This is a genomic window from Bradyrhizobium sp. SZCCHNR2028, from assembly GCF_032380995.1.
Lineage (GTDB): Bacteria > Pseudomonadota > Alphaproteobacteria > Rhizobiales > Xanthobacteraceae > Bradyrhizobium.
The window spans coordinates 1-114006 of record NZ_JAUHJF010000019.1; the positions used below are offsets into that span (position 1 = coordinate 1).

The 114006-nt window shown below is 66.0% G+C and carries 101 protein-coding genes, 2 tRNA genes and 2 pseudogenes (1 of these 105 only partly in view); 48 read left to right on the forward strand and 57 right to left on the reverse strand.

Translation table 11 applies throughout. The features are described 5' to 3' along the window. From QX121_RS24955 to QX121_RS24985, 7 genes are all read left to right on the forward strand, one after another. On the forward strand, nucleotides 1-2380 hold a 2380-nt coding region (locus tag QX121_RS24955; protein WP_315813293.1), incomplete at its 5' end, for an arsenate reductase (azurin) large subunit. A gap of 88 nt (nucleotides 2381-2468) precedes the next feature. Continuing rightward, nucleotides 2469-2900 (forward strand): DUF2478 domain-containing protein, encoded by a 432-nt coding sequence (locus QX121_RS24960; RefSeq protein WP_315813294.1) that lies wholly within the window; start codon nucleotides 2469-2471, stop codon nucleotides 2898-2900. Between the two features lie 98 nt (nucleotides 2901-2998). After that, nucleotides 2999-3751 (forward strand): DUF4336 domain-containing protein, encoded by a 753-nt coding sequence (locus tag QX121_RS24965; protein ID WP_315813295.1) that lies wholly within the window; start codon nucleotides 2999-3001, stop codon nucleotides 3749-3751. Nucleotides 3752-3830: 79 nt separating this feature from the next. Further along, nucleotides 3831-4148 (forward strand): metalloregulator ArsR/SmtB family transcription factor, encoded by a 318-nt coding sequence (locus tag QX121_RS24970; protein ID WP_315736010.1) that lies wholly within the window; start codon nucleotides 3831-3833, stop codon nucleotides 4146-4148. A gap of 48 nt (nucleotides 4149-4196) precedes the next feature. Further along, nucleotides 4197-5567, forward strand: coding sequence for an NAD(P)-binding domain-containing protein (locus QX121_RS24975; RefSeq protein WP_315813296.1), 1371 nt, complete (start codon nucleotides 4197-4199; stop codon nucleotides 5565-5567). Then, nucleotides 5564-6748, forward strand: coding sequence for an MFS transporter (locus tag QX121_RS24980; protein WP_315813297.1), 1185 nt, complete (start codon nucleotides 5564-5566; stop codon nucleotides 6746-6748). The genes QX121_RS24975 and QX121_RS24980 overlap by 4 nt, the downstream gene beginning before the upstream one ends. 64 nt (nucleotides 6749-6812) lie before the next feature. Then, entirely contained in the window at nucleotides 6813-7997 is a 1185-nt protein-coding gene (locus QX121_RS24985) for an MFS transporter (RefSeq protein WP_315813340.1), read from the forward strand. A 92-nt stretch (nucleotides 7998-8089) separates the two neighbouring features. Here the strand turns inward: QX121_RS24985 and QX121_RS24990 are convergent, their stop codons facing one another. Further along, entirely contained in the window at nucleotides 8090-8824 is a 735-nt protein-coding gene (locus QX121_RS24990; RefSeq protein ID WP_315813298.1) for a hypothetical protein, read from the reverse strand. 275 nt (nucleotides 8825-9099) lie between these two features. Continuing rightward, nucleotides 9100-9336, reverse strand: a pseudogene (locus QX121_RS24995) (replication initiator protein A); the annotation flags it as partial. A 105-nt stretch (nucleotides 9337-9441) separates the two neighbouring features. Between QX121_RS24995 and QX121_RS25000 the strand changes: the two are divergent. Next, nucleotides 9442-10287: a hypothetical protein gene (locus QX121_RS25000; protein ID WP_315813299.1), complete on the forward strand. Its 846-nt coding sequence runs from the start codon at nucleotides 9442-9444 to the stop codon at nucleotides 10285-10287. A 9-nt stretch (nucleotides 10288-10296) separates the two neighbouring features. Here the strand turns inward: QX121_RS25000 and QX121_RS25005 are convergent. From QX121_RS25005 to QX121_RS25050, 10 genes are all read right to left on the reverse strand, one after another. Continuing rightward, nucleotides 10297-10372: transfer RNA gene (locus tag QX121_RS25005), tRNA-Phe, on the reverse strand. Between the two features lie 173 nt (nucleotides 10373-10545). After that, nucleotides 10546-10749, reverse strand: coding sequence for a DNA gyrase inhibitor YacG (gene yacG / locus QX121_RS25010; protein ID WP_315778398.1), 204 nt, complete (start codon nucleotides 10747-10749; stop codon nucleotides 10546-10548). Between the two features lie 52 nt (nucleotides 10750-10801). Next, nucleotides 10802-11431, reverse strand: a complete 630-nt coding sequence (locus QX121_RS25015) for a Maf-like protein (RefSeq protein ID WP_315813300.1) — start codon at nucleotides 11429-11431, stop codon at nucleotides 10802-10804. Nucleotides 11432-11611: 180 nt separating this feature from the next. Then, a complete protein-coding gene (locus QX121_RS25020) occupies nucleotides 11612-12082 on the reverse strand; it encodes an arsenate reductase ArsC (RefSeq protein ID WP_315735995.1) in 471 nt (156 codons plus the stop codon). A gap of 69 nt (nucleotides 12083-12151) precedes the next feature. Then, entirely contained in the window at nucleotides 12152-12658 is a 507-nt protein-coding gene (locus QX121_RS25025; protein ID WP_315717869.1) for a UPF0262 family protein, read from the reverse strand. Next, nucleotides 12655-13950, reverse strand: coding sequence for a histidinol dehydrogenase (gene hisD, locus QX121_RS25030; protein ID WP_315813301.1), 1296 nt, complete (start codon nucleotides 13948-13950; stop codon nucleotides 12655-12657). The genes QX121_RS25025 and hisD overlap by 4 nt, the downstream gene beginning before the upstream one ends. Before the next feature lie 87 nt (nucleotides 13951-14037). Continuing rightward, nucleotides 14038-14487, reverse strand: a complete 450-nt coding sequence (locus tag QX121_RS25035; protein ID WP_315735991.1) for a DUF2948 family protein — start codon at nucleotides 14485-14487, stop codon at nucleotides 14038-14040. 24 nt (nucleotides 14488-14511) lie between these two features. Then, nucleotides 14512-15801 carry a UDP-N-acetylglucosamine 1-carboxyvinyltransferase gene (murA, locus tag QX121_RS25040; protein ID WP_315813302.1) on the reverse strand — a complete coding sequence of 430 codons (1290 nt, stop codon included), beginning with the start codon at nucleotides 15799-15801 and terminating at the stop codon, nucleotides 14512-14514. Nucleotides 15802-15951: 150 nt separating this feature from the next. Beyond that, nucleotides 15952-17652, reverse strand: coding sequence for an FAD-dependent oxidoreductase (locus QX121_RS25045; protein ID WP_315813303.1), 1701 nt, complete (start codon nucleotides 17650-17652; stop codon nucleotides 15952-15954). A 43-nt stretch (nucleotides 17653-17695) separates the two neighbouring features. After that, nucleotides 17696-17878 carry a hypothetical protein gene (locus QX121_RS25050; RefSeq protein WP_315773782.1) on the reverse strand — a complete coding sequence of 61 codons (183 nt, stop codon included), beginning with the start codon at nucleotides 17876-17878 and terminating at the stop codon, nucleotides 17696-17698. 352 nt (nucleotides 17879-18230) lie between these two features. On the opposite strand from QX121_RS25050, the gene QX121_RS25055 reads away from it, so the two are divergent. Beyond that, nucleotides 18231-18305: transfer RNA gene (locus QX121_RS25055), tRNA-Thr, on the forward strand. Nucleotides 18306-18546: 241 nt separating this feature from the next. Here the strand turns inward: QX121_RS25055 and ltrA are convergent. Then, nucleotides 18547-19923 (reverse strand): group II intron reverse transcriptase/maturase, encoded by a 1377-nt coding sequence (ltrA, locus tag QX121_RS25060; protein WP_409997696.1) that lies wholly within the window; start codon nucleotides 19921-19923, stop codon nucleotides 18547-18549. A 937-nt stretch (nucleotides 19924-20860) separates the two neighbouring features. Beyond that, nucleotides 20861-21556 (reverse strand): hypothetical protein, encoded by a 696-nt coding sequence (locus QX121_RS25065; protein ID WP_315773780.1) that lies wholly within the window; start codon nucleotides 21554-21556, stop codon nucleotides 20861-20863. A 319-nt stretch (nucleotides 21557-21875) separates the two neighbouring features. On the opposite strand from QX121_RS25065, the gene QX121_RS25070 reads away from it, so the two are divergent. After that, nucleotides 21876-22217 (forward strand): hypothetical protein, encoded by a 342-nt coding sequence (locus QX121_RS25070; RefSeq protein ID WP_315773779.1) that lies wholly within the window; start codon nucleotides 21876-21878, stop codon nucleotides 22215-22217. A 58-nt stretch (nucleotides 22218-22275) separates the two neighbouring features. Then, the gene (locus QX121_RS25075; protein WP_315778403.1) at nucleotides 22276-22608 is read left to right on the forward strand and encodes a hypothetical protein; all 333 of its coding nucleotides are present in this window, start codon (nucleotides 22276-22278) and stop codon (nucleotides 22606-22608) included. 233 nt (nucleotides 22609-22841) lie between these two features. Here the strand turns inward: QX121_RS25075 and QX121_RS25080 are convergent, their stop codons facing one another. Both QX121_RS25080 and QX121_RS25085 read right to left on the reverse strand, forming a co-directional pair. Then, nucleotides 22842-24917, reverse strand: coding sequence for a HAMP domain-containing methyl-accepting chemotaxis protein (locus QX121_RS25080; protein ID WP_315813304.1), 2076 nt, complete (start codon nucleotides 24915-24917; stop codon nucleotides 22842-22844). A 168-nt stretch (nucleotides 24918-25085) separates the two neighbouring features. After that, nucleotides 25086-25814, reverse strand: a complete 729-nt coding sequence (locus QX121_RS25085) for an SDR family oxidoreductase (RefSeq protein WP_315813305.1) — start codon at nucleotides 25812-25814, stop codon at nucleotides 25086-25088. Nucleotides 25815-25931: 117 nt separating this feature from the next. Here QX121_RS25085 and QX121_RS25090 point away from each other — a divergent pair. Further along, nucleotides 25932-27217, forward strand: a pseudogene (locus QX121_RS25090) (hypothetical protein). A 237-nt stretch (nucleotides 27218-27454) separates the two neighbouring features. Here the strand turns inward: QX121_RS25090 and QX121_RS25095 are convergent. The 4 genes from QX121_RS25095 to QX121_RS25110 form a co-directional block, all read right to left on the reverse strand. Continuing rightward, nucleotides 27455-28492, reverse strand: a complete 1038-nt coding sequence (locus QX121_RS25095; protein WP_315813306.1) for a magnesium and cobalt transport protein CorA — start codon at nucleotides 28490-28492, stop codon at nucleotides 27455-27457. Between the two features lie 62 nt (nucleotides 28493-28554). Continuing rightward, entirely contained in the window at nucleotides 28555-30159 is a 1605-nt protein-coding gene (locus QX121_RS25100; RefSeq protein WP_315813307.1) for a hybrid sensor histidine kinase/response regulator, read from the reverse strand. Between the two features lie 318 nt (nucleotides 30160-30477). Further along, a complete protein-coding gene (locus QX121_RS25105) occupies nucleotides 30478-31917 on the reverse strand; it encodes a glutamine synthetase family protein (RefSeq protein ID WP_315813308.1) in 1440 nt (479 codons plus the stop codon). Between the two features lie 193 nt (nucleotides 31918-32110). Then, complete coding sequence (locus tag QX121_RS25110; RefSeq protein ID WP_315813309.1) at nucleotides 32111-33469, reverse strand: aromatic ring-hydroxylating dioxygenase subunit alpha; 1359 nt, start codon at nucleotides 33467-33469, stop codon at nucleotides 32111-32113. Between the two features lie 211 nt (nucleotides 33470-33680). Here QX121_RS25110 and QX121_RS25115 point away from each other — a divergent pair, with 211 nt between their 5' ends. The 4 genes from QX121_RS25115 (at nucleotide 33681) to QX121_RS25130 (ending at nucleotide 36850) form a co-directional block, all read left to right on the forward strand. Continuing rightward, nucleotides 33681-34481 carry an IclR family transcriptional regulator C-terminal domain-containing protein gene (locus QX121_RS25115; protein ID WP_315813310.1) on the forward strand — a complete coding sequence of 267 codons (801 nt, stop codon included), beginning with the start codon at nucleotides 33681-33683 and terminating at the stop codon, nucleotides 34479-34481. Between the two features lie 799 nt (nucleotides 34482-35280). Next, complete coding sequence (locus QX121_RS25120) at nucleotides 35281-35982, forward strand: alpha/beta hydrolase (protein WP_315757568.1); 702 nt, start codon at nucleotides 35281-35283, stop codon at nucleotides 35980-35982. A 75-nt stretch (nucleotides 35983-36057) separates the two neighbouring features. Then, nucleotides 36058-36345, forward strand: a complete 288-nt coding sequence (locus QX121_RS25125) for a hypothetical protein (protein ID WP_315735958.1) — start codon at nucleotides 36058-36060, stop codon at nucleotides 36343-36345. Then, nucleotides 36332-36850, forward strand: coding sequence for a hypothetical protein (locus QX121_RS25130; protein ID WP_315784717.1), 519 nt, complete (start codon nucleotides 36332-36334; stop codon nucleotides 36848-36850). Before QX121_RS25125 ends, QX121_RS25130 begins: the two co-directional genes overlap by 14 nt. 18 nt (nucleotides 36851-36868) lie before the next feature. Here the strand turns inward: QX121_RS25130 and QX121_RS25135 are convergent, their stop codons facing one another. Further along, nucleotides 36869-37468 (reverse strand): TetR/AcrR family transcriptional regulator, encoded by a 600-nt coding sequence (locus tag QX121_RS25135; RefSeq protein WP_315778412.1) that lies wholly within the window; start codon nucleotides 37466-37468, stop codon nucleotides 36869-36871. Between the two features lie 196 nt (nucleotides 37469-37664). Here QX121_RS25135 and QX121_RS25140 point away from each other — a divergent pair, with 196 nt between their 5' ends. The 3 genes from QX121_RS25140 to QX121_RS25150 are packed head-to-tail and all read left to right on the forward strand — an operon-like array spanning nucleotide 37665 to nucleotide 41468. Further along, nucleotides 37665-38159 (forward strand): (2Fe-2S)-binding protein, encoded by a 495-nt coding sequence (locus tag QX121_RS25140; protein ID WP_315778413.1) that lies wholly within the window; start codon nucleotides 37665-37667, stop codon nucleotides 38157-38159. Next, on the forward strand, nucleotides 38156-39214 hold the full coding sequence (locus tag QX121_RS25145) for a xanthine dehydrogenase family protein subunit M (protein WP_315784720.1): 1059 nt from the start codon (nucleotides 38156-38158) through the stop codon (nucleotides 39212-39214). The genes QX121_RS25140 and QX121_RS25145 overlap by 4 nt, the downstream gene beginning before the upstream one ends. Further along, on the forward strand, nucleotides 39204-41468 hold the full coding sequence (locus QX121_RS25150) for a xanthine dehydrogenase family protein molybdopterin-binding subunit (RefSeq protein ID WP_315784723.1): 2265 nt from the start codon (nucleotides 39204-39206) through the stop codon (nucleotides 41466-41468). The genes QX121_RS25145 and QX121_RS25150 overlap by 11 nt, the downstream gene beginning before the upstream one ends. Before the next feature lie 74 nt (nucleotides 41469-41542). On the opposite strand, the gene QX121_RS25155 is transcribed toward QX121_RS25150, so the two are convergent. Continuing rightward, nucleotides 41543-43531 carry a methyl-accepting chemotaxis protein gene (locus QX121_RS25155; protein ID WP_315813311.1) on the reverse strand — a complete coding sequence of 663 codons (1989 nt, stop codon included), beginning with the start codon at nucleotides 43529-43531 and terminating at the stop codon, nucleotides 41543-41545. A 286-nt stretch (nucleotides 43532-43817) separates the two neighbouring features. Between QX121_RS25155 and QX121_RS25160 the strand changes: the two genes are divergently transcribed. The 5 genes from QX121_RS25160 (at nucleotide 43818) to hemA (ending at nucleotide 50155) form a co-directional block, all read left to right on the forward strand. After that, nucleotides 43818-44129, forward strand: a complete 312-nt coding sequence (locus QX121_RS25160) for a hypothetical protein (protein WP_315717894.1) — start codon at nucleotides 43818-43820, stop codon at nucleotides 44127-44129. 220 nt (nucleotides 44130-44349) lie between these two features. Beyond that, entirely contained in the window at nucleotides 44350-45084 is a 735-nt protein-coding gene (locus tag QX121_RS25165; protein ID WP_315784731.1) for a porin family protein, read from the forward strand. Nucleotides 45085-45327: 243 nt separating this feature from the next. Continuing rightward, nucleotides 45328-47466: a HAMP domain-containing methyl-accepting chemotaxis protein gene (locus QX121_RS25170; RefSeq protein ID WP_315813312.1), complete on the forward strand. Its 2139-nt coding sequence runs from the start codon at nucleotides 45328-45330 to the stop codon at nucleotides 47464-47466. Nucleotides 47467-47657: 191 nt separating this feature from the next. After that, a complete protein-coding gene (locus QX121_RS25175; protein ID WP_315735936.1) occupies nucleotides 47658-48716 on the forward strand; it encodes an MBL fold metallo-hydrolase in 1059 nt (352 codons plus the stop codon). A gap of 209 nt (nucleotides 48717-48925) precedes the next feature. Continuing rightward, nucleotides 48926-50155, forward strand: coding sequence for a 5-aminolevulinate synthase (hemA, locus tag QX121_RS25180; RefSeq protein WP_315778420.1), 1230 nt, complete (start codon nucleotides 48926-48928; stop codon nucleotides 50153-50155). Nucleotides 50156-50397: 242 nt separating this feature from the next. Here hemA and QX121_RS25185 read toward each other — a convergent pair whose 3' ends face one another. Then, the gene (locus QX121_RS25185; RefSeq protein WP_315811377.1) at nucleotides 50398-51480 is read right to left on the reverse strand and encodes an integrase core domain-containing protein; all 1083 of its coding nucleotides are present in this window, start codon (nucleotides 51478-51480) and stop codon (nucleotides 50398-50400) included. Between the two features lie 454 nt (nucleotides 51481-51934). On the opposite strand from QX121_RS25185, the gene QX121_RS25190 reads away from it, so the two are divergent. Further along, nucleotides 51935-55453: a PAS domain-containing hybrid sensor histidine kinase/response regulator gene (locus QX121_RS25190; protein ID WP_315735932.1), complete on the forward strand. Its 3519-nt coding sequence runs from the start codon at nucleotides 51935-51937 to the stop codon at nucleotides 55451-55453. A gap of 13 nt (nucleotides 55454-55466) precedes the next feature. Here QX121_RS25190 and QX121_RS25195 read toward each other — a convergent pair whose 3' ends face one another. The 3 genes from QX121_RS25195 to QX121_RS25205 all read right to left on the reverse strand — a co-directional run bounded on the left by QX121_RS25195 (nucleotide 55467) and on the right by QX121_RS25205 (nucleotide 58769). Beyond that, a complete protein-coding gene (locus tag QX121_RS25195) occupies nucleotides 55467-56027 on the reverse strand; it encodes a hypothetical protein (RefSeq protein WP_315813313.1) in 561 nt (186 codons plus the stop codon). A gap of 149 nt (nucleotides 56028-56176) precedes the next feature. Continuing rightward, on the reverse strand, nucleotides 56177-57244 hold the full coding sequence (locus tag QX121_RS25200; protein WP_315813314.1) for a hypothetical protein: 1068 nt from the start codon (nucleotides 57242-57244) through the stop codon (nucleotides 56177-56179). 850 nt (nucleotides 57245-58094) lie between these two features. Next, nucleotides 58095-58769: a response regulator gene (locus QX121_RS25205; RefSeq protein ID WP_008961908.1), complete on the reverse strand. Its 675-nt coding sequence runs from the start codon at nucleotides 58767-58769 to the stop codon at nucleotides 58095-58097. Nucleotides 58770-59121: 352 nt separating this feature from the next. Here QX121_RS25205 and QX121_RS25210 point away from each other — a divergent pair, with 352 nt between their 5' ends. Next, nucleotides 59122-60792, forward strand: coding sequence for an MFS transporter (locus tag QX121_RS25210; RefSeq protein WP_315735921.1), 1671 nt, complete (start codon nucleotides 59122-59124; stop codon nucleotides 60790-60792). Nucleotides 60793-60900: 108 nt separating this feature from the next. Here the strand turns inward: QX121_RS25210 and QX121_RS25215 are convergent, their stop codons facing one another. The 3 genes from QX121_RS25215 to QX121_RS25225 form a co-directional block, all read right to left on the reverse strand. Beyond that, entirely contained in the window at nucleotides 60901-61368 is a 468-nt protein-coding gene (locus tag QX121_RS25215) for a secondary thiamine-phosphate synthase enzyme YjbQ (RefSeq protein ID WP_315813315.1), read from the reverse strand. Between the two features lie 24 nt (nucleotides 61369-61392). Beyond that, nucleotides 61393-61959, reverse strand: a complete 567-nt coding sequence (locus QX121_RS25220) for a hypothetical protein (RefSeq protein ID WP_315735916.1) — start codon at nucleotides 61957-61959, stop codon at nucleotides 61393-61395. A 102-nt stretch (nucleotides 61960-62061) separates the two neighbouring features. Further along, nucleotides 62062-62685 carry a 2-hydroxychromene-2-carboxylate isomerase gene (locus QX121_RS25225; RefSeq protein WP_315735914.1) on the reverse strand — a complete coding sequence of 208 codons (624 nt, stop codon included), beginning with the start codon at nucleotides 62683-62685 and terminating at the stop codon, nucleotides 62062-62064. 286 nt (nucleotides 62686-62971) lie between these two features. Here QX121_RS25225 and QX121_RS25230 point away from each other — a divergent pair, with 286 nt between their 5' ends. The 5 genes from QX121_RS25230 (at nucleotide 62972) to QX121_RS25250 (ending at nucleotide 65529) form a co-directional block, all read left to right on the forward strand. Further along, nucleotides 62972-63349 (forward strand): AtpZ/AtpI family protein, encoded by a 378-nt coding sequence (locus tag QX121_RS25230; RefSeq protein WP_315784748.1) that lies wholly within the window; start codon nucleotides 62972-62974, stop codon nucleotides 63347-63349. A gap of 73 nt (nucleotides 63350-63422) precedes the next feature. Continuing rightward, entirely contained in the window at nucleotides 63423-64166 is a 744-nt protein-coding gene (locus QX121_RS25235; RefSeq protein ID WP_315735910.1) for a F0F1 ATP synthase subunit A, read from the forward strand. 40 nt (nucleotides 64167-64206) lie between these two features. Further along, nucleotides 64207-64434, forward strand: coding sequence for a F0F1 ATP synthase subunit C (locus QX121_RS25240; RefSeq protein WP_006615622.1), 228 nt, complete (start codon nucleotides 64207-64209; stop codon nucleotides 64432-64434). A 28-nt stretch (nucleotides 64435-64462) separates the two neighbouring features. Continuing rightward, complete coding sequence (locus QX121_RS25245; protein ID WP_315717910.1) at nucleotides 64463-65038, forward strand: F0F1 ATP synthase subunit B'; 576 nt, start codon at nucleotides 64463-64465, stop codon at nucleotides 65036-65038. Further along, nucleotides 65038-65529, forward strand: a complete 492-nt coding sequence (locus QX121_RS25250; RefSeq protein ID WP_315813316.1) for an ATP F0F1 synthase subunit B — start codon at nucleotides 65038-65040, stop codon at nucleotides 65527-65529. Before QX121_RS25245 ends, QX121_RS25250 begins: the two co-directional genes overlap by 1 nt. A gap of 122 nt (nucleotides 65530-65651) precedes the next feature. On the opposite strand, the gene QX121_RS25255 is transcribed toward QX121_RS25250, so the two are convergent. From QX121_RS25255 to coxB, 14 genes are all read right to left on the reverse strand, one after another. After that, nucleotides 65652-66269, reverse strand: a complete 618-nt coding sequence (locus QX121_RS25255) for a hypothetical protein (RefSeq protein WP_315778388.1) — start codon at nucleotides 66267-66269, stop codon at nucleotides 65652-65654. Nucleotides 66270-66411: 142 nt separating this feature from the next. Further along, entirely contained in the window at nucleotides 66412-66999 is a 588-nt protein-coding gene (locus QX121_RS25260) for a GNAT family protein (RefSeq protein WP_315735904.1), read from the reverse strand. Between the two features lie 114 nt (nucleotides 67000-67113). Then, the gene (locus QX121_RS25265; RefSeq protein WP_315735902.1) at nucleotides 67114-68403 is read right to left on the reverse strand and encodes a pitrilysin family protein; all 1290 of its coding nucleotides are present in this window, start codon (nucleotides 68401-68403) and stop codon (nucleotides 67114-67116) included. Then, nucleotides 68403-69818 carry a threonine synthase gene (gene thrC / locus QX121_RS25270; protein WP_315813317.1) on the reverse strand — a complete coding sequence of 472 codons (1416 nt, stop codon included), beginning with the start codon at nucleotides 69816-69818 and terminating at the stop codon, nucleotides 68403-68405. The genes QX121_RS25265 and thrC overlap by 1 nt, the downstream gene beginning before the upstream one ends. A gap of 544 nt (nucleotides 69819-70362) precedes the next feature. Beyond that, nucleotides 70363-70788, reverse strand: coding sequence for a carboxymuconolactone decarboxylase family protein (locus tag QX121_RS25275; RefSeq protein ID WP_315813318.1), 426 nt, complete (start codon nucleotides 70786-70788; stop codon nucleotides 70363-70365). After that, nucleotides 70715-71194, reverse strand: coding sequence for a MerR family transcriptional regulator (locus QX121_RS25280; protein ID WP_315813319.1), 480 nt, complete (start codon nucleotides 71192-71194; stop codon nucleotides 70715-70717). The genes QX121_RS25275 and QX121_RS25280 overlap by 74 nt, the downstream gene beginning before the upstream one ends. Before the next feature lie 88 nt (nucleotides 71195-71282). Continuing rightward, entirely contained in the window at nucleotides 71283-72041 is a 759-nt protein-coding gene (locus QX121_RS25285) for an SURF1 family protein (RefSeq protein WP_315813320.1), read from the reverse strand. 184 nt (nucleotides 72042-72225) lie between these two features. After that, a complete protein-coding gene (locus QX121_RS25290; RefSeq protein ID WP_315735883.1) occupies nucleotides 72226-72615 on the reverse strand; it encodes a DUF983 domain-containing protein in 390 nt (129 codons plus the stop codon). Between the two features lie 166 nt (nucleotides 72616-72781). After that, complete coding sequence (locus QX121_RS25295; RefSeq protein WP_315757594.1) at nucleotides 72782-73639, reverse strand: cytochrome c oxidase subunit 3; 858 nt, start codon at nucleotides 73637-73639, stop codon at nucleotides 72782-72784. Nucleotides 73640-73726: 87 nt separating this feature from the next. Further along, a complete protein-coding gene (locus tag QX121_RS25300; protein WP_315813321.1) occupies nucleotides 73727-74362 on the reverse strand; it encodes a cytochrome c oxidase assembly protein in 636 nt (211 codons plus the stop codon). A gap of 34 nt (nucleotides 74363-74396) precedes the next feature. Then, entirely contained in the window at nucleotides 74397-74573 is a 177-nt protein-coding gene (locus QX121_RS25305; protein WP_315735877.1) for a CoxF protein, read from the reverse strand. A 20-nt stretch (nucleotides 74574-74593) separates the two neighbouring features. Then, nucleotides 74594-75532: a heme o synthase gene (locus tag QX121_RS25310; protein ID WP_315813322.1), complete on the reverse strand. Its 939-nt coding sequence runs from the start codon at nucleotides 75530-75532 to the stop codon at nucleotides 74594-74596. A 158-nt stretch (nucleotides 75533-75690) separates the two neighbouring features. Beyond that, nucleotides 75691-77304, reverse strand: a complete 1614-nt coding sequence (gene ctaD / locus QX121_RS25315; RefSeq protein ID WP_315735873.1) for a cytochrome c oxidase subunit I — start codon at nucleotides 77302-77304, stop codon at nucleotides 75691-75693. 69 nt (nucleotides 77305-77373) lie between these two features. Continuing rightward, the gene (coxB, locus tag QX121_RS25320) at nucleotides 77374-78210 is read right to left on the reverse strand and encodes a cytochrome c oxidase subunit II (protein ID WP_315784764.1); all 837 of its coding nucleotides are present in this window, start codon (nucleotides 78208-78210) and stop codon (nucleotides 77374-77376) included. A 480-nt stretch (nucleotides 78211-78690) separates the two neighbouring features. Between coxB and QX121_RS25325 the strand changes: the two genes are divergently transcribed. Beyond that, on the forward strand, nucleotides 78691-79320 hold the full coding sequence (locus QX121_RS25325; protein ID WP_315813323.1) for an invasion associated locus B family protein: 630 nt from the start codon (nucleotides 78691-78693) through the stop codon (nucleotides 79318-79320). 84 nt (nucleotides 79321-79404) lie between these two features. Here the strand turns inward: QX121_RS25325 and QX121_RS25330 are convergent, their stop codons facing one another. Then, nucleotides 79405-79905, reverse strand: coding sequence for a GNAT family N-acetyltransferase (locus tag QX121_RS25330; protein WP_315735867.1), 501 nt, complete (start codon nucleotides 79903-79905; stop codon nucleotides 79405-79407). 84 nt (nucleotides 79906-79989) lie between these two features. Between QX121_RS25330 and tldD the strand changes: the two genes are divergently transcribed. From tldD to QX121_RS25350, 4 genes are all read left to right on the forward strand, one after another. Next, entirely contained in the window at nucleotides 79990-81414 is a 1425-nt protein-coding gene (tldD, locus tag QX121_RS25335) for a metalloprotease TldD (RefSeq protein ID WP_315735865.1), read from the forward strand. Continuing rightward, nucleotides 81411-82202 carry a signal peptidase I gene (gene lepB, locus QX121_RS25340; RefSeq protein ID WP_315735863.1) on the forward strand — a complete coding sequence of 264 codons (792 nt, stop codon included), beginning with the start codon at nucleotides 81411-81413 and terminating at the stop codon, nucleotides 82200-82202. The genes tldD and lepB overlap by 4 nt, the downstream gene beginning before the upstream one ends. A gap of 13 nt (nucleotides 82203-82215) precedes the next feature. Beyond that, nucleotides 82216-82554: an MmcQ/YjbR family DNA-binding protein gene (locus tag QX121_RS25345; RefSeq protein WP_315778356.1), complete on the forward strand. Its 339-nt coding sequence runs from the start codon at nucleotides 82216-82218 to the stop codon at nucleotides 82552-82554. Between the two features lie 76 nt (nucleotides 82555-82630). Further along, nucleotides 82631-83200, forward strand: a complete 570-nt coding sequence (locus tag QX121_RS25350) for a nucleotidyltransferase family protein (protein WP_315778357.1) — start codon at nucleotides 82631-82633, stop codon at nucleotides 83198-83200. 96 nt (nucleotides 83201-83296) lie between these two features. On the opposite strand, the gene QX121_RS25355 is transcribed toward QX121_RS25350, so the two are convergent. The 3 genes from QX121_RS25355 to QX121_RS25365 all read right to left on the reverse strand — a co-directional run bounded on the left by QX121_RS25355 (nucleotide 83297) and on the right by QX121_RS25365 (nucleotide 86165). Next, nucleotides 83297-83959 carry a PAN domain-containing protein gene (locus QX121_RS25355; RefSeq protein ID WP_315778389.1) on the reverse strand — a complete coding sequence of 221 codons (663 nt, stop codon included), beginning with the start codon at nucleotides 83957-83959 and terminating at the stop codon, nucleotides 83297-83299. Nucleotides 83960-84209: 250 nt separating this feature from the next. Continuing rightward, complete coding sequence (locus QX121_RS25360) at nucleotides 84210-85580, reverse strand: glutamate--cysteine ligase (protein WP_315813324.1); 1371 nt, start codon at nucleotides 85578-85580, stop codon at nucleotides 84210-84212. 96 nt (nucleotides 85581-85676) lie between these two features. Then, nucleotides 85677-86165: a helix-turn-helix domain-containing protein gene (locus QX121_RS25365; RefSeq protein WP_315813325.1), complete on the reverse strand. Its 489-nt coding sequence runs from the start codon at nucleotides 86163-86165 to the stop codon at nucleotides 85677-85679. 148 nt (nucleotides 86166-86313) lie between these two features. Between QX121_RS25365 and gstA the strand changes: the two genes are divergently transcribed. Continuing rightward, the gene (gstA, locus tag QX121_RS25370) at nucleotides 86314-86928 is read left to right on the forward strand and encodes a glutathione transferase GstA (protein ID WP_315778359.1); all 615 of its coding nucleotides are present in this window, start codon (nucleotides 86314-86316) and stop codon (nucleotides 86926-86928) included. A 327-nt stretch (nucleotides 86929-87255) separates the two neighbouring features. Here gstA and QX121_RS25375 read toward each other — a convergent pair whose 3' ends face one another. The 4 genes from QX121_RS25375 to QX121_RS25390 form a co-directional block, all read right to left on the reverse strand. After that, on the reverse strand, nucleotides 87256-89469 hold the full coding sequence (locus tag QX121_RS25375; protein ID WP_315778361.1) for a 3-hydroxyacyl-CoA dehydrogenase NAD-binding domain-containing protein: 2214 nt from the start codon (nucleotides 89467-89469) through the stop codon (nucleotides 87256-87258). Between the two features lie 152 nt (nucleotides 89470-89621). Further along, nucleotides 89622-90830, reverse strand: coding sequence for an acetyl-CoA C-acetyltransferase (locus QX121_RS25380; RefSeq protein ID WP_315813326.1), 1209 nt, complete (start codon nucleotides 90828-90830; stop codon nucleotides 89622-89624). A gap of 87 nt (nucleotides 90831-90917) precedes the next feature. Further along, nucleotides 90918-92708 (reverse strand): acyl-CoA dehydrogenase C-terminal domain-containing protein, encoded by a 1791-nt coding sequence (locus tag QX121_RS25385; protein ID WP_315813327.1) that lies wholly within the window; start codon nucleotides 92706-92708, stop codon nucleotides 90918-90920. A gap of 128 nt (nucleotides 92709-92836) precedes the next feature. Beyond that, nucleotides 92837-93235, reverse strand: coding sequence for a nuclear transport factor 2 family protein (locus QX121_RS25390; protein ID WP_315735843.1), 399 nt, complete (start codon nucleotides 93233-93235; stop codon nucleotides 92837-92839). A gap of 137 nt (nucleotides 93236-93372) precedes the next feature. On the opposite strand from QX121_RS25390, the gene QX121_RS25395 reads away from it, so the two are divergent. The 5 genes from QX121_RS25395 (at nucleotide 93373) to QX121_RS25415 (ending at nucleotide 100511) form a co-directional block, all read left to right on the forward strand. Beyond that, nucleotides 93373-93960 (forward strand): PadR family transcriptional regulator, encoded by a 588-nt coding sequence (locus QX121_RS25395; protein ID WP_315757610.1) that lies wholly within the window; start codon nucleotides 93373-93375, stop codon nucleotides 93958-93960. A gap of 188 nt (nucleotides 93961-94148) precedes the next feature. Further along, nucleotides 94149-97670 carry a hypothetical protein gene (locus QX121_RS25400; protein WP_315813328.1) on the forward strand — a complete coding sequence of 1174 codons (3522 nt, stop codon included), beginning with the start codon at nucleotides 94149-94151 and terminating at the stop codon, nucleotides 97668-97670. Nucleotides 97671-97821: 151 nt separating this feature from the next. Further along, entirely contained in the window at nucleotides 97822-98655 is an 834-nt protein-coding gene (locus QX121_RS25405; RefSeq protein ID WP_315813329.1) for a hypothetical protein, read from the forward strand. Nucleotides 98656-98808: 153 nt separating this feature from the next. Continuing rightward, nucleotides 98809-99735, forward strand: a complete 927-nt coding sequence (locus tag QX121_RS25410) for a sulfite exporter TauE/SafE family protein (RefSeq protein WP_315735837.1) — start codon at nucleotides 98809-98811, stop codon at nucleotides 99733-99735. Beyond that, nucleotides 99732-100511 (forward strand): TIGR02186 family protein, encoded by a 780-nt coding sequence (locus QX121_RS25415; protein WP_315735834.1) that lies wholly within the window; start codon nucleotides 99732-99734, stop codon nucleotides 100509-100511. The genes QX121_RS25410 and QX121_RS25415 overlap by 4 nt, the downstream gene beginning before the upstream one ends. A gap of 11 nt (nucleotides 100512-100522) precedes the next feature. On the opposite strand, the gene QX121_RS25420 is transcribed toward QX121_RS25415, so the two are convergent. Further along, on the reverse strand, nucleotides 100523-101302 hold the full coding sequence (locus QX121_RS25420; protein WP_315813330.1) for an MBL fold metallo-hydrolase: 780 nt from the start codon (nucleotides 101300-101302) through the stop codon (nucleotides 100523-100525). Further along, on the reverse strand, nucleotides 101299-102219 hold the full coding sequence (locus QX121_RS25425) for a DMT family transporter (RefSeq protein WP_315813331.1): 921 nt from the start codon (nucleotides 102217-102219) through the stop codon (nucleotides 101299-101301). Before QX121_RS25425 ends, QX121_RS25420 begins: the two co-directional genes overlap by 4 nt. 97 nt (nucleotides 102220-102316) lie before the next feature. Between QX121_RS25425 and QX121_RS25430 the strand changes: the two genes are divergently transcribed. Next, nucleotides 102317-103183: a LysR family transcriptional regulator gene (locus QX121_RS25430; protein WP_315813332.1), complete on the forward strand. Its 867-nt coding sequence runs from the start codon at nucleotides 102317-102319 to the stop codon at nucleotides 103181-103183. A gap of 247 nt (nucleotides 103184-103430) precedes the next feature. Here the strand turns inward: QX121_RS25430 and pdeM are convergent, their stop codons facing one another. The 4 genes from pdeM to QX121_RS25450 all read right to left on the reverse strand — a co-directional run bounded on the left by pdeM (nucleotide 103431) and on the right by QX121_RS25450 (nucleotide 109489). Next, on the reverse strand, nucleotides 103431-104084 hold the full coding sequence (pdeM, locus tag QX121_RS25435) for a ligase-associated DNA damage response endonuclease PdeM (RefSeq protein ID WP_315813341.1): 654 nt from the start codon (nucleotides 104082-104084) through the stop codon (nucleotides 103431-103433). Between the two features lie 49 nt (nucleotides 104085-104133). Further along, entirely contained in the window at nucleotides 104134-106839 is a 2706-nt protein-coding gene (locus tag QX121_RS25440) for a ligase-associated DNA damage response DEXH box helicase (protein ID WP_315813333.1), read from the reverse strand. Between the two features lie 385 nt (nucleotides 106840-107224). Beyond that, the gene (locus tag QX121_RS25445; RefSeq protein WP_315813334.1) at nucleotides 107225-108454 is read right to left on the reverse strand and encodes an ABC transporter substrate-binding protein; all 1230 of its coding nucleotides are present in this window, start codon (nucleotides 108452-108454) and stop codon (nucleotides 107225-107227) included. A gap of 108 nt (nucleotides 108455-108562) precedes the next feature. Beyond that, the gene (locus tag QX121_RS25450; protein ID WP_315813335.1) at nucleotides 108563-109489 is read right to left on the reverse strand and encodes a methyltransferase domain-containing protein; all 927 of its coding nucleotides are present in this window, start codon (nucleotides 109487-109489) and stop codon (nucleotides 108563-108565) included. Between the two features lie 115 nt (nucleotides 109490-109604). Between QX121_RS25450 and QX121_RS25455 the strand changes: the two genes are divergently transcribed. The 5 genes from QX121_RS25455 to QX121_RS25475 all read left to right on the forward strand — a co-directional run. Next, a complete protein-coding gene (locus tag QX121_RS25455) occupies nucleotides 109605-110651 on the forward strand; it encodes a ligase-associated DNA damage response exonuclease (RefSeq protein WP_315778391.1) in 1047 nt (348 codons plus the stop codon). After that, a complete protein-coding gene (locus tag QX121_RS25460; protein ID WP_315813336.1) occupies nucleotides 110648-112513 on the forward strand; it encodes an ATP-dependent DNA ligase in 1866 nt (621 codons plus the stop codon). Before QX121_RS25455 ends, QX121_RS25460 begins: the two co-directional genes overlap by 4 nt. Before the next feature lie 120 nt (nucleotides 112514-112633). Next, a complete protein-coding gene (locus QX121_RS25465; RefSeq protein WP_315735819.1) occupies nucleotides 112634-112942 on the forward strand; it encodes a DUF6460 domain-containing protein in 309 nt (102 codons plus the stop codon). Nucleotides 112943-112955: 13 nt separating this feature from the next. Further along, on the forward strand, nucleotides 112956-113690 hold the full coding sequence (locus tag QX121_RS25470) for an MBL fold metallo-hydrolase (RefSeq protein ID WP_315813337.1): 735 nt from the start codon (nucleotides 112956-112958) through the stop codon (nucleotides 113688-113690). A gap of 107 nt (nucleotides 113691-113797) precedes the next feature. Beyond that, nucleotides 113798-114006 carry the start of an MATE family efflux transporter gene (locus QX121_RS25475; RefSeq protein WP_315813342.1) on the forward strand. The gene runs 1096 nt beyond the window's last position, so only the first 209 of its 1305 coding nucleotides appear in the window; it begins with the start codon at nucleotides 113798-113800; the stop codon falls past the right edge of the window.

The following is a 114006-nucleotide window of genomic DNA, read 5'->3' on the forward strand; positions in this document are numbered from 1 at the left end:
CAACAAATTTGGCGTCGACCTGTCCAAGCAGCAGGGCGCGGAGACCGCGGCCTGGTATTCGCCGTCCATGTACAACATCGTCAAGCAGGACGGTAAGGACGTTCACCTCGTCATCAAGCCGGACACGGACTGTGTCGTGAACTCCGGTCTCGGTTCGATCCGCGGCGCGCGGATGGCCGAGAACCACACCTCCCAGCAACGGAACACCCAGCTGCAGCGTCTGACCGACCCGATGGTCTGGCGCTATGGCTCGATGCAGCCGACGAGCTGGGATGACGCGCTCGATCTGGTGGCGCGCGTCACGGCAGCTGTGATCAACGAACAGGGCGAAGACGGCCTCTTCGTGTCGATGTTCGACCACGGCGGATCGGCCGGAGGATACGAGAACACCTGGGGTACCGGAAAGCTCTACTTCGGCGCCATGAAGATCAAGAACGTCCGCATTCACAATCGGCCCGCCTACAATTCCGAGGTGCATGCGACGCGCGACATGGGCGTCGGCGAGCTCAACAACTGCTACGAGGACGCCGAGCTTGCGGACACGATCGTGGCGATCGGCACCAATCCGCTCGAGACCCAGACCAACTACTTCCTCAACCATTGGATACCGAACCTGCGCGGCACCACGATGGACAAGAGGAAGAAGGAATTCCCCGGCGAACCCGTCGAGGCCAGCCGGATCATCATCATCGATCCACGCCGCACCGCGACTACGGCTGCCTGCGAAGCCGAGGGCGGGAAGGATCGTGTCCTCCACCTCGCGCTTGAGCCTGGCACGGACCTCGTGCTGTTCAACGCGCTTCTGACCTACGTGGCCGACAAGGGGTGGATCGACAAGGAGTTCATCGCGGCAAGCACGTTGCTCTCGGGTCAGGCCGCCGGCCTGATCTCCCGTCCGGGCGGCACGCCGGCCGATCAACCGTTGACCGATTTCGCGTCGGCCTTGGCTGCGAACCGCACGTCGATCGAGGATGCGGCGAAGATCACCGGGCTCCGCGGAGAGGACATCGTCAAGGCAGCCCAGTGGATCGCGGAGCCGAAGGCCGGCGGCAAGCGCCGGCGGACGATGTTCGGATACGAGAAGGGCATCATCTGGGGCAACGACAACTACCGCACCAACGGCGCCATCGTGAACCTCGCGCTCGCGACCGGCAACGTCGGCCGGCCGGGCGGCGGAGTCGTGCGCCTGGGCGGCCACCAGGAAGGCTACTCGCGTCCATCCGACGCCCATGTCGGGCGGCCGGCCGCCTACGTCGACAAGCTCCTCATCGAGGGGCGCGGCGGCATCCATCACATCTGGGCCTGCGACCACTACAAGACGACGCTCAACGCGTTCAAGTTCAAGCAGGTGTACAAGCGCCGGACGGACATGGTGAAGGACGCCATGAACACCGTGCCCTGGGGCGACCGCAAGGCCATGGTCGACGCCATCATGGTCGCGATCCGGCAGGGCGGCCTGTTCTCGGTCGACGTCGACATCGTGCCGACCCAGATCGGACAAGCCTCCCACGTCTGGTTGCCTGCAGCCATCTCCGGCGAGATGAACCTGACATCCATGAACGGCGAACGACGAATGCGGCTGACCGAGCGCTACATGGATCCGCCCGGCAACGCGATGCCGGACTGCCTCATCGCCGCCCGGTTTGCGAACACGATGGAGCGCGTGCTGCGCGAGCAGGGCAATGCCTCCTACGCCGATCAGTTCAAAGGGTTCGATTGGAAGACGGAGGAAGACGCCTTCAACGACGGCTACCGCAAGCACGAGAAAGGCGGCGAGAACGTCACGTATGCGCGCCTCCGCGCGATGGGCACGAACGGCTTCCAGGAGCCATCTGTCGGCTTCGCCGACAACAAGATCCAGGGAACCAAGCGACTGTACACGGACGGAAAGTTCTCGACCAAGGACGGCAAGGCATTCTTCATGGCCGCGCCCTGGCGCGGGCTTCAGGCCGCGGGCAAGGCCGAGCAGAAGGCCAAGTACAAGTTCCTGGTCAACAACGGACGGACCAACCTCGTTTGGCAGAATGCGTTCATGGATGCCCAGAACGACTTCGTCATGGACCGGACGCCGTACCCCTTCATCGAGATGAACCCGAACGACATGAAGGAGCTCGGCCTGGGCGAAGGCGATCTGGTCGAGGTCCATAATGATGCCGGTTCGACCCAAGCGATGGTCCAGCCAACGCCATCGGCGAAGCCAAAGCAGACGTTTATGCTCTTTGGGTTCCCGACCGGCGTGCAGGGCAACGTCGTCAACGCCGGAGTGAACGAGCTCATCATTCCCAACTACAAGCAGACGTGGGCGGACATCCGCAAGATCGCTTCGGCTCCCGAGACGACGAAACGGCTATCGTTCAAGTCGCCCCACTACAAGGCGTAGAGAACCGGGACCGGGCGGCGGAAGCCGCCCGGTCCCGATTCAAGTGTGTTGATCTCGGTCATGTCGCTGCCGGTCAGCCGAGGTCAACATGGTGCCGGGCTCGGCAAAATGCCGGATGCTCGACCTGTTGGACCTTCGCACCGGGGAGCGGGCGAGGATCACCCAGGATCGCGGAAGCGAGTCTCGCGGCTGCAAGCTGGACGAACAGGCCCTGCTCTCGATGGCGCATTGCATAGAATCCGCGATCAGGGATGCAGTGGATCTCGTCGTCATCAGTCGGTTTGGCAGAGCCGAGGCCGCAGGACACGGGCTGCTCGCTTCCTGCGCGGACGTCGTCTGCGCGGGAACCCCGCTCCTGACAGCGGTGCGGGAGCCCTACGTGGAACGCTGGCGCCAGTTTCACGGCGGCTTGGGAGTTGAGCCCCCCTGTTCGGCCGAGGCCGTTCTTGCCTGGTTCGACGCGATCCATCGCACTCCACAACACCGGGAGCAGAGCGTGCACGCTGAACCCGCCGGATAGAGGTGCAATCGATGCCGCCCCGCTAAACCTGCGCCGGCTCTAGGTCTTGAAAGGCGAGAGGGCTATAATCGGCGGCCCGGAACGCCCGGCAGACCGCCATGTCGCGTACTCCATCGCTGTACGATCCGATTAACGAATACAAGCCCTTCGCGCCAGGAATCGGGGTCGTCGACGGGCCATTCGAGTACCTGACGATGGCTGGCGTGACGCTGCCACTGCCGTTTTCGACGCGCATGACCGTCGTGCAGCTTCAGAATGGTGAACTATTCCTCCATTCACCCATCGCGCTCGATCTCGAACTCGCGCGCCACCTACGATCGATCGGTTCGATCAGCCATCTCGTATCACCAAACCAATTTCACTATGCTCACATCGGGGAGTGGTCGCGAGCATTCCCCGATGCCACTACGTGGGGGTCTCCGGGCGCACGCCGACGCGCACGGGCGCGAGGAATTGACGTGCGGTTTGACGATGAGCTTACGTCGACGCCGCCGCCGGCGTGGGGAGGTGAAATCGACCAAACTGCCATCCCAGGACGCATTTTCGGAGAAATCGTCTTCTTTCACAAGGCGTCCAGAACGCTCATTCTCACCGATACGATCATCAACCTTGAGCTGGACAAGATTAGCGAGCCCTGGCGCTCGGCTGCGCGCCTCACGGGAATGTACCATCCCACTGGCCAGATCTTTTTCGGAATGCGCTTGCCACTCTTGTTGCACCGAAGAAGAGCCCGAGCCGCAATTGACAGAGTCTTGTCTTGGAACCCCGAGCGTATAGTCGTGAGTCACGGGCGGTGCTTCGAGGCGAATGGCCGTCAAGTTCTCGATCGCTTCTTCGCCTGGTATGCCTGAGAGAACCAGAGCACGCGCTATTTCGACATTTCTAGAAATATAATTGACTCTTCCTGCGCGCCGGGCGCATATTTGCCACATGAAGATCGAAGACGTCGCAGCGCGCCTGGAAGCGCTTGGAAACCGGACCAGGCTCCAGATCTATCGGGCCCTCGTGAGAGCCGGCAGGGCCGGTCTGCCGGTTGGCCGGCTCCAGGAAAAGCTCAAGATTCCTGCGTCCACGCTGTCGCATCACATCAAGACGCTGGTCTCCGTCGGCCTGATCACGCAGGTCCGCGAATCCACCACGCTCGTTTGCCACGCCAACTACGAGATCATGCGCGGGTTGGTCGACTTCATGGCGGCCGAGTGCTGCGCCGACGAAGTGGAGTGCCGGAGCAAGAAGCCGGCGGCTTGATTTCTGGTCGATCAATATTCGATAATTCTAGAAGGATAGGATACGATCATGACGGAGAAGAAGAAGGTGGCGATCGTGGGGGCAGGCCCCGTCGGTCTCGCCGCGGCTGCGCACGTTCTCGAGCGCGGAATGGAGCCGATCGTGCTCGAGGCCGGACCCGAAGCGGCACATGCCGTTCGCCAGTGGCAGCATGTCCAGCTCTTTTCGCCCTGGGAGTACAACGTGGACAAGGCCGCGCAGCGTCTGCTCGCGCCGACCGGATGGAACTCTCCGGACCCTCAATCCTACCCCACCGGCGGCGAGCTCATCGACCGCTACCTGGAGCCGTTGGCGACGAAAACCGCGCTCCGCGAGTCGATACGCACCTCGAGCCGCGTGACCGCGATCAGCCGGGTCGGATTCGACAAAGCCAAGACCAAGGGTCGCGAGGGCGCTCCTTTCGAGATCCGCTATCAGAACGGCAAGGGGCCCGAGGTGCTGCGGGCTGATGCCGTCATCGACGTGTCTGGCACCTGGTTCTCTCCCAATCCCGCGGGCGCAAACGGTCTGCCCGCCCTCGGAGAACGAGAGTACGGGGGCAAGATCGCCTACGGCATGCCGGACGTCCGCGGCGCCGAGCGAGCCAGATACGCTGGGAAGGCGGTCGCCGTCCTCGGCGCCGGCCATTCGGCCGTCGGTACGCTCATCGACCTCGCCCACCTCGCCGAAAAGGCACCGGGCACTGAGCCGGTCTGGCTCTTGCGCGGCGCCGACCCTGCGAAGGCGTTCGGCGGCGGCAGCAACGACAAGCTCGCGGCACGCGGCGAGCTAGGCGCCGCCTTCGCCGCGCTCGTCGCCTCCGGCAAGGTCCGGGTCGAAGCCGAATTCGGCGTCACGCATATCTCGGAGGCTCAAGGCCGGCTCCGGATCGCGGCCGGCGCGTGCTGCGGGGCGCGCAGCGTGGTCGCCGATGAACTGATCGTCTCGACGGGCTTCCGTTCCGACCTGTCGTTCCTGTCCGAACTGCGCCTAAAACTCGATCCGGCCATCGAGGCGCCCGTCGCTCTCGCTCCCCTCATCGATCCGAACGAGCATAGCTGCGGAACGGTACGCCCCCATGGTGCGCGCGAACTCGCACACGACGAGCCCGGTTTCTACGTGGCCGGCATGAAGTCCTACGGCCGCGCCCCTACCTTCCTCATGATGACCGGCTACGAGCAGGTCCGCTCGATCGCGGCCGACCTTGCGGGCGACAAGGCCGCCGCGGCGAGGGTCGAGCTCGTGCTGCCGGAGACCGGCGTCTGCACGCGTGGAAGCGTCGCGGCGGCCACGCTCGCGACGGCCTGCTGCGGCGGCCCTCCCAAGGAGGATGCATCGGCCTGCTGCGGCGCCGACGAGGCGGCCAAGAAGACGGGAGCTTCGGGCTGCGGGTGCTCATGAATCGAATTCCTGCGGGCCAGGCTGCAGGTCCGGTCGCGGTCGTCGTTGCACTCGGCACCACGCAAACCATTGCGTGGGCCTCGAGCTATTACCTTCCGGCCATCCTCGCTGCGCCAATCGCGCGGGATTTGGGTCTTGCACCCACCCATGTCTTCGCGGCGCTCTCGGGCGCCCTCGTGATCGCGGGACTTCTGGGGCCACGGGTGGGGCATGCCATCGACACGTTCGGAGGCCGAGGCCTGCTCGCGGCCTCGAACCTTGTTCTGTCGGGCGGCTTGTTCGTGCTCTCGATCGCAGAGGGGCCAGCACTCCTGGTCGTATCCTGGGTGCTGCTCGGGATCGGCATGGGAATGGGCCTCTACGAGGCGGCGTTCGCAACGCTCGCGCGCATCTACGGCAGCAAGGCGCGACGCTCCATCACCGGCATCACCCTGATCGCCGGGTTTGCCAGCTCCGTCGGCTGGCCCTTGTCGACGTGGCTGGATGCCCAATACGGCTGGCGAGTGGCGTGCCAGGCTTGGGTGCTGATCCATTTGGTCCTGGCGCTTCCTCTCAATCTCTACTTGCCGCATGCCGCGCCCCTACGACAGGAAGCCGGGACGGTGGATCATCCTCAACTCCCCTCGCGTGAAAGCGAAACCTTCGCGATCGTGGTGCTGGCCTACATGTTCGCCGCCGTCGGGTTCGTCAGCTCGGGGTTTTCGGCCATCCTGCCGACGATGCTGGTGTCCCTGGGTGCCTCACCGGCTGCCGCGTTGTTCGCAGGAACGTTGGTGGGGCCCGCCCAAGTTGGTGCCCGGCTTCTCGAAGCGGGTTGGCTCGGTCGCTTCCACCCGCTGCTCTCGGCGAGACTTGCTACACTGATGAATCCAATCGGCGTCATCACGCTGATCCTGGGAGGTCCTCTGTTCGCGTCTGCCTATGCGGTCCTGTACGGCGCTGGCAACGGGATCATCACCATCGCGCGCGGCACGCTGCCGCTGGCTCTGTTCGGACCCGCCGGCTTCGGGAGACGGGTCGGCATGATTTCGCTTCCGGCACGGGCAACGGGAGCCGTCGCACCGCTCGCGATGGGGCTCATGGTAGAACATGTCGGTAGCGTCGCGCTTTGGGTCAGCGCTCTCGCATCGCTGTCTGCCTTCGTCGCGCTGCTGCTCCTGCAGCCTGGGCGAACCGCATGAATGCCCACAAACTCGAGGGGAGGCGAGCATCCGCAGCTTGACCGGCCGGCCGCTGATCGCGGTGATGTGTCTCGGACAGGTGGGCAACCTGCTGCCGCACGTGACCCTTTCGGCAAATCTGGCTCAACACCTGATGCCGGCATGGGGGCTCAGTGCCGCCGAAGGCGGCTTGATGGCAAGCGGCTACGCCTTCGGCTACATGCTCGCGGTGCCCCTACTGACGACGCTGACGGACCGTATCGACGCGCGCTTGGTGCTCCTCTGCGGATCGATCGTGAGCGGACTTGCGACCATCGCCTTCGGTTTGTTTGCGCAAGGATTCTGGTCGGGCACAATCATCTGGTCGATCGCCGGACTCGGCTTTGCGGGGGCGTACATGCCGGGCCTGAAGGCGCTCACCGACCGGCTCCCGGCAGGAAACAGTTCGCGTGCGGTCACGCTGTACACATCGAGCTTCTCGTTCGGGGTGGGTATCTCTTTTCTGGTGGCGCAGGTGGCGGCGGACAAATGGGGCTGGCCTGCTGCGTTCGTGATCACCGGAATCGGACCCATTGCAATGGTGATGGCGTGCGCGCTGATGGTAGCTCGCCGACCGGCGTCCAAGACGGGGCGTCTTTTGAACTTCAAGCCGGTGTTCGCCAACCGAGAGGCCCTCGGCTACATTTTCGGCTACGGTGCCCACTGTTTCGAACTCTACGGCATCCGTACCTGGCTCGTAGGTTTCTGGACGTTCGTGGTTGCGCACCAGGACGCGCCATCATGGCTGTCGCCAGTCGTAGTGAGCTTCTTCTTTGCAATCATCTCGATGCCCGCCAGCATTTTGGGCAACGAAGCCGCGCTGAAGTTCGGGCGGCACCGTGCGATTATCGCGGTGATGATCACGTCCGCCTGCGTGGCGACCATCATCGCCTTCAACGCAACCGCCCCGGCCTGGGCGCTGGTGCTGCTGCTGCTGATCTACGGCGTAACGGTCCCTGCCGACTCTGGAGCGTTGACCGCGGGAATGAGCGCAGCGGCCGACCCCAATTATCGGGGAGCCACGTTGGCGCTGCACTCCACTGTGGGCTTCGGGTTGTCGGCCCTCGGACCCTGGGGCACGGGCGTGGCCCTCGACGCGGCGGGAGGACCCCAGAGCGCCGGCGGGTGGTGGCTTGCCTTTATGATGCTGGCTGCCGGGATTCTCATGGGCCCGCTTGCGCTGCTCCTGTCCCGGGCGGCTCGACCGAAGAGGCACGTCCCTGCGCAATAGGGCGAAGCACCTCGAGCGCCCTGGGCTTCTAACGATTTTGATCACCTCCACCAGTGTGATCAGGGAGAGTTCCTTGTGCTCCGGTCTCGTATCTACATCGCGCTCGCGCGCATTTGTCGCGAGTCGGCGCTGACGCGCGGAGACACGAACCAGATCCAAGCCACGACCTGGAGCGCGAGATTGAGAGCAAAGGCTGTCCGATAGGCGATTTCGGGATAGTGTCCCGCTTGAGGTGTCCAATACTGAAGTACAACGCCGGTCGCGTATTGCACAACGAAGGCCGCGGCAATGTGGAACAGATTCAGCGCGCCGTTGGCCCTTCCGGCGAGCTGTTTCGGGAAATACTCGGCCAGAGTCGCGAAGCTCAGCACTGTAGCCGCGCCGACGGCCGCTACAACGGCCCACTGCAAATATGACGGCAAGGGCAAGCGCAGGATCAATTCGAACTGAGTTGCAATAAAGACAGCCGCAACAAGCCCCAGGAGCACCTCCGGTCCAACACCGCGCCTTCGCAGCCGATCGGTAGCGACCCCAAGCAGAATGGCACCCAGGCTGAGCGCGGCCGCCATGGCAAACAAATGAAATACCACGCTCGCACGATCGAGGCCCTCAACGTCCTTGAGCCACTGCGCCGCCCAGAGCCGTTGGAGAGCCCAGGCCGTTCCAATGCAGGATGCCGAGAGCGGCGCAACGCGCCAGAATCGCGGATCGGCATAGACCTCTTTCAAACCGGCTGCGACCGCGCCGCCCGGAACTGCAGTCCTGTCGGGCACGATCAGATAAATCGTGAGCGCACTGGCGACAGTCAAGCAGACCAAATAGTTCACGCCAACCAATCCACTCCAGCAACAGGTCGGCCGGCAATGTCGCCGTGACCGCACCCAGCGCGCCCAGCATCACCATCAAGCCGTTCAGGAGCGGGACGCGATCCCGGGAAACCAGAGAACGAGTGGCACGGGGATTTTTGGCCGCTTCTGCCAACCGCGCAGCCATGCCCTCGGAGAGGTAAATGCCAACTCTGGGTTTCATGAGAGAGACTTGCTCTGAGAGCGACTGGAGAGTCGTTAGTCGTGCAAACAAATCACGCTGGCATCAGCGGTCTGGTGCCGCGGCCGACGAAGGTCAGGATTTCGTAGGGCGTTGCCGCCATCAGACGGGACGTCTTCAGTCCGCCATCGCGAGCTTCAACGATTTGCGAAGCAGCCCAGATCAGGACGTCGGCGTCCCAAATAGTCGCCATGCCGTGCTCCGGAACGGCTTCGACACGAATGCTGATCTCGCCGGCGCGAAAGAGCACCAATCCATGGGATGAAGTTGCCGCGTGATTAAATGGACTCGCAGTGACCACTCTGTGTATCAAGTACGTATACGAGGACATGGATCGACACGGTAATGTGCGCCGGTATTTCCAGCACAATCGAGGACCAAGATCCGTCTTCGTGCCGTGCCAGGTACCGACGAATTCGGGGGAGAGTACCAGGCCGCTCTGAATGGCAAGATCGAGCCCAGAGAGACCGAACAACCGCAGGGCACGCGCGCGAAAAATGGGTCGCAGCGATGGCTGATTGAGCAATACTACGCCTCGGCGGAATTCACGAGACTCGACACCAGCACCAAGTCAGCCCGACACGGCATTCTCGATAATTTGTGTAGCGAACCGGTCTCGGACGAGATTTCGAATTTGATCGGTTCCTTGCCCTACGCCTCGATGCCGACCAGCAAGGTGCGCGCGCTGCGCGATCGCAAAGCGGAATTTCCCGAGGCTGCCAACGGTCACATCAAGGCGCTGCGCCAAGTCGTCAAGTATGCAATCGCGGCGGAGCATCCCGGCGCCGAGCGAAATCCGGCACGGGATGTGCCGTACATGAAGACCGGATCGCAGGGCTTCCACACTTGGACGATTGCTGAAGTGCTGCAATATGCCAAGAAGCATCCAATCGGCACCAAGGCGCATCTCGCACTCGCGCTATTGCTGTTCACCGGTCAGCGGAGATCGGACGTCGTTAAATTTGGCCGACAACACATCAAGAATGGCTGGCTTACGTTTACGGGCGCATGCATTGCGGCCGAGAACGGCGCGGCCGAGAAGCAGCTGATGGCGATCTTCGGATGGCAGGCGATGAAGGAGGCCGCGCACTATACCAAGAGGGCCAACCAACAACGTCTCGCCGCGAGCGCGATACCGCTCCTGTCCCTCGATCAAACCGCGAACAATAGTCTCCCACTTTTGGGCCCGGTTGAAGAAAGTGGGAGTAAAAGGGGGAAAAAACCGAGGAAGATCAAAGCCTGATTTGAGACATGGTGCCCAGGGGCGGAATCGAACCACCGACACTGCGATTTTCAGTCGCATGCTCTACCAACTGAGCTACCTGGGCAGGTCTCTTGCGGGCAAAAAAGCCCGGCGAGCCGGCGGGTTATAGTGGGACCGGACCGCGCTGTCTACCGCCCTGAGGGCAAGTTTTCACATTCCTTGTGCGGTTGCGCGGCGGCGCGGGACGCCCGTCCCGACCGGCCGGCGCCGCAGGGGCAAGATGATGAAAACACGGCGCTATTCGACGTCGTCCTCGTCGCCTTCGGCGGCCGGGATGACATAGGAGCCGCTGAGCCAGCGATGCAGGTCGACGTCGCGGCAGCGCGGCGAGCAGAACGGGCGGACGGCCTCGGCCGCGGGCCGGTTGCAGATCGGGCAGCGGCGGACGGGCTTGGCAGATTTCGAAGCGGGGGCGCTCCGGTGGAGCGATTTGTCTGACATCGGCGGCTATTTAATGGGCTGGACACGCGGATGCACCCCCGCACGCGGATGGTCAGACGGCGACCGTGTTGAGCCAGCCGAAGCGGATCGGGAAACCCTCGCCGGCGAGCAGCGTCGTCGTCTCGTAGAGCGGCAGGCCGACGACGTTGGTGTAGGAGCCGACCATCTTGACCACGAACGAGCCGGCGATGCCCTGCACGGCGTAGCCGCCGGCCTTCCCCCGCCATTCGCCTGAGCCGATATAGGCCTGGATATCGTCCTCGCTGAGCCGCTTGAAGCGGACGCGGGTCTCGACCAGGCGCTGGCGGAACGCCTCCTTCGGCGTCACCAGGGTGATCGCGGTGTAGACGCGATGGTTGCGGCCCGACAGCAGCCGCAGGCACTGCGAGGCCTCGTCGACCAGATTGGCCTTCGGCAGAATGCGGCGGCCGACCGCGACCACGGTGTCGGCGGAGATGATGAACGACCCGCGCAGCTCGTCGTCGAGCTGGACGGATTTGAGCGCGGCATCGGCCTTGGCGCGGGCGAGACGGTTGGCGCAGGCGCGCGGCAGCTCGCCACGCTTCGGCGTCTCGTCGACGTCGGCGGGGCGCAGCGCATCGGGCTCGATGCCGGCCTGGTTGAGCAGCGCCAGACGCCGCGGCGAGCCGGATGCAAGAACGATTCTGGGACGGCCGAGCATGCTGATTTCGCTAGGGGATTCGGAAGCGGCGGGGCGTGCGCGCGGAACCTATCGGAAGGGCTGCCATTCCACAACCCGAAGGCTGCGACAAGCTGCGACGGGCCTGCTCTACGGCGCGAATTTGAGCGGGGGACGACGTTGGTATTTCGGTTCGATGACACCTGCGGTGGAACCGGGAACCTACAAGCCCGCCGGCCCGGGCTTGCCGAAACGCTTGCGAATCCGCGTGAACAGGCCGTCGCAGACTTCGCGATAGGCGGCGAGCTTCTGCTCGCGGTTGCCGTCGGCGCCGGTCGGATCGGGCGTCGGCCAGTATTCGACGTCGGCGGCGATGGTGCGGGTCAGCTCCAGCGCCTTGTGATGGGCCTCGGGAGACAGGGTGATGATGAGGTCGAAATTCAGCCCCTCCCAGTCCTCGAGCTCCTCGAAGGTCGTCGGCTTGTGCTGCGAGATGTCCTGGCCGAGCTCGGCCATCACCGACACCGCGAACGGATCGAGCTCGCCCTTCTTGACGCCGGCGGAGCGGACATAGAGCGCCTGCGGATACATCTGGCGCAGCAGGCTCTCGGCCATCGGCGAGCGCACGCTGTTCTGGCCGCAGGCGAACAGCACCGCCTGCGGCTGGCGCGCGCGCGGCGGCACCTCGGCCATGCGCCTAGGCGCCCTCGGCCGCGAAGGTGGCCGGGCCCGGCAGCAGGCGATGACGCAGCGCGGACGGCATCACTGGCCCTCGCCCTTCCAGTGCAGCACGGTGATCAGGGTGAACAGCCGGCGCGAAGTCTCGAAATCGACCCGCACCTTGCCCTTCAGCCGCTCCTGCAGGGTGCGCGAGCCCTCGTCATGGATGCCGCGGCGGCCCATGTCGATGGCCTCGATCTTGTCGGGCGTCGCGGTGCGGATCGCCTGGTAGTAGCTGTCGCAGATCATGAAATAGTCCTTCACGATCCGCCGGAACGGCGACAGCGACAGCAGATGCGTCACGACAGGCGTGCCGTCCTCCTTGCGGATGTCGAACATCAGCCGGTTGGCGGTGATGCCGAGATGCAGGGTGAACGGACCGGCGCCGTCGGCGCCCTCGGGCGCGAACAGATTCTCCTCGACGAGGTCGTAGATCGCAATCGCCCGCTCATGCTCGATGTCCGGACCGGAGCGGCCGATCGACTCCTCGTCGAGCGTCACCGCCACGATGCGATTGGTCCGGTCGTCGCCTGGCGGGTGCTGGGTCATGGCAGGTTGAGGCGTATTCCCACGGAGCGTGAATGGGCGTCGAGACCCTCGGCCTTGCCCAGAGTCATCGCCGCTGGCCCCAGCGCGCGCAACTGCTCGGGGCCGCATTTCAACAGCGACGTGCGCTTCATGAAGTCGAGCACGCCGAGGCCCGAAGAGAACCGCGCCGAGCGCGCGGTCGGCAGCACATGATTGGAGCCGCCGACATAGTCGCCGATCGCCTCCGGCGTGTGCGCGCCGAGGAAGATGGCGCCGGCATTGCGGACTTTGGCGGCGAACGCGTCTGGATCGGCCGTCATGATCTCCAGATGCTCGGCGGCGATGGCATCCGCCAGCGGCACGGCCTGGTCGAGATCGTCGACCTCGATGATGGCGCCGAAATCGGCCCAGGACGCGCCGGCGATCGCGGCGCGAGGCAGGGTCTTGAGCTGGCCCTCGACGGCGCGGGCGACGTCGTCGGCGAGGCGGCGGCTGTCAGTGATCAGGATCGACTGCGCGCTGGCGTCGTGCTCGGCCTGCGCGAGCAGATCGGCCGCGATCCAGTCGGCATTGCCGCTGTCGTCGGCGATGACAAGCACCTCGGACGGGCCCGCGATCATGTCGATGCCGACTTTGCCGAACACCAGCCGCTTGGCGGCGGCGACATAGGCATTGCCGGGCCCGACGATCTTGGCGACGGGGGCGATCGTCGCCGTGCCATGCGCCAGCGCCGCCACCGCCTGGGCGCCGCCGACGCGGTAGATCTCGGAGACGCCGCCGAGATGGGCGGCGGCCAGCACCAGCGGATTGAGCCTGCCGTCCGGCGCCGGCACCACCATCACGAGCCGCGCGACGCCGGCGACCTTGGCGGGAATGGCATTCATCAGCACCGAGGACGGATAGGCCGCGGTGCCGCCGGGGACATAGAGCCCGGCGGATTCGATCGCACTCCAGCGCCAGCCGAGTTCGACGCCGGCTTCGTCGGTGAAGCGCTGGTCCTGCGGCAGCTGCTTGAGATGAAAGGCCTCGATGCGGTCGCGGGCGAATTTCAGCGCATCCAAGGTCGCGGCGTCACAGGCCTTGAAGGCGGCCTCGATCTCGGCGGCCGTCACGCGCAACGAGGAGGCGTCGAGCTCCAGCCGGTCGAACTTGCGCGTTGCCTCGAGCAGCGCCGCATCGCCGCGTTTGGCGACATCATCGACGATCGCGCGCGCGGCGGCTTCGACGTCGGCGGAGGTCTCGCGCTTGGCGGCGAGAAACTGCCGAAACTGAGTGTCGAAATCGGTGCTGGCGCGGGACAGGCGAATGGGCATCTCTGGCACTTTCCGAAGGGGTGGCTGCCCCCGACCCCCTGCTCAATGGCGCGGCAGCGCGGGGCCGTCAACCCTTTGAACAGGCGCCTACCGGGTCAGCGGCGGACCGCCATCGATATCGCTGGTGCCGAGATCGTCCTCGCCAAGATCGGTCAGCTCGCATTCCAGACATTCGACATCGAGCCGCAATGCGCCGCCATGGGAGAACAGCAGCAGCGCGCTGCCGGCGGGCGGCTCGGCGCCGGCATGGAATTCGATGCCGATCAGCTCCAGCACAGTATCGGGCGCATCGACCTCGATCCGCCGCGACTTGCAGGCCAGCACCCGGTCGAACCGCAACGCCGCGAGCAGCCGGCGCGGCTCGCTCTCGCCATGCAGCGCCTGATCCCAGTCGAGCCGGTTCATGCCGATCACCAGCCGCTTCTCGGCCTGGCGCCAGATGATGTCGGCTGCCTGCACCCGCGCGTCCTGCACATGGGCGGAGATGACGGCGAGATCGTCGGCATCGAGCGCGATCAGTTTGAGCCGGTCGGTCACGGTCTCATCCTCTTGGCAGCGCCTTCACTCGCGGATGCGCTCGATCGTGGCGCCGCAGGCCTTCAGCTTGTCCTCCAGCCGCTCGAAGCCGCGATCGAGATGGTAGACGCGATTGATCATGGTTTCGCCTTCCGCGGCAAGCCCGGCAATCACCAGCGACACCGAGGCGCGCAGATCGGTCGCCATCACAGGCGCGCCACGCAAGCTCGAGGTGCCCTCGATCCGAGCGGTCTCGCCATCGAGACTGATACGCGCGCCGAACCGCGCGAGTTCCTGCACATGCATGAAACGGTTCTCGAAGATGGTCTCGGTGATCGCCGAGGCGCCCTGCGCGCAGACCATCAGCGCCATCAGCTGGGCCTGCAGGTCGGTCGGAAAGCCGGGGAACGGCGCGGTCGTCACCTGCACCGGGCGGATGCCGTGGCCGTTTCTGACGACGCGGATGCCCTCGGCGTCGCTCGTGATCTCGGCGCCCGCCTCGATCAGCACGTCGAGCGCGGACTGCAACAGCTCCGGCCGCGCGCCGGCGAGCCGGACATCGCCGCCGGTCATCGCCGCAGCGATCGCATAGGTGCCGGCCTCGATGCGGTCGGGCAGCACGGTGTGACGCGCGCCGTGCAGAGACGCCACGCCCTCGATCTCGATGCGTGGCGTGCCGGCGCCGGTGATGTGCGCGCCCATCTTGTTGAGGCAGTCGGCGAGATCGGTGATCTCCGGCTCGCAGGCGGCGTTGGTGATGACGGTCGTGCCCTTCGCGAGGCTCGCGGCCATGACCGCGACATGGGTGCCGCCGACGGTGACCTTGGGGAAATCGATTGTGCCGCCGCGCAGGCCGCCCGGCGCTTTGGCGACGACATAGCCGGCATCGATCTCGATATTGGCGCCGAGCTTTTCCAGCGCCATGATCAGGAGATCGACCGGCCGGGTGCCGATGGCGCAGCCGCCCGGCAACGACACCCGCGCCTCGTGCATGCGCGCCAGCAGCGGCGCGATCACCCAGAAGCTGGCGCGCATCCGCGACACCAGCTCATACGGCGCCGTGGTGTCGATGATGTTGGCCGCCGAGATCTGCAGCGTCTGGCCCTGGTACTGGCCATCGCCGGGACGCTTGCCGACCGACATGATGTCCACGCCGTGATTGCCGAGAATGCGCTGAAGCTGCGCGACGTCGGCAAGGCGCGGGACGTTGTCCAGGATCAGCGTCTCCGGCGTCAAAAGACCCGCGATCATCAGCGGCAGGGCGGCGTTCTTCGCGCCCGAAATCGGGATGGTGCCGCGAAGCGGGTTGCCGCCGACGATGCGAATGCGATCCATGCTGGTCCTGTGGGGCTGGCCGGGAAATTGGGCTAAGGTCGGCGCAACAGGACCGACATTACGGCGATTTGATGGGTTCGCAACGGCAGGTCGCATCGCCGGGGAATTCATCCCCTGACGGTGCGGCCCGCCGCGGCGGGAACGCGCGAATCAGACCGATGGTACGAGCGCATCGGCCAGAAACCCGTGCAGCGCGGCGACGACCTGGGCGCCCTCGCCGATCGCGCCGCCGACGCGCTTGACCGAGCCGGAGCGGACGTCGCCGACCGCATAGACGCCGGGCACCGAGGTCTCCAGCGGCGACACCATCCGCCCGGCATTCTGCTCCGACTGCGCGCCGGTGACGACGAAGCCGGCACGGTCGAGCGTGATGCCGCAGCCGTCGAGCCAGCCGGTGGCGGGATCGGCGCCGACGAACAGAAACAGATTGCTGATGTCGGCGGGCGTCTCTTCGCCGGACAGCCGGCTCTTCAAGGTGATGCGTTCGAGCCCGGTGTCGGCCCCGCCATCGAGCGCGACGACCTCGGTGTTGAACAACAGCTCGATGTTCGGCGTCGCCTCGATGCGCTCGATGAGATAGCGCGACATCGACGCGGCAAGCCCGCCGCCGCGGATGATCATCCGCACCTTCTTGACGTGGCCCGACAGAAACACCGCGGCCTGCCCCGCGGAATTGCCGCCGCCGACCAGCGCAACCTCCTGCCCCGCGCACAGCCGCGCCTCGATCGGCGAGGCCCAGTACCACACGCCGCGGCCCTCAAACTCCTTGAGCCGGTCGAGATCAGGCCGGCGATAGCGCGCACCGCTGGCAACCACCACCGAGCGCGCCCGCACCTCGTCGCCGCCCTCGAGCGCCAGCACGAAGGCGCCGGCCTTGCGCTCGCAGTCGAGCGCATTGACCGCCACCGGGATCATGATCTCGGCGCCGAACTTCTGCGCCTGGTTGAAGGCGCGCGCGGTCAGCGCGAGACCGGTGATGCCGGTCGGGAAGCCGAAATAGTTCTCGATGCGGGCGCTGGCGCCGGCTTGGCCGCCGAACGCACGCGAGTCCAACACCGCCACCGACAGACCTTCGGAGGCGCCATACACCGCGGTGGCCAGGCCCGCCGGCCCGCAGCCGACGACCGCGACATCGTAGATCTTCTCGCCGCGCGGACCGCCGATCATCCCCACGGCACGCGCCAGCTCGGTCTCGCTGGGATTGCGCAGCACGCTGCCGTCGGACACCACCACCAGCGGCAGCTCGGCGGGCGTCGGTGAATAGCGCGCGATCAGATCGGCCGCGTCGTGATCATCAGCGGGATCGAGCAGATGGTGCGGAAAGCCGTTGCGGGTAAGAAAGCTCTGCAGCCGCGCGATCGCAGCCGATTGCGGCGGGCCGATCATGACCGGGCCGCCGGCGCCGCCCTGGATCAGGTTGACCCGGCGCAGGATCAGCGCCCGCATGATGCGCTCGCCGAGCTCGGCCTCGGCGATCAGCAGCGCGCGCAGCCGTTCGGGACGAATCAGGATGACCTCGACGTCGCCCTCGGCATGGCCGTCGACCAGCGCGACGCGGCCGGAGAGCTGGGCGATCTCGGCCAAAAACTGCCCTGGCCCCTGGTCGATCACCGGCGTGACGTGACCGAGGCCGTCACGCTGGGTGATCGCGACATGGCCTTTGAGAATCACGAACATGCCGGGGCCGGGCTTGCCGGTCTCGAACAGCAGCTCGCCGTCGCGATAGGTCTGGATCTCGCCGAAGCCGCGCAGACGCGCGATCTCCTGGGGCGTCAGCTCTGGAAAGGTCTGCTCAAAGCGGGGCAGCGTCTTCGCCAGCTCCGCCCGCTGTGCCCCTGCCTCCACCGTCATCCCTTCATCCGCTGCCATCACGCCCACCCCGCTTGCAATCTGCTCAACGCTTCGAATCGTCCGGACCGCCGGCAGCGGCCTCGTCCGAGCCGCCCTCCTCGGCCGTCACCGCCTGGCTGCGCTCGCGGCTCTGCGCCTTGCGCCGCTTCAGGTTCTCGCGCAGCGCCTGCTTCAGCCGCTCCTCGCGCGCGCCCTTCGGCGCCGCCTTCCCGGTCTTATCCGTCATCCCCTTCCCCCGGTCACCCGATACCAGAGGCACAATTGGGGCCCCAGATGCGAAAGCCAAGAGGCGTTGGCGACGCAGACGCTAGGTTCCGCCCGACCGCCGTCGCCTGCCCGGATGGGGAGTTGCCGGCGCGACCCGGGCATTGGGGACGCCAAGGGCGGCCAACCGCGAGAATCCACCGTGAACGGGTGATTTCGGTCCGATTTCGGAGGTCTTTCGCTCCCTTTCGATGCATCACGCTGACGTCTTTCCCCGAAAACCGGACGAGCCGCGCTTGCGCAGGCGGGGACCTTGTGGCAAGAACCGCCCGCGTTCGGTCGCGGCCTTCGGGCCGGTCCCCGCTAGTCCCTTTGCTGCCGTAGCTCAGTGGTAGAGCACTCCCTTGGTAAGGGAGAGGTCGACAGTTCAATCCTGTCCGGCAGCACCAGGGCATTCTTCCCCGACATGATCTTCGGCGACGCCTCGGGACCGCAGGCCACGCACAGATGCGCGTCATCGGCCTCGCGGCGCAATTTGCGTCCGAGCTCTGCTGCAGCACCGCCCTCTCCGGAAAATCGAGGGCGCAGGGAAGGCCGGGCGCTGGCCGATCGGGATAGGGGGGGAGTCTCGCGACTCCACCCCTCCCACACCACCGTACATACGGATCACGTATACGGCGGTTCGGCGGATTAAGCGGCTTTGCGGGCTGCGAGGAAAGGCAGGCCGAGTGAGGCGAACAAGGACCTTGGCAGAGCGTTGGCCAGTGCGGCGCTGTTGGCGAGCCGCCAGGGACCACGTGGGTTGCCGGCGGTTTTAAGCGCCGTCTCCCGGTCGACGCCGCGGCGTCGCAGCTCGTCGAAGCGAGTAGGACCGCACTTCCATTGGGTCCAGACGACGGCGCGCAACCGCCGCCTGATCCACTCATCGAGCTTGCGCAACACCGACGGCGTCTCGCAGAACCCGAAGTAGCCGCGCCATCCCTTCAGATACAGCGCCAGCTTCTCGATGATCTGCTCCAGGCTTCGGCCAGACTGTCGCCCCGTCAGCTCCCGAACTCTCGCCTTGCAACGGGCAATGGCCTCAGGCGCGATGCGCCGGCGCGGCTTCTTCCCCTGCGTAAAGCTGAAGCCCAGGAACTTGCGGTGGCTCGGTCTGGCGACCGCGCTCTTGGCCCTGTTCACCTTGAGCTCGAGGCGCCGTTCCAGGAATCTCTCGATGCTCGCCATCACCCGCTCGCCCGCCTTCCGACTGCGCACATAGATGTTGCAGTCGTCGGCATAGCGCACGAAGCGATGACCTCGCCTCTCCAGCTCCTTGTCCAGCACGTCCAGCATCAGGTTCGACAGCAGCGGCGAGAGCGGCCCGCCTTGCGGCGTTCCTTCCTCCGTCGGGCTGACCAGCCCTCCCTCCAGCACGCCCGCAGTCAGGAAGCCGCGGATCAGCTTCAGGAGTCGCTTGTCGGCAACCCGCTTGGCGACCAGCCCCATCAGGATGTCGTGATTGACCCGGTCGAAGAACTTCTCCAGATCGATATCCACCACGACCGCGTGCCGGGACGCAATGTAGGTCTGCGCCTTCGCCACCGCCTGATGCGCCGAGCGGCCCGGCCGGAAGCCGAAGCTCGTCTCGGAGAACGTCCGATCCCATTCGCTTTGCAGCACCTGCAGAACCGCCTGCTGGATGAAGCGGTCGAGCACCGTCGGGATGCCGAGCAGCCTGACGCCGCCCGATGCCTTCGGAATCTCGACACGCCGCACCGGCTGCGGCTTGTAGGTGCCGTCGAGCAGTTGGGCGCGGATCGCGAGCCAGTTCACCTTCAGGTAGGCCGGCAGATCATCCACGGTCATCCCGTCGACCCCCGCCGCGCCCTTGTTGCGCTTCACTCGGTCCAATGCCTTCTTCAGGTTCTCACGTGCGACGATCCTTTCCATCGACGGTCCCGCGACCGCCGTCTGATCGAGACAGGCTTTCGCCGCGCGAGCTTCGGCCGCCCCGGCGCCGGCCCGCGGGGCTTCACCCCTCGGTCCGGGGCGAGGGTTCAGATTGCTCTGAGCTTCCTGCCGCATTGGGTCGTGCGAGATCACCGCTCCACCAGAACTTCCATCGTTCGGGCCTTCGGCGGTACGCTGCCGCCTACTATGCCCTCTGCTGACTTCTGCGTCGCGTTCAGATCGCCTTGCAACGACCTCAGTCCCGTTGCCGGGACACGACGCAGATCTCCCGAGGTAAGACCGACCGCCTTCACCGCATGCCCGTCGGATCTACCACCCCGCCCCTTGATGACCGTGGACTTCGCGATTGGTGGCTCGCTCGTCCGGCCGGGTAGGCCTCACATCCGATGTTTGTTCATCGGGCCGCGGCTTTGCTCCACGCTGTCTTCAGACCCCACCTCGCGATGACGCCCTTGCGCTTCGCTAATCCTTCGCCGCCATCAGGCTGGATAGAGGACTTCCACCTCCAAGCTGTCGTTCATACTCGGCACACCACCCAATGGCCCCCGTGCGAACAAAATGCAGGCGGCAGGTACCACAGGTCTGGCCGAACACACCCGGCCCTCCCTGCGCGATGGGCTTACGATTTATACGCGCTCTCCCTGGGGACCGGGCTTTGTTGCCCCCATCACCCGCGATGCACTGACGCACATCAGCGAGCTTGACCTCAGCATCGGGAGGCCAGGACCACGCGACTTCACCGTCCGTATCGAAGTTGTTCGTCCGCTCGCGAATGCGCGCTGCAACTCCGACCCGGCCACCGCATCCCACACCCAACGCTCGTGACGACTCGCGAACGCCCCTCTTTCGATGAGCACGGGACGGCCGGAAATGTGCAGGTGATTTACCCGACGACACAAGGGGAATTGTTGCGGCAAACTAGCACGACGGGCAGTTTGGGCATGGCCGGCATGCGGGAGCTTTGTTGTTTGGTGCAGCGTCACCGTAATCCCGCTCGCCCGAGCTTGAGGTGGCCATGCTCCCGTAAACTCGACGCACATCAGCATGCCTCTCAAGCTGATCTGACCTTAAGGTCGCTATCGCGGTCGACGCCAACCTCAGGAGCTTGACAAGAGCTAGGCGCTGGCGGCGTCGGCGTTTCGCCTCCAGTTTCGAGCGAATCGTGCGCAGACGTTTCGGCTTCATCGGGAGCTGAATTATCAGTAGATGCCTCACCCTTGCTCGACGATGAGTTGGTTGCTCGAAAACGACGCAGCTCTTCTTCATCGGCGGCGGCAAGCATTCGTTCTCTTTCCTCTATTTCTTTGCGAGCATCAGCCAAGTCCTTCTTGGCAAGATCACCTCCGCCAATTATGCCGCCCAAAATGCCGAGCATAAGAAAACCGACGCCGATGGAGTTCACCGCATTGTCCGAGAGAGCAAATAGGTACTTTGAACCAAATGCTATTCCGGCGCCGATAATCCCGATCATCGGGGTCGTAATCATTATTGCGAAGGCGACATTACCAAAAGCAATATCGAAAGATCTTTTAAAGCCGACCCCTTTACTGAGATATGCTTCATTGATTTGCGCGTCGACGTGACGCTGTAACGGAAGAAAGTTCGCCTTTGCTTCCCGAGCTAGTTTCAGAAGTTCGAGATCACGCTTCAGGCGATCAACGGATCGCGGCATTAGCTTATAGGCCAACCCCACCACGGCTGAGGCGACGCCGGTCAAGACAGAGAAAGTTTGAAGGTCAAAGTTCATAATCCCCTCCTTTGCCCACAGGAATCCTGCGAGCATCTATCGGCCCACCGGGGGACGATGGACGGAATCAGCATGAATTGATCATCACTTGTTTCGTCCGATGGACATAGCCGAACAAAAAAATTTGGAAAACTTTTGAGACGATAGCGAGAGTTGTGGCGGCCGAAATTTCCCCCGGTGGGCTACCCTGTTCGCTTTAACTTTGGACGGGCCTACGTGAGCCCCAGCCGATTGGATCCGCTCTGCATAGGCATCATGTAGGCCGCCGCTCGTGCGGGAGGCGATCGCCAATCTGCAACAGCCCCGAGCGAGCGCTCATATGGGTACGCTCCAGCGAGCAGACCCACAAAAGCAAAAGAACCTCGGCGCGGCGCTGCCTAGGGCGGCGTCATTCATGACACGCCTCCTTGTCACAGCTCAGCCCGGTGGCGTTCGCACGCCGAAGCTCGTGCTCGGCTTCGTGGCCGAGCCAGAGAGGGAGATGACGCGGCTCGTCACCGAGACGCGCGTCTACTGTCCCGGCCGCACATCCTTCTTCATGCTCCCGCCGTACTGGCTCGTGATCCGGCCGGTGAGCGGCCTCATCCGCCGGCGTATGCTCGGCGCCATCAGGCGGATGACGGAAAGACGGAGGATGGATCGGGGCACAGCCGGGATTTGAGCCGACTTGTTGACTCCTATATTCCATCATGGAGCTTACCGACCGCAGGGAGCGAGAGATGGTGAGTCCGGAGCTGGCGGCACGATGGACGGCGGTCAGAGCCTCGCTCGGGCGGGCACAGACAGCGCTGCCAGCGCCTCCGCTCCGGCACGTGCAGGCCTGCGCCAAGCTGTACGAGGACTTCGCCGAATATCTCGAGCACAATGAGCTCGCGCTTGCGCTCGACGCACTCATGGAGCTCGGCCGCCTCACCACGCCGCCCGGCGGATTCTGGCGCGACCTGGAGCGCGCCGCCGAAATCATGAACCTCGACGATCGGATTCTGGCCTTGCGAGAGGCGTTCCGTGCGGCACCGATTTCGCAGGACGACGCGTCGTCCGGCGGTCCATAGCTCGATCACACCCGGGGAATCGCGACCCTGCACGTCGCTTGCGGGCTTCGCGGCCGCACAGCGGAGGGACATCGGGGCACGAGCCCCGATGCTGACATGCGCGGATTGTCTTCTGCAATGGCCCGCGGGCCCAATGGGCGGCGGGCTGATCGCGGAAGCCCGGCCGGCTAGCCAATCGACGCCTGTGCAGGTGATCGATCGGCCTCGACGGAGCCGCCGCAGCCTCTGATGGGTTACGCCGCCCGCACCGAATCGAGGAAGCGGCTGACCTCGTCGCGGAGGCGGCTGCTCTGGCCGGACAGCGACTTCGCGGCGGACAACACCTGCGACGAGGCCGAGCCGGTGTCGTCGGCGCCCTGCCGGACGCTGGCGATGTTGGCCGACACCTGCTGGGTGCCGTGAGCGGCCTGCTGGACGTTGCGCGAGATTTCGCGCGTCGCCGAGCTCTGCTCCTCGACGGCGGAGGCGATGGCGGAGGCGATCTCCGACATCCGGGCGATGGTTTCGCCGATCTCCTTGATCGAGCCGACCGACTCCTGGGTCGCCGCCTGGATGCCGCCGATCTGCTGGCCGATCTCGCCGGTCGCCTTGGCGGTCTGCTCGGCCAGCGCCTTCACCTCCGAGGCGACCACCGCGAAGCCGCGTCCGGCCTCGCCGGCGCGGGCGGCCTCGATGGTGGCGTTGAGCGCGAGCAGGTTGGTCTGGCCTGCGATCGCGTTGATCAGCTCGACGACGTCGCCGATCCGCGCCGCCGCCTTGGCGAGCTCCGCGACGTTGTCGTTGGTCTTGCGCGCCTGCGCCAGCGCCTCGTTGGCGATGCGCGCGGAGTCCTGCACCTGGCGGCTGATCTCGGTGACCGACGAGCTCATCTCCTCGGCGGCCGCGGCGACCGAATGCACGTTGGTCGAGGCTTCCTCGGAGGCCGATGCGACCACGGTGGCGAGCTCCAGCGAGCGACCCGCCGTCGTCGTCAGCGATGAGGCCGAGCGTTCCAGATCGGCCGACGCCGACGACACGACGCCGACGACCTCGCCGATCGCCATCTCGAACTCGCGGGTGAAGCGCTCGACGCGCTGGCCGCGCTCGATCTTGGCCTGCGCGTCGGCTGCGGCCGCCTGCTCGGCGCGCTTCTTCTCCAGCAGCGCCTCCTTGAACGTCTGCAGCGAGCCGGCCATCGCGGCGATCTCGTCGTCGCGATTGATCGTCGGAATCGTCACGTCGTCATTGCCGGCCGCCATCTGGCCGATCAGGCCGGTCAGGTTCACGATCGGGTTGATCACGCGGCGGCGCAGCAGCATGGTGACGAACACGAGAATGCCGGCGAGGGCAACGACCACCGCCGTCGCCAGCGCGAGCATCAGATAGGCTGCATCGCGCGCCGCGACGGCGCGGTCGCGCGCCTCGGCGATCGCGGCGTCGCGCACGACGAAGAACTTCTGCACGGCCGGGACGACCGCATCGGCCAGGGTGTCAGCGGTGAGTGCGTAGTTGAGGTCGCCGAGCCCGGCGGCGATGTCCTTGTCGACGATCGGAACGGCGCGTCCGAAATAGGCCTCCCGGGCGTCCTTGAAGGCCGTGAGCAGGCGCTCCGGATTGCCGAGCTGGTCGATGCCGGCCTCCAGGCGCTCGCGGTCGACCTCGGTGCGGCCCTGGGCGCGATCCATCGCCGCCTTCTCGGCCGGAGCCACGGCGCGGCGGGCGCTGAGCGCCGGCGACAGCGCGGCGGCACGACCGCCGGCGGTCACGCGCAGGTCTTGCGCCGTGCGGGCGACGTCGAGCAGCGTCGTCAGCGACGCGTCGGCATTGGCGATGCGGTTCTGCAGACGGTTCAGAATCGGCTCGATCGCAAGAGCCACCTGGGTGACCCCGGGGAGAAAGCTCTTGATCGCAGCCGGGTCGCGCGCGCTCAGCGGCGCGGTCAGCGTGGGGTCCACCTTGGCAAGGACCTCGGACAGCTTGGACGACGCCTGGTCCAGGCTGCGGGTGATCGCCTCGCTGTCGGACACGCTCGTCAACTGTGCGCGCGCTTTCGCGAAGGACGCCTCGGACGACTGCCTGATCTTGCGCACGCCTTCGAGCTGCGCGGGGGTTGCGGGACCTTCCTGGAAGATCGGCGTGATGTAGGGCGCGCGGTGACCCACGACATCCTGCGCGAACAGCAGCACCGCGCCGAACGCCTCGACGGTCTTGATCGCTTCGGCCTTGTCGCTGACCGCCTTCACCTGCTCGATCACGACTTGTGCAGCAGGGAGGACGGCCAAAGCCGTCACGGAAAGCATCGAAATTGCAAAAAGTCGGCCGATTTTCATCACTACCCCCGGATTACGCGGGCCCACGCTAGGTTCCTTATGATTAAGGTTGTGCTTAAATCGAATCCCGTATTTCAACGGGGGCTGGCCCCAGCGCATGTGCACCAGGCCATCTGAGCGGGGCTGCTGTTCGAGCCGCGAGCGGACCGAGCGCCCGGCCCGCCCCGCCTACAAATCAAAATTCGTCGGCAGCATCACGACGTCGCGGATGGTCATGCCGCGCGGACGGGTCAGCATGAACATGATCACCTCGGCGACCTCTGAGGGCTCCAGCAGGCTGCCGGACTCGCGCGCCTCCTTCAGCTTCTCGGCCGGCCAGTCCGCGATCAGGGCGGTCACCACCGGGCCCGGCGAGATCGCGCCGACGCGGATGCCGTGCTTGAACACCTGGCGGCGCACCGTCTGCACGAAGCAGTCGATCGCCCATTTCGACGACGCATAGACCGGCTCCCACGGCGTCGGGTAATGCGCCGCGAGCGAGCTGGTGACGATGATGTCGCCGGACCCGCGCGCGATCATGTGCGGGAGAACGTCGCGCACATTCTTCATCACGACGTTGACGTTGAGGTTCAGCATGCGGTCGATCGCGTCGGTCCTGGCGTCGACGAGATCGCCGCCGAGATAGCTGCCGGCATTGGCGTGGAGGATGTCGAGCCGGCCGGCCGCATCGAGGACGCGCGGCAGCAGGGTGGCGCAATCCGTGGGATCGAGCAGGTCGATGACCACGGGGATCACGGCGTCGCCGTGCCGCGCGCGCAGGCTCGCCAGCGCCGCGGCGTCGCGATCGATCATGACGACGCGCGCGCCGGCCGCCAGCATCGCCGCGCTGCTGGCCAGCCCGATGCCCGATGCCGCGCCGGTGACCGCCGCCACCTTGCCTTCCAGTTCCCTGCTCATCATCTTCTCCCTTGTCCGGCCAGACTACAGCAAATCGCGCAGCGCTGCCGTACCGCGTTTGGACCCATCGCAATTCCTGCGCGTTGCATCCCGGACGCATCACCCGTGAAGAGCCCGATGGAGACGATCGAAGCCTATCTCACCCGCAAGCATCAGGAGCTGCAGCTCCTGAACGGCTGCCTGCGGAGACCGCATGCGCTGCCGGCGCCGCGCGCCGTGATGGAGGTCATCCGGCGCAAGTTTCAGCTCACGGCCGCGCTGAAGGCGGAGCACGCGCTGGGCGACTGGACCGCGACGGAGACGGCCTGGGCGGATGCCGCCGATCATCGCGCCGGCCCGTTCGCCTTCAGCTACGACTATCAGCGCGCCGATCTCGACGTGCGTGGGCCGTCATTCTATGCGGTGGGCGAGAGCCGTCAGGACACCATCTACACCATCTCCGGCATGGCCGCGATCGCGGCGCTGCTGCTGGCGACGCGGCCCGTTCTCGGTACGGCGGACCTGCTGATGCTGCCGGGCTCCTATGGCGAGACGCAGGAGCTGGTCGCGGCGCATGCGCGGCATCTGCGCCCGGTGACGCTGACCCGCGACCTTGCCGCCGCGCTGGCGCAGCCCTCGCCGGCGCCGCGGCTGCTGCTGATCGATTCCAGCGCGACCGCGCCGCGCTTCGAAGCCGTGCTGAGTTGCGACCGCCCGGCGATCGATCTCCTGATCTTCGACACCACCTGCTTTGCCAATGGCTCCGGCCGCGTTCGCCGCGTGCTGGCCTGGGCGCGGCGCTGGGACGTGCAGGTCGTGATGGTGCGCAGCCACACCAAGCTCGACTCGCTCGGCGCCGAGTACGGCCGGCTTGGCTCGGTCGCTTTCAGCGATTGGACCAATGCCGGCTCTGCAAGCCGCGTTGCGCTTCAGACGCTGCCGGACGAGACGCGCAACGCCGTCAGGCTGCTCGGCGGCGCCGCGCTGCCGGCGCATTTCCCGCCTTATATCGGGATGCCCGCCTATCGCGAGCTGACCGCGCGCCGCGTCGCCGCCATCCTGCGCAACAGCCGGCGCGCGCGGCGCCAATTCGCAACGACGCTTCCCGAACTGACCGCGGAGCTCGACTTCGCGCACGGCCTCTACGTCACGCTGGCGGGCCGCGCGCCTCTGGACGAGGCCCCACCGCGCGGCAAGCCGCAACCGCCATGAGCGATGATCTCCGGCGCGCCGGGCTGCCGATCCGCCACGCCGGCAGCTTCGGCTTCGATTTCGCTGCGACGGAATGGTTTCACGACGCCACCACGGATCGCTACAGCGTGCGCGTCGCCGTGCCCGACCTGCCGACCGCGATCTGGGACGAACTGACGGACGCCATCGCCGCGTGGTGGTTCGCGCATCAGGGGCGATCCGCGGCGGCGTGACCGCTGCGCCATGGCACGCGCCTTGCCGCCTCAACGGCAAACCTATCATGCCGCAAGGGGGGTCCAATGAGCAGCTCGGATTTCGATGTCACACGCCGCCACGTCGTGCTCGGCGGTCTCGGCGCCACCGCACTCAGTGCGCTGGCATCGCTTTGGCGCAGGGATTCGGGGCAACGCCTCGCGCCGCTCGCAAGTGACCGGACCCGCTTCGGGAGGAGGGACCAACGGTCCGTCAACTCACAGCCACCCGCGCCGCCTGAACTGCCAATACAGCACGCTGCAGACAGTGGCGATGAAGCCGAGCACCGCGTAGTAGCCGTATTGCCATTTCAGCTCCGGCATGTGCTCGAAGTTCATGCCGTAGACGCCGGCGACCGCGGTCGGCACCGCAAGGATCGCGGCCCAGGCCGTGAGCCGACGGGCGATGTCGGTCTGCTGCGCCTGGCCGGCCATCATGCTGGCCTCGAACACGAAGGCGAGGATCTCGCGCAGGGAATCCGCATCCTCCTCGGCGCGCTTGGCGTGGTCGAGGACGTCGCGAAACAGCGGCGCCATCTCGGCATCGATCGCGACGTTGTCGACGTGCTCGAGCCGCTTGCAGACGTCGACCACCGGGCCGACGGCGCGGCGCAGCCGCAGCAGGTCGCGCCGCAGGCGATACAGAAGGTCGACCTCGTGACGCGCGAGCGGCCGCTGCAGCACGACCTCCTCCAGCGTCTCGACCTCCGCCATGATGCTCTCGGTCACCGGGCGGTAGTTGTCGACGATGAAATCGAGGATCGCATAGAGGATGTAGTCCTCGCCCTTGGCGAGCGAGCCCGGACAGCTCTCGCAGCGCTCGCGCACCGCGCCATAGGAGGTCGAGGCGCCGTGGCGCACCGAGACGACGAAGCCGGGGCCGACGAAGACGTGGGTCTCGCCGAACACGATGTGCTCCTTGACGAGCTGCGCGGTGCGGGCGACCACGAACAGCGCATCGCCGTAGCGTTCGACCTTGGGCTGCTGATGCGCCTTCGACGCATCCTCGATCGCGAGCTCGTGCAGTCCGAACTGCTCGGCCACGCGCTGCAGCAGCGCAGCATCAGGCTCATGCAGCCCGATCCACACCACATGGCCCGGCCGCCTGCTCCAGGCGCCGGCCTCCTCGATGGCGATGTCGGCGACGCGGCGGCCATCGGCATAGACGCTGGCCGCGACCACGCCGGGCTCGCGCGACGCGCCGCGCTTGGGCACGGCCGGCGCATCGGCTGGTGTCTGCATCGTGACGGGACGCATGGCTGAATCTCCGCTTTCCGGGCCGACTTTCGACGCGAGGACTCGCCGGGTCAAGCGTCGCATCAGGTCACGCCGGTCGGGCCGTCGAGCAACTGCCTGACGCGGCGGACCAGATCGGTGCGGCGGTACGGCTTGTTGATGATCTCGAACTCGCCGATGTTGGCATCGGCGCGCTCGACCGCAGCATCGGAATAGCCGGTGGTGAGCAGCACCTTCAATTTCGGCTGGCTCTTGCGCGCCTCACGCGCCAGCACGGTGCCGTTCATGCCGCCGGGCATCACGAGATCGGTGAACAGGAGATCGAAGCGGACCTCCGAATCCAGCAGCTCGAGCGCGGCATGCGCATTGGCGGCGACCTCGATGCGATAGCCGAAATCCTCCAGGATCGAGCGCGCGAGCTCGGCCACGTCCGGACGATCCTCGACGATCAGAATGCGCTCGCTGCCCGACCGCTCCATCGCCATCTGCGGCCGGATCGAGGGCGCGGCGATCGCCTGCTCGGTCGCCGGAAACAGCAGCTGCACGGTCGTGCCGAGCCCGACCTCGCTGTAGATATAGGTGCTGCCGCCGGACTGGCGGGTGAAGCCGTAGACCATCGCGAGGCCGAGCCCGGTGCCCTTACCCTCCTCCTTGGTGGTGAAGAACGGCTCGGCGACCCGCGCGAGAATATGGTGCGGAATGCCGACGCCGTCGTCGGACACCTTCAGCGCGACATAGCGCCCGCCCTTGGGCACGCCGAACTGCACGATGTCCTCCTCCGCGATCTCCTTGTTCTCGGTGCGGATGGTCAACGTGCCGCCGTGCGGCATCGCATCGCGCGCGTTGACGAACAGATTGAGCAGCGCGACCTCCGCCTGGGTCTGGTCGACGCGGCTGTTCCACAGGCCCGGCTGCGCCTTGACGACGATGCGCACGCTGTCGCCGAGCGTGTGGCGCGCCATCTGCACCATGGTCTCGATCATGTTGTTGAGGTTGATCGGCCGGCTGTCGAGCCGCTGCTTGCGCGAGAATGACAATAGCTGCTGCGTCAAGGTCGCGGCCCGGTTGGCGGCCGTGCGGATGTTCTCGACGGCGCGGCGGTGCCGCGGGGCCAGATCGGCGACGGCGCCCTGCAGGGTCTCGGTGTAGCCGATGATGACCTGCAGGATGTTGTTGAAGTCGTGCGCGATGCCGCCGGTGAGCTGGCCGATCGCCTCCATCTTCTGCGACTGCACCAGCGCGCTCTCGGCGTCGCGGCGGCGCGACACGTCGAGCTGCGAGCCGAAATAATAGACCAGCTCGCCGTCGCGGTTGTAGACCGGGCTGACGAACAGCGCATTCCAGAACGCAGCACCATTCTTGCGATAATTGAGTATCTCCACCGCGATGTCCTGGCGGTTGGCGATCGCCGTGCGGATCGCTGCAATGGTGTCGCGGTCGGTGTCCGGCCCCTGCAGGAAGCGGCAATTGGCGCCGACGATCTCGGAGATCTCGTAGCCCGTCATTTCCAGGAACGCCCGGTTGGCGAACAGAATGGGATTGTCGTTCTGGCGCGGATCGGTGACGATCATCGGCATCCGTGTGGTCTCGACGGCCGCGAAGAAGATGTCGTGGCGCTCCGACGACAGATCGGATGCATCGCCGCTGTCGACGACCGCGCGATCGCGCTGCGGCTTGTGTTCCAACATGCTTCCTTGCTCCGCCTTCTCTCTCCATGACATGCAGGGTCGCGCCGGCACCGGCGTGAGTTGCGCAACGCGCCCCTTCGATATGCCGAAGGATCGGATCGGGTTCCCGCAGGCATGCCTGCACGCGGGATGGCGGACACAGGGCTCACGAAAATGCGAGAGGCGGCGTGGGAACAAATCCGGCGGATATGGAAATACCCGCGCCGCATCATCGTCGGCGCATTGCGCGTCCGCCGACGGAGCGCGGCCTACATCACCGGGCAGAGCATCCGGGTCGACGGCGGGCTGACGCGCAGCGTGCGATGCGCTGCATCGTGGTCAGAACATCTCGAAATATTCGCGCTGCTCCCAGTCCGACACCTCGGCCTGGAAGCGCTCGAGCTCGGCGGTCTTGAGGAAGGTGTAGTAGTCGATGAAGGTCGAACCGAAGGCTTCGCGGAAAAACGCGTCCTGCTTCAGCGCATCGACCGCTTCGCCCAAGGATTTCGGCAGGAGATCTGCCTTTGTCTCGTAGGGAACGTCAGCGGACGAGCCGGGATCGAGCTTGCGATCGATGCCGTCGAGGCCGGCTGCGATCTGCGAGGCCATGTAGAGGTAGGGATTGGCGGCGGGCTCGCCGATGCGGTTCTCCAGGCGCGAGGCGCGATCGCCGGGGCCGCCGAGCACGCGGATCATGACGCCGCGGTTGTCGCGGCCCCAGATGGCGCGGTCCGGTGCCAGCGAATAGGCGCGGTAGCGCCGGTAGCCGTTGATCGTCGGCGTCGAAAACAGCGCGGAGGCGCGCGCATGCGCGAGCAGGCCCGCCATGTAGTGACGGCCGAGCGTGGACAGACCTTCGGCGTCCTCCGTCATGAACGCGTTGCTGCCGTCGCGCGCCACCAGCGACTGGTGCAGATGCCAGCCCGACGACATCACGTTGGGGATGCGCGGCCGGCACATGAAGGTGGCGTGATAGCCGTGGCGCTGCGCGATCTGCTTCACCGCGCTGCGGAACAGTACCATCGTATCTGCAGGCGCCAGCCCGATGCCCGGCTGCAGCACGAATTCGCACTGGCTCGGGCCATATTCGAGCTCGATCGAGCGCAACGGCAGGCCGAGCGCGACGAGGTTCGCCCTGATGATCTCGAGCGCCGGCTCCATCTGATCGAAGCGCTGCTCGGTCAGGTATTGATAGCCCTGGGTCAGCAGGCTGACCGTCGGCGGCACGCCGGGCTGGCCGGGCGAGCCGGCGTCACCGGGCGCGAGCCTGGGATCCTCGACCTTGAAGATGTGGCACTCGACCTCGAGGCCGGCCTTGAACTGATAGCCACGCTGATCGAGCGTCGCCAATGTCGACCGATAGAGATTGCGCGTGGCGAACGGCACCGGCGCGCCATTCGCGAAGTACAGATCACACAGCACCCAGCCGGTGCCGGGCGCCCAGGGCAGCACGTGAAAGGTGGTGGGATCGGCGACCATCAGTGCATCGCTGCCGCCCTGCATCTCGGCCATGCCGAAGCCGCCGCCGGCGGTGAACACCGGAAACACGGTGCGATGCGAGGTATCCTTGGCAAGCAGGGTCGTCGTGATCGAGCAGCCGTCCTCGAGCGAGGACAGCGCCGCATCGACGGTGAGCGTCTTGCCGCGCAGGATGCCGTGCTGGTCCGGGAACGAGAAGCGGATGGTGGTGAGGCCGTGCTCCTCGGCGAGGCGGCGCATGCGCGCTGCGGCCTCGGCCTGCTCGACGGTCCACAACTGATGCTTGTCGACGAAACTCAACGATGGCTCCTCGAATCGTAGGACGGGCAAAGGCGCGTTCGCGGCGCGGCCTCCGCTGTTGCGCCAGTGGACGCTGCGAACACGACGCGCCCACCGCCGCGACGGTGCACGTGGATGGTGGGTACGCCGTCGGACGGCACGCTGCGCCATTCCGCCGGCCTTGGCCACCGTACGGCAACTCGGAGCAAAGTAGCTACTCCGCCGCGCTCAGATGCGGGGCCAGCCGAATGATATCCGCCGGCACCGGCGGGGCCCAGGGGGCGTTGCGGCGGCGGCGGACGTCGACTTCCATCCAGTAGGTCTCCCAGCCGCGCGTCGGGCCGATGCCGTCCATCGTCGCCGGGCCCTGCACGCTGCGGGCCTCAGCGGCATCGAGGAACAGCATCGGCGACTCGCCGCCCGCGACCTTCTCGATCTGCTCGCGCAGCAGACGGCGATATTGGATGATGGCCTTGTCGGATTGCCCGAGATGCTCGCGGGTGCGGTCCTGGATCCGGCCCATCGACTCCACCGCCCACTGGTCGTGCACGTTGATGTCGTTGCCCATCCCGGTGTAGGTCGCGGTCGCCTGCTCCCGGGGATCGAAGCCGTAGTCGTTGCTCTTGTTCTTGCGCGAGCGATAGTCCGGCAGCTCATAGAGCTCGAGCCGCTGTGCCCGCATCTTCGCCCGGTCGACCGGCGCGCCGTAGCTGGTGAAGATCGCGTACCAGTAGCAGGTCTCGTCATCGACCGGCACGTGCCACTGCGTGATCGTCATCTCCGTGCTCATCGGAATCACGAAGGCATGCGGGAACAGCTGATTGGTGACGCGGACGTGGGTGCGCTCGGCATCGATCTCGCGCAGCGCGATGATGCGCAGGCCGTATTCGGTGCGCTCGACATTGATGATCGGACGATCATATTCGCGCAGCACCTTGGTCATCGGCAGCTCGCTGTCGGCGGAGGCGCCGCGGAACTGCTTGCCATAGGCGGTCGACGTATCCTCGTCCTCGAAGAAGCGGTGCAGGAACGAGGCATGCGCCGGGTCGATGCCGACCTCCAGCGCCTGCAGCCAGTTGCATTCGATCAGGCCCTTGAAGGCGAAGGTGTAGGCGTCGGGCGCGGTGAAGCAGTCGAGGTCCGGGAACGCCGGGGCTGCGCCATCGCCGAGCCAGGCCCAGAGGATGCCGCCCTTCTCGACCACGGGATAAGCGCGCTGCTTGACGTTCTTGCACAGCGGCGAGCCGGCCGGTTCGGCCGGCGTCTCCAGGCAATTGCCGTCGGCGTCGAACAGCCAGCCATGGAAGGCGCAACGCAACCCGCCGTTCTCCAGCCGTCCGAAGGCGAGATCTGCGCCGCGATGCGGGCAATCGCGATCAAGTAGTCCGTAGCGGCCCTGCGCATCCTTGAAGAGCACGAAGTCCTGACCGAGCAGCTTCACCGCGCGCACCGGCCGCTCGCCCGCGAGCTCATCGACCAGCGCGGCCGGCTGCCAGTACATCCTCATTAGTTTACCGGCGGGCGCGCCGAGTCCGACGCGCGTGATCAGGTCGTTTTGCTCCTGGCTCATCATGATGGCCGTCTCTCCTGTTCCGTCGCAAGTCGGGCGTTGAGCGTCACGCGATCATCTAATAATGTTCGCTAGACGAACACATGTTCGCCCAGATTAGATTCGCTTTAAGTGGGGAGAAGCGCAAGTGAAAAAGCTACAACCGAAGCCGAGGGGCAAACGGACTGCAGCTTCACTGCAGCCGAAAACAACAACAGCGGATCATGTCAGGCCGATGCCGAAACTGAAGCGCACTGATGAGGAGAAGAAGCAGGCTCGGGGCGACGGTCCCGAGTTCGTGGAAGCGCTCGATCGCGGCCTGCGGGTGATACAAGCCTTCAGCCGCGAGGGCCGCCCGATGACGCTGAGCAAGGCCGCGGAACTCACCGGCCTCGCCCGCGCCACGGTGCGACGGATTCTGCTGACCCTGAAGGCCTCCGGCTTCGTCCATGGCGACGACCGGCTGTTCTCGCTGACGCCGCGCGTGCTGCTGCTGGCCTCCAGCTATCTCGCCTCCAACCAGATCAACAGCGTGATGCAGCCGTTGATGGACAGCACGGCCGGCGAGGCGCGCGAGGTCTGCTCGCTCGCCGTCCTCGACGGCGAGACGGTCGTCTTCATCGCGCGCGCGACGTCGGCGCGGATGTTCTCGACCGGGCTCGAAATCGGCTATCGGCTGCCGGCGTTCTGCACGTCGGTCGGCCGCGTGTTGCTGAGCCGGATGCCGGACGATCAGTTGCGCCAGGCCGTCGAGCGCATGACGCTGACCGAGATGACGCCGCAGACGATCACCGACAAGGAAGCATTGCTCGCGTCGATCATCGCCGTCCGCGACGACGGTTACTCGCTCGTCGACGGTGAGGCGGAGCAGGGTTTCCGCTCGATTTCAGTGCCGATTCGCCGTTATGACGGCGGCATCATCGCCGCCGTCAACATCGGCGGCCACGTCGATCGCATCGGCGTCGACGAGATGAAGGAGCGCTTCCTGCCGCTGCTGAAGAAGCTCGCAGCCACGGCGCAGCCACTGCTCGTCTGATTGTCGGGGAGAGGCCTCGGCCGCTGGCGCGCTGGCTCTCGCTCGCGCATCAGGTCACGCCACCGCAACCTTCGCATCGAACTCGCGGCCACGAGCGCCGCTGCTCCATCCGGCAGCGACATCGCCGAGAGGCATCGTCGCGCCGCTGATCGAGCACGTCGTCCCGCCCCTCGCTGCATCGCGGATCGGCGCACTCGCCGTTCTCGTGAGAGTCGGACTTCGCGCGACAATCGTTCCGATGTCATCACCGACAGCGCGGTGCTACCAACTTATCGCCGCAGCAGCACGAGAGAGCCGGCCATCGCCGGCCACGTGAAGTTACCGGCTGCCCGAACTAATCGTTGTAGTCGCAAGCCTTCCGACGCCTGGCCCCACGCCCATTACGTGATATTATCGTGACGCCCGACCCTGTTTGCCACGATTGACGATCCATCCAGGTATCATCGCGCTGCATGCAATGGTGGCATGATCCGGAGCGGAAGTAGTTCGACCTCCGCCTCGCGCGCGAATTGCGGACGACGCCACCAGATTGCCGCGAATGGCGCCGCAATCACGAAAGCCAAAGGCGCCGCGGCCCAAGCAGCATCGCGTGCGACCCGATCACTGCGTCCGTCCGGCCATACGCCGTCGCGAAGAGGCGCAGGAGGAGCCAGGGCAAGGCTGAGGACGAGGTCGTCGCCCCGGGGCGGCGGGCGCGAAGCGGGGCACATCGTTGGACATCGGCCGCCTCACGCGCGTAAATGGCATGCCGGGTGGAAAACACCCGGACCAGGTGAACGCCGTTTCCGGGGGAAGACCCATGACTGATGCGCTGCCGCTCGTGCTGGTGCCTGGACTGATCTCGTCGCCCCGCATCTATGCGCCTGTCATCCCCGCGCTGTGGCGGCTCGGGCCGGTGATGGTGGCCAACCACGTCCGCGATGACAGCATGGCCGCGATCGCGCGCCGCATCCTGGCCGAGGCGCCGCCGCGCTTCGCGCTCGCGGGACATTCGATGGGCGGCTACATCGCTTTCGAGATCATGCGCCAGGCGCCGGAGCGCGTGGGCCGGCTGGCGCTGATCAACACCCAGGCGAGGCCCGACACGCCGGAGGCGAGCGCGCGCCGCCGCACCATGATCACCCGCGCCAAGGAGGGCGACTATCACGGCGTGGTCGACGAGCTGTTCTCAGGCTTCGTCCATCCGTCGCGCCAGGACGATCCGCGGCTGCGCCAGCTGGTGCACGACATGGCCGAGGAGGTCGGCGTCATCGGCTTCATCCGGCAGCTGACGGCCATCATGTCGCGCCCGGACTCGCGGCCGACACTGACCGCGATCCGCTGCCCGACCCTGGTGCTCACCGGCGACACCGACAACACCATCCCGAACAGCCTGTCGAAGGAGATGGCCGACGGCATCGACGGCAGCTGGCTCGTCGTGCTGGAGAATTGCGGCCACCTGCCGCAGCCCGAGCAGCCGGAGGAGACCGCGCAGGCGCTGATGGAGTGGCTCAGGGGGTGAGATCGCCAATGAGCCATATGAGACTCCGCACGCTGGCCGGTGGCAACTCACCGGAATGCAGCGTATATTGCGACAATGCTGGATAACGCCAAAATCGCCAAGATCGCCCGCGAGGTCGCCACTGCGAATCTGAGCAGCTCCGCCGCGGTAACAGACGTCACGACGGCGTCCTATGCGGACTCCGAAGGCCGTGACGCGCTGCGGATCACCATCGTATTGAGCCCCATCCAAGGGACCAACATCGAGGGAGAAGCAGTACTGGATACGCTGGTCCAGATCCAAGAGCAGCTCCAGGCCGCAGGCGAGGACCGCTTTCCGCTGATCGAATACGAGGCGGAGAACGAGGCCGTTGGCGATACTTAATCCGGAGCATCTGTTTCAGCAGGCTGAGCAGTTGATCGTTCCGCCTGCGGCGGGGCCACCACGGCAGGTGAACATCCGTCGCGCAATTTCGGCTGCGTACTATGGATTGTTTCATGCAACGCTCATCGCCGCTGCAGATCAATTCGTTGGCAAGACGAAACAAGGGACACCTTCATACGCCCTCGTCTATAGAGCCGTGGATCATCGAGACCTCCGATTGCTATGCGAGGAGATCAAAAAGTCGAAGCTCTCCGCCAAATATCTCCCGTTTGCGCCCTCTGGAGGCTTTGGAGCAAGCCTTCAAGCGTTCGCATTCGCTGTCCTGGAGCTGCAAGAGAAGCGCCATGAAGCCGACTATAATCCGATGATCCGCGTCAAAACCCTGGATGCGCAGCTCGCCATCAGAATGGCGAGAGCTGCATTGGCGAGCTTCGAAGCCGCTCGCGTCCAAAACCAGGAAACTTTCCTGACATTGTTGACGTTGTTGCTATTCCCGCCCCGCTAAGCCAGGACGGAAAGCCAACTACGCTTCGCTGACTCTTCCCTTCCCCACCCGCAACCCATCCACGAACACATCCAACAGCCGCAGCACGCTCTGCTGCCAGCCGGTCTGGTCGTGCATGTAGCACATGCCGATCAGCGCACGCAGGACGTCGTCGGCGCTGATGTCGCTGCGAATCTCGCCGGCCTGGACGGCCCGCGACAGCAGCGCGCCGATCGAGCGGGTGAGATGGCCGTGCGAATAGGCGGCGAGCTCGGAGTTCGCGTTCATGACGATCGCCAGTGCGGCCATCATGCCCTTCTTGGTGGCGACGAACTGCACCGTCGAGCGCAGCCAGCGCCGCAGCGCCTCGACCGGCGACGGCTCGCTCTTCAGCGCCTCGGCGAGCTCCGAGAGCTGCTCGACCTCGCGCCGGTACACCGCCTCGAACAGGTCCTCGCGGGTGGGGAAGTGACGATACAGCGTGCCGATGCCGACGCCGGCCTGGCGCGCCACCGCTTCCAGGCTGGCTTCGGCGCCGCCGGCGCTGAACACCGCCTTGGCGGCCTCCAGCACGCGCTCGCGATTTCGCTGCGCATCGGCGCGCGGCTTGCGCGGCCGCTCTTGTGGTTTCGTCTGCATCTCACCAGCTCTTGATGACGGACCGTTCATGTCCCCTTGCTAAACGGAGGAACCCTCCGTATAAATAGACCTGCCACCCGGGACAGCCAACCTTCCTGAGCTGTCGTCCCGCGGTCGCTGGATCTGGACGGACCACCGCTCGTAAGGCGGTGCCCGCTGCGATCCGATTAGGCCATCGCTTCGATCGGAACAACGCATGAATTGGACTGTCAGACTCACCGTCAACGGTGAGCCGCGAACGCTTGCGCTCGACGACCCCAGGGTCACCCTGCTCGACCTGCTGCGCGAGCGCCTCCACCTCACCGGCACCAAGAAGGGCTGCGACCGCGGCCAGTGCGGCGCCTGCACCGTCCTGGTCGACGGCCGCCGCATCGACTCCTGCCTGACGCTGGCCGTCAGCCTCGACGGCGCCGCGATCACCACCATCGAAGGACTTGCTCAAGGCGACCAGCTGCACCCGGTGCAGGCGGCGTTCATCGATCATGACGCCCTGCAATGTGGCTTCTGCACGCCGGGCCAGATCATGAGCGCGGTCGGGCTCATCAACGAAGGCCAGGCGGGCTCCGATCCCGAGCGCGTGCGCGAAGGCATGAGCGGCAATCTATGCCGCTGCAGCGCCTATGTCGGTATCGTCGAGGCGGTGCTCGACGCGCAGGCGACGCTCTCTGATACGAAGGAGCGCGCGGCATGAACCGGTTCGACTATGTGAAGCCGTCGAGCGTCGCCGAAGCGATTGCCGCCGCCGGCGCACCCGGCGCCGCCTATCTCGCTTCGGGCACCAACCTGCTCGATCTGATGAAGGGCAATGTCGTCCGGCCGGCGCGGCTGGTCGACATCTCGCATCTCGCCGAGCTCACGCGCATCGAGACGCTCGGCAATGGCGATGTCAGGATCGGCGCGCTGGTGCGCAATGCCGATCTCGCGCATGATTCAGGCTTCGCGCGCGACTTTCCGGCAGTGGCGGAAGCGCTGCTGTCCGGCGCGTCGGCGCAATTGCGCAATGCGGCCACCGTCGGCGGCAATCTGCTGCAGCGGACGCGGTGCGCCTATTTCTACGACCCGGCGTCGGCGTGCAACAAGCGCACGCCCGGCGCCGGCTGCGACGCCCGCGGCGGCGACAACCATCAGCACGCCGTGCTGGGCTGGAGCGAGGCCTGCATCGCCACCAATCCCTCCGACTTCTGCGTATCGCTCGCCGCCCTCGATGCCGTGGTTGAGATCGAAGGCAAAGCGGGCCGGCGCGAGGTCGCGCTGGAGGCGCTGCATCTGTTGCCCGGCAGCACGCCGGAGAAGGAGACCGTGCTCGCGTCGGGCGACATGATCGTCGCGATCCGGCTGCCGGCGGCTGCACGCGCCTTCGCCAGGCATGCGCGTTATCTGAAGGTCCGCGAGCGCAATTCCTACGCGTTCGCGATCGTCTCGGCGGCAGCCGGTCTCGTGATCGAGAACGGCAGCATCAAGCAGGCGCGCCTGGCGCTCGGCGGCGTCGCTGCCAAGCCATGGCGTGCCCACCAGGCCGAAGCACTGCTCGCAGGGCAGCCCGCGGATGCGCGCCTGTTCGAACGCGCCGCCGAGGCGGCGCTGCACGACGCAAAGCCCTCCGGCGACAACGCCTACAAGATCCCGCTCGCGCGCAGCCTGATCGTGCGCGCGCTGCAAGCCGCGAGCCAAGGCACGCCGTCGCGCATGCCGGCGCTGCCGGCCTCTCCCTTCTCCTCCGTTCCAGGAGTGCTTCATGACGCCTGAGCTCAATCTCTCCCGCGATCCCGCCCATATCAGACACGGCTCCAACATCGGCCAGTCGCTGTCGCGCGTCGATGGCCGCGCCAAGGTCACCGGCACGGCACGCTACGCCGCCGACAACAATCCGCCCGGCCTGCTCTATGCCGTGCTCGCCGTCTCCAGCATCGCGCGCGGCCGCGTCGTCTCGCTCGACGTCGAAGCCGCCAAGGCTCATCCCGGCGTGGTCGAGGTGATGACCTCCGCCAACCGGCCGCCGCTGCACGCCGATCCCGACGGCAAGCCTAATCCGTTCGCGTTCCGGTTCGAGGCGCTGCAGAACGATCGCGTGCGCTACGCCAACCAGCCGATCGCGCTCGTCGTCGCCGAGAGCCTGGAAGCAGCGACCGAAGGCGCCGCTCTGCTGTCCCCGCGCTACGAAGTCGAGCCGGCCCGCATCGGGCTCGACGCCAGCGACGCCTACGTGCCGCCTGTGGTCGGCATGGGATTTCCTGCCGAGAGCTACCATGGCGATGTCGAGGCCGCGCTGGCGGGCAGCGACAGGCAGATCACCGCGACCTATGAGACCCCGGCGCACTATCACAACGCGATGGAGCCGCATGCGATCGTCGCCGAATGGCAGGGCGATCGCCTCGTCATCGACACGCCGACCCAGGGCCTCGTGATGATGCGCGGGCGCCTCGCCGAGCTGTTCGGCATCGCGCCGGAGAGCATCCTGATCCGCAGCCCCTATCTCGGCGGCGGCTTCGGCGGCAAGGGTCTCATCGCGGGACCGCAGATCCTCGGCATCCTCGCCGCGAAGCTGACCGGACGTCCGGTGAAGCTCGTGGTGCGCCGCGAGCAGCTCTACGGTCCGTTCGGCCATCGCTCGCCGACCCGGCAGACGTTGCAGCTCGGCGCAAGCGGCGCGGGACAATTGTCGGCGATCCATCATCACGCGCGGATTGCGACCTCGAGCTTCGAGGATTTCTACGAGGCGGCGGCGCATGTCACGCACACGCTGTATACCGCGCCGGCGATCGCGACCACCTATGACGCGGTGCGCATGGACACCGGCACGCCGCTGTTCGTGCGCGCGCCCGGCATCGCGCCGGGCTCGATCGCGCTGGAAAGCGCGGTCGACGAGATGGCCGAGGCCTGCGGCCTCGATCCGCTCGCCTTCCGGGTCAAGAACTACGCCGAGGTCGAGCCGGCCACCGGCAAGCCGTTCTCGTCCAAGGCGCTGCGCGAGTGCTACACGCAAGGTGCGGAGCGTTTCGGCTGGTGGGAGCGGCCGCTGAAGCCGCGCACGATGCGCGACAAGGACGGCTTCCTGGTCGGCTGGGGCATGGGCACGGCGACGTTCCATGCGCTGATGTTCGCAGGCCAGGCGCGCGCGGTGATCCGGCGCGATGGCAGCGGCGTGGTGGAGAGCGGCGCGCACGACATGGGCCAGGGCGCGTGGACCGCGTTCGCACAGATCGCCGCGGATTCTCTCGCGCTCGATCTCGACCAGGTCACGTTCAAGGCCGGAACGTCGGATCTGCCGGATGCCGGCATCGCCGGCGGCTCGGCCCACACGGCGACCGTGGGCACCGCGATCCACAATGCGGGAGCCGCGGTCATCGCGAAGCTTGCCGGGCTTGCGACGGCGGATGAGCGCTCGCCACTGTTCGGCGCCGGCAATGCCGGCGTGATCGCTCGCAACGGGCGGCTGCTGCGGCGCGACGATGACAGCCGCGGCGAGAGCTATGCCGACATCCTGGCCCGCGCCGGTCTCGCCGAGATCGAGGGCTCCGGCTCAGGCGTGCCCGATCCCGCCGCCAACGAGCAGTACGCGATGAGCTCGCATGGCGCCGTCTTCGCCGAGGTCAAGGTCGATCCCGATCTCGGCCAGGTCAGGGTGACGCGGATGGTCGGCGCGTTTGCGGCCGGGAGGATCATCAATCCGAAGCTGGTGAACAGCCAGCTCATCGGCGGCATGATCTGGGGCATCTCGCTGGCGCTGCACGAGGAGGCCGTCACCGACCGGCGCAGCGGCCGCATCATGAACGCCAATCTCGGCGAGTATCATGTCCCGGTGAATGCCGACGTCCCGGCGATCGAGGCGTTCACGGTCGAGGAGCACGATCCGTTCGTCAACCCGCTCGGCATCAAGGGCGTCGGCGAGATCGGCATCACCGGCTCCGCCGGGGCGGTCGCCAACGCGGTGGCGCACGCGACCGGCATTCGGATCAGGCGCTTCCCAGTGCGGATCAGCGATCTGGTCTCGCGCCAATGACGATGGCGCGTTGAGGACCGGCACGAAGCCTCCGTTCTCTTGGCCGAGAGCGGAGGCAAGCGACGGCGCTCCGTCTACGCCGCCTGCCGTGCGAAGGTCCGCCTGAACCACGCCAGAAACGCCTCGCGATTCTGGCCGGGGTCGAACTCGACATGCAGCGCGTCCTTGTCACGGGCGCGGACCCGATATTGCACGCGGCCGTCGAAGCCGCTGAACTCCATGACGCCGCGATCGCCGATGCCCGGCTCGGGATCGAACCGGATCCAGGCGCCGCCCTCGGAAATATCCACCAGATCGGCCTTCACCACGCCCTTGCGATCGTCGACGACCTTGATCGACAGGCTCGACTTCAACCGCGGCGACTGACGGCGATCGGCTTCGGCGGTCGCCGTCCTGACGGCCTTCACCAGCGTGGCACGGAGCGAGGTCAGGCCCGTTGCCACGGAGCCGATGGCGTTGCGCACCTCGGCGGCCCGATCGTTGACCATGCCGGCGTCCCTGCCGACATTGCCGATCTTGGACGACACATCGCGCGCCGCGCTCGCCGACGACCGGACCGAGCGGCTGATCTCCTGGGTCGCCGCGTGCTGCTCCTCCATCGCCGCGGCGATCGAGGCTGCGACCTCGTCGATCTCGGAAATCTGGCTGCCGATGCCTTCGACGACGTCGACGGTCGCCTGCGTGGTGGTCTGCACCTCGCCGATCAGGCGCGAAATCTCCTCGGTCGATTTGGCGGTCTGATCCGACAGCGATTTGACCTCGGCCGCAACCACGGCAAAGCCGCGGCCGGCGTCGCCGGCGCGCGCCGCCTCGATGGTGGCATTGAGCGCCAAAAGGTTGGTCTGCTCGGCGATGCCGCCGATCAGGTTGGAGACCTCGGCGATCTTGTCCACGGCCGCGGACAAGGAGAGCATCGTGTTCTTCGCCTTCTCGCGCTCCGTCACCGCCGATTTGGTGATCGTGCTGGCGCGCGCCACCTGGCTCGAGATCTCGCGGATCGCCGAGCTCAGTTGCTCGGCTGCCGACGAGACCGTCTGGGCATTGGAGAGCGACTGCTCCGAGGCTGCGGCCACCGATTGCGCATCGGTCGACAGCTCCTCGGCCAGTTCCGAGAGGCCTGCGGCGACGGCCTCGACCTGGCGCGATGCGCCGGCCGCAGCTTCGACGGACGTCTCGGTCTCGCGCTCGATCACGTCGGCCATGTCGAGCATGGCGCGCTTCTTATGCTCCTCGGCGGCCAAACGGTCGCGCTCCTGCTTGTCGCGCAGGCTCGCATTCTCCAGCGCGTTGGTCTTGAAGATGCTCAGCGCGCCCGCCATCGCGCCGATCTCGTCGCCGCGTTCCGAATAGGAAATGTCGGCCGATAGATCGCCCTCGGCGATCCGCCGCATCAGGCCGGTCATGCGCGACAGCGGACGGACGACGCCGATCACCAGCCCGGACATGCCGGCGACGACCAGAGCCAGAACGATGCCGGACACGGTCCACACGACGATGGAGATGCTGCGATCCTGGGTCGCCGCCGTGGCCTCCATGTCCGCATTCAGCTTGTTCGCCTTGTCGACGAGCGTATCGATCACCGCGCGGTGGGCGGCGTAGGCTTCGGCCAGCCGGGCATAGGCGGCATCGGCCTTCGCCATGTCGCCGGAGCGCAGCGCCGGGATCAACTCGGCTTCCAGGGCCTGCCAGAATTTCTGGACCTCACCGTCCGATCGTTCGACCAGCAGCGACTTCAGATCAGGCTGCAGCGCCGAGCCGATCCAGAACGTCTTGCGATCCTCATAGTCCTTCTTCAGTTGCGCCAGCTTCTTGACATGCGTGTCGAGATCCTTCGGCGTCCGGAGTGCGAGGGTCGCCTCGAGATAGGCCTCGAGGACATATTCAGGCGGCGGCAGGATGTCCGCCACCAGATCATTGCCGAGCTTGATCTTGTCGTAGAGGGGCCCGCCGACCTTGAGCTCGCGCAGCGCATAGGCGCTGGTCAGCACGACCGCACCGAAGCCGAGTGCGAGCACAAGGCCAAAAGCCGCAATGAACGTGGAAATGGAGAGACGCATCTTCATGTCGGCGGCACATTTCGCTGGAGGGTGGACTGCACCCGCCGTCGCCCCGCCGGAGCCCTCTCCGCTCGCTTGCATGGAGCTGGTCCGTCCGGAACGACCGGCATCGAGTCGTCAATTTGATCAGCGTGCACAACCTTTTCTCAGGGAAGGTAAATTTCCGCCCCCGTAGAAATGCGGTCCGGCCCGACTCGATCGGGGGACGCAGGCGCTCCGCCCACTATGACCTGGCGCAAGGCGGCGGGAGGCAGATCTGCGAACATGCGCGCATCGCCGCTCAGGAGCTACCATGTCGAAACCCATCCCGGACAAGGCCGAGATCGCGCTCGAATATCCCGACAAGTTCTATGCCGGCACGTTCGAGCATTCCTCGCGGTTCGAAGCCCATCTCGAATCATCTGGCCTGGCATTGACCCTGGAGCGCCCCGGCCCCGAGGACGTCCGCAAGTCGATCCATATGCATCTGAACTTTGGACTGCTCGCCGCGATCCTTCACGAGCTCGCCGCCGGCATCGCTTCGATGCCCAAGGACGACATCGTTCATCGCGAGCAGCTGCGCGACGCAGTCGCGGCCCTGCATCGAGCTCTTAACGCGCCTTAACCGGTTGTGCCGCGGCGGCACAAAGGGGCCCGGCGTTAACTCCCGGTTCAGCCTTCGTTAGTGCATTGCTAACTACGCCAGAACCTTTGCCCGCAGAAGGTCGGGTTGGAGGCCAGTGTGCTGCGCGAGTGACAGCATTTTATTCGAAAGCAATCTATCTCCGATCCATCGACGGCGCGCGCTGCGCGAGCCTTGTTAGTTGAGTATCGGAGACCCCGCCATGAAGAAGATCCTGTTCGCAACCGTTGCAGTCGCCGCGCTGGCCTCGGCCCAGTCCGCTGTCGCCGCCGATCTCGGCGCCCGGACCTATCCCTACGCCACCAAGGCGCCGCCGGCCTATGCCGCTCCGATCTACAACTGGACCGGCTTCTATCTCGGCGCCCATCTCGGCGGCGCGTTCTCCAGCGACAACAACTTCTCCGGCCTCGCCACCGGCAACAACTCCAACGGCCGCTTCCTGGGCGGCGTGCAGGTCGGCGCCGACTGGCAGTTCGCACCGACCTGGGTGATCGGCGCCGAGGGCCAGTACAGCTGGCTGAGCGGCAGCGTCGGCGCCGCCTTCCCCGGCGGCCTCGTCTACACCAACAGCCAGCGCGGCCTCGGCTCGATCACCGGCCGCTTCGGCTACACCTGGGGTCCGGGCCTGCTCTACGTGAAGGGCGGCTACGCCTATTCCGACAACAACGAGAAGGTGACGTTCGCCGGCACGCCAGTCGGCTTCGCAACCAACGGCGACCACCGCAACGGCTGGACCGTCGGCGCCGGCCTCGAATACATGTTCGCGCCCAACTGGTCGGCCAAGGCCGAGTATCAGTACTACAATTTCGGCAGCGCCACCTTCACGGCGCCCGCCGCGCTGGTCCCGACCGGCAGCTTCACCACCGACGACCACACCTTCAAGGCTGGCGTGAACTACCGCTTCAACTGGGGCGCTCCGCTCGCGGCCCGCTACTGATCCGCAGGCGTCAAATAACAACAAACGACGGGAAGGCCGGCAGCGATGCCGGCCTTTTCTGTCATAGGTTATCGAAAGCGCGGCCCAACAATCCTTTCCGTCCTGTTAAATGCCGCACGGTGAAATGCGAAAATGCGAGAAAACTCAGCACTGCCCGAGTAGTTTCCCGGATTTGTTAACCGCCCGCCGCGATACTGCCTGCAAGCAACAGCTCCAAGTAGTGCATATCGGGGGACACCAGAGATGGCGATTCGGTTCAGCTTCAGCAGGGTGCTCGGAGTCCTGCGACCTGGATGGGGCGTCCGCGGCAGCCTGTTCGCAGCCTTCGCAGTGATCGCCGGCATGGCGATCGCGATCAGCGTCGCTGCGGGACTGATGCTGCGACACGTCGGCGGCACCATGGTCGAGCTCTCGGACCGCGAGATTCCGCGCCTCACCTCGAGCCTGCAACTGCTGGCGCAGAGCTCAGGCCTGGCCAGCCTCGGCCCGGCGCTGCTGCAGTCCCAGAGCGAGGACGCGCTCAACGATCGCCTGAAGAAGATGCAGGAGATCCAGAAGACCACGCAGGAGCGCCTGAGCGAGATCAGCGCGCTCGGCGCCGCGAAAAGCGTGGTGGCGCCGCTCGCCGAGACCATCAAGAACATCAACGAGGCGAATCAGAGCCTGGTGTCGGCCGCACGCGAGCGTCTCGAAGTCGCCGCCCTGCACAACAAGCAGTATGATGCGTTGCGCAAGGCGCAGGCGGACTTCACTGCCGCCGCCAACGAGCCGATGCTGGATGCCCAGACGCAGCTCAACGCCGTGCTCGGCGCAGCCGAGGTGTCCGCGGACGACGCAACGGCAGCCGCACGGTTCGTCGAGCAGCTCGGCAACGTGATCGCGTCCGGCAACCTGCTAGTGGCGCAGATGGCTGCCGCGCTCTCGGCCAACGACAGCGACACGCTGGAGACGATCGAGCGGCAGTTCAAGGAGGCGGTGGCGCAGCTCAAATCCAATCTCGAATTGCTGCCGACCGGCCGCAGCACCAAGGCAATCCACGATGCCGCGCTGAAGCTCGCCGCACTCGGCGAGGGCAAGGCCCGCGTGTTCAAGACGCGCGAGAAGGAGCTCGACGCCAACGATTACGGGCAGACCGTGCTGGAGGAGACGCGAAAGCTCAATGTCGGTCTCGACATCAGCGTGCAGCAGCTCGTCGAAGGCGTGCGCAAGTCGACCGAAAGCGCCACCAGCACGGCGGGCCGTGACATCGAGCTGGCAACGCTCGGCATGGCCGGTGCCGGCGCAGCCACGCTGCTCGGCTCGGTGCTGTTCGTCTGGCTCTATGTCGGCGGCAACATCCTGCGCCGGATCAAGCGGCTGCAGCAGGCGATGCAGACGCTGTCGAGCGGCGATCTCGACACCGAGATTGCGGCCTCGAAGCAGCGCGACGAGATCGGCGCGATGGTCGACACCCTGCAGGTGTTCCGCGACAACATGGTCCGTGCCCGTACCCTGGCCGCCGAGCAGGACCGCGAGAATGCCGCCAAGGCCGAGCGCGCCGCGCGCATGGAGGCGCAGATCGCCACGTTCGAGGCGACGGTGCGCAGCGCCCTCGGCACGCTGCAGAACTCCGCCACGGCCATGCAGGCGACCGCGCAGAGCATGTCGCAGACCGCCGACCAGTCCAACTCGCTGGTCAATGCGGTCGCGGCGGCTGCCGAGGAGACCTCGGTCAACGTCCAGACCGTGTCGGCCGGCACCGAGCAATTGTCGTCGTCGATCGCGGAGATCAGCCGCCAGGTCGTGACCTCGGCCCAGATCGCCAAGAAGGCGGTCGAGGAAGCCGGCGCCACCGACTCGACGATGCAGGGACTCGCCGACAATGCGAGCCGCGTCAGCGTCGTCGTCGACCTGATCCAGGCGATCGCCTCGCAGACCAACCTGCTCGCGCTCAACGCCACGATCGAGGCGGCGCGCGCGGGCGAGGCCGGCCGCGGCTTCGCGGTGGTCGCGCAGGAGGTGAAGAGCCTGGCGAGCCAGACCGCCAAGGCCACCGATGAGATCCGCACCCAGATCGCAGGCATGCAGCAGGTCGCCTCGTCGGCCGTGTCGGCGATCCGCAACATCGGCGAGACCATCGCCGAGATCGACAACGTCACCACCGCGATCGCCGCCGCCGTCGAGCAGCAGGGCACCGCGACGCACGAGATCGCCCGCAACATCCAGCAGGCGGCCTCCGGCACCACCGAGGTCTCCAACAACATCACCGGCGTCTCCAGCGCCTCGGCCCAGGCCGGCACCTCCGCCAACGAGGTGCTCAGCGCCTCGGAGGCGCTACGCCGCGAGGCCGACACCTTGCGCGCCGAGGTCGATTCGTTCCTGACCAACATCCGGGCGGCGTAGTTGCTACTCGCCGGTCATTCCGGGTTCGAGGCCTGCGGCCTCGCGCCGGAATGACGGGGGCGTGGCGAAGCAGAAGGCGCCGAGGCAGGTCATGCTGGCGCGCCCCGAAGCACCTTCCGTACCCCGGAATGCCGTCCAGCCATGTGTTTTTCGGCTGGCGCTCGCCCGCAGCGGCCGTTAATCGATGAGGCATGACGAAGACAGACACCGTTCACTCCTCCGCCGAAGCCCTGCGCTATCCCTGGGAGCAGCATCCCGGTGAGGACCAGGTCGTCGAGGTCGCGCCCGGCGTGCTGTGGCTGCGCCTGAAGCTGCCGTTCCGCCTCAACCATGTGAACATCTATCTGCTCGCCGATGGCGACGGCTGGGTCGCGGTGGACTCAGGCTTCGGCAACGAGGAGTCGATCGCCGCCTGGACGCGGCTGCTCGATGGCCCGCTCAAACACGTCAAGATCAGCCGGCTGATCGTGACGCATTCGCATCCCGACCATGTCGGGCTCGCCGGCTGGATCGTCGAGCGCTTCAACTGCCCGCTGGTGATGTCGCAGGTCGAGTACCTGCAGTCGGTCTATCACCAGAACCGCGGCACCGAGGAGCGTCGCGATGCCCAGCGGCTGTTCTTCCGCCGCCACGGCATGGACGAGACCCTGACCGACAAGCTGCTCGGCCGCGGCCAGGAATATCTGCAGCGCGTCTCGGTGCTGCCGGCCTCTTACCGCCGCATCTCCCATGGCGACGAGATCCAGATCGGCAGCCGGCGCTTCAAGGTCATCACCGGCGGCGGCCACGCGCTCGACCAGGTCATGCTGTATTGTGCCGCCGACAAGCTGTTCCTGTCCGCCGACCAGGTGCTGAGCAAGATCTCGCCCAATGTCAGCGTCTGGGCGGTCGAGCCCGACCAGAACTCGCTCGGCGAATATCTGGCTTCGCTGGCGAGCCTCACCACCACCCTGCCCTATGACGTGCTGGTGCTGCCAGGCCATGGCGTGCCGTTCTACGGGCTGAAGACGCGCATCAAGCAGCTCGCCGACCACCACGAGGAGCGCTGCCGGATGATCGCGGACGCCTGCCGCGACGAGCCGAAGACCTCGGCGCAGCTCGTGCCGGTCGTGTTCCACAAGCACGTGCTCGACCCGCACCAGATGGGCTTTGCCGCCGGCGAGCTGATCGCCCACGTCAACTACATGCTGGTCGAGGGTCGGCTGACCGGCCAGGATGTCGACGGCGTGCTGCATTATCGCACCACCTGAGGCCGCGGAGCTGTGCCGCCGCCGCGTCGCCGCAATCCGGGCGCCGTTCGGCCGAGATCACTCCTCCCTTGGACAAATCGCCCAATTCCCGCCGTGGGATTCCGGCTCGACAGCCGCTCTGGAAACGCTCTAAGAAGACCTCACGCCACGCATGCCGCGAGGTCTTCACTTCAGATGCTGCACTGCAGCGCGCCAGTTCGGGTTTCGTGATGGACTACAGCCAGTACTTCAGTGCCGCCCTCGGTCGCCTGCATGATGAGCGTCGCTACCGTGTCTTCGCCGATCTCGAACGCATCGCCGGCCGGTTCCCGCATGCGACCTGGCACTCGCCGAGCGGACCACGCAATGTCGTGATCTGGTGCTCCAACGACTATCTCGGCATGGGCCAGCACCCGAAGGTGGTCGGCGCGATGGTCGAGACCGCGACCCGCGTCGGGACCGGCGCCGGCGGCACCCGCAACATCGCCGGAACCCATCATCCCCTGGTGCAGCTCGAGGCCGAGCTCGCCGACCTCCACGGCAAGGAAGCGGCGCTGCTGTTCACCTCCGGTTATGTCTCCAACCAGACCGGCATCGCCACGCTCGCCAAGCTGATCCCCGACTGCCTGATCCTGTCGGACGCGCTGAACCACAATTCGATGATCGAGGGCGTGCGCCAGTCCGGCTGCGAGCGCCAGATCTGGCGCCACAACGACCTCGGCCATCTCGAAGAGCTCCTGATCGCGGCCGGCCCGAACCGGCCGAAGCTGATCGCCTGCGAGAGCCTGTATTCGATGGACGGCGACGTCGCGCCGCTGGCAGCGATCTGCGATCTCGCCGAGCGCTACAACGCGATGACCTATGTCGACGAGGTGCATGCGGTCGGCATGTACGGCCCGCGCGGCGGCGGCATCGCCGAGCGCGACGGCGTCATGCACCGCATCGACATCCTCGAAGGCACCCTCGCCAAGGCGTTCGGCTGCCTCGGCGGCTACATCGCCGCCAAGGGCGAGATCATCGACGCCGTGCGCTCCTATGCGCCGGGCTTCATCTTCACGACCGCGCTGCCGCCGCCGATCTGCTCGGCCGCCACGGCTGCGATCAAGCACCTGAAATCGTCGAGCTGGGAGCGCGAACGCCACCAGGACCGCGCCGCGCGGGTGAAGGCGATCCTCAACGCCGCCGGCCTGCCGGTGATGACCAACGACACCCACATCGTGCCGCTGTTCGTCGGCGATCCCGAGAAGTGCAAGCAGGCCTCCGACCTGCTGCTGGAAGAGCACGGCATCTACATCCAGCCGATCAACTACCCGACCGTCGCCAAGGGCGCCGAGCGCCTGCGCATCACGCCCTCGCCCTATCACGACGACGGCCTGATCGACCGCCTCGCCGAGGCCCTGCTGCAGGTCTGGGAACGGCTGGGCCTTTCGCTGCACAAGAAGGCGATGGCGGCGGAGTAGCCCTTCGTAGCCCGGGTGAGCGCAGCGACACCCGGGTTCGCCTCGGCAGCTCATAGGACCCCGGATATCGCTCCGCTCATCCGGGCTACGCGCGCCCGCGGCTGAGCTGGCTACGCGATCACCTCACTCGCCACTGCGCTCCCCTCCCCCTTGCGGGGAGGGGTCGGGGGTGGGGGTCCACGAGTGACCGACCGGGTTGATCCCTGACATTTTGGACCGGGCTGATCCCTGACACTATTCGATCACTGCTGTGTTGTCTCCGCCGTTTCCTGCGCGACGCGGAGCCGCGCACGCGGCGGAGCAAAGCGCAGGAAACGGCGGTCGCGGTCGATCAGCCCGAGGTCTCGGCCCCAGAAGCGGACGATGTGGCCGCCGGTATCGTGCTTGGCGAGGCCGATGAGTTCGCCGGCGAGCGCTTCGCCAACGAAGACGTGCTCGCCTTGCCATTTGATGTCCCCGGTGGGACGCACGCGGCGGACCTCGTGATCGGCGTCGTACCAGGGATCATCGAGACGGTCTGGCATGAAGCGCACCGGCCTGCGCCAGAGCTTGACGGGGGCCACCTGGTCGAGCGCCTCGTGCGGCCGCTCCTCGTTGAAGTGGCGGCGAAAGGCGTCGAAGCGTCGCTGCTGCTCGGCGGCCGTGTCTGCCGGTGGCTTCGACGTCTCGGCCTTCAGCGTGCGGTGCATGCGCTCGTGCCGGCCGTTGTCCTGCGGGCTCGCTGGTGGGATGTAGCGTGGCTCGATGCCGAGCTTGAGCCACCACACCGAGAGCGCCGAAAGGCCGCCAGCTCCCGTCGATCCGAACGGTACTCCATTGTCGGAGCGGATCGCGTCGGGAAGGCCGATATCCTTGAAAACGCGCTCCAGAGCGCCCTTCACGCCAGCCCAGGTCGGATCGACAATGCGCACCTCGATGAGATAGCGGCTCGCCGCATCGGTGAGTCGGCGTGGCTGCGCTTCGACCAGGCCTTCACGCTTCAGGAGGTCGCCGATCGTCGAGGCCGCCGGCCAGTCGACCTCCGGCCGCTCGCGCGCGAGCCAGGCCTTGATCTTCTTGGGGCCAAAATGCGGAAACCGTCGTCGTGTTGCGATGATGCGCCGTGCCAGCCGGTCCGCTGTGGCGTGCGGGCAGTTCTGCACGGCGTGGCTCTTCTCCTCGAACCACTGCGGATCCCCGCTCGCGCGGCGGCGCTCCCAAACGTAGAACGTCTCCCGGCTGATGCCGTGCCGCGCGCACAGCTCCGTCACCGAAAAAGCTCCCGTGTCGTACTCCCGAAACAACCCGATACGCTGCTCCACAGGACTGCTCTCCCTGAAAGGCATCGACCGATCCTCCTTCGAATCGGACGAAGCTTGCCTGTCAGGAATCAACCCGGTCTGAATTGTCAGGACTCAGCCCGGTTCATACCGAGTCCCGCTCTCCATGAGACAGCCTGAGCTCTCTAAAGGAGCGAAGAGTCCAGCTGCTGACGATAAGGCCGAGGCGCGCGTCTAATTCAATTCAGTGCCCGGGGCCCCCCACCCCCAACCCCTCCCCGCAAGGGGGAGGGGAGCTGACCGGCCACGCCGCGAGACACGGGCTCAGATCGTCACGACTCCACCGATCCGTCTGGATATGGAACGGACCGCCGCCGTCGAAGCGATACATCGCGCCGCCCTTAGCGACGCCTCCTCGTTCCCTGCGTCCCTCGCCACATCCCTATCGCCCCGCCTCTCGCAAAGCGCTAAGTTCGCGGCCAATTCACGGGGCGCAGCGATCGAGGAGTTCGCGAAGGCCATGCTGCATGACTGGGGCGTGATCGCAGCCGCGTTCGGCTACATCGGCTTCCTGTTCCTGGTCGCCAGCCGCGGCAACCGGGCCGGAGAGCGGCGGCCGGCGGAAAGCCGTGGCCGGCTGGCTGGGCTGATCTACCCGCTGTCGCTGGCGATCTACTGCACCTCCTGGACCTTCTTCGGCTCGGTCGGCTTCGCCTCGCGCACCAGCGTCGACTTCCTTGCGATCTATCTCGGGCCGATCCTGATGGTCGGCGCCTGCACGCCGCTGCTGCGCCGGGTGATCCAGCTCGCCAAGTCGCAGAACATCACGTCCGTGGCCGACCTGATCGGCGCCCGCTACGGCAAGAGCCAGGCGGTGGCGGCCACGGTGGCGCTGATCGCGATCATCGGCTCGGTGCCCTACATCGCGCTGCAGCTCAAGGCCGTCGCCTCCTCGCTGCAGACCATCCTGATCGACGACCGCGCCTTCGCCCACATCCCGATCGTCGGCGACATGGCGCTGATGGTCACGCTCGCGATGGCCGTCTTCGCGGTGCTGTTCGGCACGCGACAGACCGACGCCACCGAGCATCAGCATGGCCTGATGCTGGCGGTCGCGACCGAGTCGATCATCAAGCTCGTCGCCTTCATCGCCGCCGGCGCCTTCGTCACCTTCTGGATGTTCTCGCCGGTCGAGCTGATCGAGCGCGCGATGAAATCGCCGGAGGCCGAGCGCGCGCTGGAATATGTGCCGGGCATCGGCAATTTCCTCACCATGACCCTGCTGTCGTTCTGCGCCGCGATGCTGCTGCCGCGCCAGTTCCATGTCAGCGTGGTCGAGAACGCCGACGACGCCGAGGTGTCGCGCGCGCGCTGGCTGTTCCCGCTCTATCTGGTCGCGATCAATCTGTTCGTGATTCCGATCGCGCTCGCCGGCCTCGTCACCTTCCCGTTCGGCGCCGTCGACAGCGACATGTATGTGCTGGCGCTGCCGATCGAGGCCAATTCGCAATGGCTGTCGATCCTCGTCTTCGTCGGCGGATTGTCGGCGGCGACCGCGATGGTGATCGTCGAATGCGTGGCGCTGTCGATCATGGTGTGCAACGACATCGTCGTGCCGCTGGTGCTGCAGCGTCAGGAGCAGCGCGAGATCGGCCGCGACTTCGCGGGCTTCCTGCTCGGCACCCGCCGCATCGCGATCTTCGCCATCATGGTGATGGCCTATTTCTACTACCGCGCGCTCGGCAACACCCAGCTCGCGGCGATCGGTCTGCTGTCGTTCGCCGCCATCGCCCAGCTCGCGCCGAGCTTCTTCGGCGGTCTGTTCTGGCGGCGCGCGACCGCGCGCGGCGCCATGGGCGGCATGCTGGTCGGCTTCGCCGTCTGGCTCTACACGCTCTTCATCCCGAGCTTCCTGGACACCTCGACCGCGGGCATCCTGTTTCTCCAGCACGGCCCGTTCGGACTGGAGGCACTCAGGCCGCAGGCGCTGCTCGGCACCGATCTGCCGCCGCTGCTGCATGGCGTGCTGTGGAGCCTGTCGCTCAATCTCTTGACCTACATCGTGCTGTCGCTGGCGCGGCAGCCGTCGTCGATCGAGCTCTTGCAGGCCGACATCTTCGTACCGGCCGAGCTGACGCCGAGTGCGCCGAGCTTCCGGCGCTGGCGCTCGACCGTGACGGTGCAGGACATCCAGAGCACGGTCGGCCAATATCTCGGTCCCGACCGCGCCCGCGCCTCGTTCGAGGCGTTCGCCGCCCAGCGCAACCTCCCGCTCGATCCGGCCGCGCCGGCCGATTTCGAGCTGCTGCGCCATGCCGAGCACCTGATCGCCTCCTCGATCGGCGCGGCGTCGTCGCGCCTCGTGATGTCGCTGCTGTTGCGCAAGCGCACGGTGTCGGCCAAGGCCGCCTTGAAGCTGCTCGACGATTCCCACGCCGCGCTGCATTTCAACCGCGAGATCCTGCAGACCGCGCTCAACCACGTGCGCCAGGGCATCGCGGTGTTCGACGCCGACCTGCAACTGATCTGCTCCAACGGCCAGTTCGTCGACCTGCTCGGGCTGCCGCCGGATCTGGTGCAGATCGGCAGCCCGTTGAAGGAAATCCTCGAATTCATGGGCACGATCGGCGCGCCGACCTATGAGGACAGCGAGGCGCTGCTGGCGCGCCGACTCGCCGCCTACACCACCGAGGGCGAGCCTTATCTGGAACGCCTCGCCGACCGCCACATGGTGATCGAGGTCCGCACCAACCGCATGCCGGATGGCGGCCTCGTCATCACCTTTACCGACGTGACGCCCTCGTTCGAGGCCGCCGAAGCGCTGGAGCGCGCCAATGCGACCTTGGAGAAGCGCGTGCGCGACCGCACCGAGGAGCTGACAAGGCTGAACTCGGAGCTCGCGCTGGCCAAGAGCGCCGCCGAGGACGCCAACATCTCCAAGACGCGCTTCCTCGCCGCCGCCAGCCACGACATTCTGCAGCCGCTGAACGCGGCGCGGCTCTACGTGACGAGCCTGGTCGAGCGGCAGACGGCGGGCGAGGATTCGCGCCTGGTCGAGAACATCGACGACTCGCTCGAGGCGATCGAGGAGATTCTCGGCGCGTTGCTGGACATCTCCCGGCTCGACGCCGGCGCGATGACGCCCTCGATCTCGAGCTTCAAGATGGCCGACCTGATGCGCTCGCTGGAGATCGAGTTCGCGCCGGCCGCGCGCGCCAAGGGTCTGGAGCTGGTGTTCGTGCCGTCGTCGCTGCCGGTCGAATCCGACCGCCTGCTGCTACGCCGGCTGCTGCAGAACTTCATCTCCAACGCCATCAAGTACACGCCCAAGGGCCGCGTGCTGGTCGGCTGCCGCCGCCACGGGCAGTCGCTGCAGATCGGCGTCTACGACACCGGCGTCGGCATCCCCCCGGTCAAGCGTGGCGAGATCTTCAAGGAATTCCACCGCCTCGAGCAGGGCGCGCGGATCGCGCGCGGCCTCGGCCTGGGGCTGTCGATTGTCGAGCGCATCGCGCGTGTGCTCAATCACGGCATTGCGCTGGACTCGCGACCCGGCCGCGGCTCGGTGTTCTCAGTGACGGTGCCGATCGCCAAGGCGATCAACCACACCGCCGCCGTCACCACCGCGACCCCGCTGGCAACGACGCCGATCGCGGGCGCCCTGATCGTCTGCATCGAGAACGATCCCGCGATCCTCGACGGCATGAAGACCCTGCTGACGGCGTGGGACGCCGAGGTGATCGCCGTCCCCGATCCGGAGTCCGCGGTGGAGGCGATCGCGGCACGCGACGGCGCCGTCACCGGCCTGCTCGTCGACTATCACCTCGACCGCGGCAACGGCATCGCCGCCATCCGCGACATCCGCCGCCGCTTCAATGAGGCGCTGCCCGCGATCCTGATCACCGCCGACCGCAGCCCCCACGTCCGCGCCGCCGCCCGCGACGACAACATCGCCGTGCTCAACAAGCCGCTCAAGCCAGCCTCGCTGCGCGCGCTGCTCGGCCAGTGGCGGATCCAGCAGATGGTGGCGGCGGAGTAGGTAAGGGCAACTCTCAAGTCACGACTGTCGCCGCGATTGAACGACTTGAGCAGCGGGACCAATCGTCTCTCGGCGATCGCACCGCCGAGGTTGAAATCGCCGACGCGGGCAATGCCGACGCATCGAGCGCCAATTGGCTGAGTGTGTCGCCGCTCTTGGCTTCGATGGCACCGCGTACCTTCAGGGCATAGTCGACGCCGTCGCGACGGAAGGGCCATACCGGCTCAGCGCTGCGGTCTTCCGGCGTTTCTGGCACGCCCCCAGCGCGACAGATAGTCGGGCGAGGCGACGTTGGTGCGGCCGTTCTCGCTGAGGCGGCGCGCGATGAGCGCCAGCGGACCGCAGCGAATTGCCACGCCCCCACCTCGACGATCCCGTCGCCCAGATTGATGTCGACCAGAATGTTCGGATAGCGTCGCATGAGTTCGCCGAGCACCGGGACGATGCAGATGCAGCCGTGCGAGATGGCGGAGCTGACTCGGATGCGTCCGCGCAGCGAGCCCTTAGTCTGCGATCGCCTGCCCGGCCTCGTTGAGGTCTGCCAGGATGCGGCGAGCTGCGCCGAGACAGGCATGGCCCCTAGGCGGTCAGCGTGTGTGCGCGCGTGGACCGGAACAGCAGGCGCGCGCCGAGCTGCGCCTCGATTGCGATCGAACGTCGAAGCCTTTTTGACGATCGAAGAGGCTTGCGGTAAAAGTTACAGAAGTTCATCGGCCTCCGCGTTCACTTCCCTGGATCTTCCGCTTCCAAAACAAGCTTACCTTTGAGGCGACACAGCTTTCCCGAACCGCATTTCTCTACATAGAAACTCGCATGCCCCACGCCATCAACAGTTGACTTTACGAAACTGCTCGACCCTGAAGCTGCAATCGGAGCTGGGCAAGCACCTGCATACGATAGCAGACCCGATATAGCTTCATTCGGCCCCTTCATCCTAATATCGAGCCAGCAATCACCTGCGGCCGCTAGAGAAATCTGCAAATTGGCTGTTTTGGCGCTTATTCGAACGCCTGCCGGCATTTTTTGACAGGTGTAGTCCTGTGAACTGGAACCTGTTGCCACCACATCATCTACATTGAATTCACATCGCAAGCACACGTCCGCCGAGCGCTGCAAAACACAATTGTCAATTGGCTTAGGCGCTGGCGGCGGAATAGCTACGATTTTGACAACCTCCGAAACAACTCCGTTATACGAAGCGGCCAAGATAACCCCTCCACTCTTAGGTCGAGCAACGGAGACATAGTTGTCGCCGGGGTCCATTTCGGCTTGCAGCTCGATTCCTTCAATTTTCGGCACCGTCCATTTGATTTTTATCGGGCCGCTATTCGTCCCCGGAAAATTCGTCCATCGAACTTTCAGGAGCACCGCATCGACGTTTCCTTCTACCACAGCAAGGTGCAGCCCAAATTGGTTGAAAATACTACTTTCAAGACATTTTTGATACGCATCAGCTGCGGATTTGTCTAACCCGGTCCAGAAGATTTGCTGGGCCTGGTCTTCGGTTAGAGATTGGCCAAATTGCTGCTCAATGGAATTGTAAGCCTTTCTATACTCGTTGTAGCTGCCACTTGTGGGTACACCATAGATCTTCCCACTAGCCGCCGCCCCCTTACTTAACTCGTTCCAATCTGCTTCTTTGACAAACTTCGCTAGTCGGTAGTCGGAGTGATAACTGCTTGTGCGCTCGTAGGTAGACATTACAACCTTTAGCTCGCAATTTTCTGCTCGAGCCGTTGTCGCGATAGGCGCGACGGCAAAGAATCCAATCAAGAAAATGAACCGAGACATTTGTCGTCCTCCACCATCTTATGGCAAGATATCGTTACTACAACGCCATCTGATTTTTTCGAAGATACAAGGATCTAGCATTCGACCTCGGCGAGGCACTCACAGAAAATCTGGCCACAATCCGAGGCAAGGTACTCCAAATCCCGTCAAACGGATCGAGATTTCCACCAGACCCCACAGAGATTTATATTTCTTCTTTCCAGAAATCGCGCTATGAGTCGCGCCATCCCGTGCCCGCCATGAGGGGCGCTTCGCGATCGTCACGAACGTGGGGTGCGGGATGCGGTGGGCGCGTCGGGTCGCAGCGTGCTTCGGCATGCCGACGAACGATCCGGCGCGCACGGTCAAGCCGTGTGGTCCTGGCATCCCGTTGCTGATGCCAAATCCGTGACGACGGTGTTGCGGATGACGGGGGCAAGAAAGCCGGTCCCCGAGGAGAGCGCGGAGCAGCCGTTAAAGCCATCGCGCAGGGAAGGCCGGGTGTTTCGGCCAGACCTGTGGTGACTGCCGCCTGCTTTTTTTCTGCAGGCGGGCCACGGGCGCGGCCAGCGCCCGGCCTTCCCTGCGCCCTCTATCTTCAAGAGGGCCGATGATTGGCAAAGCTCGGACGCGCTGTGCGCCGCGAGGCCGTGAAGGCGTGTCGCGAGTGAAGCAGAAGGCGTGCGGAATGGACGCTGTCCACATACACTGCAAGACGGCATCAAGCGCCGGCCAATGGCGCCTCCGGCAGACTGCTGCGGGGTATCGTCATTCCGGGGCGGCTCGCAGAGCCGAACCCGGAATCTCGAGATCCCGGGCCCCGTCCTTCGGACCATCCCGGAATGACGACTCATCCAGATTTTCCCGTCGCCTACTTCCCCGTCGGCGTATCCTGCCGCCAGGCGCTGCCCGCGATCTTCGCGGCGGCGATCACAGCCTGGGTCCGGCTCTCGACACCGAGCTTCTGCAGGATGGCCGAGACATGCGCCTTGATGGTCGCCTCGGAGACGCCGAGCTCGTAGGCGATCTGCTTGTTGAGGAGGCCCTGCGACAGCATCATCAGCACGCGCACCTGTTGCGGGGTCAAGGTGACCAGCCGGTCGCGCAGCTTCGTCATCTCCGGATCGGCCCCGGCGGCGAGGTCGGTGTCGGGCGGCACCCAGACGTCGCCGTCCATCACCTTCTTGATGGCATCGCGCAGCGTATCGACGCCGAACCGTTTGGGAATGAAGCCGGACGCGCCGAAATCGAGCGAGCGGCGGATCGTCGCGCCGTCATCGCTCGCCGACACGATGACCACCGGGATCGCCGGATATTGCGCGCGCAGATAGATCAGGCCCGAGAAGCCGGAGATGCCGGGCATGGTGAGGTCGAGAAGTACGAGATCGACCTCGGAATCCTTTTCCAGCAGTGCGGTGAGGTCCTCGAACGAACCGGCCTCGTCGACCACGGCCTCCGCGAGCACGCTCGCGACGGCCTGCCGCAAAGCGTTGCGGAACAGCGGGTGATCATCGGCAATGACGAGATGGGTGCTGGCAGCCGCCATGAATCCAGATTTGACCTTGCGAGACCGACGACATGCTGCAACTGCACGCGCCCGGTTTTCCGGAAATACTCGCCCGGCCACCGGTTGCATGCAAGCGTCCAATTCCACTTGCCGGGAAGGCGGTTAATCCGAACCTTGTGCAACGCAACATCGGTAGCGCGACGGCCGCTCACCGAACTTGATCCGCCGCAATGTCCCCATCTTTACCGCGCGCCGCAGAGGGCAGAGCCGAAAGTCGTATTGGGGCGGGTTTCACTGCAATGTTACTGAAGGCCAAGGTCTCCGCGACCTGCGCCGTCCAAGTCCGGCATGCGGAGGCGAAAGCCATCATCACAACAATCATGGGGAGCGAATGCCGATGTCGACAATGGTAGCCACACAAGCGAGATCGGGAGGCATGACGAAGGACGAACGCTTCGTCATTCTGGCTTCCTCTCTCGGCACCGTGTTCGAGTGGTACGACTTCTATCTCTACGGATCGCTGGCCTCGATCATCGGCGCGCAGTTCTTCAGCGCCTACCCGCCGGCCACCCGCGACATCTTCGCGCTGCTGGCCTTCGCCGCCGGCTTCCTGGTTCGCCCCTTCGGCGCCATCGTGTTCGGCCGCATCGGCGACATCGTCGGCCGCAAGTACACCTTCCTGGTCACGATCCTGATCATGGGCCTGTCGACCTTCATCGTCGGCATCCTGCCGAACGCCGAGACCATCGGCTTCGCCGCACCGGTGATCCTGATCGGTCTGCGCCTGCTGCAGGGCCTCGCGCTCGGCGGTGAGTATGGCGGTGCGGCCACCTACGTCGCCGAGCATGCGCCGATGGGCAAGCGCGGCTACTACACCTCCTTCATCCAGACCACCGCGACGATGGGCCTGTTCCTGTCGCTGCTGGTCATCCTGTTCACCCGCACCATCATTGGCGAGGCCGACTTCGCCAAATGGGGCTGGCGCGTTCCGTTCCTGGTGTCCGTGCTGCTGCTCGGCGTCTCCGTCTGGATCCGTCTGCGCCTCAACGAGTCGCCCGTGTTCCAGAAGATGAAGGACGAGGGCAAGAGTTCGAAGGCGCCGCTGACGGAAGCGTTCGCGAACTGGGGCAACGCCAAGATCGTGCTGCTGGCCCTGATCGGCGCCACCATGGGCCAGGGCGTGGTCTGGTATACCGGCCAGTTCTACGCGCTGTTCTTCCTGCAATCGATCCTGAAGGTCGACGGCTACACCGCCAACCTGCTGATCGCCTGGTCGCTGCTGCTCGGCACCGGCTTCTTCGTCGTGTTCGGCATGCTGTCCGACAAGATCGGCCGCAAGCCGATCATCATGGGCGGCTGCCTCATCGCGGCGCTGACCTTCTTCCCGATCTTCAAGATGATCACCACCAACGCCAACCCGGCGCTGGAGAAGGCGATCGAGGCGACGAAGGTGGAAGTGGTGGCCGATCCCGCCGGCTGCGGCGACCTGTTCAACCCGGTCGGCACCCGCGTCTTCACCGCGCCTTGCGACACCGCCCGCGCCTTCCTGGCCCAGTCCTCGGTCAAGTACTCGACCGTGTACGGTCCGGCCGGCTCCGGCGTGAAGGTTACCTTCAACGGCAAGGAAGTGCCCTACACCGACGCCAAGACCAGCAACCCGGCGCTGACGGCGGCGATCGGCGAGGCCGGCTATCCGAAGGCCGGCAACCCGACGATCGTGAAGATGGCGCATCCGTTCGACATCTTCCGTCCGCAGGTCGCGGCGATCATCGGCCTGCTGCTGATCCTGGTGATCTTCGTCACCATGGTCTACGGCCCGATCGCAGCGATGCTGGTCGAGCTGTTCCCGACCAAGATCCGCTACACCTCGATGTCGCTGCCCTACCACATCGGCAACGGCTGGTTCGGCGGCCTGCTGCCCGCCACCGCCTTCGCAATCGTGGCCTCGACCGGCGATATCTATGCCGGCCTGTGGTACCCGATCACGTTCGCCGTGATCACCGCGGTCGTCGGCTTCATCTTCCTGCCGGAGACCAAGGACGTCGACATCCAGGCCGATTGATCACGAGGCGAGCGGCACCCCGCTCGCATCTGCTTCCAACGACGAACGGCCGCGGATCACTCCGCGGCCGTTCCGCTTTTTGCGCCAGGGATTTTCTCTTTTATGGCCTCAGGCCGCGCCGATGAACTGCAACACCACCTCGCGCCGATGCGGACGCGCGCGATGCTCGATCAGATAGAGCGCCTGCCATGTGCCGAGCATCATGCGGCCGTCCTGCACCGGCACCTGCTGCGAGACCGTGCTCAACATGGTCTTGATGTGCGCCGGCATGTCGTCGGGCCCCTCGGTGTCGTGCACCCAACCGGCATTCTCCGGCGCCAGCCGCGCCAGCGCCGTGGCGAGATCGTGCAGCACGGTGGGATCGGCATTCTCCTGGATCGTCAGCGACGCCGAGGTGTGGCGAATGAACAGGGTCACCGCGCCTTCCCTGGCGGATACTTCACGCAGGAACGCCTCGACCTCGCGCGTGAGATCGGTGAAGCCGCGGCCCGAAGTCTGTACGGTCAGAGTCGAGGTTACGATCGTATTGATGACGCTCGCCGAGGGCGCGCTGCGCGACATCGATCTGGCTGGCATGCGTTCAGCCTCCTCGAAGCGGTCTCAGATCCTGCCCGAGACGTCCTTCTGCACCCGCGTCGCCATGTCGAGCAGCCGGCGCCAAGCCTGTTCGAGGAACCCCATCATGCGATCCATGTCCTGGTCGCTGGGCAGCGGGATCTCGAGTTTGCGCGTTGCATCGGAGGATTTCGATTCACCCGGCTTGTCCCCCGTCTTGGGTTCGGCTTTCTTCAACTGATCGGATTTGGGCAGCGCCTGATCTTTCGGCAGCGGCTCATCGATCTTGCCGGAGATGCTCTGGTCGCGCGACGCGAGCTGGCCCTTGAGCTTTTCATTCTCCGCCTGCAGACGGCCGATCTCGGCATCCAGCGCGGCGCGCTCATCGGGCACCGCGTAACAGGCGAAGCCCGACCCACCGCTGTTGTTGCACATCGAGACCGCACCGGTCCTCGTATCGAGCCGGATCACGCCATCCGACGTCGTCGACATCGTGTAGCGTCCCTTGTCGCCGTCAGGCGCGGTGTCCTCGACCGCAAACGCCTCTCCGCCGAGACAGCTCAACGCCAGCAGCGCGAGGAGGGGCGGCCGGTAGGGCTTCGTGAGACTCATGGCTGGCTCTCCCAGGCGCATTCGCAACCGCCGCCATGCACGCCGACATTGTGTCGCGGCCATGACGTTGCCCCAGGTGCGATCCCCTGCCACAGGCCGCACCTATGTTTCGGACGTATAGGCGGAGCGACCGGATTTCAACGCGTCCGCCAGCAGCTCGAGCCGGTCCTGCCCCCAGAAGATCTCGCCGTCCAGCACATAGGCCGGCGAGCCGAACACGTCGGCCGCGATCGCGTCCTGCCGGTTCTGCTCGTAGGCCGCCCCGACCATGTCCGTCGCCGCCTGCGTCACGAGATCGCGGCCCGGCAGTCCGGCTGCATCGGCCAAGCCGGCGATCACCTCGGCATCCGCAAGATTGAGCTGCTGCTCCCAGATGGCCGGGAAGGCGCGCTGCAGATAGGGCTCCGGATCGAGGCCGGCCTGCTGCGCCGCGATGACGACGCCGTCGGCGAGCCGGGCGTTGAAGGGCCAGTTGTTCGGCTGGATGTGGAAATCAAGACCGCGCTTGTCGCGCCACCGCTTCAGCTCGACGATGCGATAGCGCTGCCGCGCCGGATGGCGCTTGGCCAGTGGAAGCCCGCCGGTCTCGGCGAACAGATCCACCAGCATGACCGGCTTGAGGTTGACGGTCGCCCCGTGGCTCGCGGCGATGTCGCGGAACAGCCGGTGGCCGATATAGGCCCATGGCGACTGCAGCGAGAAATAGTAGTCGATCTGGCGCGCCATGCGGGTTCCCGTGTTGATTGGAGCTCAGCGAGAGCTGATCAGAGGGTCCTGACGGGTGCAAGATCGCAGCCGCACACAACACTGTTGATGCGGCGCGGTGACACGCGCGACCGATCTGACGAAAAAGCCGAGAAAACGTGTAAATTCAGGCATCTAACAGTTCAACACGCAATCTTGACTTGGGGGGATGCGGTCAGTATGGTCCGCGCGGCTTTAAAGGGCGATGGGGCGCTAATTCCTGAAACTCGCGGCACCGGGTCGGGTCTCCACACGTGGCGGATGGCACATGGCGGATGACACGAACGAGAGCAGCGGACACAAGGATCGCGACAAGTCGCCCGATGAGGCTGCGCTTTCCGCAAGGCTCGGAAGTCTCGACCAACGGTTGTCCGAAATTCGCGACGGCCGAAAGATCGGGGCTGATCAACCTGGAAACGGCAGCGGTGACACTGCAGCCCGGGCTTCGGCCATGGCGCGTGGCCTGCGGCTGTCGTCCGAGTTGATCGCCGGTGTCCTCGTCGGCGCGTTGCTTGGCTGGGGCTTCGACCGCTTGCTGTCGACATCGCCCTTCGGATTCATCGTGTTCTTCCTGCTCGGCTTTGCCGCCGGCGTGTTGAACGTGGTGAGATCCGCAGGCATAGCTCCCGACAGGCCCCGCCAGTGAGATCAGCGCGGAAGATCGTCGAGTGAATTGCAAAGCGCCGGCGTGGCCGGTGAACAACTGAGACGCCACGCGGATGATCGATCCGATCCACCAATTCCATCTCAACAAGATCTTCACGATCGGCCACATCGGCAATCAGGAGATCACCTTCACCAACTCGTCCGCGTACATGCTGCTCGCGGTCGTGCTCATCGCCGTCATGATGATGGCGGCCGGGCGCGCGCTCGTGCCGGGCCGGTTCCAGTCGGTGGTCGAGCTGTCCTACGAATTCGTCGCCAACACCATCAGAACCAGCGCCGGCTCGCACGGCATGACGTTCTTCCCGCTGGTGTTCTCGCTGTTCATGTTCATCTTCGTCTCGAACATCGTCGGCATCATCCCCTACACCTTCACCGTCTCCAGCCACATCATCGTCACCTTCTCGCTGGCGCTCTTGGTGTTCCTGACGGTCATCATCTACGGCTTCTACAAGAACGGCCTGAAGTTCTTTAAGCTGTTCGTGCCGTCCGGCATCCCCGCGGTGATCCTGCCGCTGGTGGTCGTGATCGAAATCATCTCCTTCTTCTCCCGCCCGATCTCGCACAGCGTCCGTCTGTTCGCCAACATGCTGGCCGGCCACGTCACGCTGAAGGTGTTCGCGAGCTTCGTGACCATGCTCGGCGCGCTCGGCTTTGTCGGCAAGGTCGGCGCGCTGCTGCCGCTCGGCCTAACGGTCGCGCTGACCGGCCTCGAGCTGATGGTCGCGTTCCTCCAGGCCTACGTCTTCACGATCCTCACCTGCATCTATCTCAACGATGCTATCCATCCGGGCCACTGATCCGGCCCTCTCTACCAAACCCCTCAAAGGAGTTCGTTTCATGGATCCGGTTGCAGCGAAGTACATTGGCGCGGGCATTGCCTGCATCGGCATGGGTGGCGCGGGTGCCGGCATCGGCATCATCTTTGGCAACTATCTGTCGGCCGCTCTGCGCAATCCGTCGGCTGCCCAGGGCCAGTTCGGCAACCTGATTTTCGGCTTCGCGGTCACCGAAGCGCTCGGCATCTTCTCGCTGCTGATCGCGCTGCTCCTGCTGTACGCCGTCTAAGACGGCCTGAGCCGGACAGGAGAAGCCCGTGGCTGAAAGTCATGGCGAGGCCAAGGGCGGCGAGGCCAAGGGCACCGCAAGCGCCCATACGGAGGCCGATGGCGGGCATGGTTTCCCTCCCTTCCAGAAGGAAACCTTTCCCTCCCAGATCGTCTCCCTGGTGATCGCCTTCGTGGCGCTGTACGTGATCGTCTCGCGTGTGGCGCTGCCGAAGGTCGGGGCCGTCATCGACGCCCGCCAGAAGTCGATCGACGGCGATCTGGCTGAAGCGCAGCGGCTGAAGGATGAATCCGAAGCCGCGATGAAGGCGTATGAAAGCGAGCTGGCGACGGCTCGTGCCCGTGCCCAGGCGATCGGAGCCGAGACCCGCGAGAAGCTCGCGGCTTCTTCGGACGCCGAGCGCAAGGCGCTGGAAGACAGCCTCGCAGCCAAGCTCGCGGCGGCGGAGAAGTCCATCGCCACCACGCGCACGACCGCAATGAGCAATGTCCGCGGCATCGCCGCAGACGCAGCCAGCGCGATCGTGAAGCAGCTCACCGGTAAGGCCCCTGCGGCCAAGACGGTCGAGGCTGCGGTCGATGCATCGTTGAAGGGAACAGCCTGATGCATTTGCTTGCTGATCCGGAAACCTGGGTTGCGATTGCCTTCGTGATCCTGATGGGCCTGTTCGCCTATCTCGGTGTCCACCGCACGGTCCTGAAGGCCCTCGACAATCGCTCCGAGCGCATCAGGAACGAGCTGGCGGAGGCCAAGCGGCTCAAGGAAGAGGCGGCCAAGGTGCTCGCCGATTACAAGACCCGCCGCGCCAGTGCCGAACGTGAGGCCGAGGAGATCATCACCAGCGCCAAGGCGGAAGCCGAGCGCATCGCGGCGGAGGCCAAGGTCAAGATGGAAGACTTCGTCGCCCGTCGCACCAAGGCCGCCGAGAGCAAGATCGCCCTCGCCGAGGCCCAGGCTCTCGCCGACGTCAGGTCCGCTGCGGCGGATGCCGCCGTCCAGGCCGCCGCGACCGTGCTGTCGCAGTCGGTCAGGGGCGCTCTTGGCGAAGACCTCGTGGCCAAAGGCATCGCGGAAGTCGGCCGCAAGCTGAACTGAGCGGCAGTCCATCTGATCCAGAATCTTCAAAAGGCCGGGGCGATTTCATCGCGCCGGCCTTTTGCGTTGAAGGCCATCAGCCCCGGACGTGCCGAGCGCGGCCTCGCCGTCGTTCACTCGCCTCACCTCCGCTTCTTGCCGTGCGGCCGCTCCGGGGTCAGGGCCTGCGGGTCGAAGCCGATGTAGAAGACGTAATTGTCGGCATTGGCGCCGGGCGGCGGCACCGGATAGACCATGTCCTCGGCGACGATCGTGAACGGCACGCTGCCGTCCTCGGTCATCTGCACCGTGGTGCGATACGACTTGGTCGCGATCACCTTCTCGCCGATGCCGCCCTGGACCACGGCGATGCGCATGGGAATGTCGACGCTCGCCGGCGCGCCCGCCGGTCCGGCAACGATGCGCCCCTGGATGCCGATCTTGGCGATGATTTCGGCCCCGTTGAGATTGCATTCGCGCGCGGTCTTCGTGATCGACGCCTGGAACCGGACGTCATTGCCGACCGCCTGCTTGCCGGGCGCGGCCACGGCGTAGGTCGAGGCGCCGGCGCGAATGCTGACCGGCGGACAGGTCAGGCCCTCGGTCGGATCGGCCGGCGGTCCGCCGCCGGCGGGCAAGTTCTCCTGTCCCTTGTTGTCAGAGCCGCCGCCGAACAGGCTCTTGAAGCGGTCGGTCAGCGATTGGGCGGCCGCCGGCGGCGCCGCGCCCGCGGCTCCCAAGGCCAGCAGCACGGCTGCCAACGTCCCAACCCTGATCACGCTCGTCTCTCGCATCGTCTGATATCCCCGGCAACTCGGTCGCCCAGCCCAGGCGTCTATACCCAATTCAGAGGCCGGAACCAGCCCCGATCGGCCTCTCCCGCGGCCATCCCGATCACGATTGCTACCCTCGGAAATCCTCGTGCAACAGGCCATAGAGGTAATGGTCCTGCCAGACCCCGTTGATGCACAGGTAGCGACGCGCCAGGCCCTCGCGGGTGAAGCCGCATTTCTCCAGCACGCGAATCGACGGCGTATTGGTCGGGATGCAGGCCGCCTCGACCCGGTGCAGATTGAGCTCGCCGAACAAGGTCGGCAGCAGCAGCCGCAGCGCCGCCGTCATGTAGCCATGATGCGCGAACGGCTGCCCCATCCAGTAGCCGATGGTGCCGGCCTGAACGATGCCGCGGCGGACATTGGCGAGCGTGATGCCGCCGAGCATGGCGCCATCCTGCTCGCGGAAGAGGATGAACGGATAGGAGCGGTCGGCCGAGATGTCCTCGGCATAGCGGCGCAGCCGGCGGCGGAAGCCGGAGCGCGTCAGGTCGTCGGACGGCCAGATCGGCTCCCAGGGCGTGAGATAGTCGCGGCTGATCTCGCGCAGCCGCGCCCATTGCGCGTAATCGGCCATCTGCGGCGCGCGCAGCAGCAGGCCCTGGCCGCGCGGAGCCAGCGCAGCCGGTCCGTTGGATGGCAAGCGAAACAGGGCCATCTGTGATGCTCCCCCTGCTCTTTCCGGGTCGAAGCCTGCTCCGACCCACCCCAGATCTCCGGCGCCGAGTCCTGGCGGAATTCAATGCGAAGACCGCACCGAGCCGCACCACGTTCAGTGCAGTTGGGCCTTCGATCTCGAACCGGTCAGACCTTCGGCGAAAGTTACCGCTGTGTCCAGACCCCTGCCGGTGCCGAGCGCGACGACGGCCGGCTTGCTGCGTGCAAGCAGCGCCCGCGCCGCATCGCGCGTGCTCTCGACGCTGACCGCCTCGATCTTGGCGACCATCTCCTGCAAGGTCTGCGGCCGTCCATAGGCCAGGATATGCCGCGCCAATTGCTCGGCTCGGGCACTGCAGCTCTCCAGCGCCATCAGCAGACCGGCCTTCATCTGCGCCTTGGCGCGGGCGACCTCGGCCTCGCTCAAGGTCTCCACCGCATTGCCGATAATGTCGACCACGACCTCCATCATCTCGGGCGCGTCGGCCGGATCTGTCCCGGTGTAGAGGCCGAAGAAGCCGGTGTCGCTATAGGGCGCGTGGAACGTGTAGACGGAGTAGCAGAGCCCCCGGTTCTCGCGCACCTCCTGGAACAGCCGGGACGACATCCCGCCGCCCAGGATGTTGGTGAACACCTGCAGCGAGAACAGCGACGGATCGGCCTGCGGCACGCCCTCGAGCGCGAGCGTCAGATGCGCCTGCTCAAGATCGCGGTGCACGACGCGTGAGCCGCCCTTGCCGAATGTCGCCGGCAGCGGCTTCGGCGCCGGGCCGCCATTGAAGCTGGCAAATCGCTTCGTCACATCCTCGACCACCCGCTGATGATCGACGGCGCCGGCGGCCGCGACCACCATGTCGGGTCCGCGATAATGCGTCGACAGATAGCCGTGCAGCTTGTCGCGATCGAACGCCTCCAGCGTCTTGGCGGTGCCGAGCAGCGAGCGGCCCATCGGCTGGTCCGGAAAGCACAGCTCGTTGAGATGCTCGAACACGACGTCATCGGGCGTGTCCTGTGCCGCGCCGATTTCCTGTACGATCACGTTCTTCTCGCGCTCCAGCTCCTCCGGCACGAACGACGGATTGGCGAGAATGTCGGAGAGCACATCGAGCGCCATCGGCACGTCCGCCTTCAGCACGCGGGCGTAATAGGCCGTGGTCTCGGTCGAGGTGCCGGCATTGAGATCGCCGCCGACCGCCTCGACCGTCTCGACGATCTCGCGGGCGCTGCGCGTCGTCGTGCCCTTGAATGCCATATGCTCGAGCAGATGCGAGATGCCGTGCTCATCCGGCTTCTCGTCGCGGCCGCCGACGCCGGCCCAGACCCCGAGCGCCGCCGTCTCCAGATGCGGCATCGTGTCGGTGACGACCGTCAACCCCGTCGGCAGCTTGGTGACTTCCACACCCATCATGCAATTCCCTGCTTGGCGGCCCGGCTGACCGAGCGGATGAACTTCTCCACCTCGGCCTGGTCGTTCCGCATGATCCTGATGTCCTCGCGCTTGCTCATCAGCCCTTCGAGCCACACCGGCAGGTGCGGCCGCATCCCGCAGGCGGCCTCGACCGCATCGGGGAATTTGGCGGGATGGGCGGTCGACAGAACAATATTCGGCACCGACAGATCCGTGCCGTCGCGATCGGCTACAGCCAGCGCCACGGCGGTGTGCGGATCGACGAGATCGCCGGCCTCGCGGAAGGCGGCACGGATCGCCGCCGCGGTCTCGGTTTCGTCGGCGCGGCCGGCATCGAAATCGGCGCGGATCGCCGCCAGCATGGCATCCGGCAGCACGAAGCGGCCGGACTGCTTGAGGCTGTCCATCAGCCGCCGCACGGTGCCGGCATCGCGGCCGCCGGCTTCGAACAGCAGCCGCTCGAAATTCGATGACACCTGGATGTCCATCGAGGGCGAAGCCGTCGCATGCACTTCGCGCACCTCGTAGATGCCGGTCGTCAGCGTCCGGGCGAGGATGTCGTTGACGTTGGTCGCGACGCGCAACGTGCGCACCGGCAGGCCCATGCGCTTGGCGACATAGCCGGCGAAGACGTCGCCGAAATTGCCGGTGGGCACGGTGAAGTCGACGGCGCGGTGGGGCGCGCCGATCGCGACCGCCGAGGTGAAGTAGTAGACCACCTGGGCGACGACGCGCGCCCAGTTGATCGAGTTGACGCCCGACAGCCTGACCGAATCGCGGAAGCCGTGATGGTTGAACAGGCCCTTCACGATCGCCTGGCAGTCATCGAAATGACCTTCGATCGCCAGCGCATGGACGTTGGCCGCGCCCGACGTCGTCATCATCCGCCGCTGCACCTCGGAGATGCGGCCATGCGGGAACAGCACGATGAGGTCGACATTGTCGCGGCCGGCGAAGGCCTCGACCGCCGCGCCACCCGTATCGCCTGATGTCGCCACGACGATGGTGGTGCGCTCGCCGCGCTTGGCCAGCACGTGGTCCATCAGCCGCGAGATCAGCTGCATCGCCACGTCCTTGAACGCCAAGGTCGGGCCGTGGAACAGCTCCAGCACGAACTGATGCGGCGCGATCTGGTCGAGCGGCACCACGGCGGGGTGACGGAACGTCGCATAGGCCTCGTTGGCCATGCGGCCGAGCTCTTCGTCGGAAATCTCGCCGGCGACGAACGGCTTGATGACCTCGACGGCGACCTCCCAATAGGGCCGGCCGAAAAACGACGCGATCGTCGCGGACGTCAGCTGCGGCCAGGTCTCGGGCACGTACAGGCCGCCGTCACGGGCGAGCCCGGTCAGCATCACATCGCAGAAGGTGAGCGCGGGGGCTTCCCCGCGGGTCGAAACATAGCGCGTCAAACCGCTCTCCTGACCTGCGTCACCAGGCCATAACCCGTTGATTGAATTCGAAATCGGAACCGCCTAGCGGCAACATGGTCCGGCACCATAATGGTTTTGGTCCGTGCGCGAAACCGGTTGTTGGCACAGCAATGGTCGCGGCTCCGGGTTACGGCGGCGTTACGGACGCCGGCGCGGGAGCGCAGCGCATGGTGGCGCTCCGAACCAGCCTCCCGCGCTCCGCCGTCATCGCGCGGTTCAATGCGTTCGGTAGAAATGTTGACGATCGTCGTCTGCCGGCTATCTGCGCGAGCTCGCCTGGGCGGCCGAGGGGCCGATCGTGATCCGCCAGGGCGAGGACATGGGCGTGCCCTGCTGCCTGCAGGTCGATCTCGACGGATCGGCCGCCGCGCCGGTGAAGGTCTCGGGGAGCGTGCGGTCGATCGAGGCCAAGCCGTAGCCCGCAACCGTAGCCCGCATGAGCGACAGCGACATGCGGGTCGGCACCGGTCCCACATGTCGCTTTGCTCATGCGGGCTACGAGCTACCCGGTGTCCGCTCAGACCTATGCGGCCTCCACGGCCTTCGCATCGGCTTCGGCGAACACCGCCTTGGCCGCGAACAGGCCGTTGAGCGCGGCGGGGAAGCCGGCATACACCGCCATCTGCATGATCACCTCGGTGATCTCGTCGCGGCTGAGGCCGACATTGAGGCCCGCATGGATATGAACTTTCAGCTGCGGGCTGGCATTGCCGAGCGCGGTCAGCGCCGCGATGGTCGCGATCTCGCGGCTGCGCAGATCGAGGCCGGGGCGTGAATAGATGTCGCCGAACGGAAACTCGATCACGTAGGTCGCAAAATCCGGCGCGATGTCGGCGAGCGCCGCGATCACATTGTGGCCGGCCTCGCCGTCGATGCTATCGAGCGCGCGCCGGCCGCGCGCCAGCCGGTCCTGATCGTTGTTGGCGCCGGATTGCGTGCCGCCCGGCATCGGGCTCGTCGTCGTGGTTTGGCTGGGCGTTGATTGCGTCATCATCATTCGTCCTCTCGTTCGTGCCGGCATAGCCGGCGATCTTGCCGTCGAGAATGAGAAGGCAATCCTGCAAGCTGGCGACGCGCGCCCGGACCATATCGCGGTGCCGCTCCAGGAGCTGGCGCCGCTCGGGCTCGGTGGCGACGCCGCGTGCCCGCAGCTCGGCATAGCGCAGCATGTCCCGGATCGGCATTCCCGTGGCCTTTAACCGGCCGAGGAATTCGATCCAGGTCAGGATCGATGCGTCGTAGTCCCGCTGCTGCGCATGGTCGCGATCGGCCCTGGGCAGCAGCCCGATCCGCTCATAGTAGCGGATCGTATGAGGCGTCAGCCCCGACTGCCTGGCCAGCTCGCCGATCTTCATGCGCGCCCATCTCCATTCACGACGCCCGGCAGGCTACGGGTTCGAGCGCGCTCTAAGTCAAGCGCCGTTTTGCCGGCGGGCTACGGGGTCATCGACGCGACGCGCGCCGGCCCCGCGCCCACACCGCGAACGCGACGATCAACGCCGCAGCCAACGAGAACCACGTGACCGCGTATTGCATGTGCTCGTCGCGCAGATGCGGCGACAACGGGCCGGGCTTTGGGATGCCGTTGTCCGGCACCGGGGTCTCGAGGTCGATGTAGAACGGTGCGACCTCGCCCCAGCCGAGCGCCTTGGCCATCGCCAGATGATCGCGCGTGAACCACAGCCGCTTGCCGCGGTTTTCGGCGGCGGTGAGCACGCCTGCAGCCTCGGGGAAACGCAGATAGCCGGTCAGGGTGAGCGGCTCGCCGGTGACCAGCTTGGCGGTGGCGCGGTCCTGCACCGCGCGTTCCTGCATCGTGTTGGCGACGAAGCCGGCGTCGATCACGACGGTCTGGCCAGACGGCAGGCGCGCGGGGAGGAACGCCCAGGTGCCCGGCCCGGAGACGTCCTCGCGCACGGCCGAGCCGGCGCTGTAGACCATGGCATCCGGCAGTCTGGTGTAGGTGGCGGTGAAGCTGACGCGGCGAAATTCGTCGCGCTCCGGCGTCAGCGTGCGCCATTCCGTCTGTGGCGGCAGCGGCTCGGGCGCAGCGGCGACGCGATCGGTGAGCGCGGCGATCAGCGCATGCTTCGCTGCCCGGCGCTGCAACTGCCAGACGCCGAGGCCGATGAACAGTGCGACCATGACGAGGGTGAAGGCGGCAAAGGCGCGAGATGAGGTGTTGGGGCGGGTCGAGGTCATTGTTGCAGGGCCGCCAACGACAGGCTGCACGCTCTGCCGGCGCAGACGGTGCGCTCCCCTCCCCCTTGCGGGGAGGGGTTGGGGGTGGGGGTAGCCCCACAAAGACTGCCGCCGGAGCTACCCCCCTCCCCACCCCACAAGGGGGGAGGGAGCGCACCGCGCCGGCGGCGATCCGTTAAGTCCCTCATCGCGGCGTTTTGTCCACCAAACGGCCGGGCGCGGCCTTGTGGTGGAATTGCAGGGCGATCAGCAGCGACTTCATCGCGCGCAGCGGCAGCAGCGTCGTCACCAGGATCAGCGGTCCCCATAGCGCGGCATGGACCCAGAACGGCGGCTGATACTTCACCTCGACGATCAGGGCGGCGCCGACCACGATGGCGCCAGCGAGCATCATGATGAAGATCGCCGGACCGTCGCCGGTGTCGATGAAGGCGTAGTCGAGATCGCAGGCTTCGCAACGCTTGCGCAGGTTGAGGAAGCCGTCGAACAGCTTGCCCCGGCCGCAGCGCGGGCAGCGGCAGGCGAGCCCGCGCAGGACGGTCTGGGCCAAAGTGACGGGCGGATGGGTGGTCATGGTGTCTTGCCCCCTGGGCGGCCGGGCGACGCCTCATGGTGATACAACCGGAGGCGACGAGAGCGGATCACATTTCGATCAACCGCCGGGCGCCGCCGCAACGAGAAAGGGCGGCCCGAGGGCCGCCCCTTCTTAGCACGTTCGGCGGAAGCGGTGCGCGCCAGCTTCAGTGCGCGCCGTGGGCCATCGCCTCGGCGCCGTGGCCCCAGACGTAGATGCAGATGAACAGGAACAGCCAGACCACGTCGACGAAGTGCCAGTACCAGGCGGCGAACTCGAAGCCGAGATGCTGCTTGGGCGTGAAGTGGCCGGCATAGGCGCGCGCCAGGCAGACGATCAGGAAGATCGTGCCGACCAGGACGTGGAAGCCGTGGAAGCCGGTCGCCATGAAGAAGGTCGAGCCGTAGATGTGGCCGGCGAACGAGAACGTCGCGTGGCTGTACTCATAGGCCTGCACGCAGGTGAAGGTGGCGCCCAGGAGGATGGTGAGGATCAGGCCGTATTTCAGGCCCTTGCGGTCGCCCTCGAGCAGCGCGTGGTGTGCCCAGGTCACCGTGGTGCCCGAGGTCAGCAGGATCAGCGTATTGAGCAGCGGCAGATGCCAGGGATCGAAGGTCTCGATGCCCTTTGGCGGCCAGACGCCGCCGAACAGGGCGTCGCGGGTGGCCTGCACCTCGAAGTTCGGATACAGCGCGGCATTGAAATAGGCCCAGAACCAGGCGACGAAGAACATCACCTCGGAGGCGATGAACAGGATCATGCCGTAGCGGTGATGGAGCTGCACCACGCGGGTGTGATCGCCCTTGTACTGCGCTTCCTTGATGACGTCGCCCCACCAGCTCGCCATGGTGTAGAGCACGCCGATGGTGCCGATGCCGAACACGACCGGCGCGGCGCCGAACATCTTGTGCATCCAGCCGATCGCGCCGAACGCCATGATGAAGGCCGAGACCGAGCCGACGAACGGCCAGGGGCTCGGATCGACGAGATGGTAGTCGTGATGCTTGGCGTGCGCCTCAGCCATGTCAGGTCTCTCCCCAGATCGATGCCGGTCGCGCCGGCACGGTGTCGTTCAACAGCAATGGTCCCCGGACATCGGACGTCCGCGCGGTCACAGGTTGCCCCGCGGTTTGTCCGGCTCGCCCGCGGCGACCGGCTTGGGCTCGGCGTCGCGGACGGGATAGAAGGTGTAGGACAGCGTGATCGTCTTCAGCCCGTCATTCTCGTGATCGGCCGTGATCGCCGGATCGACGTAGAACACGACAGGCATCTCACGGGTCTCGCCCGGGGCCATGGTCTGTTCGGTGAAGCAGAAGCAGTTGATCTTCTGGAAATAGGCGCCCGACGTCAGCGGCGTCACGTTGTAGGCCGCCTGCGCCATGGTGGTGCGCGCCGCCTGGTTGGTGACCTTGTAGTAGACCGTGACCACCTCGCCGATCGCGACCTCGATCTCGGTCTTCTCCGGCTCGAACTTCCACGGCAGCCCGCCGGCGACATTGGCATCGAAACGGATGCCGATCCGGCGCGCCAGCGGCGCCGACGACGGCGCCGCGGTCGCGACCTGCGTGGTGCCGTTGAAGCCGGTGGCGCGGCAGAACCAGTTGTAGAACGGCACGGCGGCATAGGACGCGCCGACCATCAGCACCACGACGGCGCCGCAGATGCCGCCGACCAGCGCATCGCGGCCGAGGCCGCGGCGCGGCGCGGCCGGCGCTGTCGCCGGAACGATCTGGTCGGTTGTTTCCATTGCGGTCTGCTTCGCCCTGTCCTGCATCGCGTCTCTACATCGGCCGATTCAGCACCGCGGGACCCTTCACCATGGTCACCGCGAAGAACAGCACCACCAGCACGCCGAGCGCGAGCGCAATCGCGATCGAGCGGCGACGGCGGCTGCGCAGCTGCGCCTCGGTGAGGACGATGCCCTCCTGCTCGTTCGGATCTGCCATCGTGATCGCCATGTTTTCCAGTCTCGCGCCTCTTACCAGATCAGCGGCGCGATCATGCGCGCGACCGCTTCGAGCCCGAGCGTCGCGAACAGCGCGAACAGGTAAAGGATCGAGAAGGCGAACAGCCTGCGGTTGGCGCGCAGCGAGGCGCTGCGCTCGCGCTTGCGGAACACCTCGATCGCGAGCCATAGCATGCCGGCGCCGAGCGCCAGCGAGACGACGCCGTAGACGGCATCGAAATAGCCGAGCGGCCAGGGCGCCAGCGCGACCGCCACCAGCACGATCGTGTAGAGCAGGATCTGCAGCCGGGTCGCATCGGGGCCGGCGACCACCGGCAGCATCGGCACGCCGGCGCGGGCGTAATCGTCGCTGCGGAACAGTGCCAGCGCCCAGAAATGCGGCGGGGTCCAGAAGAAGATGATCAGGAACAGCCAGAGCGGCTCCGGCGCGATCGATCCGGTGGCCGACACCCAGGCGACCACCGGCGGCAGGGCGCCGGCGGCGCCGCCAATGACGATGTTCTGCGCGGTCCAGCGCTTCAGCCACAGCGTGTAGATCACGACGTAGAAGAAGATGGTGAAGGCGAGCAGCGCGCCGGCGAACCAGTTGACGAGGATGCCCAGCGTCAGCACCGAGAAGAACGACAGCGTGATGCCGAAGGCGAGGGCCTCCTGGCGGGTGACGCGGCCGCGCGGGATCGGGCGGTTGGCGGTGCGCGACATCAGCGAGTCGATGTCGCCTTCCAGCGCCATGTTCAGCGCCCCGGAAGCCCCGGCCCCGACCGCGATGCACAGCAGCGAGGTGATGGCGAGCACCGGGTGGAAATGGCCCGGAGCGATCAGCAGGCCGATCAACGCCGTAAAGATCACGAGCGACATCACCCTCGGCTTCAGGAGCGCGAGATAATCGCCGACATCGGCCTCGGAAATCCGCGGGCCGACGGCAATGGCGTTCTGATCGATGACCGACACGACGAATCCAGACTTCAATTCACAGGCTTCAATTCAAACGGCTCTGACGCAGGGCGTGCCAGAACCTCGATTCAAGACTCCATCCGGCAAACCATCGGGCGCACCACCGGCGGATATCGACGCGGCGCCGGATGGGCGCCGCGTCGGAGAGATCAGGCTCACTGCACCTTCGGCAGCACCTCGAACTGGTGGAACGGCGGCGGCGAGGACAGGGTCCATTCCAAGGTCGTCGCGCCCGGTCCCCACGGATTGTTCGCCGCCTGCTGCTTGCGCATGAAGGCGTCGACGACCCCGTAGATGAAGATCAGCACGCCGAAGGCCGAGATGTAGGAGCCGATCGACGACACCAGATTCCAGCCGGCATAGGCGTCGGGATAGTCGATGTAGCGGCGCGGCATGCCCGACAGGCCGAGGAAGTGCTGCGGGAAGAACACCAGGTTCACGCCGACGAAGGTGACCCAGAAGTGCGCCTTGGCGATGGTCTCGTTGTACATGTAGCCGAACATCTTCGGGAACCAGTAGTACCAGCCCGCGAAGATGGCGAACACGGCGCCGAGCGACAGCACGTAGTGGAAGTGCGCGACGACGTAATAGGTGTCCTGCAGCACGCGGTCGACGCCGGCATTCGCCAGCACGACGCCGGTGACGCCGCCGACCGTGAACAGGAAGATGAAGCCCACCGCCCACAGCATCGGCGCGCGGAATTCGATCGAGCCGCCCCACATCGTGGCGATCCAGGAGAAGATCTTCACGCCGGTGGGCACCGCGATCACCATGGTGGCGGCGACGAAATAGGCCTGCGTCGCCGAGGACATGCCGACCGTGTACATGTGGTGCGCCCATACCACGAAGCCGATGCCGCCGATCGCGACCATGGCGTAGGCCATGCCGAGATAGCCGAACACGGGCTTGCGCGAGAAGGTCGACACGATCTGGCTGATCATGCCGAAGCCGGGCAGGATCAGGATGTACACTTCCGGATGGCCGAAGAACCAGAACAGATGCTGGAACAGCAGCGGGTCGCCTCCGCCGGCCGGATCGAAGAAGGTGGTGCCGAAATTGCGGTCGGTCAGCATCATCGTGATGGCGCCGGCGAGCACCGGCAGCGACAGCAGCAACAGGAACACCGTCACCAGGATCGACCACACGAACAGCGGCATCTTGTGCAGGGTCATGCCCGGCGCACGCATGTTGAAGATCGTGGTGATGAAGTTGATCGAGCCGAGGATCGACGACGCACCGGCGAGATGCAGCGACAGGATCGCGAAATCCACCGCCGGTCCCGGATGACCCGAGGTCGACAGCGGCACATACATCGTCCAGCCGGCGCCGACGCCGTTGGCGCCGGGCTCGCCCTCGACGAATGTCGAGGTCAACAGCAGCGCGAACGAGGCCGGCAGCAGCCAGAACGAGATGTTGTTCATGCGCGGGAACGCCATGTCCGGCGCGCCGATCATCAGCGGCACCATCCAGTTGCCGAAGCCGCCGATCATCGCCGGCATGACCATGAAGAAGATCATGATCAGGCCGTGCGAGGTCACGAACACGTTGTAGGTGTGGTTCTCGTGAAAGAACTGCACGCCCGGATACATCAGCTCGATGCGGATCGCGACCGACATGACGAGGCCGATGATGCCGGCGCACACCGCGAAGATCAGATACATCGTGCCGATGTCTTTGTGGTTGGTCGAATAGATCCAGCGGCGCCATCCGGTCGGATGGTCGTGCGCGTGATCGTCATGGCCGGTCAGGGTCGTCGCGTTCGTCGCCATTGTCCAATCCTCAGTGTCCCCGTAGGCCGCGCGAGGCGGCCCTCAATCCTAAGCGCTCGTCCCCGTGCGTTACTGCGATATGCCCGCAGCCGACGCGTAGGTGCTCGCGGGCGCGCTCGCGTACTTCTTCTTGGCGTCCTCGACCCAGGCGGTGAATTCCTGGTCGCTCACGACGCGCACCGCGATCGGCATGTAGGCGTGATCCTTGCCGCACAGCTCGGAGCACTGGCCGTAATACATGCCGACCTTGGTCGCCTTGAACCAGGTCTCGTTGAGGCGGCCGGGAATGGCGTCGATCTTGATGCCGAAGGACGGCACGGCGAAGGAGTGGATGACGTCGGCGCCGGTGGTCTGGACGCGAATCACCTTGTTGACCGGCACGACCATCTCATTGTCGACCGCCAGCAGGCGCGGCTTCTTGTCCTGCGCCATCAGCGAGTCGAACTCGAACTTGCCGTTGTCGGGATAGGCGTAGCTCCAGTACCACTGCTTGCCGGTCGCCTTGATCGTGAGGTCGGCCTTCGGCACGTCGAGCTCGAGGAACAGCAGGCGGAACGACGGCACCGCAATGGTGACGAGGATCAGCACCGGGATCAGCGTCCACGCCACTTCGAGCAGCGTGTTGTGCGTGGTCCGCGACGGCACCGGATTGGCGCGCGCGTTGAACTTGACCACCACGGCGATCAGCAGCGCCAGCACGAACAGCGTGATGATGGTGATGATCGTCAGCAGCAGGCCGTGGAACCAAGTGATGTTCTCCATCACCGGCGTCGCAGCCTCCTGCAGCTTGACTTCCCATGGCGCCGGCTGCCCCGTTTCAGCAAACGCCGCTCCACCCGACACGAGCGTCATGCCCGTTACAGCCAACCCCAGCAAGGCGCTCAATTGGCCTTTCGACATCTTCATGCCGTCGCGCTCCCTTCAGAACTTTCCCCCTCAGCGCACCGCCCGCTTCACGCGGCGGCGCGCCGTTCGATCCGCTCTCCTGACAAATGGCCTTCGGGCGGATGCATAGAAAAGCACCTGGGCCAGTTCACTGGAATGACGAAATCTTTCTTCTCAAACCATAATTCTTGATCTATCGCAATGCAGTCTTGCGCCGGATATCGCGCGCCGTGCTGTTCGTCGCGACAAGCGTATTTTCCGGGAGATTGCCGCACGCCGTGATTTCGCGGGCAACGGGCGCTTGACAGGCGTGCGGCGCGATGTAGGCAAACGGGACACGGCCGTTTGCGAGGCTGATTCGGCGAGGCGCAGCGGCAGCGCCCACCGGGGTGCGGCCATATTTGGTATCGTTTCGTGCCGTACGCCGGTGACGCTGTCCTCAAGACGCCATCATTGCCGTATCATGGCGTCGGACGCGCAGATCACCCACAGGAAATTGTCATGGCACCGACCCGGATCAGGGTTTCAACGGACAGGACAGCTGACATGCCGACCCCAGCTGCGAATGACTCGCGCCGTTTGTACCGATTCAGCGCGGTGCGTGCGCGACTCACGCGTCTCGCCACAATGACCTCCGCCGCAGCAACGGCGATCGCGCTGATGGCCGCGACGGTGGTCGGCGTGCCGCACGCGGCGTTGGCACAGGGCGCGGTGCGCTCGGTGCATGGCGACTGGCAGATCCGCTGCGACACGCCGCCCGGCGCGCAGAGCGAGCAGTGCGCGCTGATCCAGAGCGTCGTGGCCGAGGACCGCTCCAATGCCGGCCTCACCGTGATCATGCTGAAGACCGCCGACCAGAAGAGCCGGCTGATGCGCGTGGTGGCGCCGCTCGGCGTGCTGCTGCCCTCCGGCCTCGGCCTGAAGCTCGACAACCAGGACGTCGGCCGCGCCGGCTTCGTGCGCTGCCTGCCCAATGGCTGCGTCGCCGAGGTGGTGCTGGAGGACAAGCTGCTCGGCCAGCTCAAGACGGCGAAGACCGCGACCTTCATCATCTTCGAGACGCCGGAGGAAGGGATCGGCTTCCCGCTGAGCCTCAACGGACTGGCCGAAGGCTTCGACAAGCTGCCCTGACGTTGGCCACGATTGACAGGCCCCTCCCGCGCACGATGCCGTGATCGAGCCGTGAGTTCGCGTCTGAATGCGCGCGCCGCGGCCTCAGCGCGGGCCGTCGAGCGCCAGCGCCATCACCAGCAGGGTCTTGTCGAACCCGTCATCGCCAGGCTCCCGCGGCTGCACCGCCTTGAGCAGGAATCCGGCCTTCTGGTACAGCCGGATAGCGTTGGTGTTGCTGCGGTAGACCGTGAGCTCGACACGCGAGAAGCCGGCCGCCCGCGCGGCCTCGAGCGCCGCCGCCATCAGTCGCCTGCCGAGGCCCTGGTGCCGGAACTGCGGCATTAGGCCCATGCCGAGCACCCCGATCCGGGCATCGATTGGCCCCGATTTGGGCGTCACATCGCACCAGCCGACCACCTCCCCGGCCGAGAGAGCGACGAATTGCGGATATCCCTCGTGGATGTTGTTCAGAATGAAGGCGCGCGTGGACTCCAGCGGCGGCGCCTGCACGAACGACAAATAGCGCCGCTCGCGCGCGACATGATCGAGCGTGCGGTGGAAGCTCTCGATGTGAGCGGACGTGATGGGAACGATCTCAACCATGTCAGTTCGGTAATCATCCAGCCCCTCGCGCCCCGGCGTCAAAACAACTATCTTGGAATGAACGCTCCGACAACGGATTGAAACATGACTGCTCCCACCACTTCCCTGCTCGAGCGCGCCAATCTGGATCGCGATGCGGTCCGGAGCGAGGTCGCGCGCGGCCTGGCCGGCGCCGATGACGGCGAATTGTTCTTCGAATACAGCCAGACCGAGGCGCTGACCTTCGACAATGGCCGGCTGAAGCAGGCGACCTACGACACCAGCCAGGGTTTCGGCCTGCGCGCGGTGAAGGACGACGCGGTCGGCTATGCCCATTCCTCCGACGTGTCGCTGCCGGCCCTGATGCGCGCCGCCGATGCGGTGAGCGCGGTCAGGGGCGGCTATTCCGGCACGTTCGCGAGCGCACCGCCGCACACCAACGTCCGGCTCTATGGCGACGACAATCCGCTGGACGCCCCGGGCTTCGAAACCAAGGTCAAGCTGCTCGGCGAGATCGACGCGTATCTGCGCGACAAGGATCCGCGCGTGCGCCAGGTGACGGTGAGCCTGGGCGCGACCTGGCAGGTCGTGGAGATCCTGCGGCCCGACGGCGAGAGCTATCGCGACATCCGCCCGCTGGTGCGCGTGAACATCTCCGTCGTCGCCGGCCAGGGTGATCGCCAGGAGAGCGGCGGCAAGGGCTATGGCGGCCGCGAGGCCTATGCGCGCTTCATCGAGACCAAGGCGTGGCGCGAGGCCGCCGACGGCGCGCTGCGCGAGGCGCTGGTCAACCTGGAGTCTGTCCCCGCCCCCGCCGGCGAGATGGACGTCGTGTTAGGGGCCGGCTGGCCCGGCGTGATGCTGCACGAGGCCGTCGGCCACGGCCTCGAGGGCGACTTCAACCGCAAGAAGACCTCGGCCTTTGCCGGACTGCTGGGCAAGCCGGTCGCCGCCAAGGGCGTCACCGTGGTCGATGACGGCACCATGGCCTCGCGCCGCGGCTCGCTGTCGATCGACGACGAGGGCACGCCGACCAGCCGTACCTTGCTGATCGAGGACGGCATTCTCGTCGGCTACATGCAGGACCGCCAGAACGCGCGGCTGATGAACATGGCGCCGACCGGCAACGGCCGCCGCCAGGGCTACGCACATGTGCCGATGCCGCGCATGACCAACACCTACATGCTGGCCGGCGAGCACGACCCGGCCGAAATCATCGCATCCGTCAAGAACGGCATCTATGCCGTCAATTTCGGCGGCGGCCAGGTCGACATCACCTCGGGCAAATACGTCTTCCAGTGCACCGAGGCCTACAGGATCGAGAACGGCAAGGTCGGTGCGCCGGTGAAGGGCGCGATGCTGATCGGCAACGGCCCGACGGATTTGAACCGCATCAGCATGATCGGCAACGATCTGTCGCTCGATACCGGCATCGGCACCTGCGGCAAGAACGGCCAGGGCGTGCCGGTCGGCGTCGGTCAGCCGACGCTTCGCATGGATCGCATCACCGTTGGAGGCACGGGCCGATGAGCCTCGACAAGATGTCCACGAGCAAGATCGGAACCAAGGCCGTGCGCAAGGAAACCACTTGGGGCGGTCAGCTTGCGCAACTCGCCGCCGTGGTGATGGTGGTGTTCGTCGCCAAGGGCGCGATCGCCGAGCCGTTCTACGTGCCGTCCGGCTCGATGGAGCCGACCCTGATGATCGGCGACGCCCTGCTGGCGTCGAAATTCCCCTATGGCTACGGCACCTCGTCGCTGCCGATGCAGATCACGCTGCCGGAGACGGGACGCCTGTTCGGCGAGACGCCGAAGCGCGGCGACGTCGTCGTGTTCCGCTGGCCGGGCGACAACTCGCAGGCCTGGGTCAAGCGCGTCGTCGGCCTGCCCGGCGACCGCATCCAGATGCGCCAGGGCCAGCTCTACATCAACGGCCAGGCAGCCGCGCTGAAGCCGGACGGCATCGGCGATGCCGAGGACGACACCGGCCGCAACGAGCCGGCCTATCGTTACGTCGAGACGCTGCCGAACGGCGTGTCGCATTTGATCTTCAAGATGCGCGACAACGGCCGGCTCGACAACACCCCGGAGGTGACCGTTCCGCCCGGCAAGCTGTTCGTGCTCGGCGATAACCGCGACAACTCCGCCGACAGCCGCGTTGCCTTGCGCGACGGCGGCGTTGGCCTGCTGCCGATCGACAACCTCGTGGGCCGCGCCGATGCCGTGGTCGGCTCCTGGGACCTCGGCTTCAAGAACCAGCCGGTCTGGGCCTGGCTGTCGGGCTTCCGGCTGGATCGCTTCTTCACCGCGGTGCGCTGAGCGGATCGCGGCCGTGACCTTCGACGATGTCAGGGCGCTTGCGCTGACATGGCCGGAGGTCGAGGACGGCACGTCCTACGGGACGCCCGCGCTGAAGGTGCGCAAGAAGATGCTGGCGCGGCTGAAGGAGGACGGGGACAGCCTCGTCCTGCCCGGCGTACTGCTGGATGAACGCGCGATGCTGGTCGAGACGCGCCCAAAGCTGTTCTATTTCACCGATCACTACCGCGACTATCCGATCGTGTTGCTGCGCCTGTCGAAGGCGAAGCGCGCCGACGCAGAGCCGCTGTTGCGCCGGCAGTGGCGGGCCCTGGCGTCAAGGAGAGCCGTAGCCGTGTTCGATCGCGGCTGAAACGGGCTGCACGCCGTTCTCCATCTCGTGTATTGAACGTGTCGACGGCACCCATGTTCTGATGCCTTCGACCATCATGACCAAAGACGATTTCATCGCAGCCGCGCTGCGCAACCCCGTCAACACCGCGATCATGCGCGTGCTGCGTGAAACGGCCGTGCCCGATGCCTGGGTCGTCGCCGGCTGCCTGACTCAGAGCGTCTGGAACGTGCGGACCGGCCGTCCGATCGATCACGGCATCAACGACTACGACATCTTCTATTTCGATCCGGATACGTCGTGGGATGCTGAGGACGCCGTCATCCGGCGCATCACATCCTGCCTCCATGACATCGAAGCCAAGGTGGAGGTGCGCAACCAGGCCCGCGTCCATCTCTGGTATCCCGCCAAGCACGGTCGTCCCTACTCCGCCGTGTCGCGATCAACCGATGGAATCGACCGGTTTCTCACCGTCAACACGCAGGTCGGGCTCCGCCCCGCCGCCGATGGATATGAGCTCTATGCGCCCAAGGGCCTCGGTGACATCGCGCAGATGATCGTGCGGCCGAACCACACGGCCAATTTCTCGGCGACGAACTACATCGCCAAGGCGGAACGTTGGAAGGCACTGTGGCCTGAGATCACCGTGATCGTCGCGGAAGACTAACATTGTTGGACCAACACGTGAAACGACAGGGACGCAGGCATCTTCGTTTGCCGTCCTATAGCCGGCCCGCAAAATAGCGGCCCTCGTCGCCCCGCGCTATCGCACCACGCCTGACGTGAACCCCGCGCGGCGCCGCGGCGGCTTGATCTCCTTCTTCAGGAAGCAATGCGCCTCCTTGCCGGCATAGCCGGGCCGCGCGAAGGTCCAGGCCCGGCATTTGTTGTCGCCTGTGCAAGCAGCCTTGCAGATCTCCTCGGCGTCGGCGGCCTTCTCTTCCTTCTTGTCCGCCGCCTTGTCACCGCTGCTCTTGTCGCCCTTGTCGGCGGCCTTCTCGGCCTTGTCGCCGCCCTTCAGATCGGTGGTCTTGATGTCGAAGCTGCGGTAGTCGCCGCCGGGACGGTCGATCGACGTCTCGACCGCATCGTTGCGGATCTCGACGACGCCCGCGCCACGCACGCCGGAAACGCAGCAATTGTCCGGCACGCGCGCCGGCACGCTGTTCTTGAGCCAGCACACCGCACCCGCTTCCATCACGGTCGGATAGTTGAAGCTCCAGGCGCGGCACCGCCGGTCGTGCTCGCACAGCAGCGCGCAATCGGCCGGGTCGCCGGAGGTGATCGGCGCGCTCATATAGTCGCCGCCGGGGCGATCGGAATAGGTCTGGGCTGAAGCCGGCGTCAGGCACACAGCCGCGAACAGGCACGCCAGTGCCCTCAGCCATGCCCCGATGAAGCGCCCCACGCGCCGCCGCTGAACCATCCGACCCATTGTTAATGTTCGAGTTTTCTTGCGAGTTTTTAGGCAGTCATTTGATCGCCATGAACCTGTATGGCGGATGAACGGCTCGGACCGGTGGGAGCAGCGGAAGGCAACGCAGCGGCGCCCAGGCGCTGAATCGAACCTGGGACACAAATCGCAACAAAAAACAGCGGACCCAAGCCGCCAGCCGCCTCAACGTGGAGCAGACGGCGCAGCGAACCTGCGACGGTCGCAGGCTCAGCCGTTCCGATCAGAACGCATATTCGTCGTAGGCCGGCTCGACCGAGCCACCCCACGGGCCGTCGAACTTCTCCAGCATCTCCTCGGCCGGCGAGCGGCCGGAATCGATGATCTGGTCGAGCGGCTCGAGATAGCGGCTCTCGTCGCGGCCGAGATGGTCGATGCGGCCGCGCCGGCGCAGGCCGAGATGCGCCAGGGTGAGGCATTCCTTGGCGATCTCGAACACGTAGCGATTGCGAATACGCGCCTTGAAGCCGAGGCGCGGCACGTCGTCGCGCAGGTTCTGGCGCTCGAACGCGGTCCAGGTCTTGACCAGGTCCCAGGCCGCGTCGAGGCTGACGTCGTCGTAGAGCAGGCCGCCCCAGAACGCCGGCAGCGCCGGCAGCCGGCCCCACGGCACACCGTCGGCACCGCGCATTTCCAGATAGCGCTTCAGGCGCACCTCCGGGAAGATCGTCGAGAGGTGATTGGCCCAATCCGACAGCGTCGGACGCTCGCCCGGCATCGCCGGGTTCTTGCCTTCGAAGAAGTCGCGGAACGAGGTGCCGGAGACGTCGATATAGGTCTCCTCGCGTTTCACGAAATACATGGGAACATCGAGCGCGTAGTCGACCCAGCGCTCGAAGCCCATGCCGTCCTCGAACGCCCACGGGATCATGCCCGAGCGCTGATTGTCAGTGTCGCGCCAGATCTCGGAGCGGAACGACAGGAAGCCGTTCGGCTTGCCTTCGGTGAATGGCGAATTGGCGAACAGCGCGGTCGCGATCGGCTGCAGCGCCACCGAGACCCTGAGCTTCTTGACCATGTCGGCTTCGGAGGAGAAGTCGAGATTGGTCTGCACGGTGCAGGTCCGGTACATCATGTCGAGGCCGTAACGGCCGACCTTCGGCATGTAGCTGGTCATGATCTTGTAGCGGCCCTTGGGCATCAGAGGAATTTCGGCGCGCGACCAGGACGGCGTCATGCCCAAGCCGAGAAAGCCGATGCCGAGCGGAGTTGCGATCTCGCGTACCTGCGCCAGATGCGCCATCAGCTCCGCATGCGTCTGATGCACGGTCTCGACCGGCGCGCCCGACAATTCGAACTGGCCGCCGGGCTCCAGCGAGATGGCACCGCCGCCGGTGACGTCATAGAGCCCGATGATGTTGCCGCGCTCCATGATCGGCTCCCAGCCGAGCAGGAGCTTCATGCCTTCGAGCAGCGCGCCGATGCCGCGCGCACCCTCGTAAGGGACCGGGCGGTGACCGTCGAGCGTGAACGGCGTCTTCTCGTGCTCGGTCCCGATGCGGAAGGCGGACGGCGGCTTCACGCCGGCCGCGAGCCACGCCACCAGCTCGTCGCGCGACTGCAGCGGGGTCATATCGATCTGGTCACGCGCCATGGGAGTCTCGGTTCAGAAGCGCTTCGAGGGTCGCGCGTGGTGACAGGAAAGGCCGCGGACCCCAGGGGGCCGCGGATGTGAATGGGAACGGATGCTTCATCGGCTCGCCGCGCCCTCTCCAGCCGCCAACGGAGCGGCCTGACCACAGGAGCAGCCAAGCCGATCCAGCAGCATGCAAAGCTTGGCGGCGTCGGTATCCGACAGCTTGGAGCCGACATGCTTCTCGATCGCGGCGGAATAGGCCGACCACATCCGCTTCTGCAGTTCGCGTCCGGCCTCGGTGATCTCGACGAACTGGCCGCGCTTGTCCATCTTGCATTCGCGCCGGACGACCAGACCTTCTTCGACCAGCCGGTCGATCAGCCGGGAAGTGGAATATTGCGGGATCAGCATCTGCCGCTCGAGCTCGACCGGGCGCAGCTCGCCCGCGGGCGCCCGGGACAGCTCCAGCAGCGCATCATACCAGGCGAGCGGCGGAAAACCGGCCTTCTTCAGCTCCTGCTCGACGCAGTCCAGCACCCGGCTCTGGACCCGCATCAGGCGGATCCAGGCGGCGGTCGCCTCGGTCGATGGTTTGCGTTTCATGGGCCGGCTCGTATCCTTCAGGTCCTCGTTCTAGCGCATTCGATGCACCTGCATCAATCTTGACTATTCCATGCAAGTGCATGTAAGGGCGGGTGTGACGCCGCGATCGGTTCCAACCACGACGATGGTCTCACGGAGGGAATACCCAATGAAGCTTTATTATTCACCCGGCGCCTGCTCGCTCTCGCCCCACATCGCCCTGCTCGAGGCCGGCCTGCCCTACGATCTCGTCAAGGTCGACCTGCGCGCCAAGACCCTGGAAAATGGCGACGATTACCTCAAGGTCAATCCGAAGGGCCAGGTGCCGGCGCTCGGGTTGCCGAGCGGCGAGATCGTGACCGAAGGCCCGGTCATCGTCCAGATGATCGCCGACCGGGCGGCGACCAAGAACCTCGCCCCGGCGCGCGACAGCGGCGAGCGCTACAAGCTCTTGGAGTGGCTGAACTTCATCACCTCGGAGCTGCACAAGAATTTCAGCCCGATGTTCTCGCCGGTGCTCTCCGACGACGCCAAGGCGTTCTTCAAGGACCGCGTGATGGGCAAGTTCAAATATATCGACGGCCAGCTTGCCGGCCACGACTATCTGATGGGCCAGCAGTTCACGGTCGCCGACGGCTATCTGTTCACCATCCTGACCTGGGCGGACCGGATGAAGTTCGACCTGTCGGCGATGCCGAATCTGGTGGCCTACAAGAACCGCGTCGCCGCGCGGCCGAAGGTGCAGGAGGCGCTGACGAAGGAAGGGCTGATGAAGGCGGGGTGAGGGTTTGCTTCTTACGAAGCGATTGCGACGCCACGAAGCCGGTGAGCTCCCCTCCCCCTTGCGGGGAGGGGTCGGGGGTGGGGGTCCACACGATGACTCCCGCTGAGTCCACCGACCTGCGTGCTCCATCGCGACCGCGAGAACGCAGGACGGACGCTATCCCCTCTGCAGACTACGCTCGTGATAAAAAGGCCGGCGCGGCGAGGGATGTCTCCAGGACTGTGAGACCTTTTCCTGAGACCCCCACCCCCGACCCCTCCCCGCAACGGGGAGGGGAGCGCACCGTCGATGCGGTGCTATCGAGACTCATCAGGCAGCCCGCAATCGTCAAGCCGCCGCCTTCTTCGGCGGAAAGCGGCCGTAGAAGGTTTCGCCCTTGGCGGCCATCTCTTCCAGCAGCTTCGGCGGGGCGAAGCGCGAGCCGTACTTCTCTGTGAACTTGTGGCACAGCTCGACGAACTTCTTCGTGCCCATGAAGTCGATGTAGGACAGCGTGCCGCCGGTGAACGGCGCGAAGCCGAAACCGAGGATGGAGCCGACATCGGCCTCGCGCACGTCGGTGATGACGTGGTCCTCGACGGTGCGCGCAGCCTCCACCGCCTGCACCACCAGGAAGCGCTGCTTCAGCTCCTCGACGTCTAGCGTGTCGGGATCGAGATGCTTGGGCTGCAGCTTGGCGAGATCCGGCCACAGGCTCTTCTGACCCTTGCCCTTCTCGGGATAGTCGTAAAAGCCTTTGGCGTTCTTGCGGCCGAAGCGACCCTGCTTCTCGACCAGCTCGACCATCAGCTTCTTGTGGTCCTGGTTGATCGCGTTGGGTCCGAGATCGTGCTCGGTCGCCTTCATGATCTTGAGGCCGAGATCGAGCGCGACCTCGTCCGACAGCGACAGCGGGCCAACCGGCATGCCGGCCATCTTGGCCGCGTTCTCGATCATCGCCGGCGGCACGCCTTCGAGGAACATCTCGTTGCCCTCGGCGATGTAGCGCATCACGCAGCGGTTGGCGAAGAAGCCGCGGGAGTCGTTGACCACGATGGGCGTCTTGCCGATGGTGCGGACATAGTCGAGCGCGGTCGCCAGCGCGACGTCGCCGGTGGCCTTGCCCATGATGATCTCGACCAGCATCATCTTCTCGACCGGCGAGAAGAAGTGGATGCCGATGAAGCGGCCCTGGTCCTTGAACTCCTCGGCCAGCGAGGTGATCGGCAAGGTCGAGGTGTTGGAGGCGAAGATCGCGCCGTCCTTCAGATGCTGCTGCGCCTTGGCGTAGGTCTCGGCCTTGACCTTGCGGTCCTCGAACACGGCCTCGATGACCAGGTCGCAATCCTTCAGCGCGGCGTAGTCGGCGGTCGCGGTGATGCGGCCCATGATCGCCTCCGCCTCGCCCGGCTTGGCGCGGCCCTTCTTGACCAGACCATCGACCACGCTCTGGGCATGCGCCTTGCCCTTGTCGGCGCTCTCCTGGTCGCGGTCGATCAGCACGACCTCGAGGCCACCGCGCGCCGAGACGTAGCCGACGGATGCGCCCATGAAGCCGGCGCCGATCACGGCGATCTTCTTCAGCTTGCTTGGCGGCACGTCGGCCGGACGACGCGCGCCCTTGTTCAACTCCTGCATCGACAGGAACAGGCTGCGGATCATCGCTGCGGCTTCCTTGGAGCGCAGGATGTGGGCGAAGTAGCGCGACTCGACGCGCAGCGCGGCGTCGATCGGCAACTGCAGGCCCTCATAGACGCAGCTCATGATCGCGCGCGCGGCCGGATAGTTGTCGTAGGTCTCGCGGCGGTAGATGGCGTTGCCGGCCGGGAACATCATCATGCCGTTCTTCGAGAACACCGGGCCGCCCGGCAGCTTGAAGCCCTTCTCGTCCCACGGCTGAACGGCCTTGCCGCCGCCCTTGATCCAGTCCTTGGCGGCCTTGATGAGGTCAGCCGCCGGAACGATGGCGTCGACCAGCTTCAAGGCCTTGGCCTTGTCGAGCGTCAGCGCCTCGCCCTTCAACAGCAGGTTCATCGCGTCCTGCGGCTGCACGATGCGCGGCACGCGCTGGGTGCCGCCGGCGCCGGGGAACAGGCCGACCTTGATCTCGGGCAGGCCGAGACGGGTCTTCGGGTTCTCGGCCGCGACGCGGTGATGGCAGGCCAAGGTCAGCTCGAAGCCGCCGCCGAGCGCGAGGCCGTTGATCGCGGCGACCCACGGTTTGCCCGACGTTTCCATAGCCCGGTAGATCTGCGAGAAGCGCCGGCTGTTGTCGAACAGCATCTGGTTGGCGGCTTCCTCGCCCTTGCCCTTCAGCACCTCGGCATAGGTGCGGTTCATGCCCTCGAGCATGGACAGGTCGGCGCCGGCGCAGAACGCCTCCTTGGCCGAGGTGATGACGACGCCCTTGATGGCGGCGTCAGCAGTGGTCTCCTTGACGATGGTCTCGAGTTCGATCGCCGAGGTCTCGTCCAGCACGTTCATCGAACGTCCCGGAATGTCCCAGGTGATCAGCGCAATGCCGTCGGCATCGGTTTCGAGTTTGAAGTTCTTGAAGGCCATATTGATCTCCCTCGGTGCCAGCAGCCGGTCGGCGCGGCGTTGTCCTGAAATCGTAGGGTGGGCAAAGGCGCCCTTGCGCCGTGCCCACCGACGGTGTCGATGAAGACGATGGTGGGCACGCTTCGCTTTGCCCACCCTACGTTAGGAGTTCGTCACACCCGCTCAATGATGGTCGCGGTGCCCATGCCGCCACCGATGCACAGCGTGACCAGGGCGGTGGCCTTATCGGTGCGCTCCAATTCGTCGAGCACGGTGCCCAGGATCATCGCGCCAGTGGCGCCGAGCGGATGGCCGAGCGCGATGGCGCCGCCATTGACGTTGATCCTGTCCTTGTCGATCTCGAACGCCTGCATGTAGCGCAGCACGACCGAGGCGAACGCCTCGTTGAGCTCGAACAGGTCGATGTCCGAGGTCTTCATGCCGGAGCGCTCGAACAGCTTCTCGGTGACGTCGACCGGGCCGGTCAGCATCATCGCGGGCTCCGAGCCGATATTGGCGAAGGCGCGGATTTTCGCGCGCGGCTTCATGCCATACTTCGCCCCGGCCTCCTTGCTGCCGAGCAGCACCGCGCCGGCGCCGTCGACGATGCCCGAGGAGTTGCCGGCGTGATGCACGTAGTTGACGCGCTCGATCTCCGGATGCGACTGGATCGCCACTGCATCGAAGCCGCCCATCTGCGCCATCGCCGCGAATGACGGCTGCAGCTGCGCCAGCGACTGCATCGTCGTCGACGGGCGCATGTGCTCGTCCTTGGCGAGGATGGTCAGGCCGTTGATGTCCTTGACCGGAACGACAGACTTGTCGAAGCGGCCTTCCTCCCAGGACTTCGCCGCGCGCTGCTGGCTCTGCACCGCGTAGGCGTCGACGTCGTCGCGCGAGAAGCCGTACTTCGTCGCGATCAGATCGGCGGAGACACCCTGCGGCATGAAGTAGGCCGGCACCGCCATCGACGGGTCCATCGGCCAGGCGCCGCCGGAGGCGCCGATGCCGACGCGGCTCATCGACTCCGCGCCGCCGCCGATGACCAGCTCATGCTGGCCGCTCATGATCTGCGCGGCGGCGAAATTCACGGCGTCGAGGCCGGAGGCGCAGAAGCGGCTGATCTGAATGCCCGGGACGGCGTCGCCGAGACCCGCATTCAGCGCGGCGAAACGCGCGATGTCCGAGCCGGCCTCGCCGACCGGATCGACCACGCCGAGCACGACGTCATCGACCGCGTCCTCGGGAATGTTGTTGCGGTCCTTGAGCGCCTTCAAAGGCACCGTGGCGAGCGCGAGCGCGGTCACCTCATGCAGGCTGCCATCGGATTTGCCGCGGCCGCGGGGGGTACGCACGTGGTCGTAGATAAAGGCCTCAGGCATCACGCCCTCCTCATCTGATCGGATTCGTTGTTGTTGGTGTTCGACGGTAGCCGGCGCGCGAGCAGCGCACCGGCTCCCGCCGCAGCATCAGAAGGCTTCCGCCGGCAGCTCCATCACGGTCGCACAGCCGGCCTGCAGGCGGGCGAGATGCGCGGCCGTCTCAGGGATCACGCGCTCCATGAAGAATCGGCCCGTGACCAGCTTCGTGGTCAGATAGGTCGATCTGTCGCCGGCCGCAATCTTGTCCTGCGCGACCTTGGCCATCTTCGCCCACATGTAGCCGAAGGTGACCAGCGCGAAGAGATGCATGTAGTCGGTCGCGGCGGCGCCGGCATTGTCCGGCTTGGTCATCGCGTTCTGCATCAGCCACGTCGTGGCCTGCTGCAGATGGCCGAGCGCGGTCGACAACGGGGCGACGAACGGCTTCATCGCATCATTGCCGCCCTGCTCCTTGGCGAACGAGCCGACCTCGGCGAAGAACGCCATCACGGCGCGGCCGCCGTCGCGCGGCAGCTTGCGGCCGACGAGATCCAGCGCCTGGATGCCGTTGGCGCCCTCGTAGATCATCGCGATGCGGGCATCGCGCACGAACTGCTCCATGCCGTGCTCGGCGATGTAGCCGTGGCCTCCATACATCTGCTGCGCCTGCACCGCGTTGGCGAAGCCCATGTCGGTCATGTAGCCCTTCATGACCGGGGTCATCAGGCCCATGTGGTCGTCGGCGGCCTGGCGGTCCTTCGGGTCCTGCGAGCGGTGCGCGACGTCGCTCTTCAGCGAGGTCCACACCACCATGGCGCGCGCGGCCTCGTTGAAGGCGCGGATCGACAGCAGGGTGCGACGCACGTCGGGATGCACGATGATCGGATCGGCCGCCTTGTCCGGCGCCTTGGCACCGGTCAGCGAACGGCCCTGGATGCGCTCGCGGGCATAGGCGACCGCGTTCTGATAGGCGACCTCGGACTGCGCGAGCCCCTGCACGGCGACGCCGAGCCGGGCCTCGTTCATCATCACGAACATGCCCTGCATGCCCTTGTTCTCTTCGCCGATCAGCCAGCCGGTGGCGTTGTCGTAGTTCATCACACAGGTCGAGTTGCCGTGGATGCCCATCTTGTGCTCGATCGATCCGCAGGTCACTCCGTTGCGCGCGCCGACGGTGCCGTCCGGATTGACCATGAATTTCGGCACAACGAACAGCGACACGCCCTTGATGCCGGCGGGCGCGCCCTCGATGCGGGCGAGCACGAGATGGATGATGTTGGAGGCCAAGTCGTGCTCGCCGGCCGAGATGAAGATCTTGGTGCCGGAGATCTTGAAGCTACCGTCGGGCTGGCGCACCGCCTTGGTGCGCAAGAGACCGAGATCGGTGCCGCAATGCGGCTCGGTGAGGTTCATGGTGCCGGTCCACTCGCCCGCCACCATCTTCGGCACGTAGGTCTTCTTCTGCTCCTCGTTGCCATGCACGATCAGCGCGGCGGTGGCGCCCATGGTGAGGCCGCCATACATCGAGAACGCCATGTTGGCAGAGCACTGGAATTCGTTGACGGTCTGGCTCAATGTCACCGGCAGGCCCTGCCCGCCATATTCGGTCGGCGCCGACAGGCCGAGCCAGCCGCCCTCGACGATCTGCTTGTAGGCCTCCTTGAAGCCCTTCGGCGTGGTCACGCTGCCGTCGTCATGGCGCTTGCAGCCTTCGAGATCGCCCACGCGATTCAGGGGGTGCAGCACCTCTTCGGCGAGCTTGGCGGCCTCGCCGAGGATCGCCTCGCGGACATCGGCCGAGGCATCGGAGAAGCCCGGCAGATTGTCGTAGCGGTCGATCTGGAACACGTCGTTGAGCAGGAAGGTGACATCTTCCACGGGGGCTTTGTAGATCGGCATCGGCGTCTCCGGCAGGAAGGCTGAAGTTTCAGACTGAAATTGTGCGGACGCGGCAGGCAATGCTGGCCGCGGACTGTAGCGATTTCTAAGAGCTTGCGGCAGCCATTCGTTTGCGGCTGTCGGTCACATCACGACGGCTTGCTCATCGCGGCCAGCTGTTCGCCCATCAGGCGGTGCAGCAAATTGATCGCCTTGAGCGGGCGCACCATCACCTTGAAGTGAGTAATCCGACCGGCGTCATCGAAAGTGATGATGTCGACGCCATTGAGCTTGATGCCTTCGATCTCGTTCTCGAATTCGAGCACGGCGCCCGTGGCGTTACGCCACTCCCCGACATATTTGAATCCGGGACCGCCTAAGACTTTCTCAGCACTCGCGAGATATTTGAAGGTGATGTCGCGGCCGCGCTGCGGCGTATGCACGACGGGACTCTCGAACACGGCGTCGGGGTGCAGCAGCTCCCGCAGCGCGCCGAGATCGTGAGACCTCATATAGCCGTACCATCCATCGAGGCCGGTCATTGTCATTGGGCGTCTCCTCGGGGCGGAACAGGCCAGCACCACAACCACCCCATATGCACATTGACGCATATGCGCTAATGTGCATAATGTCAAGCGTGGAGCGGGGCAGAACACGATCAGAAAAACGGGAGCAATTTCCGGCCATGGCCCTTGGCGACGCCATCCTCGCCTGCCTCACCGAACATCCGATGACGGGCTACGAGCTCGCCAAGACGTTCGATTCCTCGATCGGCTTCTTCTGGAAGACGGACCACCAGCAGATCTACCGCGAGCTGTCGCGGCTGCGCGACCGCGGCTACATCCAGGGTCGCGAGGTGGTGCAGACCGGCAAGCCCAACAAGCTGGTCTACACATTGACCGCGGAGGGCCGCGCGGCGTTTCGCAGCTGGGCGGCGCGGCCGAGCACGCCGGCCTCGACGAAGGACGATCTTCTCGTCCGGCTCTATGCACTGGGCGCCGCCGACATCGGGCCGATCCGGGCCGACCTGATGGCGCGGCTCGAGCATCATCGCGACCGCGCCGAGCGCTACGATCGCATCCTCAAGAAGCATTATGCGGACGGCAACGTGGCCCCGGCCGATATGGGCAAGCTCCTCAACCTGCGTCTCGGCCTGCGCCACGAACGCATGGTGGCCGAATGGTGCGAGGAAGCGATCACCGCGCTGTCGACGATATCCGGCGCCAGCAGCGCACGATCGCTCGATCCATCATCGCGTGAAAATGCCGGCTGATACCCGCCGTTCGATAGGGCAAAACTTCTGACCGCGCCGGCGGTAAACTTAACCCGTTATTTACCGTAAAAGTCAAAAGTCGGGACCTGGAGCAGACGATCTGCGCGGACCCGTTCATGTTCATGTCCGGGACGCGTGGAGAGGCTGGAGGCGCTTGGTGGAGCGCTGGAAGCGGAACCGGACGAGACATGAATTCGCGCGTACCGTGGAGTAATGAAGGCATCGACCCGTCCGTCCGTGAAAGGGCCGAGGCCGCGGCGCAACGCGCCGGCATGACGCTGAACGACTGGATCAACTCCACGCTCGGCGCATCTACCCCGCCCGACTTCCGTGGCAGCCACGCGCCGCGCAGCACGCCGACCGTCAGCCGCGATGCCCGCGAGGTGACCGACATCCACCAGCGGCTCGACTCCATCGCACGGCAGATCGAGCAGATGTCGCGCCCCGTCGCGCGCAAGGATGCGCCACGCGACGAGCAGGGCGTCGCGCGTCAGCTGAACGATGCGATCTCGCGGCTCGACGCCCGCCTGTCACAGATCTCGACGCCGCTGCGCAAGCCGGACACCGAAGACCGCTATCGTGGTCCTGACGGCGTCGAGCGCGCCGCTGCGCAGCTCTACCGGCCCGCCCAGCCGCTCAGCGCGGGTTCGTTCGACGTGGCCGTCGCGGAGATCAGCGCCCGCCAGAGCGAGCTCGACAATGCGCGCCCGCTGCCGCCGCACCAGGCGCCGCCGACCGCGCCCGCCATGGCATCCGCAGCAGCGCCGTTGATGACCCCGATCAGCGCGCCGCTGACGCCGCCGCAACCGGCCGCCCCCACGCCCGATTTTTCGCTGCTCGAACGCCATCTGCTGAAGATCACGAGCCAGATCGAGGCGCTGCATCGCCCCGACGACGGCATCGAGCAGTCGATCGCCGGCTTCCGCAACGAGCTCTCCGAGATTCGTCACGCCATCACCGAGGCGATGCCGCGCCGGGCGATCGAGTCGATCGAGAACGAGATTCGCTCGCTGTCGCGCCGCATCGACGAGAACCGCAACACCGGTGTCGACGGCCAGGCACTGGCCGGGATCGAGCGCGCGCTGACCGACATCCGCGAGGTCGTCGGCTCGCTGAAGCCTGCCGAGCAGCTCGCCGTCTATGACGAGGCGATCCGCAATCTCGGCGCCAAGCTCGACCTGATCCTGCGCGCCAATGACGACCCCGGCACCGTGCAGCAGCTCGAAAGCGCCATCGCGGCGCTGCGTGCGATCGTCGCCAATGTCGCCTCCAACGACGCCCTGGAACGGCTGTCGGACGATCTTCGGCAGCTGTCGTCGAAGGTCGACCAGGTCACGCAGGCGCGCGACAATCACGAGTCGTTCCACGACTCCTTTGCGGCGCTCGAACAGCGCATCGCCGCGCTGACCTCGACGCTGGAGAGCCGCGAGCCGCCGTCGGCAGCGCGCGACAACACCGCCCAGATCGAGGACGCGCTGCGCGGCCTGTCCGACCGCATCGACCGCCTGCAGGTCGGCAACGACGGCTCATCGGCGATCACCCATCTCGAACAGCGGATCAGCTATCTGCTGGAGCGGCTCGAGGCCGCCAACGACCCGCGCGGCGGCAACATGACCCGCGTCGAGGACGGCCTGCAGGACATCCTGCGCTATCTCGAACGGCAGCAGGCGACATTCGCAGCGCTGGCGGAGAGCCGGTCGCAGCGCGAAACGTCGCAGGACGGCGGCCTGATCGACATGGTCAAGCGCGAGCTGTCCGACATCCGCTTCAGCCAGACCGAGACCGACCGCAACACCCAGGACTCGCTCGAGGCCGTCCACAACACGCTGGGGCACGTCGTCGACCGCCTCGCCATGATCGAGGGCGACCTGCGCAATGTGCGCGCCACCGCGGGCCCGCCGGCCGCGCTGCCGCCGCTGGCACCGCCAATCGAGTCGCCGATGCCGGCTGCACGCGCGCCGGCGCCCCAGGCCTTTGCCGAGCCGGCCAGGCCAGAGCCTGCCTACCGGCCGGAGCTGCCCAATCCGGCGGCCGAGCAGCCAGCGGGACAGATTGTCGCTCCGGCCGCGGGTCAACAGGCGTTCGCGGCCGCCTCGCGCGACTTCCACGCCGCTCAGGCGCCGGCGGCTACCATGCCGCCGCCGATTCCGCCGAAAGCGATCGCCGACATCCTGGAGCCGCACGCGGCACAGGCGCCCCGCGCGACCGTCATCGTCCCCGAGCTGCCACCGGATCATCCGCTCGAACCGGGCACCCGTCCCCCTGGCCGGACCGCATCGCCCGCGGAGCGGATCGCCGCGTCCGAGGATGCCCTGAGTGAGCTTCCCGCCGGTAAGCGGGAGCCGGTCTCGACGTCGAGCTTCATCGCGGCTGCGCGCCGCGCGGCGCAGGCCGCGGCGGCCGCACAGCCCGCTGACGCCAAGAAGGCGAAGAAGGACAAGCCGAAGGAGAAGGCCAAGGAGCCGCCCAAGGACGTCGTCAAGGAAGTCGCCAGCGACGTCGCCAAGCCCAAGGCCAAACCCAAGGACAAGCCGACGTTCGCTCTCACAGCTGAGGGTGACGAGGAGGTCTCGACCATCGGGTCGAAGATCCGTTCGCTGCTGGTCGGTGCCAGCGTCGTGGTGATCGTGCTCGGCACCTTCAAATTTGCGATGTCGCTGCTCGACAGCGGCAGCACGCCGCCGCCGATCTCGCCGATGGAAACCCAGGGCGAGGCGCCGCGGGCGCAAATGCCGTCGGCCTCGCCGGGCCTGTCGCCGCGGCCGACGACGCCCGACCAGAGCGTGCCGTCGTTGACGTCGCCGACGCCGATCGACCGTCAGTCCTACAACCGGGCCATGCCGAGCGAAGCGGAGACGATCGCGATGCTCGCGATCCCGCAGGACGTCGAAAAGCCGGCCACGGTACCCGCTGCCGTCCCCACTGATGTCACCGGCACGATCCCAACCGCCGCCAACGGCCAGAAGCTCGGTCTGGTGCAGGTGCCCGCCTCCGAGAAGCTGCCTGATGCCATCGGCGGACTGGCGCTGCGCAACGCCGCTCTGAAGGGCGATCCGACCGCCGCCTACGAGGTCGGCGTGCGCTTTGCCGAGGGCAAGGGTGTCGCGGCGAACTATGAGGAAGCCGCGAAGTGGTATGACCGCGCGGCACAGGCGGGGCTGATCCCGGCGGTCTTCCGTCTCGGCACCTTCTACGAGAAGGGTCTCGGCGTGAAGAAGGACGCCGACATCGCCCGCCGCTACTACGTCGTCGCCGCCGAGCGCGGCAGCGCCAAGGCGATGCACAACCTCGCCGTGCTGGATGCCGACGGCGGCGGCAAGGGCGCGAACTACAAGAGCGCCTCGCAATGGTTCCGCAAGGCCGCCGAGCGCGGCGTCGCCGACAGCCAGTTCAACCTCGGCATTCTCTATGCCCGTGGCATCGGCGTCGAACAGAACCTCGCCGAGTCCTACAAATGGTTCACCCTGGCCGCAGCGCAGGGTGACGTCGATGCCGGGCGCAAGCGCGACGATGTCGCCAAACGGCTCGATGTCCAGTCGCTCGCCGCGGCCAAGCTCGCGATCCAGACCTTCACGGTCGAACCGCAGCCCGACGACGCCGTGAATGTGCCGGCACCCGCCGGCGGCTGGGATGGCACGCAGGCGATCGCCAAGGCAGCCGCGGCCAAGGCGGCGCTGGCGAAGCGCGCGGCTGCGACGGCGCTGCGCTGACGAGGGCATTTCTCTGGGCAGGCTGACGAGCGCTCGCGCGCGGCCTGCAAAATCCTCCCGGCTTGCGATCGCGCCGCCATAGTGTCGCGCGGTCGATCGATATAGGTTGTCGCGGCGGATCATCACGAGCGCCGCGAGGGAGCATCGACGCGTGTCAGCGGGGAACGAACAAAACGACGGCGCGCGCTTCCTGCAGTCGCCGACGGGCCCCCGCGTGCCGCCGCGGACCACGGCGAACGTCGCCCCCGCTCCGCCTCCTCGCCAACCAATCCAGCAAGTGACCGACGGCTATCCTGCGGCGTTCCGATGGCGTCGGCTGGCTTCCGTCATTTTCTTCGTTGCAATCCTACTCGGCGGGGGCATTCGCGCCTACCGCGACCTGTCGCGACCCGACGCCTGGTCGTTCTGGAAGGATCAGTACATCTCGCCGAGTCTTTCGGCGGCGCTGGTCGCCGACCCCGTGCTTGCCGGGCTGGGCGACAGGCGCGCCGTGCTCGCCGTCAGCGGCCACATCGGACCCGCGGCGGCCGGCTGGCTGCGCGAACGGATCAGCGAGGCCCATCTCAAGCCGGGCGACCTGATCCTGCTGTCCTCGCCCGGCGGCAACCTCGACCAGGGAGTGCTGATGGGCGAGATCATCCGCGCTCACGGACTCGCCACCGCCGTCGGCGTGGCCGACAATTCCGGCCGCATCCGTCCGGGCTTCTGCGCCAGCGCCTGCGTGTTCGCCTTTGCCGGCGGGCAGACCCGCTATGGCCTCGATGGCTCGGCGCTCGGCGTGCACCGCTTCACGTCGGAGGCCCGTGGCGCCGACGCGGTCGCCGACACCCAGCGCGTGACCGGCGCCATCCTCGGCTATATGACACGCATGGGCGTATCGTCGCAGGTCATCGAGGCGATGTCGCAGACCCGCGAGATCCGCTGGCTCGATCCGAGCGATGCCGAGGCCATGAGGCTGGTGACCGCGCCGCTCAAGGCCCTCTGACGGAGCGCCCAGACCCCCACGCTCGGCGCCGGTGGATGTCACTTTGGGCGGGAATGACTGATCCCTTCGCTCCCATTTTCGGTTATGCAGGAGCCCGGCGTCCTGCTTCGCATGCGCGGGATGCTCGCTCGAAGGTTCGCAGAGGCCGCGCCGATGCAGATTTATCTTCCGATCGCCGACATCCCGGTCAACATCTTCCTGTTGCTGGCGATGGGCGCGGCCGTCGGCTTCGTCTCCGGCATGTTCGGCATCGGCGGCGGGTTCCTGATGACGCCTCTTCTGATCTTCGTCGGCATCACGCCCGCGGTCGCGGTCGCCTCGGTCTCCAGCCACATCGCCGCCTCCTCGTTCTCCGGCGCGCTGTCCTATTGGCGGCGGCGCGCGATCGATCCCTCGCTGGCCTCGGTGTTGATGATCGGCGGCGCGCTCGGCACCGGGCTCGGCGTCGCCACCTTCACCCTGTTGCGTTCGCTCGGCCAGCTCGATCTGATGATCGCGCTGTCCTATGTCGCCCTGCTGACGAGCGTCGGCGGCACGATGTTCTGGGAGGGTCTGCGGGCGATGATGCGCGCGCGCCAGGGCGCGGTCGCGACCGTGCGGCGTCCGGGCAGCCATGTCTGGATCCATGGCCTGCCGCTGAAGATGCGCTTCAAGCGCTCGAAGATCTATGTCTCCGTCATTCCGGTGATCGCCATCGGCCTCATCATCGGCTTCCTCGGCGCCGTGATGGGCATCGGCGGCGGCTTCATTCTGGTGCCCCTGCTGATCTATCTGCTGCGCGTGCCGACCTCGACCGTCATCGGCACCTCGATGGTCCTGACGCTCGCGACCATGATGATCGCGACCATGCTGCACGCGATGAGCAATCATCTGGTCGACGCCGTGCTGGCGCTGATCCTGATGGTCGGCGGCGTCACCGGCGCGCAGTTCGGGGCCCGCGCCGGCCAGATGATCCGCGGCGAGCAGCTGCGGCTGCTGCTCGGCCTGCTGATCCTCGCCGTCGGCATCCGGTTCGCGATCGAGCTCGTGATCAAGCCCGACGACCTGTTCACGATCCGCGAGACCGAGATCAGCAGATGACGCCGCTCCGCCTCGCCAGCCTCACCTTCATGCTGCTGCTTGCCGGCGCCGCATCGGCGCGCGCCGAGCGGCTGATTGTCTCGGTCTCCAACCATCGCGTGACGGTGACGCCGAACTATTCCGGCGAGGAGCTGGTGCTGTTCGGCTCGGTCGAGAAGGACGTCCAGACCCCACCGGGCCGCACCGCCTATGACCTCGTCGTCACCGTCCGCGGGCCGCGCGCGGACATGGTGACGCGGCGCAAGGAGCGCAAGTTCGGCATCTGGATCAACACCGACTCGCGCCAGTTCCTCAAAGTGCCCGGCTATCTGGCGCTGTTCGCCAACCGCCCGTTCGACACGATGGCCGCGCCCGAGGTGCTGCGCCGGCAGCAGCTCGGACTCAACAACGTATTGTTGACCCAGCGCGTCGGTCCCGACTATGCCGACGTGGTCCCGAACGACGCGTTCCGCAGCGCCTTCGTGCGACTGCAGTCGCAGCACGGCCTGTATCGCGAGGACACGTCCGCGGTGACCCTCCTGACGCCGACCCTGTTCCGTACCGGCATCCCTCTGCCCGCTGCGGTGCCGATCGGCACCTATGAGGTCGAGATCAAGCTGCTCGCCGACGGCGCGCTGGTCACCAAGACCGAGACCGCGTTCGAGATCGTCAAGGTCGGCTTCGAGCAGTTCGTCGCGAACTCAGCGCGGCAGAACGGCTTCGTCTATGGTCTCGTCACCGCCGCGATGGCACTGATGACGGGATGGATGGCCTCGATCGTGTTCCGTCGGGATTGATCTTTTCCGCCTCATTGCGAGGAGCTGGGCGACGAGGCGATCACCGTCCTCACACCGGGCTCCAGAAGCTTCAGCCGCGCACCGAACCCGAGCGCATCGAAGGTCTTGCGCAGATCCTGCGCGTCCTGGCGGAAATGGGCCCAGCCGTCCGTGTGAACCGGAACGATGGCGGCCTCGGCAAACACGCGCGCGGTCTCGACCGTGTCGTTGGTATCCATGGTGAGATGGAACGGCCCGCGTGTCTGCGCCGCTCCGGCAAAGGGCATCACGACGCTAGGCTTGAAACGCCGCGCCACCTCCGCCACGCCGTCATAGAACACCGTGTCGCCACTGACATAGACGGTCGCGCCCTGCTGCGGGATGAGGACGAAGCCGATCACATCGCCCGCGAGCGGCTCGATGCCGGCGGGACCATGGCGCGCCGGCGTCGCCGCGACCGTCAATGTCCTGCCGCCCTTGCTGAGCTGCGTCGTCTGCCACGGCGCCAATCCTTCCGCCGGCGCACCGAGCCTGCCTGCGCCGACTTCCGTCGTGAGCACGCGCGGTGCACGTGTCAGGAAGGCGCGGCCGCCGTGGTCGAGATTGTCGGAATGCTGGTCATGGCTCAGCAGCACCGCATCGACCTCGCCGATCGCCTCCGCGGTCATCGCCGGTCCAGTGAGCTTCTCCAGCACGACATGCGGCAATTCATAGCGGCCGGGAGCATCGAATGTGGGATCGGTCAGCAGGCGGAAGCCATCGATTTCGATCAGGGCGGTCGGGCCGCCGATCAGGGTGATCGCAACGCTCATGATGATGCTCCAACGGTTCGGGCCGGCGCCCGCGTGACCAGATAGATCCCGAGCGCGACGGGAACGACGCCGAGCAGGTCCTGCAGCGCCACGTGCTCGCCGAGCACCAGGAAGGCGAAGATCATCGCCAGCGGCGGCATCACGAAATGATAGGCGCTGGCGGCGGTCGCGCCGCAGACTTTCAAGAGATGGAACCAGAGCACATAGGCCAGGATCGAGCCGCCGAGCACGAGGAAGGCGAACGCGCCGATCAGTTGCGCATTCGGCACGATCTCGCCCACGTGCGACACGCCGAGCGCGACCGGCCACAGCACCAGCCCGGCCGAGAGGTTCTGGATGCCGTTGCCGACCCACAGGCTGCCCTTCGGGGCGAGCTGCTTGAACAGGATGGTGCCGGTCACGATCGAGGCCAGCGCCGCCAGCGTATAGAGAATACCTTCGAGCTGGTCGGTCCCGACGGACATGCGGTGCCAGACGATCATGGCGACGCCGATGGTGCCGAGCGCGAGGCCCGAGATTTTGCGCAGGGTCAGCGGCTCGCCCAGCAGCAGCGCCGCGAACACCGCCGTGAACACGGGATTGGCCGAGACGATCAGGCCGCCGAGCCCCGCCGACACCGTCTGCAGCCCGGTGTAGCCGAGGCCGAGATAGAGCGCGTTGTTGGCGATGCCGATGATCGCGAACACGGCCGCATCGCGCCAGCTCATGCGCAGCTCGCCCCGGACGGCCGACACCACGACAATGAGGACGCCGGCGAGCGAGAACCGCGCCGCGAGCAGCAGCAGCGGCGGACAATAGGTCACGCCGACCTTGCCGGCGACGAAGGCGAAGCTCCACAGCAAGCAGAACAGACCGATTTCGAGCGGCAGCAGGTTCGACTTCATCGGGGTCACGGCAACCGAGGAAACGGACGACATCGGAGCTCTCCTTCGTCGCCGGTGTAGGGCTGTTCTTTCCCATTTGGAAATTAAATGTTAGACTGACACTCAGTGGTTTTCCGAATGGAGGTCCCGCGTGCTCGATCTGGACCTGTTGCGCAGCTTCGTGTCGGTGGTCGAGGCCGGCGGCTTCACCCGCGCCGGCGAGCGCGTCCACCGCACGCAATCAACGATCAGCCAGCAGATCCGGCGGCTCGAGGAGGATCTGGGCCAGACGCTGCTCAACCGTGACGGCCGCGAGGTCACGCCGACCGAGGCCGGCGAGCGGCTGCTGTCCTATGCCCGCCGCCTGCTGGCACTCGCCGAGGAGGCCCGCGATGTCGTGGCGCGGCCCGGACCCGACGGCGCGGTGAAGCTCGGCATCCCCGAGGATTTCGCGGCCTACCGGCTCGCCAAGCTGCTCGCCGCGTTCTCGCGCGCCCACCCCGATCTGCGGCTCGACGTGCGCGCCGACCAGAGCCTCAACCTGAAGCGCGACATCGAGCGCGGCGATCTCGATCTGGCGCTGCTCAAGCGCGGCGTCGACGACACCAGGGCAGCGATCGCGGCGTGGCCGGAGCAGGTCTATTGGGTGACCAGCAAGGCCCATCCCGTCGACCTCGACGCCCGCTCGCTGCCGCTGATCGGCTTCCCGCTCGGCTGCCTCTATCGGACCCGGGCGATCCATGCGCTGGAGAGCAGAGGGCGCGCCTGGCACATGGCCTACACATCGTCGAGCCTCGCCGGCATTCAGGCCGCGGTCGCGGCCGGGATGGGGCTGAGCATTCTGTCCGAGATGTCGGTGCAGTCGGAGCACCGCGTGCTGACGGCGCGCGAGGGCTTTGCGCCGATCGAGCGCACGGAGGTTGCACTGGTCGCCTCGCCCGACGCGAGCCCGGCGACGTTGCGCCTGGCCGACCGGCTGGCCGAGTTCTGCGAGAAGGTGCAGGCGAAGGCGGCCTGACGGGCATTCGTCCGCGGCTCCTGCGACCATGGCGCCACGAGCAAAGTGCATTCCCTCCCCCGCTTGCGGGGAGGGCTAGGGAGGGGGCCGCTCCAACAGCGGTGCGCTTGGCGCCCCCTCTCCAACTCTCCCCCGCAAGCGGGGGAGAGGGCGCAGCGGTGCGCGCAGCGGGCATGATCCAGTCCAGCTTCGAATGATCCGTTCGACCTCTGATCACTGATCCAACTAATGAATTTCCATCATCCGACTAATAGCACCGCGCCGCGGCGATGCTGTGCAGGCGCCTATCTCCCAGCACATGCGCAATGAAGGCGCGCTTCGGAAACAGCTTGGCGAAGGCCGCGTCGCGCACGCTCAGGCCGCCGGCATAGGCGCCGAACGCCGGCATCACGGCGCGCTCGCCGTCGGAGACGAAGCAGCGTCGCTCCAAAGTGCGCGCCCGCGTCGCCACCCGCGCTTTGGGGTGCAGATGGCCGGCGATCTCTCCACGCGCGCCGGTCGGCTCGTGACGGAAGCTGATCGCGCCGACCGTGATCTCGTTGACCACCTCGCCGCCGATGCCGCGCGGGGCCGGATCGTGGTTGCCCGTGATCCAGATCCAGTCGCGGCCGACCTGGAGGTTGGCAATGCAGGCGCGATCGTCACCGGTCAGGCGCATATGCGCGTCGCGATCGTGAAAGCTGTCACCGAGCGCGATCACGGCGCGCGGATTGTAGTTCGCGACCACGGCGGCCAGCCGGTGCAAGGTCGCGGCGGTGTCGAACGGCGGCAGCAGCGTGCCGCGTGACGCGTAGCTCGAGCCTTTTTCCAGATGCAGGTCGGAAACGATGAGCAGGCGCTGCTCGTCCCACACCAGCGCGCCGGAGAGATCGGCGCGCAGCGCGATGCTGGCGACGTCCATCATTCCCGATGCGCAGACAGTCCCCCGCAAAGCCGCCTCGCTTCTCGATCTACCCCATCGCTTCCTTCACGAGTTCCTCGGCAGCTTCCGCCAGGAGCTCGTCGGCGGCCTCGCCATAGACGGATTCGCGGCCGATTTCCAGCATCACCGGCACCGCCAGCGGCGAGACGCGATCGAGTTCCCGATGGGTGATTCGTCCCTCGATGCGCTGGAGCATATCACCGAGCCGCTTCAGATCGAGCAGGCCGGTGGCGGCATCGGCGCGCGCGGCGCGCAACAGCATGTGATCGGGCTGATGCCGGCGCAGCACGTCGTAGACCAGATCGGTCGAGAACAGCACCTGGCGGCGGGTCTTCTCTTCGGTCGTCGAACGCCGCGCGATCAGGCCGGAGATGATCGCACAGGACCGGAACGTGCGTTTCATCAGCGCCGATTCGGCCAGCCACGCTTCGAGGTCGTCGCCCAGCATGTCCGGATCGAACAAGGCGGCGAGATCGAGCCGGCCTTGGCTGACCATCAACGACATGTCGCCCAACCCCCACACCGCGAGCGCATATTCATTGGCGACGAAGCCGAGCGGCCGGACGCGCGCCCGCTCCAGCCTTCGCGTCAACAGCATGCCCAGCGTCTGATGCGCGAGCCGGCCCTCGAACGGATAGCAGACGAGATAATGCTTGTCGGAGCGCGGGAAGGTCTCGACCAGGAGCTCGCGGCGCGCCGGCACGCGCGACACGTCCTTCTGCAGCAACAGCCAGTCGCGCACCTGCTCCGGCAAGGCCGACCATGCGCGGCGATCATCCAGCAAGCCGCGGACGCGATCGGCGAGATAGGTCGACAACGGAAACTTGCCGCCCATGTAGGACGGCACCTTGGGATCGGCATCGTTGGCGCGCGACACATACACCTGGTCCTCGGCCAGCGCCTCATAGCGCACGATCTCGCCACTGAACACGAACGTGTCGCCGAGCGTGAGCCCTTCGATGAACGCCTCCTCGATCTCGCCCAGCAGCCTGCCGCCGCGCGCGATCGCGCCGGTCGAACCGGCGCCGCCGCCGCGCGAGCGCACCAGCCGCACCTTCAGCATCGCCTCCTCGACGATGGTGCCGACGTTCAAGCGATAACTCTGCCGCACCTTGGGATTGGCGACGCGCCAGCGTCCTTTTGCATCCTGCTTGATGCGCGCGAAGCGCTCATAGGTCTTCAGCGCGTAGCCGCCGGTGGCGACGAAGTCGATGACATCGTCGAAATCGGCGCGCGACAGCGACGCATAGGGGGCCGCAGTGATGATCTCCACATAGAGCTCGTCGCTGAGGAACGGCTCGGCGCAGGCGCAGCCGAGCACGTGCTGCGCCAGCACGTCGAGCGCGCCGGTGCGCAAAGGCGGCGTGTCCTGCGCATTGTCGGCTATGGCATCGATCGCGACCGAGCATTCCAGCACCTCGAAGCGGTTGGCCGGCACCAGCACCGCCCGCGAAGCCTCGTCGAGCCGGTGATTGGCACGGCCGATGCGCTGCATCAGCCGCGAACAGCCCTTGGGCGCGCCGACATTGATGACGAGATCGACGTCGCCCCAGTCGACGCCGAGATCGAGCGAGGAGGTGCAGACGACGCCGCGCAGCCTGCCTGCCGACATGGCCTCCTCGACCTTGCGGCGCTGCGCGACGTCGAGCGAGCCGTGATGCAGGGCGATGGCGAGATTGTCGTCATTGATGCGCCAGAACTCCTGGAACAGCATCTCGGCCTGGCTGCGGGTGTTGACGAACACGAGCGTGGTCTTGTTTCGCTTGATCAGCTCGTACATCTCGGCCAGCGCATGGCGCGCGCTGTGGCCGGCCCACGGCAGCCGCTCCTGCGTGTCGAGCATCTCGACCACCGGCGGCGCGGCGCCGCCGGCGACCACGACATCGGCCGCGGCTATGCCACCGCTCGGCTGCGGCACCAGGAAGCGCGCGAGCTGCTCGGGCTCGGCGACGGTCGCCGACAGGCCGATCATGCGCATGTCCGGCGCAAGCCGCCACAGCCGCGCCAGCGCGAGCGACAAGAGATCGCCGCGCTTGGAGGTCACCAGTGCATGCAGCTCGTCGAAGACCACGCGCTTCAGTGAGGAAAACAGAAACGGCGCATCGTCGGACGACAGCAGCAGCGCCATCTGTTCGGGCGTCGTCAGCAAAATGTCCGGCGGATAGCGGCGCTGGCGCTGCCGACGCGACACCGGCGTATCGCCGGTGCGGGTCTCGACCTTGATCGGCAGGCCCATCTCCGAGATCGGCGCCTCGAGGTTGCGGGCGATGTCGACCGCGAGCGCCTTCAGCGGGGAGATATAGAGCGTGTGCAGGCCGGCGGGTCGCGGGATGCGGTTCGCCGTCTGCTTGCTCTTTTCCGTGTTCGCGAGTTCGACCAGTGCATTCGGCTCGGTGCCGGGTGCCACCATCGACACCGCCGCCGGAGGCCCCCCTCCCCGCCCCTCCCCCACAAGGGGGGAGGGAGTGGAGAGAGCGGATGGCTTGGCAGGAACAGAACGATGCTTCGGCGCGACGGCGGAGCCGAGCTCCACCAAGGTCGGCAGGAACCCGGCGAGCGTCTTGCCGGCGCCGGTCGGGGCGATCAGCAGCGCCGAGCGTTGCGCGCGCGCCTTCTCCAGCAGCGCCAGCTGATGCGCGCGCGGCGCCCAGCCGCGCGCCGCGAACCATTCGGTGAAATGGTCGGGCAAGGCGGCGCTGTCGTCAGGCGGGACTGGTGAGACGCGGGGCGGCACCGGGGGAAGGTAGGCAGTCGCCCGCGGTTCGTCGAGGGGCGGATAGGCGCCTTAGCCTTCACGGCTGCCGTGCCAGCCTATCCTGAAGCGCACCAGCGCCTCGCCACGCTCCGCCGTCGTCCCCGCGAACACAGGGACCCATACCGCGGAATCCATCGGTGAGACGCTTACTGCCAGTCATCGTCCCAACAAAGCCGGTGGTTATGGATCCCTGCGCCGCGTGCGCAATTGCGCACTAGGCAGGGACGACAGCGGAGTTTGAGGCTGCATCCCTCGCCACATCGTCATTGCGAGGAGCGAAGCGACGAAGCGATCTAGACTGCGTCCGCGGAGGAACTCTGGATTGCGTCGCTTCGCTCGCAATGAAGAATGAGACCGCTGCCCCCTACTCCGTCATCGGCTTCTCGGAGATGCTCCAGTCCTTGCCGTCGAAGATCGAGATGTAGAGCGTCTTCATCGGCGTGTAGTCGTCCGGCGTGTAGGCGTAATTGACTCCATCGAGGAAGAACGGCGAGTGGAAGCCGGCGAGTGTCGTGGCGTGCTTCAGCACGTTCTCGCGCGTCAGCGTATCGCCGCAGCGGCGCAGGATCTCGCCCATCGACACCGCCTGGCCGTAGCCGGCATAGGCGATGGTGTTGTCGGGATCGATACTGGGCAGGTACTTGGCGCGCAGCGCCTCGAAGCCCTTCACGTCCGGATCGTCCTTCCACTGCGGCACGCCGGCGTCCTTGGAATAGCGGATCGCGACGATGCCCTTGGCATTCTCGAGGCCGGCGGCGGACAGGATCGAACGGCCGGTCGAGCCCGCCGACAGCAGCTGCAGCGGCTTCCAGCCGAGCTCGGCCACCTTGCGGATCGACTGCGACGAGGCCTTTCCCGTGCTGATGTTGTAGAACACGTCGGCGCCGGACTTCGACAAATTGATCAGCTGCGAGTCCACCGTCGGCTCGGTGAGATCATAGGTCTGCTCCATGATCACCTGCGCCTTGCCGCCGGCGTCGGCCAGCACCTTCTTGAACGGTCCCAGGAAGTCGCGGCCGAAATCGTCGTTCTGATAGAGGATGCCGATCTTGGCTTCCGGCTTCACGCTCAACACGTGCTTGGCGAGAATGCGCGCCTCGGTCGGATAGAGCGGCAGCCCCGCCATGGTCCATTTGTAGTTCTTCGGATCATTCCACTTCGAGGCGCCGGTGTTGAGCAGCAGCTGCGGCACGCCCTTGGAATTGAGGTATTTGTGCACGGCGGTCTGCGGCGCGGTGCCGAGCGAGCCGTACAGCGCCAGCACTTCGTCCTGCTCGACCAGCCGCCGCGTCGCCTCGACGCATTTCGGTGCGCTATAGGCATCGTCCATGGTCAAGAACTTGACCTTGCGCCCGTTGATGCCGCCCTGCTCGTTGAGCATCTGGAAATAGGCTTCACCCACCCGGCCGAGCACGCCGTACAGCGAACCGGGACCGGAATGCGGAATGGTCTGACCGATCTTGATCTCGGTGTCGCTGGCGCCGGCATCATATTTCTTCTCGGCAGCCCAGACGTAAGGCGAGGCGATGGTCGAAGCGCCGATGGTCGCAAGCGCGGTGGCGCAGAAATCGCGCCGCGTCAGATGTTTTTTCATTTTTGTCTCTCCCTAGACTACCGACATTTTTTGGCATCGGGAGAGCTGCGGCAAGAGCGAAGTTGCCGCATTGGACGCTGCGTGCAGCGCATTCAATAGCGTGTAGACTCAAGTCCTGACGGCGACCACGGCCAGCCCGCGCACCGGCAGCTGCTCCTCGGTGCGTGGCGACGCCGGCTCGAGATGGGCCAGCTTCAATCCCGCGGCCGCGATCACGCCACGGACATATTCCGCTCCATGGGCATAACGCAGCCCCTTCCCCATGATCACACCGTCGCCGTCATGGGTCTCAACGGTAAAGGTCAGCAGCCCGTCCGGCGTCAGCACACGTTGCGCCTCGCGCAACACCGGGCCGAGGTCGCCGACATAGACCATCGCATCGGCTGCGAGAATGAGATCAGCAGACGCAACGTCCTGGCGCTGCAGCCCTGCGGTCATGTCGTCGACCTCGAGCCCGGCATAGAGCCCGGTGGCGCGCGCCTCCGCGATCATGCCGGCCGACAGGTCGATGCCGATGAAGCTGTCGACGTTGCTGGCGAACGCCGCTGCACCCAGCCCGGTGCCGCAGCCGAGATCGATCGCGCGCTTGAAATAGGCCGGCTTGCGCTCGGCCGCGCGCACCGCGATCACCGCCTTGAACAGGATCGCGGGCGCGCGGTAGTGCAGCCGCTCGATCAGCTCGGTCTCGAAACGCGGCGCGTACTGGTCGAACAGCGACTGCACATAGGCCTTCGGCATGTCCGAGAGCGGCGCGGCGCCGAGCTGCATCAGACGCACAGCGGCACCGTGGCGGTCATCCGGATCGGCGACGCAGGCGTTCCGGAAGGCAGAGATTGCCTTGTCGGTTTCACCGAGCGCGATCCTGATCTTGCCGAGTTCGAACCAGGCCGAGGCGAAGCTGGGGGCGACCTCGATGGCCTGCTCCATCACCTCGGCGGCCGCGACCAGGTCGCCCTTCAATTGCAGGTCGCGGGCGAACTCGTAGCGGCGGTCGGCGATCAGATCGCCGGAGGACAGGAACAGGCGGTTGGGCATGGGAACCATCGTCGTCAATGCGGGCTTCTCATCGAGGAGATGGATGCGCGGGTCAAGCCCGCGCATGACGAGATGGAAACTGGCACGACCTGAAAACGCGTCTTGCGTGACCTATATGACCGGCATGCGCCCGCAAGACATCCTGCTGCCCGTTCCCTCCGGCCTGTGCTGCAAGGCCGGCGGCTTTCACATCGATCCCGTGCGCCCGGTCGAGCGGGCGCTGATCACCCACGGCCATTCCGATCATGCCCGTGCCGGCCACGGCGCCGTGCTGGCGACGCAGGAGACGCTCGACATCATGCGGCTGCGCTATGGCGAGAATTTTGCGGGCTCGATCCAGGCGATCGGCTATGGCGAGGAGATCAGGCTCGGCGACGTCACCGCGAGCTTTCATCCCGCCGGTCACGTGCTCGGCTCGGCGCAGATCAAGGTGTCCTGTGGCGGGACCTGCATCGTCGCATCCGGCGACTACAAGGATGCGCGCGATCCGACCTGCGCGCCGTTCGAGCTGGTACAATGCGACGTCTTCATCACCGAGGCGACGTTCGGCCTACCTGTGTTCCGTCACGGCGACGCAGCGCTGGAAGTGAACAAGCTGCTGGCCTCGGTGGCGCTGTTTCCCGACCGCGCGCATCTGGTCGGCGCGTATTCCCTCGGCAAGGCGCAGCGCGTGATCGCGCTGATCCGCGAGGCCGGCTATGAGCAGCCGATCTACCTGCATGGCGCGATGGAGAGGATCACGCGCTACTATCGGGACAAGGGAATCGCGCTGGGCGAGCTGAGGCCTGTGAAGGGCGTCAAGAAGGCCGAGCTCGCCGGCACGATCACGCTGGCGCCGCCGAGCGCGACCTCCGACCTGTGGACGCGGCGCTTTCCCGATCCCGTCACGGCCTTCGCCTCGGGCTGGATGCGGGTGCGCGCCCGCGCCCGGCAACGCGGCGTCGAGCTGCCGCTGGTGATCTCGGACCATGCCGACTGGGACGGGCTGACCGCCACCATCGCGGCGACCGGCGCAAGCGAGGTGTGGGTCACCCACGGCCAGGAGGACGCGCTGGTGCATTGGTGCCGGAGCAAGGGCCTGGCGGCCCGGCCGCTCGACCTGGTCGGCTATGGCGACGAGGAGGAGAGCGAGGTGGTGGCGACGGAGGACGCGGAGGCATGAACCGCTTCGCCGAGCTGCTCGACCGCCTCGCCTATGAGCCCGGCCGCAACAACAAGCTGCGCCTGCTGACGTCGTACTTCCGCGAGGTCGAGGATCCCGATCGCGGCTACGCGCTGGGCGCGCTGACGGGCGCGCTGTCGTTCAAGCACGCCAAGCCGGCGCTGATCCGCGACCTCATCGCCGCGCGCACCGATCCGGTGCTGTTCGCGCTGTCGTATGATTATGTGGGGGATCTCTCGGAGACCGTCGCGCTGATGTGGCCGAAGGCCGCTTCCAATCAGCTGCGCGTTTCCGGGTACCCCCCTCCCCAACCCTCCCCCACAAGGGGGGAGGGAGCAGAGCTGGACTCGGAGCTCTCATCTCGGACAACATCCAAAGCGGGCTCAACAAGCGAGCTCGCCCTTCCGAGCACCGCTCTCTCCGTTCCCTCCCCCCTTGTGGGGGAGGGTCAGGGAGGGGGGTGCCACACAAGTGGTCTTACGAGAGCATCCGGCCACAACAACCCGCCACCGCCGACGCTGACCGAGGTCGTCACCACCCTGCGCACCCTCGGCAAGACCGAGATGCCGCGGCAACTCGCGCAATGGCTGGATGAGCTCGACGAGACCGGGCGCTGGGCACTGCTGAAGCTGGTCACCGGGGGCTTGCGCATCGGCATCTCCGCGCGGCTTGCCAAGACCGCAGCAGCCGCGCTCGGCGACAAGGACCCGCACGAGGTCGAGCTGATCTGGCCGGGGCTCGCGCCGCCCTATCTCGACCTGTTCGCCTGGCTCGAGGGCCGCGGCGACAAGCCGGTCAACCGCGATCCCGCGCCGTTCCGCCCTGTGATGCTGGCGCATGCGGTCGAGGACGACGACTTCGCCGGCATGAACGCGGCCGACTACATCGCGGAATGGAAATGGGACGGCATCCGCGTGCAGGCGGTGAGCGGCCGCGAGGCCGACGGCCGCGTCGTCACACGGCTGTATTCGCGCAGCGGCGAGGACATCACGGGAAGCTTTCCGGACCTGCTGCCATCGCTGCATCTGCCCGGCGCGCTCGACGGCGAGCTGCTGGTGGTGCGCGATCAGCGCGTACAGAGCTTCAACGTGCTGCAGCAGCGGCTGAATCGCAAGACGGTGTCGCCGAAGCTGATGAAGGAGTACCCGATCCACCTGCGGGCCTACGACCTGCTCGGCGATGAGGACAATGACCTGCGCGAGCTGCCGTTCGCCGAGCGCCGCGCGAAGCTGGAGGCGTTCATCAAGCGCCTGGACGATCCGCGCGTCGACCTGTCACCGACGATTGCGTTCGCGAGCTGGGATGCGTTGAAGGCTGCGCGCGCCAATCCCGCCTCGGCCGGGGCCGGCGACGATGCCGAGGCCGTGGAAGGCGTGATGCTGAAGCGGCGCGACGCGCTGTATCTGCCGGGGCGTCCCAAGGGGCAGTGGTGGAAGTGGAAGCACGATCCGCACATCATCGACGCCGTGCTGATGTATGCGCAGCGCGGCCACGGCAAGCGCTCGTCCTATTACTCCGACTACACGTTCGGCGTCTGGACGGCGGGAGACGGCGGCGATCAGCTGGTGCCCGTCGGCAAGGCCTATTTCGGCTTCACCGACGAGGAGCTGCTGCAGATCGACCGCTTCGTCCGCCGCAACACCACGGAGAAGTTCGGTCCCGTCCGCCACGTCCTGCACGAGCCCGGGCAGGGGCTGGTGCTCGAAGTGGCGTTCGAGGGCCTGCAGCGCTCGCCGCGGCACAAATCCGGCATCGCGATGCGCTTTCCGCGCATCAACCGGTTGCGCTGGGACAAGCCACCGCGCGACGCCGACCGGCTGGAGACGCTGGAGCGCATGCTGAAGAGCGAGACCCCGGCGTGACAGCGCGGGAACATTAAATGCCAGTAACCAGCTTGCGGCGGCGAGCCGGGTTCCCCACCTGCCCTGCCGTGCTTTATAATCGGGCTCGCGAATCCGACGAACCCGCCTGGAGACGATGACATGTCGAACGACATCAGGGACTATCCGGCCCGCGCCCGCAGCTCGGATGGCCTGTATCGCTTTCTCGGCGGCTCGCCGCTGTCGGTGGCGTTCCGGCTGGTCCTGCTGTCGATCCTGGTCGGCGTGGTGCTGTCGGCGATCGGCTTCGATCCCTTGAACATCCTGCACAGCATCCGGCTGCTGTTCATCCGGCTGTACGAGCTCGGCTTCGACGCCTTCAACTGGCTCTGGCGCTACTTCCTGCTCGGCGCCGTGATCGTGATCCCGATCTGGTTCCTGTCGCGGCTGTTCGCCCCGCGCGGCCGGTAGAGAGACGCAGCCGATGCAGCTCCGCTTCGTCGGCTGCGGTGACGCGTTCGGCTCGGGCGGCAGGTCCAACACCTGCTTCCATCTGACCGGCTTGCGCACCAATCTCCTGATCGACTGCGGCGCCTCGTCGTTACCGGCGCTGAGGCGGCTCGGCATCGCCTGCAACGATATCGAACTGATCCTGATCACGCATTTCCATGGCGATCATTTCGCCGGCCTGCCGTTCCTGCTGCTCGATGCGCAGTTTTCGCGCCGGACGCAGCCGCTGGTGATCGTCGGCCCGGCCGGCATCGAGGCGCGGCTGACGCAGGTGATGGAAGCGCTGTTCGAGCATTCGTCGCGCACGCCGCGGAAATTCGAACTGTCGGTGATCGAGCTCGCGCCTGAGCAGCCAACGCGCTTCGGCGCGGTCTGCGTGACGCCGTTTCCAGTCGTCCACGGCAATTCGGGCGGACCGTTTCTCGGCTACCGGATCGAGGCCGAGGGAAAGATCGTCGCCTACACCGCCGATACCGAGTGGACCGACAGCCTGATCCCGCTCGGCCGCGACGCCGACCTGTTGATCGCCGAGGCCTACACCTACGACAAGGCGGTGAAGAACCATCTCAGCCTCGCGGCGCTGGAGGCGCATCTCGGCGAGATCGGGCCGAAGCGGCTGGTGCTCACCCATATGAGCGACGACATGCTGGGCCGGCTGGACCGCATCGGCCATGTGGCCGCGCATGACGGCATGAGCATCGACCTCTAGCTGAGAGACGCGAAAGGCCGCTAAGACCAGGAGAGACGCGCGTGCCGCGCGCTTTGCCAATCCGCGAGACGTTCTTGACCGCTTCAGCAAAAATCACGACAGCGCAGGTGTTCGACATCGCGGGTCCCGCGATGATCGCCAACCTGACCACGCCGCTGATCGGCATCGTCTCGACCACGGCGATCGGCCGGCTCGGCGAAGCGGCCATGCTCGGCGGCGTCGCCATGGCCTCGGTGATCTTCGATTGCCTGTTCTGGCTGTTCGCCTTCCTCCGCGCCAGCACACTCGCCTTCACCGCGCAATCGCTCGGCGCCGG

What these genes read in the sequence shown, in the direction of transcription:
- QX121_RS25470 (WP_315813337.1), top strand. Translation starts at nt 112,956, where the DNA reads ATGCAGCTCCGCTTCGTCGGCTGCGGTGACGCGTTCGGCTCGGGCGGC.
- QX121_RS25450 (WP_315813335.1), bottom strand. Translation starts at nt 109,489, where the DNA reads ATGCCCAACCGCCTGTTCCTGTCCTCCGGCGATCTGATCGCCGACCGC.
- QX121_RS25300 (WP_315813321.1), bottom strand. Translation starts at nt 74,362, where the DNA reads ATGGAAACAACCGACCAGATCGTTCCGGCGACAGCGCCGGCCGCGCCG.
- ltrA (WP_409997696.1), bottom strand. Translation starts at nt 19,923, where the DNA reads ATGCGGCAGGAAGCTCAGAGCAATCTGAACCCTCGCCCCGGACCGAGG.
- QX121_RS25025 (WP_315717869.1), bottom strand. Translation starts at nt 12,658, where the DNA reads ATGACCCAGCACCCGCCAGGCGACGACCGGACCAATCGCATCGTGGCG.
- lepB (WP_315735863.1), top strand. Translation starts at nt 81,411, where the DNA reads ATGAGCCTCGACAAGATGTCCACGAGCAAGATCGGAACCAAGGCCGTG.
- hisD (WP_315813301.1), bottom strand. Translation starts at nt 13,950, where the DNA reads ATGCCCATTCGCCTGTCCCGCGCCAGCACCGATTTCGACACTCAGTTT.
- QX121_RS25150 (WP_315784723.1), top strand. Translation starts at nt 39,204, where the DNA reads ATGACGCCTGAGCTCAATCTCTCCCGCGATCCCGCCCATATCAGACAC.
- QX121_RS25050 (WP_315773782.1), bottom strand. Translation starts at nt 17,878, where the DNA reads ATGACGGATAAGACCGGGAAGGCGGCGCCGAAGGGCGCGCGCGAGGAG.
- coxB (WP_315784764.1), bottom strand. Translation starts at nt 78,210, where the DNA reads ATGAAGATGTCGAAAGGCCAATTGAGCGCCTTGCTGGGGTTGGCTGTA.
- QX121_RS25165 (WP_315784731.1), top strand. Translation starts at nt 44,350, where the DNA reads ATGAAGAAGATCCTGTTCGCAACCGTTGCAGTCGCCGCGCTGGCCTCG.
- QX121_RS25190 (WP_315735932.1), top strand. Translation starts at nt 51,935, where the DNA reads ATGCTGCATGACTGGGGCGTGATCGCAGCCGCGTTCGGCTACATCGGC.
- QX121_RS25260 (WP_315735904.1), bottom strand. Translation starts at nt 66,999, where the DNA reads ATGGCCCTGTTTCGCTTGCCATCCAACGGACCGGCTGCGCTGGCTCCG.
- QX121_RS25375 (WP_315778361.1), bottom strand. Translation starts at nt 89,469, where the DNA reads ATGGCCTTCAAGAACTTCAAACTCGAAACCGATGCCGACGGCATTGCG.
- hemA (WP_315778420.1), top strand. Translation starts at nt 48,926, where the DNA reads ATGGACTACAGCCAGTACTTCAGTGCCGCCCTCGGTCGCCTGCATGAT.
- QX121_RS25395 (WP_315757610.1), top strand. Translation starts at nt 93,373, where the DNA reads ATGGCCCTTGGCGACGCCATCCTCGCCTGCCTCACCGAACATCCGATG.
- QX121_RS25235 (WP_315735910.1), top strand. Translation starts at nt 63,423, where the DNA reads ATGATCGATCCGATCCACCAATTCCATCTCAACAAGATCTTCACGATC.
- QX121_RS25290 (WP_315735883.1), bottom strand. Translation starts at nt 72,615, where the DNA reads ATGACCACCCATCCGCCCGTCACTTTGGCCCAGACCGTCCTGCGCGGG.
- QX121_RS25095 (WP_315813306.1), bottom strand. Translation starts at nt 28,492, where the DNA reads ATGCGTCCCGTCACGATGCAGACACCAGCCGATGCGCCGGCCGTGCCC.
- pdeM (WP_315813341.1), bottom strand. Translation starts at nt 104,084, where the DNA reads ATGGACGTCGCCAGCATCGCGCTGCGCGCCGATCTCTCCGGCGCGCTG.
- QX121_RS25380 (WP_315813326.1), bottom strand. Translation starts at nt 90,830, where the DNA reads ATGCCTGAGGCCTTTATCTACGACCACGTGCGTACCCCCCGCGGCCGC.
- murA (WP_315813302.1), bottom strand. Translation starts at nt 15,801, where the DNA reads ATGGATCGCATTCGCATCGTCGGCGGCAACCCGCTTCGCGGCACCATC.
- QX121_RS25170 (WP_315813312.1), top strand. Translation starts at nt 45,328, where the DNA reads ATGGCGATTCGGTTCAGCTTCAGCAGGGTGCTCGGAGTCCTGCGACCT.
- QX121_RS25160 (WP_315717894.1), top strand. Translation starts at nt 43,818, where the DNA reads ATGTCGAAACCCATCCCGGACAAGGCCGAGATCGCGCTCGAATATCCC.
- QX121_RS25200 (WP_315813314.1), bottom strand. Translation starts at nt 57,244, where the DNA reads ATGTCTCGGTTCATTTTCTTGATTGGATTCTTTGCCGTCGCGCCTATC.
- gstA (WP_315778359.1), top strand. Translation starts at nt 86,314, where the DNA reads ATGAAGCTTTATTATTCACCCGGCGCCTGCTCGCTCTCGCCCCACATC.
- QX121_RS25265 (WP_315735902.1), bottom strand. Translation starts at nt 68,403, where the DNA reads ATGGGTGTGGAAGTCACCAAGCTGCCGACGGGGTTGACGGTCGTCACC.
- QX121_RS25145 (WP_315784720.1), top strand. Translation starts at nt 38,156, where the DNA reads ATGAACCGGTTCGACTATGTGAAGCCGTCGAGCGTCGCCGAAGCGATT.
- QX121_RS24975 (WP_315813296.1), top strand. Translation starts at nt 4,197, where the DNA reads ATGACGGAGAAGAAGAAGGTGGCGATCGTGGGGGCAGGCCCCGTCGGT.
- QX121_RS25230 (WP_315784748.1), top strand. Translation starts at nt 62,972, where the DNA reads ATGGCGGATGACACGAACGAGAGCAGCGGACACAAGGATCGCGACAAG.
- QX121_RS25115 (WP_315813310.1), top strand. Translation starts at nt 33,681, where the DNA reads ATGCCGAAACTGAAGCGCACTGATGAGGAGAAGAAGCAGGCTCGGGGC.
- QX121_RS25205 (WP_008961908.1), bottom strand. Translation starts at nt 58,769, where the DNA reads ATGGCGGCTGCCAGCACCCATCTCGTCATTGCCGATGATCACCCGCTG.
- QX121_RS25085 (WP_315813305.1), bottom strand. Translation starts at nt 25,814, where the DNA reads ATGAGCAGGGAACTGGAAGGCAAGGTGGCGGCGGTCACCGGCGCGGCA.
- QX121_RS25155 (WP_315813311.1), bottom strand. Translation starts at nt 43,531, where the DNA reads ATGAAGATGCGTCTCTCCATTTCCACGTTCATTGCGGCTTTTGGCCTT.
- tldD (WP_315735865.1), top strand. Translation starts at nt 79,990, where the DNA reads ATGACTGCTCCCACCACTTCCCTGCTCGAGCGCGCCAATCTGGATCGC.
- QX121_RS25080 (WP_315813304.1), bottom strand. Translation starts at nt 24,917, where the DNA reads ATGAAAATCGGCCGACTTTTTGCAATTTCGATGCTTTCCGTGACGGCT.
- QX121_RS25385 (WP_315813327.1), bottom strand. Translation starts at nt 92,708, where the DNA reads ATGCCGATCTACAAAGCCCCCGTGGAAGATGTCACCTTCCTGCTCAAC.
- QX121_RS24980 (WP_315813297.1), top strand. Translation starts at nt 5,564, where the DNA reads ATGAATCGAATTCCTGCGGGCCAGGCTGCAGGTCCGGTCGCGGTCGTC.
- QX121_RS25140 (WP_315778413.1), top strand. Translation starts at nt 37,665, where the DNA reads ATGAATTGGACTGTCAGACTCACCGTCAACGGTGAGCCGCGAACGCTT.
- QX121_RS25065 (WP_315773780.1), bottom strand. Translation starts at nt 21,556, where the DNA reads ATGAACTTTGACCTTCAAACTTTCTCTGTCTTGACCGGCGTCGCCTCA.
- yacG (WP_315778398.1), bottom strand. Translation starts at nt 10,749, where the DNA reads ATGTCAGACAAATCGCTCCACCGGAGCGCCCCCGCTTCGAAATCTGCC.
- QX121_RS25215 (WP_315813315.1), bottom strand. Translation starts at nt 61,368, where the DNA reads ATGCCAGCCAGATCGATGTCGCGCAGCGCGCCCTCGGCGAGCGTCATC.
- QX121_RS25110 (WP_315813309.1), bottom strand. Translation starts at nt 33,469, where the DNA reads ATGATGAGCCAGGAGCAAAACGACCTGATCACGCGCGTCGGACTCGGC.
- QX121_RS25350 (WP_315778357.1), top strand. Translation starts at nt 82,631, where the DNA reads ATGACCAAAGACGATTTCATCGCAGCCGCGCTGCGCAACCCCGTCAAC.
- QX121_RS25015 (WP_315813300.1), bottom strand. Translation starts at nt 11,431, where the DNA reads ATGCTCGGCCGTCCCAGAATCGTTCTTGCATCCGGCTCGCCGCGGCGT.
- QX121_RS25445 (WP_315813334.1), bottom strand. Translation starts at nt 108,454, where the DNA reads ATGAAAAAACATCTGACGCGGCGCGATTTCTGCGCCACCGCGCTTGCG.
- QX121_RS25400 (WP_315813328.1), top strand. Translation starts at nt 94,149, where the DNA reads ATGAATTCGCGCGTACCGTGGAGTAATGAAGGCATCGACCCGTCCGTC.
- QX121_RS24985 (WP_315813340.1), top strand. Translation starts at nt 6,813, where the DNA reads ATGTGTCTCGGACAGGTGGGCAACCTGCTGCCGCACGTGACCCTTTCG.
- QX121_RS25070 (WP_315773779.1), top strand. Translation starts at nt 21,876, where the DNA reads ATGGGTACGCTCCAGCGAGCAGACCCACAAAAGCAAAAGAACCTCGGC.
- QX121_RS25120 (WP_315757568.1), top strand. Translation starts at nt 35,281, where the DNA reads ATGACTGATGCGCTGCCGCTCGTGCTGGTGCCTGGACTGATCTCGTCG.
- QX121_RS25305 (WP_315735877.1), bottom strand. Translation starts at nt 74,573, where the DNA reads ATGGCGATCACGATGGCAGATCCGAACGAGCAGGAGGGCATCGTCCTC.
- QX121_RS25135 (WP_315778412.1), bottom strand. Translation starts at nt 37,468, where the DNA reads ATGCAGACGAAACCACAAGAGCGGCCGCGCAAGCCGCGCGCCGATGCG.
- QX121_RS25455 (WP_315778391.1), top strand. Translation starts at nt 109,605, where the DNA reads ATGACCGGCATGCGCCCGCAAGACATCCTGCTGCCCGTTCCCTCCGGC.
- QX121_RS25425 (WP_315813331.1), bottom strand. Translation starts at nt 102,219, where the DNA reads ATGTCGTCCGTTTCCTCGGTTGCCGTGACCCCGATGAAGTCGAACCTG.
- QX121_RS25285 (WP_315813320.1), bottom strand. Translation starts at nt 72,041, where the DNA reads ATGACCTCGACCCGCCCCAACACCTCATCTCGCGCCTTTGCCGCCTTC.
- QX121_RS24970 (WP_315736010.1), top strand. Translation starts at nt 3,831, where the DNA reads ATGAAGATCGAAGACGTCGCAGCGCGCCTGGAAGCGCTTGGAAACCGG.
- QX121_RS25100 (WP_315813307.1), bottom strand. Translation starts at nt 30,159, where the DNA reads ATGTTGGAACACAAGCCGCAGCGCGATCGCGCGGTCGTCGACAGCGGC.
- QX121_RS25275 (WP_315813318.1), bottom strand. Translation starts at nt 70,788, where the DNA reads ATGCCGGGCGGCACGCAATCCGGCGCCAACAACGATCAGGACCGGCTG.
- QX121_RS25280 (WP_315813319.1), bottom strand. Translation starts at nt 71,194, where the DNA reads ATGAAGATCGGCGAGCTGGCCAGGCAGTCGGGGCTGACGCCTCATACG.
- QX121_RS25250 (WP_315813316.1), top strand. Translation starts at nt 65,038, where the DNA reads ATGCATTTGCTTGCTGATCCGGAAACCTGGGTTGCGATTGCCTTCGTG.
- QX121_RS25185 (WP_315811377.1), bottom strand. Translation starts at nt 51,480, where the DNA reads ATGCCTTTCAGGGAGAGCAGTCCTGTGGAGCAGCGTATCGGGTTGTTT.
- QX121_RS25125 (WP_315735958.1), top strand. Translation starts at nt 36,058, where the DNA reads ATGCTGGATAACGCCAAAATCGCCAAGATCGCCCGCGAGGTCGCCACT.
- QX121_RS25195 (WP_315813313.1), bottom strand. Translation starts at nt 56,027, where the DNA reads ATGCCTGTCTCGGCGCAGCTCGCCGCATCCTGGCAGACCTCAACGAGG.
- QX121_RS25355 (WP_315778389.1), bottom strand. Translation starts at nt 83,959, where the DNA reads ATGGTTCAGCGGCGGCGCGTGGGGCGCTTCATCGGGGCATGGCTGAGG.
- QX121_RS25225 (WP_315735914.1), bottom strand. Translation starts at nt 62,685, where the DNA reads ATGGCGCGCCAGATCGACTACTATTTCTCGCTGCAGTCGCCATGGGCC.
- QX121_RS25465 (WP_315735819.1), top strand. Translation starts at nt 112,634, where the DNA reads ATGTCGAACGACATCAGGGACTATCCGGCCCGCGCCCGCAGCTCGGAT.
- QX121_RS25075 (WP_315778403.1), top strand. Translation starts at nt 22,276, where the DNA reads ATGGTGAGTCCGGAGCTGGCGGCACGATGGACGGCGGTCAGAGCCTCG.
- QX121_RS25330 (WP_315735867.1), bottom strand. Translation starts at nt 79,905, where the DNA reads ATGGTTGAGATCGTTCCCATCACGTCCGCTCACATCGAGAGCTTCCAC.
- QX121_RS25045 (WP_315813303.1), bottom strand. Translation starts at nt 17,652, where the DNA reads ATGACGGTGGAGGCAGGGGCACAGCGGGCGGAGCTGGCGAAGACGCTG.
- QX121_RS25360 (WP_315813324.1), bottom strand. Translation starts at nt 85,580, where the DNA reads ATGGCGCGTGACCAGATCGATATGACCCCGCTGCAGTCGCGCGACGAG.
- QX121_RS25460 (WP_315813336.1), top strand. Translation starts at nt 110,648, where the DNA reads ATGAACCGCTTCGCCGAGCTGCTCGACCGCCTCGCCTATGAGCCCGGC.
- QX121_RS25390 (WP_315735843.1), bottom strand. Translation starts at nt 93,235, where the DNA reads ATGACAATGACCGGCCTCGATGGATGGTACGGCTATATGAGGTCTCAC.
- QX121_RS25365 (WP_315813325.1), bottom strand. Translation starts at nt 86,165, where the DNA reads ATGAAACGCAAACCATCGACCGAGGCGACCGCCGCCTGGATCCGCCTG.
- QX121_RS25325 (WP_315813323.1), top strand. Translation starts at nt 78,691, where the DNA reads ATGGCACCGACCCGGATCAGGGTTTCAACGGACAGGACAGCTGACATG.
- QX121_RS25420 (WP_315813330.1), bottom strand. Translation starts at nt 101,302, where the DNA reads ATGAGCGTTGCGATCACCCTGATCGGCGGCCCGACCGCCCTGATCGAA.
- QX121_RS25410 (WP_315735837.1), top strand. Translation starts at nt 98,809, where the DNA reads ATGCAGATTTATCTTCCGATCGCCGACATCCCGGTCAACATCTTCCTG.
- ctaD (WP_315735873.1), bottom strand. Translation starts at nt 77,304, where the DNA reads ATGGCGACGAACGCGACGACCCTGACCGGCCATGACGATCACGCGCAC.
- QX121_RS25020 (WP_315735995.1), bottom strand. Translation starts at nt 12,082, where the DNA reads ATGGCCGAGGTGCCGCCGCGCGCGCGCCAGCCGCAGGCGGTGCTGTTC.
- QX121_RS25175 (WP_315735936.1), top strand. Translation starts at nt 47,658, where the DNA reads ATGACGAAGACAGACACCGTTCACTCCTCCGCCGAAGCCCTGCGCTAT.
- QX121_RS25240 (WP_006615622.1), top strand. Translation starts at nt 64,207, where the DNA reads ATGGATCCGGTTGCAGCGAAGTACATTGGCGCGGGCATTGCCTGCATC.
- QX121_RS24965 (WP_315813295.1), top strand. Translation starts at nt 2,999, where the DNA reads ATGTCGCGTACTCCATCGCTGTACGATCCGATTAACGAATACAAGCCC.
- QX121_RS25415 (WP_315735834.1), top strand. Translation starts at nt 99,732, where the DNA reads ATGACGCCGCTCCGCCTCGCCAGCCTCACCTTCATGCTGCTGCTTGCC.
- QX121_RS24960 (WP_315813294.1), top strand. Translation starts at nt 2,469, where the DNA reads ATGGTGCCGGGCTCGGCAAAATGCCGGATGCTCGACCTGTTGGACCTT.
- QX121_RS25210 (WP_315735921.1), top strand. Translation starts at nt 59,122, where the DNA reads ATGCCGATGTCGACAATGGTAGCCACACAAGCGAGATCGGGAGGCATG.
- QX121_RS25295 (WP_315757594.1), bottom strand. Translation starts at nt 73,639, where the DNA reads ATGGCTGAGGCGCACGCCAAGCATCACGACTACCATCTCGTCGATCCG.
- QX121_RS25220 (WP_315735916.1), bottom strand. Translation starts at nt 61,959, where the DNA reads ATGAGTCTCACGAAGCCCTACCGGCCGCCCCTCCTCGCGCTGCTGGCG.